This window comes from Streptomyces sp. NPDC058274 (assembly GCF_042881375.1).
Taxonomy (GTDB): Bacteria; Actinomycetota; Actinomycetes; order Streptomycetales; family Streptomycetaceae; genus Streptomyces.
In genome coordinates, this window is record NZ_JBHVXW010000006.1 from 243,337 (window position 1) to 358,679 (window position 115,343).

Sequence of the window (115,343 nt, forward strand, 5' to 3'; positions counted from 1 at the left end):
CAAAACCAATTTTCTTGTGTGTTTTGTTTGTGCTCGGGGGGTTCGCTCCTCCCGTCCCCCGGGGGGCGTCGTCGGCGGTGCCCCGCCGGGGGGGCCCCCCCCGCCCGGGGGGCCCCCCCCTCGGCGTCGGCGTCACGCAGGCGTCATGAGCTCAGCTCGGCCGCCACCAGCTCCGCGATCTGGACGGCGTTCAGCGCGGCGCCCTTGCGGAGGTTGTCGCTGGAGACGAAGAGGGCGAGGCCGTTCTCGACGGTCTCGTCCGGGCGGATGCGCCCCACGTACGAGGCGTCCTTGCCGGCGGCCTCCAGGGGCGTCGGGATGTCGGACAGGGCGACACCCGGGGCGCCGGCCAGCAGCTCCGTGGCGCGCTCGACGGAGAGCGGGCGGGCGAAGCGGGCGTTCACCTGGAGGGAGTGGCCGGAGAAGACCGGGACACGCACACAGGTGCCGGAGACCTTCAGCCCGGGGATCTCCAGGATCTTGCGGGATTCGTTGCGGAGCTTCTGCTCCTCGTCGGTCTCGTGCAGTCCGTCGTCCACCAGGGAGCCGGCGAGCGGCAGCACGTTGAAGGCGATGGGGCGCTGGTAGACCTGCGGCTCGGGGAAGTCCACCGCCTCCCCGTCATGGGTCAGCTTGTCGGCGTCGGCGACGACCTTCTGCGCCTGGCCGTGCAGCTCCGCCACGCCCGCGAGACCCGAACCGGACACCGCCTGGTAGGTGGCGACGACCAGCGCCTCCAGGCCCGCCTCGTCGTGCAGCGGCCGCAGGACCGGCATCGCGGCCATCGTCGTGCAGTTCGGGTTGGCGATGATGCCCTTGGGGCGGTCCGCGATCGCGTGCGGGTTCACCTCGGAGACGACCAGCGGAACCTCGGGGTCCCGGCGCCAGGCCGACGAGTTGTCGATCACGACAGCGCCCTGCGAGGCGACCTTCTCGGCCAGCGCCTTCGACGTCGAGCCGCCCGCGGAGAAGAGCACGATGTCCAGGCCGGAGTAGTCGGCGCTGGAGGCGTCCTCCACGGTCACCGGCTTGCCCTTGAAGTCGATCGTCGAACCGGCCGACCGCGCCGAGGCGAACAGACGCAGCGTCTCGACGGGGAAGTCCCGCTCGACGAGGATCCTGCGCATGACCGTGCCGACCTGACCGGTGGCTCCGACGATTCCTACCTTCACGGCGACTCCTAGCTCGCGTTCCTGCGTACGTACGACAGGGCCCAATGACCCCATCATGCGTCTCACCGGGGGCCACGTGTCCAATCCTTTGCCCGCGGAATGGGACGGCCCGTGTGACGTATGCCTCCGTCGGGCGCCGGGAAGCCGAGGGGGCGGGGACGAACGTTTCCGCCCGCCCCGGCGTCGTAGAGGAAACGCGGCGAGGGGAGGGGTGGCTGTGCTGCGCAGAACGGCCCGCCGCGTTCAGGGGGTGGACGACCCCCTGGACGCGGTTCAGGAGCGTCGGGTGCGTGCGGTGCTCGCACTCGGCGGAGTGCCGCAGACGGACCTGCCGGACGGGGTGCAGCAGGTCCGTCTGCGGCTGCTGGAACGTGCGGCGAAGGGGGACGAGGCGCCGCGTGACGTGTCCGCGTGGGCGGCGGTCGTCGCCTCGAACCTGGCGATGGACTGGCACCGTGCCAAGCGCCGGCAGGAGCGGCTCGGCGAGCGCCTCGCGGGACTGCGGCAGCCGGCACACGATTCGGGCGAGGAGTCGAGCGTGCTCTCGCTCGCCGTGGCCCGGGGTATGGACGAGCTGCCCGACGCCCAGCGTCAGGTGCTCGTCCTGCGTTTCTACGCCGATCTCCCGGTGCGCGACATCGCCGAGGAGCTCGGCATACCGGAGGGCACGGTCAAGAGCAGGCTGCATTCGGCGGTCCGCGCGCTGCGCGTCCGCCTGCACGAGGACGAGGTGGTGTGACGTGGCCGAGTACGAAGGCAATCCGGTCGCCGACGCGCTGCTGGCCGCGATCACGGACGAACCGCTGCCCGAGGGGGCCCGCGACGACGCGGAGTTCCTCGCCGAACACCGGTCCGCGGTGGCGGACGTGGCGCTGCTGCGGGAGCAGCTGACGCTGATCGGGGACGCGTTGGCGGACGGGACGGAGAGCGCGCTGCCGGTTCCGGTACGGGCGTCGAAGAAGCGCGCCCGGCGTGCGGACCGGGCACCGAAGCAGCGCACGCGTCGCCCGGATCCGGCTCCCGGCAGCCGTCGGCGCCGCCCCCTGGCCCTGGTCATGGGCACGCTGGCAGCGACGGTCGCGGCCACCGTGGTCGCCGGCATGGGCTGGCTCGTGGTGAATTCCGGCGGCGGGGCGGCCGACGACACGTCGAACGGCGCGTCGGGGGCGAAGGCGCCCGGCGGGGAGGCGGACAGCAAGGGCGGCTCGTCGGACGCCTCGTCGGCCCCCTCGGTGCTCTCCTCGCCCGAGATGCACATCGCGTGCTCGCGGGTCCTCGTCGAGGGGACCGTGGTCAGCATCACCGCGCGGGACGACGGGGACGTTCGCGTCGTGCTGAAGGTGAAGCGCTACTACCGGCCGGAGCGGTCCGTGCGGGACCACCCGACGATCGCCGTCACCCTGGACGGCATCGCGCGCGAGGATCTGAAGCCGGGCACCTACACCCTGCTCCGCGTGCCCGTGCACGCCGAGGACCGGCAGGACTGGGAGGTCGGCTGGGGCGTCGGCGACGCCCGCAAGGACATCCTCAAGGCACTGCCCGGAGCCGAGGGGCTGGCGTGTTCGGCGGCCCCGGAGCAGATGGAGGACGACTGACGGCGGCGGCCCCGAAGCAGATGGAGGACGACTGACAGGGGCGGCACGCGAGGCCGGCCGACAACGCCGCTGGACGGACACGAAGAGGGCGGGCGCCCGTATCGGACGCCCGCCCCCGTTGCCGTAGTGATTACGGCGCCGTAAGAGCTACGGCGTGACCTTCTCGATCTTCACGCTGCCGATTCCCGCGACCGTGCCGCGGGAGTTCACCAGCTGGACCTGACCGAAGAACTCGCGCCCGGCGGGCGCGGCGGCCGCGGCGGTGACCGAGGCGGACACCGTCGCCGAGTCACCCGTGCCGAGCTTCACCGGCGCGGACCCGTCGACCGTGACCTGGCCGAGCGAGGAGGAGAAGAACACGTCCCGGTAGTCGTACGCGGTGGAGCCGGACGGGACGGCGTAGCCGACGACCTCGATGGTGTACGTCCCGGCGGCCGGCGAGGGGACCGAGACGGCCTCCTCCGAGTCGCCGTCGGCGGACGAGCCGACGACCGTGCCGGCGGCGTTCTTCACCGACAGGTCGAGGTCGGCAGCGGCGTCCGAGACATTGCCGATGGCGACGTCGAGCGACGTGGCGCCCGCGGGCACCTCGACCGTGGTGGTCTGCGTCACGCCTTCGGTGATGGTCGGCCGTGCCGTCTTCGAGGAGCCGAGCGGGCCGCCCTTCAGCGAGCCGTCGAGCGCGGCGTAGTTGTTCGTCACCTTCCAGGAGGCGGGGGCCGGGGTGCCGACCTTGGCCTCGGGGACGGTGACGACGGCCGGGTCGAAGGCCGCGCCGAACACGGCGGCGTCCAGCTTGTAGGGGTTGTCGAGCAGCGGCGACGTGCGGCGCGCCTCGACCTCGATCTCCCATACGCCGGCCTGCGGGTCCGGGTACGAACGCAGGTCGGGGCGGCAGCCGTTGCCGTCGAGGTAGTTGTTGTAGCAGTTCGGCGTCGACGTGACGTCGACCGGAACGCCGTAGGGGTGGATGGAGATGAAGCGGGTCTGGCTCTTGTCCTTCAGCCCGCCGATCGCGACCTCGAGGGACTTGGCGCCCTCGGGGACCGTGAGGAAGTACGACGTGGTGCTGTTGCGCTGCACCGAACCCGACGCGGAGAACGTGTACTTGACCGGCGACGCGACGACGACGGTCGACAGGATCTGCTTGTCGATGCCCTCGGTGCGCGGGTCGTCGACCTCCAGGATCGCGCTCTTGAGGCCGGCCGAGGACGGCTTGGCGGCGATCTTGACGGTGACCGGCTTGTTCAGCCCCAGCGACACCTCGTCGGAGCCCACGATGCGGAAGGTGCCGCCCGCGTTGTTCTCCAGGTGCAGCTCGTGGCGGATCGCCCGGTCGGCGCCCGACGTACGGGTGATGGTCACGTCGTACGTCTTGGACTGACCGGCCTTGAGGCCGCCCTCACGGTCGTACAGGCCGGTGCCGAAGCCCGGCGTCTTCAGCGCGGCGTCGATCGCGGTGTCGACCGGCGCCTTGACGGTGTAGTCGTGGGCGGTGGCGTCGTCCTTGATGGAGTCCCACGCGTCCACGATGTTGATGAGGCCCGCGCCCTCCTCGTACGCCTGCACACCCTTGATGTGGTCGGCGGTGGAGGTCAGCGCGGTGCGCAGGGTCGCCGGGGTGAGGTCGATGCCCTTCTGCTTGGCGGCGCTCAGCAGCAGTGCCGAGGCGCCCGCGGCCTGCGGGGACGCCATCGACGTGCCCTGGAGCATCGAGTAGCCGGCCGGCAGCGTGTAGCCCGCCTCGGCGACCGGCGAACCGGGCAGCCAGGTCTGGGTGCTGTTGATCGAGGCGCCGGGGGCGGAGAGGACCGGCGCGAAGCCGCCGTCCTCCCGCGGACCGCGCGAGGAGAAGGGCATCATCGCGTACGACTTCTCCACCTGGGAGCCGTAGTTGGCGGCCCAGGTCTGCTTGGAGATGGCCGCGCCGACCGAGATGACCTTGTCGGCCAGGCCGGGGTCGCCGATGGTGTTGGCACCGGGGCCGGAGTTGCCCGCGGAGATCACCAGCTGGACGCCGTAGGTGTCGATGAGACGCGTGTAGAGCTCGGCGCGCGCGTTGTTGCCGTCGTTCAGCGCGGGCAGCCCGCCGATGGACATGTTGACGATGTCGACGCCACGGTTGGCGACGAGGTCGATCATGCCCTCGGTCAGCGCGACGTTGGTGCAGCCGCCGGTCCAGGTGCAGGCACGCGACGAGACGATCTTGGCGCCGGGCGCGGCACCGTTCATCTTGCCGCCGAACAGGCCGTTCGCGGAGGTGATGCCCGCGACGTGCGTGCCGTGCTCGGACTCGATGATGCCGATGTTGACGAAGTCGGCCTTCTTGCCGACCCAGTCGCCGCCGTACGGGTCGGTCGGCACGTCCTTGCGGATCTCGACGACGAACGGCTGGCGCTCGGCGACGTCGGTCGCCGGGTTGTCCGTGCCGAAGTAGCCGATCTGGAAGCCGTCCTTGTACGGCTTCATCGGCTCGTCGTCGGTGAAGTCCTGGTTGTTGTTCAGGTCGACGCGGACCGTGCCGGCCGCGGCGTCGTACAGGATGCCCCAGGCGTCGGTCTTGTCGCCGTCGCGGTTCACGTCGCCGTTGGCGTCACCGCCGACGGACGCGGACTCGCGGAAGAGGTTGACCTGGTAGTCGCCCGCGGGGGCCTTCCAGGTGGCGCCGCCGTAGGTGAACACGGGACCGGTGACCGGGTTGGTCATCCGGCGCCAGGTCGCGTCGGCGTCGGTGATCGGGTCGGTCGAGGTGACCCAGTCGACGATCTTGCGCTCGCCGGTGGTCGTCTTCTGCAGCGCGGGGTGCGCCAGGTCGACACCGGAGTCGAGGATGCCGATGGTGACGCCCCGGCCGTCGGACTTCGGGTGGTCCTTCACGAAGTCGACGGCGCCCGTCTCGAAGGACGGGTTGTAGGGGTTCTCGGCAGGCGTGGTCTTGGACGGGCCGGAGTACGTGGCCGCCGAACCCGCCTTGGCCGAGGCGCCCTTGGCCGTGTCGGCGCTCGGGGTCGGGTCGTCGAGCGCGATCTCCTGGCGCAGGTCGATGCCGTGCACGGAGGAGAGCTTCGCGGCGCCGGCGATGGCCGCTTCGGCCTTCGCGGTCGGGACGGTGGCGCGGACGTAGCCGAGCTTGTCGTAGGTGCGGCCCACGGAGCCGCCCTTCACCGCGTCCAGCTGGTCGGCGACCTGCTCGGTCTGGCCGGGGGCGGTGGCGATCATCATCGTGACGTTCTTGGCACCGTCGGCCTTGGCCTCCGCGAGGAGGTCGGCGTCGGCCGAACCGAGCTTGGCGCTCGCGGACTTGGTGCCCGGGTCCGCCGTGGCGGGTGTGTGGTCGGCGGAGAAGGCCATGGGTATGGGCCCAGCCGCGGAGAGCGCGGCCATCAGGCCTGCGGCCACGGCTACGCGGGCCACGCGTCTCGCGCCCGATATCGGAGCGCGCTGAGGGTCGGGGGTCATCAGCATCCCTTGTAGGTAAAGGAACGAGCTCTGGAACGATCGGTCCCGGGATCTGCGGGGCCGATCGCATCAGTCCGGTATGTGGACCCGGATGACCGCTCAGCTTTACCTAAGGGGCAGTTGTTTGGGGAGAGTTGACCGGGGCGGGATGAAATCATGGCGTACTTCCGCCATACGCCATGACGGTCAAACCAGCTCGGGAAGGGACATTCCCGCAGTCCTGGATGCCCCCTGTGAGTGTTTAGCCCTCCTTCGTGCGCGCGTAGTGGCGGGACGCCTTCGCGCGGTTACCGCACGCGGCCATCGAGCACCAGCGACGGGTGCCGTTCCGCGAAGTGTCGAAGAAATGCAGGATGCACGAGCCGTGGGCGCAGCGCCGGATGCGGTCCGGGGCGGTGGTGAGCAGCTCCAGATAGTTGCGGGCCGCGAGCCAGGCGGGCCGCCAGGCGGCGTCCGCGAACTCGGCGCTCTCGCCCGGTCCGGCGGCGGTCAGCGTGACCCTCACCCGCCCGTGCGCGAGGACGGCGTCGATGCGCTCCGCCCCCTCCGCCAGGGATCCGTCGACGGCGGCGCGCAGCGCGTCGCGCGCCTGGCGGACGTGCCGGAGGGTCGCGTCGTCGGCCGGGGCGTCCAGTCCGTTCGCGGCCAGCCACACCGCCAGTCCCTCGGTGCCGGTCAGCAGGTCCTGCACGGCTCCCTCGCGCATCCAGCGGGTGTTGAGGAGGTCGAGCGAGACCGGCTCGCCGGTGAGCGGACGCGGGTCGGAGGTGCTGGGCATGGCGGACGGCTCCCTTCGCTGCTAACCGGTCAAGAGTACGTGACTGGTTGCGTCTGCTGATTCTAACCTTTAATCTCGAAATCAGGGGTTAGCCCGCTCCGGGGCTGCCACACCAGAGGGGACCGCCATGACACCGCGCACCGGCCACATCGGCCTGAACGTCACCGACCTCGACCGCTCGCTCGGCTTCTACCGGGACGTGCTCGGCTTCGAGGTGCTCGGCGAGGGCAAGGAGGAGGAGCGCCGGTACGCGTTCCTCGGCGAGGGCGGCACCCTCGCGCTCACGCTGTGGCAGCAGGCCCGGGGGCCGTACGACGCCGGCCGTGCCGGTCTGCACCACCTGGCCCTCGAGGTGGACTCGGTCGAGCGGGTCGGGGAGTACGAGACGGCGCTGCGCGCCTACGGCGCGGAGTTCGCCCACGAAGGCGTCGTCGCCCACCGCGAGGGCTCGGCGTCGGGCGGCATCTTCTTCCACGACCCCGACGGCATCCGGCTGGAGATCTACGCGCCGAGCGGCGCCGACGAGGCACCGGCCCCCAGCGGCTCCGCCCCGACCTGCGGCTTCTTCTAGGGCGAGGCATGTCATTTCCAGGGAGAGGCACCTCATGACGTATCACTCCGGCTCGCGCGCCGTGCAGGACCGGGTCGGCGTCCGCGACCTCGCCGACCACGTGGGCCGGGCCGTCGGACAGGGCATCCGCCCGGTGGCCGCCGCCTTCCTGGAGCAGCAGCCGATGCTGGTGCTCGGCGCCGCCGACCCGGCGACCGGCGCGGTGTGGGCCTCGCTGCTCACGGGGGAGCCCGGTTTCGTACGGGCCACCGGACCGCACCGCGTCTCGGTCACCGGCGCGCCGCGCGAGGCCGACCCGCTCGCCGGCGCGCTCCGGACGGACGGCACCCCCGTCGGCACCATCGCGCTCGACCCGCGCACCCGCCGCCGTATGCGCCTCAACGGACGGGCGCGCCCGACTCCCCGCGGGTTCGTCGTCGAGGCCGACCAGGTCTTCGCCAACTGCCCGAAGTACCTCCAGAGAAGGGAGTCGTACGAGAGCGTCGAGCGGCCGCCGGCCGAGGCCCGCCGTTCCACCGGACTCACCGCGCGGCAGCGGGAGTTCATCCGGGCCGCCGACACCTTCTTCCTCGCGACCGTGCACGCGCACGGTGCCGACGCCAGTCACCGGGGCGGCAACCCCGGCTTCGTGCGCACCGGCCCACCGGACGGAGCGGGTCCCGACGAGCTGAGCTGGCGCGACTATCCCGGGAACTCCATGTTCCTGACCCTCGGCAATCTGGCGGCCGACCCCAGGGCGGGGCTGCTCTTCCTGGACTGGACATCGGGCGCGGTCCTCCAGCTGACCGGCACGGCCCGGACCGAGTTCGGCGCCGACGGGGCGACCCGCACCGTCCGCTTCTCGGTGACCGGTGTCGTCGAGACACCCGGGGCCAGTCCGCTGCACTGGTCGCCGCCCGAGTACTCACCGGCCAACCCCGAGCTGCCGTAACGTCGGCGCATGCGCGAGGAGTTGCGGGTGGCGGCCTACGCCGTGTGCGTGCGGGACGGCCGGATGCTGCTGGCCCGGTGGGTCGCCGGGGACGGCACCAGACGGTGGACCCTGCCCGGCGGCGGCATGGACCACGGGGAGGACCCCTACGACACCGTCGTCCGCGAGGCCGAGGAGGAGACCGGCTACACCGTCGAACCGGTGGCACTGCTCGGTGTCGACTCCATCAAGCGCGTCTATGCGCGCCGGCTGGGCGGTACCGCCGACTTCCACGGACTGCGGATCGTCTACGAGGCCCGGATCACCGGCGGCGAGCTGCGGTACGAGACGAACGGCTCCACCGACATGGCGGCCTGGCACGCGCTGGAAGAGGTGCCCGGCCTCGACCGGGTCGGGCTCGTCGACGTCGGCCTCGCCCTGTGGCGCGGGCGCCCGGCGACCGGACGGGCCGTCGACGCCGAGTAGGGCGGCCGAAGCCGCCCGAAGGGGTTCAGTACCCCGGAAGATGAACACGGAGTGACCGCTTCCAGGCCGTTCGGGAAGGGCTCGATGGACGCGCAGGGTAGTCCAAGATCCACGTACGGTGATCGGCGTTGCGCGTTGCTGTCCAGTTAACGTGCAGGTCATTCCCGGTGCCAACGATCCAGTATGAGCGGGGAGTTCGCGAAACGAGCCCCCCGCGACCACTGCCGACGCGTTCGCACTCGGGGAGATCGCGCCATGTCGCGCATACGCTCTGTCGCCACTGCCGCCGCCACCTCAGCCACCGCTTCGCTGGACCGCCGGGCCCTGCTCGCCGCGGCCGGTGCCGTGTCCCTTTCCGCGGGCGTCGGGTACGCCCTGCGGCCTGGCTCCACGGCCCACGCCGCCGCGGGCGAGGCGCCCGCCGCGGCCGGGCAGGCGGCCCTCGCGGTGTCCCGACAGGCACCCGCCGCCCCTCTGGCGCCGTACACCCGCGGCACCACGCTGGCCTCGGTCGCGGCGCCCCGCGGCAGCTCCGGCTACCGCCGGCTCGGTGACGGTCCCGCCTGGTCCCGGGTGGTCCGCGGCGAGCTGGCCGCGCCCAAGGCCGGCCGCGCCGGCCGGCGCACCGCGCTCGCCTCCTTCGTGCAGTTCACCGACCTGCACCTGGTGGACGTCCAGCACCCGCTGCGCTACGAGTACCTGCGCGCCCAGACGGCCAGCGCCTGGCGCCCGCAGGAGTCCCTGTCGGTGGCCGGCGCGGTGTCACTCGTCGAGCGGGTCAACGCGCTGCGGGGAGCCCCCGTCACCGGCTCCCCGCTCCACTTCGTGATGACCACCGGCGACAACACCGACAACAACTCCAAGACCGAACTCGACTGGTTCCTCAAGGTGATGAGCGGCGGCCGCATCACCCCCAACTCCGGGGACCCGCGCCACTACGAGGGCGTCCAGAACAGCGACCTCAAGCTGTACTGGCAGCCCGACGCGGCCCTGCGCGACGCCGACAAGCAGCTCGGCTTCCCGCGCATCAAGGGCTTCCTCGACGCGGCGATCCGCGAACTGCAGAGCCCCGGACTCGGCCTGCCCTGGTACTCCACGGTCGGCAACCACGACGCCCTGCCCGGCGGTTGCTACGCGCCCGGTGACTCCTTCTTCGCCGACTTCGCCGTCGGCGGCAAGAAGCTGATGACCCTCGACTCGGCGGCGGGCAAGGCGATCTGGGACAACGTCAAGAACGGCGGCGACCCCAAGGGCGTCGACTTCAAGGCGATGCTCAAGTCACAGGCCCGCCACATGCGTTCGGTCACCCCGGACGAGGCCCGCGCCCCCTTCACCTCCGCCGAGTACCTCAAGGCACACCTGGACCCCGCCCACACCGGCCCCGGCCCCATCGGCCACGGCTACTCGCAGGCCAACCTCGCCTCGGGCACCCAGTACTACGCCTTCCGCATCGCCGACGACATCCTCGGAGTCAGCCTCGACTCCACCGACCCGGGCGGCCACTACGAGGGCTCGGTCGGCACGGCCCAACTGCGCTGGCTGGACAAGACCCTGCGCGACAACAAGGACTCGTACGTCATCGTCTTCAGCCATCACACCAGCAAGTCGATGCGCAACCTCCGCGCCGACCCGGCACACGCCGGCGAGAAGCGGCACAGCGGCAGCGAGCTGGTCGCCCTGCTCGGCAGCCACGCCAACGTCCTGGCCTGGGTGAACGGACACAGCCACAAGAACGCCATCACCCCGCACGCGGCCACGGCCGGCGGCTCCTTCTGGGAGATCTCGACCGCCTCCCACGTCGACTTCCCCCAACTCGCCCGCGTCATCGAGGTGGTGGACAACAAGGACGGCACCGTCTCCCTGTTCACCACCCTCATCGAGTCCGCGGCCCCGCACCGCACGGACTTCGCCGACCTCAGCCAGACCGGCCTGGCGGCGCTCTACCGCGAGCTCGGCTTCAACGCCCCCGGCTCCCGCTCGACGCTGTCCGGCAAGGCCGGGGACCGCAACACCGAACTGGTCCTGAAGAAGGGCTGATTCCGGCTCAACCGTCGAAGCGGCAGGCAACTGTTGCCGCTGCGCCCCGGGTCCCTCCCCGTGACCACGGTCGTTGCCGTGGCCAGTGAACAAAGGGGGAACACATGTCAGTGCGTACGGGACTGGTGGGAGCGGCCGCGGTGGCGGTCGCGGTGAGTCTGGCGGGGCCGGCGGTGGCCGCCCCGGCCGCGGTGGACCACGCGGCGACCCGGCGGGCCATGGAGGCCGCCGTGGACAGCGGCGTCCCGGGCGTCGCCGCCCAGGCCAAGGACCGGAACGGCACCTGGAAGGCGGCGTCGGGTGTCGGCAACCTCAGGACGGGCAAGGCCCGCGGCGCCGACGACCGCTACCGCGTCGGCAGCATCACCAAGACCTTCGTCTCCACGGTCCTGCTCCAGCTGGAGGCGGAGGGCAGGCTCTCCCTGGACGACAAGGTCGAGAAGTGGCTCCCGGGCGTGGTGCAGGGCAACGGCCACGACGGCAGCCGCATCACCCTGCGCCAGCTCCTCAACCACACCAGCGGCGTCTACGACTACACCTCGGACGAGGACTTCGGCCGTACGTACTTCCTCAAGGACGGCTTCTTCGAGCACCGCTACGACACCCTGACGCCCCAGCAGCTCGTCGGCATCGCGATGTCCCACAAGCCGGACTTCGCTCCCGGCACGTCCTGGAGCTACTCGAACACCAACTACGTCGTCGCGGGCATGGTGATCAAGAAGGCCACCGGGCACTCGTACGCCACGGAGATCCGCCACCGCATCATCGAGCCCCTCGGCCTGCACGCCACCGTGGTGCCCGGCACGTCGGCCAGGCTGCCGCAGCCGAGCAGCCGCGCCTACGGCAAGCTCGCCGAGACGGCGACCGGACCGACCTACGACGTCACCGAGATCAACCCGTCCCTGGCCTCCTCCGCCGGCGAGATGATCTCCGACTCCGGCGACCTGAACCGCTTCTACTCCGCCCTGCTGCGGGGCAGGCTGCTGCCGGCCGCGCAGCTCGCCGAGATGAAGGCCACCGTCAAGGTCGACGTGATCCCGAACACCGGCTACGGCCTCGGACTCATGGACCGCGAACTGAGTTGCGGAGTCCATGTCTGGGGTCACGGCGGCGGCATCCACGGCTCCACCTCGGAAGCCGTCACCACCGCCGACGGCCGCCACTCCCTGTCCTTCAACTTCAACAACGACTGGTCGGGGGACAGCGACGCCGTGATCGAGGCGGAGTTCTGCGGCACGTGACGTGACTCGGCGCCGTACGCGGGGCAGGAAGGCCTGCCGGGCCCGGACGCGTACGAGGAGGGGCCGCCGGTGATCCCGGCGGCCCCTCCTCTCCCTTCCTGATGTCTCCCCGGTCCGTCACTACCGGGGAAGCACCACGACATAGGCCGCCGGATCACGGTCGCCCGACGCCATCAGGGCGGTGCGCACGACGGTCGCCTGCTGCTCCATCGCGTCGCGCAGCTTCTTCGGGGTGATGTGGACGACGGTGATGCCCAGCCGCTCCAGGTGCTCGCGCTTGCGGGCGTACTCGGACCAGAGGGCGTCCTCGTCCGTACGGGGTGCGCGGGTGTCCAGCTCGACGGCCACGGCCTGCTCGGGCCAGTATGCGTCGAGGCCGCCGAGGTGGGGGCCGCCGGGCAGCCGCAGGTCCACGTTCCACACCGGGTCGGGCAGCCCGTGGTCGCGGACCATGCGGTAGAGCCGGTCCTCGGCGATCGAGCGGCCCTCGGCCAGCAGGGAGTCCACCGCGTCCACCACGTGCGGCCGGCTCAGCAGCCGCGCCTGGGTCAACTCCCGTACCACCGCCGCCGGTTCGCAGTGACCGCCGCGCACGGCCTCCGTCAGCAGCCGGCGTACGACATTCGCGTCCACGATGTCCGCCACCGCGTCGGCGAGGGCGCGCGGGACCGGGGCCACGGGCACGCCGGTGACCTGTTCGGGGGCCGGCATCGACGCGGTGCGCACGATGTGGGCGCAGCCGGTCGAGCGCAGCCGGCGCAACCGGGGCACGAGGACGTCGATCCGGTCGAGGGAGAGCAGCGGGGGCGCGGAGGAGAAGCCGTGCAGGGTGAGGGCGGCCAGGCCGGTGATCATCGCGTCGGCGTACGTGGGCCGGTGCGGTTCGTCCGCGCTCGGCTGGACCGGGACGCCGGGCGCGGTGTCGCCGATGGGCGAGCGGGCGGCGTACATCAGGAGCGCGTGCAGCCGCTCCTCGCTGGTGGGCGGGCCGGGGTGCAGCAGGCAGACCCCGGGGAGGATCTGCTGCCACGGACCACCGGGACGGCACTGCTCGTTCACCTCGGCGGCACTCACACCGTGGGCCCGCAGCTGCGCGGTGGTCAGCACGCGCCGCTGTGCTTCGCAGAGGTGGCGGAGGGGGCGGGGGGAGAGCGGGGTGTTGTGGGTCATGACCCGGGGTTTCCCGCGACTGATCCGTCCCCTAACCGCTGTTACACGCCCGTCGACATATCAGGACAAGCTCGCCCTAAAGTACGGGCGTTCGACTGCCGAAAGCGGCTGGTCCGGATGGGGGTCAGCAGGGGTTACGGCTCTGAATACCTGTATTTCGTAACCACTGTTTTGTGCGACCGGAGGGCACCGGGGCTGTCTCCGTGCGACCGGAGGGCACCGGGGCTTTCTCCGTGCCACGGGAAGACACCGGCGCTCCTTTCGTGCCACGGGAAGACACCGGCGCTGTTTCGTGCCACCGGAGGGCACCGGCGCGTGCCGGTGCCCTCCGGTGGGCTCATGGTCCGGGGTACTCAGCCGGCGGCGGCCACGTCGCAGGCCTGGGCGCGCAGGGTGCGGGCCAGGTCGTCCCGGGCCTCCAGGACCAGCCGCCGCAGCGCGGGCGGCGCATCCTCGTGCGCCGACAGCCACGCGTCCGTGGCGTCCAGCGTCCCGGGCGAGTCCTGCAGGCCGGGGAACAGGCCCCGGACCACGTCCATCCCGATCTGGATCGACCGCTCCGCCCAGATCCGCTCGATCGCCGCGAAGTACTTCGGGGCGTACGGCGCGGTCAGCTCGCGCTGGGACGGCTGGTCGAAGCCGGCGATGGTCGCCTCGGCCAGCGCGTTGGACAGCGCGTCGGACTCCACGACCGACGCCCAGGCCTGCGCCTTGACCGCCGCCGACGGGCGGGCGGCGAGGCAGCGGACCTGATGGCGCTTGCCGGAGGCGGTGTCGTCGCGGGCGAGCTCGGCCGCCAGCACCGACTCGTCGGCCGCCCCGTGCGCGGCGAGCGGCTCCAGGAACGCCCACCGCAGCTCCTGGTCGACGTCCAGGCCGTCGATCTTGGACGTGCCCTCCAACAGGCCCCCCAGCAGCTGGAGGTCGGCCTCGTCGGCGGCGACCCGGGCGAAGAAGCGCGCCCAGGTGAGCTGCTCCTGACTGCCCGGCGCGGCGAGCCGGAGCTCCTTGAGCGCACCCTGGGCGAGGAGCCGCCCGCCCTCGGTCCGCCAGGCGGGGGCCGCGTAGTGGGTGAGCGCCGAGTTCGCCCAGGCGTGCAGCATCTGCAGCACGCCGATGTCCGACTCGCGCCCCGCGAAGCGCAGCACCAGGTCGATGAAGTCACGGGCGGGCATGAGCGCGTCGCGGGTGAGGTTCCACAGCGCCGACCAGCACAGCGCGCGGGCCAGCGGGTCGGTGAGATCGCCCAGCCGGTCGCGCAGCGTCGCCAGGGAGTTCTCGTCGAAGCGGATCTTGCAGTACGTCAGGTCGTCGTCGTTGACCAGGACGAGCTCGGGTGCCTCGGCGCCGACGAGTTCGCCGATGACCGTACGCGGGCCGTCGACGTCCACCTCGGCGCGCGCGTAGCGCTCCAGGGTGCCCTCGGGTGTCCGCCGGTACAGGCCCACGGCCACCCGGTGCGGCCGCAGTTCGGGGTGCGACTCCGCCGCCTCCTGCACGACGGCCAGTTCGGTGATCCGGCCGTCGGCGCTCAGGATCACCTGCGGGGTGAGGGAGTTGACGCCGGCGGTCTGCAGCCAGGACCGCGACCAGGAGGCCAGGTCGCGCCCGCTGGTCTCCTCCAGCGCCGACAGCAGATCGCCGAGACGCGTGTTGCCGTAGGCGTGCCGCTTGAAGTAGCGGCGGGCGCCTTCGAGGAACGCGTCCTGGCCGACGTACGCGACGAGTTGCTTGAGCACGGACGCGCCCTTGGCGTACGTGATGCCGTCGAAGTTGAGCTTGGCGTCCTGGAGGTCGCGGATGTCCGCCGTGATCGGGTGCGTGGACGGCAGCTGGTCGGCGCGGTACGCCCACGCCTTGCGGCGGTTGGCGAAGGTGATCCAGCCGTTCTGGAAACGGGTCGCCCCGACCAGCGCGAACGCGCCCATGAAGTCGGCGAAGGACTCCTTGAGCCACAGGTCGTCCCACCACTCCATGGTGACGAGGTCGCCGAACCACATGTGCGCCATCTCGTGCAGGATGACGTTCGCCCGGCCCTCGTACGACGCCTGCGTCACCTTGCCGCGGAAGATGAACTCCTCGCGGAAGGTGACGAGTCCGGGGTTCTCCATCGCGCCGAGGTTGTACTCGGGCACGAACGCCTGGTCGTACTTCCCGAAGGGGTACGGGTAGTCGAAGTGGTCGTGGAAGAAGTCCAGGCCCTGCTTGGTGACGAGGAAGACGTCGTCCGCGTCGAAGTGCGGCGCGAGACCCTTGCGGCACATCGCGCCGAGCGGGATCTCCAGCGTCGTACCGTCGTCGAAGGTGCGGGAGTAGCGGTCCGTCACGTAGTGGTACGGGCCGGCCGCGAACGCGGTGATGTACGTCGAGATCGGCTTGGTCTCGGCGAACCGCCAGACGCCGTCCGCGAGTTCACCGACGCCGTTGCTCCACACGACCCAGCCCTCGGGGGCCCGCACGTCGCAGCGGAAGGGGGCCTTGAGGTCCGGCTGCTCGAAGTTGGCGAAGACGCGGCGGGAGTCGGCGGGCTCGTACTGCGTGTACAGATACACCTCGCCGTCCTCCGGGTCGACGAAGCGGTGCATGCCCTCGCCGGTGCGGGAGTAGGCGCACTGGGCGTCGACGACGAGTTCGTTGTCGGCGGCGAGGTCGTCCAGCCGGATCCGGGAGCCGTCGAAGACGGCGCCCGGGTCGAGGTCCCTGCCGTTGAGCGACATGGCGGTGACGCCCGGTGCGATCAGGTCGGCGAAGCTGGACGCGCCCGGCTCGGCGCAGCGGAACCGGACGGTCGTCACCGAGCGGAAGGTGCGCGGCTCGCTCCCGGCGTCCCCGACGGCGGACCGCAGGTCGAGGGACACCTCGTACCCGTCGACGGACAGCAGCGCGGCCCGCTCCTGGGCCTCGTCGCGGGACAGATTCTCACCGGGCACGGGCGGCACTCCCTCGGGACGTCCTGGATGTGGGTGAACAGGACCGATCCTGCCATGTGCCCCTGACGGAGCACACCCGGGAATGGGTGGGGCGAGCGCCGGTGTTGCCGGAGGAAACAGTTCTCTTGAGGAGAGTCATGTCGGAGAAGACCCCTGTCGACTTCTGGTTCGACCCGCTGTGCCCCTGGGCCTGGATGACCTCGCGCTGGGTGCTGGAAGTGGAGAAGGTGCGCGACATCAAGGTCAACTGGCATGTGATGAGCCTGGCCGTTCTGAACGAGCCGAAGCTGGACGAGCTCCCCGAGGAGTACCGGGAGCTGCTCACCACCAAGGCGTGGGCCCCGGTCCGGGTGGTGACCGCGGCCTGGCAGAAGCACGGCGCCGACGTGCTCGGCCCGCTCTACACCGCGCTCGGCACCCGCATCCACAACCAGGGCGAGCAGGACGCCCGTGCGGCGATCGCCGGGGCGCTCGCCGACGTCGGCCTCCCCGCGGACCTGATCGACTACGCCGACCAGGACGACTTCGAGTTCGACGCCGAGCTGCGCGCCTCCCACAAGGAGGGCATCGACAAGGTCGGACAGGACGTCGGCACGCCCGTCATCGCCGTCCCCGGCGCCGACGGCGAGCAGATCGCCTTCTTCGGCCCGGTCGTCACCCCGGCCCCCCAGGGCGAGGCCGCCGCCAGGCTCTGGGACGGCACCCTGCTGGTCGCCTCCACCCCGGGCTTCTACGAGATCAAGCGCAGCCGCACGGCGGGCCCGGACTTCAGCAACCTGTAGTCCGCGGCGGGAGGGTACGGGGGGCCCTCAGTCGAACACCGGCATCTTCTGCGGCGGGTCGAAGGGTTTGGCCAGCCCGGCCCTGCGGATGTTGCGGCAGTCCTGCTCGGTGCTGACGCAGATCCAGTAGTTCTCCACGTACGCGTTGGGCTTCTCCAGCTTGGCCAGCTTGCGGATCACCTCCCGCTCGCGGTCGTCCTGGGGCTGGCGGTGCGGCTGGTAGGTGCCGCAGGTGTGGCACGGGTAGGACTTTTCCCTCGGCATGCGACCACCATCACCCGGAGTCCCGCATACCGGAAGCCCTGCGCGGCGAGCTGTGGGCCGTTCGGTGGAGCGGGCAGGGGAAAGCCCCCGCGAGTCCTGTCCTCGCGGGGGCTTTCCTTTCCTCCGCCTGCCACGTGAAGGGTGAGAAGACGATCACGAGCAGGGCGTTTCCTGTCGCCCTCAGGGGGCGAGCAGCAGGACGTCCGCGCGGGACTTCGCGGCGGCGTAACGCTTCGCCACGTCCTGCCAGTTGACGACGGCCCACATGGCGTCGATGAAGTCGACCTTCTGGTTCCTGTACTGGAGGTAGAAGGCGTGCTCCCAGGCGTCGAAGACCAGGACCGGCGTCGAGCCCTGGCCGACATTGCCCTGGTGGTCGTAGACCTGCTCGACGATCAGCCGGCCGCTGAGCGGCTCGTACGCGAGGACGCCCCAGCCCGACCCTTGTGTGGTCGCCGCGGCCTTGGTGAGCTGCGCCTTGAAGGCCTCGAACGAGCCGAACGACTCCGTGATCGCGTCCGCCAGGTCGCCCACGCCGTCCGCCGCGAGCGGCTCGCCGCCGCCCTCCCCCGTCATGTTGTGCCAGTAGATCGAGTGCAGGATGTGGCCGGACAGATGGAAGGCGAGGTTCTTCTCCAGGCCGTTGACCGACCCCCACGACTCCTTGTCCCGGGCCTCCGCGAGCTGCTCCAGCGTGTCGTTGGCCCCCTTCACGTACGCCGCGTGGTGCTTGTCGTGATGCAGCTCGATGATCTCGGGGCTGATCACCGGAGCGAGCGCGGCGTAGTCGTACGGCAGTTCGGGAAGTGTGTACACGGCCATGCCAGGTCCCCTCTGACTTCTTATTGCAAAGTACTTGCAACTGCACGCTAGCAGCAAGAGAGTGGTGGAGCGCGCCGGGGCCCGCACAGGCGCACCCGCGCCGGGGGAACCGGGCCCGGGCGGGTCAAAGGGCGCCCGCGCCGGGGAAACCCGGCCCGGGCGCGCGAAAGGGCCCTCGCACGAAACCTCCTCCGTGCGAGGGCCCTTCGGTGCCGTGCCGCCTTGGCCGCCTTGTCGGATGCGGGCGGGTGCCGGATGCCCGGCCTGCCGGTCAGGCGCGGGCGCGCCTCCGCTGCCGGCCGTAGCCGACGGCCGCCAGGAACAGCGTCATCGCGCCCGTCGAGTACAACTGCACCCGCGTGTCCGGCCGGCGGGCCATCAGGACGAGGATGGCGGCCATCGCGGCGAGCGCGACCCAGGTGAGCGCCGGGAACAACCACATGCGGACGACCAGCTTGTCCGGCGTCTCGCGCTCCAGCCGGCGCCGCAGCCGCAGCTGCGAGACGGCGATGAAGATCCAGACGACCAGGATCACCGCGCCGATCATGTTCAGCAGCCAGGGGAAGACGTCGTCAGGACGCCAGTAGCTGAGCAGGACGCAGCCGAAGCCGAAGACGGACGAGACGAGGACGCCGGCGCGCGGGACGCCGCCGGAGACGCGGCCCAGCACCTTCGGGCCCTGCCCGCGCGCCACCAGGGAGAACGCGATGCGCGAGGAGCCGTAGATGTTGGCGTTCATCGCCGAGAGCAGGGCCACGAGCACGACCACGTTCATCAGCTGCGCGGCCCCCGGAATGCCCAGCTGGTCGAGGGCGGCCACGTACGGGCCCTGCTCGACGACCGCCTTGGAGTCCCAGGGGACGAGGGTGACGATCACCGCCATCGAGCCGATGTAGAAGAGCGCGATGCGCCACATCGCCGTCCGCACGGCGCGTGCCACGCCCTGCACCGGGTTCTCGGACTCGGCCGCCGCGATGGTCACGGTCTCCAGACCGCCGTACGCGAAGACGGAGGCGAGCAGTCCGATGACGAGTCCCTCGCTGCCGTTCGGCAGGAAGCCGCCCTCGCCGGTGAGGTTCGAGACGCCGGGGGAGTCCGTGCCGGGCAGGACCCCGGCGACGGCCAGCACGCCGAGCACCAGGAACAGCGTGATCGCGCCGACTTTCAGCGCGGCGAACCAGAACTCGAACTCGCCGAAGTTCTTCACCGCGGCGAGGTTGGCCGCGCAGAAGACGACCATGAACAGCGCCACCCAGGCCCACTGGGGCGTGCCCGGCAGCCAGCCGTTGACGATCTTCGCGGCGCCGATGCCCTCCAGCCCGACGGCCGTGCACAGCAGCACCCAGAAGGCCCAGCCGGCGCTGAAGCCCGCCCACGGTCCGATGGCCCGCTCGGCGTGCGCGGAGAAGGAACCGGAGGAGGGATACGCGGCCGACATCTCGCCGAGCATCCGCATCACCAGCATGACGAGCAGGCCCGAGACGGCGTAGGCGATGACGATCGACGGCCCGGCGGCGGCGATGCCCGCACCGGAGCCGACGAACAGGCCCGCGCCGATCACCCCGCCGAGGGCGATCATCGACAGATGGCGCTGCTTGAGTCCGTGCGTGAGCGGTTCCGCGGGGGCGGAGGCGACGCCGGCCGACGGGCCGGCGTCGGGAGCGGTCCGAGACATGGGCGCGGGTGGTCCATTACGTGAGACGGGGCAAAAACGCCCACAGTCTGGGCAGCCTCTCCGCTCAGAGGGAGAGGCTGCCCACTATACGGACGGGTCCGCTACGGACCGTAGGAGCCCGGTGGCGCGGGGAGACCGGCGGGACCGGCTCGGCGGGCGGGGTTCAGGCGGCGACCGACGTGTAGTGCGAGGCGTCACCCGCGATCGCGTAGCTCTCCTTGCCCGCGATGCCGACCGGCACGTCACCGGCGACCGTCACGCGGTGCAGGCGGCGCGGCAGCCCGTCGTAGTTGTCGATGGCGTAGTGCTGGGTGATCCGGTTGTCGAACAGGACGAGCTGGTCGGGGGACCAGCGCCAGCGCAGGATGTTCTCCGGCCGGGTGACATACGCCTGGAGCAGGTCGAGGATCTTGCGGGACTCGCCCACCGAGAGGCCGACGATCCGCTGGGCGAAGCCGCCGATGAACAGCCCGCGCTCACCGGTCAGCGGGTGGACCCGGACGACCGGATGGGCGGTCCGGTACGCGATGGACGTGAACTGGGCGCGCTGCTCGGCCTTTTCCTCGTCGATCTCCTCGTCCGGCACCGCGTAGTCGTAGTCGTTGGTGTGCTCGGCCCACAGGGTGTCGGCCAGCAGCCGCAGCGGCTCGGGCAGATCGCGGTAGGCGGCCGCCGAGTTGGCGATCAGCGTCTCGCCACCGTACGGCGGGACGACGAGGCTGCGCAGGGTGCTGGCCTGCGGCGGGTTGAGGACGAAGGTGACGTCGGTGTGCCAGTGGTTGGCGCGGCCCCGCTCGCTGTCCACCGGGAGCACGTTCGGGGCGCCGTCGATGGCGGGCACGGTCGGATGAGCGGTGGTGAGGTCGCCGAAGTGGCGGGCGAAGTTCTGCTGCCCCTCGTCGTCCAGGTCGACGTCGTCGAAGACGAGGGCCTTGTGCTGGTTGAGAGCGTCGCGCAGCGCGGCGACGGTCACGTCGTCCAGGGGCTTGGCGATGTCGACGCCGGACACCTGGGCCCCGATGTGGGCGGTGACCTTGGTGATCTCGAGATCGGTCATGGGAGACGGTCCTTTCAGCGGGTGGCGAGTGCGGGGGACTGGGGTCCCCCCTGGTCGAGCGGGGCCGGGAACTCGGCGGAGTACTGGTTGGCGGGGCGCGGCAGGCCGTAGCGCTCCCGCAGGGTCTGCCGGGGGCCGTACTCCGCGCGCAGCAGGCCGCGGTCGCGCAGGATCGGCACGACCTGGTCGACGAAGACCTCGAGGCCGGACGGCAGCAGGGCGGGCATGATGTTGAAGCCGTCGGCGGCTCCGCCCCGGAACCACTCCTCGATCGCGTCGGCGACCTGCTCGGGCGTGCCGGTGAAGGTGAGATGACCGCGTCCGCCGCCGAGCCGGCCGATGAGTTCGCGGACGGTGAGCCGCTCGCGCCGGGCGAGCTCCACGACCAGCGTGTAGCGGCTCTTGGCCCCCTCGATGGCGCTCTCCGGCGGCAGATCGGCCGGCAGCTGGGCGTCCAGGCCGAGCGCGCCGGGCTCCAGGTGCAGCAGGTGCGCCAGCCGGCGCAGCCCGTGCTCGTAGACGATGTGGTCCTCCAGGACGGCCTCGTGACGCCGGGCCTCGGCCTCGGTGGAGCCGATCACCGGGACGATGCCGGGCAGGATCTTGAGGTGACCGGGATCGCGGCCGGCCGCGCTGGTACGGGACTTGAGGTCGGCGTAGAACGCCTGGGCGTCGGCCAGGGTCTGCTGTGCGGTGAAGACCGCCTCCGCGTACCGGGCCGCGAACCGCTTGCCGTCCTCCGACGAGCCGGCCTGCACCAGGAGCGGGTAACCCTGCGGCGTCCGGGGCACGTTGAGCGCGCCCTCCACCTGGAAGTACGTCCCCCGGTGGCGAGGCGGATGCAGCCTGCGCTCGTCGCCCCAGACCCCCGCCGCCTTGTCCGCGACGATCAGGTCGTCCTCCCAGCTGTCCCAGAGCTTGAGCGCCACGTCCAGGAACTCGGCGGCGCGCTCGTAACGGGTGGCGTGGGCCGGCTGTTCGTCGAGGCCGAAGTTGCGGGCGGCCTCGGCGCCGGCGGTGGTGACGATGTTCCAGCCCGCGCGGCCACCGCTGATGTGGTCCAGGGAGGCGAACCTGCGGGCCAGGTTGTAGGGGGAGTTGTAGGAGGTGGAGGCGGTGGCGATCAGGCCGATGTGCTCGGTCGCCGTGGCCAGCGCGGTGAGCAGGGTGATGGGTTCGAGGGTGCCGGAGGGGCGCTGGCCGACGCTGTTGAAGAGGACCGGGCCGTCGGCCAGGAAGAGCGAGTCGAAGGTGCCGCGTTCGGCGATGCGGGCGAGGTTGCGGTAGTGCGCGAGGTCGACGCTCGCGTAGGGGTCGCTCTCGGGCAGCCGCCAGGAGGCCTCGTGGTGCCCGGTGTTCATCAGGAAGGCGTTGAGGTGCAGTTGGCGTGGCGTGGTCACTTGTGGTCCTCCGTGACGCCCAGAGCGGCGAGCAGGCGCTCGCGGTACTCGCCGAGCAGTGGGTCGCGATACGAGCGGGGATGCGGGGGTTCGATGGTCAGGTCGAGGCCGATCCGGCCCCGGTCGAGCACCAGGACCCGGTCGGCGAGCACGATCGCCTCGTCCACGTCGTGGGTGACGAGCAGGACGGAGGGCCGGTGGCGCTCCCACAGCTCACGCAGCAGAACGTGCATCCGGATCCGGGTGAGTGCGTCCAGAGCGCCGAACGGCTCGTCGGCCAGCAGCAGTTCGGGCTCCCGGACCAGCGAGCGGGCCAGCGCGGCACGCTGGGCCTCCCCGCCCGACAGCTCGTTGGGCCAGGCCCGCTCCCGGCCCGCGAGCCCCACCTCGGCGAGGGCGGCGCGGCCGCGCGCGTCGGCGTCCTTGCCCTCCTCGCCGAGCAGGACGTTGTCGAGGATGCGGCGCCAGGGCAGCAGCCGGGAGTCCTGGAAGACGACGGACACCCGCTCGGGAGCGGTCAGACTCCCGCTGCCCGCGACCTTGTGGTCCAGCCCCGCGACGGCCCGCAGCAGCGTGCTCTTGCCGGAACCGCTGTGCCCGAGCAGAGCGGTGAACTGGCCCGCCGGAAGGTCGAGGTCGATGTTGTCGAGGACCTTGCGGCCGTCGAAGGAGCGGGTCAGCCCGCGGAGCCGGACGGCGTGCTCCTGCCGCAGGGAGGTCAGCTGCTCAGCGTGCGTCGCCATGACAGCACCTTCCGTTCGATGAGACGGACCGCGCTGTCGGAGACCAGGCCGAAGACGCCGTAGATCAACAGGCCGACCAGGATGATGTCCGTACGGCCGTAGTTCTGGGCCTGGAACATCATGTAACCGAGGCCGCTGGTGGCGTTGATCTGCTCCAGGACCACCAGGGACAGCCAGGAGCCGGTGACCCCGAGCCGGAGTCCGACGAAGAAGCCGGGCAGCGCGCCGGGGATGACGATCTCCCGGATGAAGCGCACCCTGGACAGCCCCTGGACCTCCGCGAGTTCGACGTACCGGTGGTCGATGCCGGACAGCGCGGCGTGCAGGTTCAGATAGATCGGGATGTAGACGACGATGGCGATGATCGCGATCTTGAAGGTCTCGCCGATGCCGAGCCAGAGAATGAACAGCGGGATCAGACCGAGCGTCGGGATCGCCCGGTTGAGCTGCACCGTCCCGTCGATCAGGGCCTCGCCGACCCTGCTGAGCCCGGCCGCGAGCGCCAGCAGTACGCCGGCCGTCAGACCGAGGGCGAAGCCGTACGCGGCGCGCTCCAGGGAGGTGAGGACATCGGTGGGGAGGGTGCCGTCGGTCCACAGCTGACCGGTGGTGCGTACGACCGTCCAGGGCGCCGGGACAGCGCCCGGGTCCAGCTGCCCGGCGGCGGACGCGAGGGCCCACAGGGCGGCGAAGAGTACGGGCCCGATCAGCCGGGAGGCAGGCAGCCGCTTGCCCGGCGCCAGGCCCCGGCGCCGCCTGGCGCGCTGCGGCCGGTCGTCGCTCTGCTCGGCCGCGGGTACGGGGATCGCGGCGGTGGTAGTGGTGGTCATGGCCGTCACTTCCGATACGTGGCCGGGACGGCCTTGGCCGCGATGCCCTCGAAGCGCCGGTCGAAGAGCGAGCCGACCTTGAACCCCTTCACGAACCCGCCCTTTGCCAGCAGGTCGGCGGTCTCCTGCTCCCACTTGACGGCCTCGTCCCAACTCGGCGGGAACAGCGGCTTGTTGGCGAGCTCCGTGATCGACCGGGCCTGGGCCGGGGTGAGGTTCTGCGTCTTGACGTAGAACTCCTCGTTCCAGGCGTCGGGGTGTTCGTACGCCCACACCTGGCCCTTCGCCCAGCGCGGGATGTACGCGGCGATCGCGGCGGCCTTGGCGGAGTCGGCCAGCACGGAGGTGGGCGCCCACAGCAGGTTGAGGAGGTCCACGACGTCCGTGGCGATCGTGTGCGCGCCCTTGGACCCGTACTGCTTGAGGTAGGCCGGGGACTGGCTGTTGGCGAGCGGGGCGATGTCCACCTGGCCCGCCTGGAGTGCGGTGAGGAACTGGTTGCTGGTCAGCGGGACGAGATCCACCTCGTCGTACGTCAGCCCGGCCTTCTTCAGCGCCCGCAGCAGCACCACACCCTGGGCCTGGCCCTGGGAGAACGCGAGCTTCTTGCCCTTGAAGCCCTGCACGTCCTCGATGTCGCTGCCGGGCTTGGTGGCGAAGAGGTAGTTGGGCTTGCGGGTGATGTTGATGGCGACGATCTTCGCGTCGTAGCCCTGGTAGTGCGCCTGGATCGGCGGGATGCCCGCGTTGTTGGCGACGTCCAGCGACTTGGCGCGGAAGGCGTTGATGACGTCGGGACCGGCGCCGATGTTCACCCAGTCGGAGACGGTGAAGGGCAGGTCGGTGAGGCCCGCGAGCTTGAACTGCAGCTGCTGGACGCCCTGGTACGAGGCGATCTTGAGCTTCGTACCGGACGGGACCTTGTCGGCCGGCGGGGCGGTTATGGACCCCTTGGACCCGGCTTCGGCGGCGCTGCTGTCCGCGCAGCCGCTGACCCCGGCGGCAGCGGCGGCCGCGCCGAGCAGGGAGGACAGGAACAGCCGTCGGTCGACACCGGACACGGACGAGGACGCGGGCGATGGTGGCATGGCAGGACTCCGAGAGTTCAAGAGGCAGGAAACGCGCGGAATTCCGGGCAGGGCGAATCCAGAAAGGAAAAGTGCGCGCAGGAGAAGGCACACGCCGAAGGCGCGTCAGCGCGGTCCACGGCGGCAGGATGCGGAAAGGCGAAAGAGGTGCTGAAGGGCCGGCGGCGCGGGGTGGTGCCGGAAGGGCCGGCGTTTCCGGGGCATCGCCGAGACGCTGCCGGAAGGCCGCCGACGCTTTGGAGCGTCGACGTGCCGACAGGCCACGCGTCGACGCCAGGCGCGGTCGCGGACCGGCGTGTCAGCAGGTCAGCGGGTCAGCAACACAGTGTGCGGGCGACCCGCATCAGGTCGACGACACGGCACTTGGTCAGCGGAACCTGCCGCGAGGGCGACAGCGCGACACCGGCCGTCCGGTCGCGGCCCTGCCGCAACCGGATCACCGGGGAAAAGTCCTGCGCGCTGCTCATGCACGGAATGCTCCTGGCCGGGCCCGACCCCTGTCAACATTCGGAGTTTTTGAATTAATTCGCCCCCGGTGGCGCGCTCGGTTCCCGTCCGCCGATGAGGTCAGGCGGGCCAGGACGATGCGCCCAGGGGATCCCGGTAGAACTCGTCGAGAGCCACCGAACCGCCCGCCACGGCCAGCACCGAGTCCGGGAAACTGGTCGGTACGACCGCCGCGGCCCGGTCCGCCCCCACCTCCTCGCGCAGCGCGCCGAGGCAGTCCTCGCGGTGGATGACACCGACCTCGGTGACGACGACCGTGTCCGGGTTCAGCACATCGAGCAGCAGCGCCGCCGCCCGGCCGACCAGCCGGGCCCGCTCGACCAGCAGCCGTACGGCGTCCGGGTCGCCGGCGGTGGCCGCGGCCAGCAGGTGCATCGGGTTCACCGTGTCGATGACCCCCGCCTCGCGGGCCCGCCGGCACAGCGTCCGTTCGCTCAACTCCGCCTGCAGGCAACCCCTCCGGCCGCAGTCGCACCGCTCCGTACCGCCCGCGAGCGGCAGATGGGCGATCGCACCGGCCTGGGAGCGGGGCCCGTGGTGGACCTCGTCATTGGTGGCGAAGGCGGCGTCCACCACGTTGCCGACGAACAGGTGCAGCACACTGCGGCTGCCCCGTGCCCGTCCGAACAGCCGCTCCCCGTTCACCAACGCCCGCGCGTGCCCGTCCACATGCACCGGAAGTCCGGTGCGCGTCCCGATCACCTCCCGCACGGCCACGTCGCGCCAGCCCAGCAGGGCGTGCTCGACGATCGTCCCGGAGTCCCGGTCCACCCAGCCGCCGGCCGCCACGCCCACGCTCAGCGGGGTGACGCCGGGGGCGTCCGCCAGCAGGGCCTTCAGTCCGTCGACGGCGTTCGCCAGGACGTGCCCCGGCTCGGTGCCGGAGTGGGCCAGCCGCCGCTCGGCGACCACCCGGCCGCGCAGATCCAGCAGCGCCACCGTGGTGTAAGGCACCGCCACATGCACCCCGCCGACGACGAACCGGGAGTCGTCCAGGTCGACCGGTACGTGCGGACGCCCGACCCCTTTCGACCGCGGGGGCGCCGGAGCCTCCCGGATCAGACCGAGCATGGCGAAGCGGGCGCAGTACTCCGTCACCGTCGCCGGGGAGAGGCCGGTCAGCCGCGCGACCGTGCTGCGGGCCACGGGGCCGTGCTCCAGCACGGACCGCAGGATCACACTGGCGCTGGTCCTGCGCCGGTCGCTGTCGACGGCCCGCCGCACCGGCGCGGGCGCCCGACGAGTGGGCGGAGGGGATGGTGCCAGGGAGCGGGGCATGGGTGACTTCCTCGGAATCGGTCCGACACTGCGCCTTCGTCTGCGCGGCGAGCCGGATCCGCTCCGTCCCGCCTCACACCGGAAGACAACAGGTGGCCGTGCCCTGGCGCCGCAGGTCGACATAGCGACGCGACGCGAAGTCCTCAGCCTGGGCAACCATGACGCGAAGCGTAGGCCCTGCCGGGCGGATCCGGCCAGGGGTGGTTTGGCCCCTGCCTGTCCCGTACCTGGGGGCTCCGCCCCCAGACCCCCGTATCGCGCTGCGCGCTCGTCCTCAATCGCCGGACGGGCTGGAACTCTCCATCGCCGGACGGGCTGGAACTCTTAAGCGCCGGACGGGCTGGAACTCTTCAGCGCCGTCCGGAGACAGTTTCAGCCCCTCCGGCGTTTGAGGAGCGGGGGTCCGGGGGCTGGCCCCCGGGTCGGGACGGGTAGGGGCGGCGGGGGCGAGAACAGTTGGTGGGACCCCACAGTCGAGGCGTACTCGAGCGCCGGGGGTAAACCGACCTCACCTCAGTGACCAGCATCACGCCCGCAAGGGTGTACCCGCCCTCGTTTGTCAGAAGGCCACCAACCCCACGTAACCCACTTTGTGGACCGCTGCCGGTGATCCCCCAAGTGGCCTGGGATAGCGTCACGATGTCCCGACCATGCGCCCCGCCGGAGTCCCCATGAGCACCGCAACCGCCCCCGCCCACCCCCGAGAGGTCCTCGCCGACCTCCTCCCCGCCTCCCGCGTCAGGGACATCGCGCTGGTCCTGGGCGGAGCCGCGCTCACGGGCCTCGCCGCCCAGCTCTCCGTCCCGGTCCCGGGCTCCCCGGTGCCGGTGACCGGCCAGACCTTCGCGGCCCTCCTCGTCGGCACGACCCTCGGTGCGAGCCGCGGCCTGTTCTCCCTCGCCCTGTACGCGCTGCTCGGCCTGGCCGGCGTCCCGTGGTTCGCCGGCGGCGCCTCCGGTGCCACCGTGACCTTCGGCTACATCCTCGGCATGTTCCTCGCCGCCACCGTCGTGGGCGCCCTCGCCCGCCGCGGTGCCGACCGCTCGGTCCTGCGGATGGCGGGCGCGATGCTGCTCGGCGAGGCGATCATCTACGCGATCGGCGTCCCGTACCTGGCCTTCTCCGCCGACATGTCGTTCAGCGCGGCGATCGCGGCGGGCCTCACCCCGTTCCTGATCGGCGACGCCCTGAAGGCCGCCCTGGCGATGGGCGCGCTGCCCACCGCCTGGAAGCTCGTCAGGCGCTGAGCGCGGGGCGCCGGCGGTTCAGTGGTTCATGAACCGCCGCCGTCCGCGAGGTTGTAGTTCCTGCGGAAGAGGTTCGCCGGGTCGTAACGCGACTTCAGCCCGGCGAGCCTCTTCCGCGTCCCGGGGCCGTACAGCCCCTCCGTGCGATCGCCCGCGCCGAACGCGAAGTTGAGGGCGCGCCCGATCGTCCACGGCGCCACCAGCGCGAACGCGGGGTCGAGCCCGGCCCGTGCCGTCGCCCGGTCGGCCATCGTCAACAGCCGTACGAGGAAACGTCCTTCGCGGTGCGGCACCGAGTTCGGCGCGTCCCCGGCCAGCGCCCCGCCCAGGTGGTTGATCTGGACGACGCACATCGTGGGCGCCCCGGGACCGGTCAGGGCGAGCAGCCCGGCCACCGCCTCGACGTCCAGCTCCCGCAGCACCGCGCTGTCGCCGTAGTACGTGTGCGGGAAGTCCGGATCGCTGTGGATGGTGTGGCTCTCGGCGTACGGCATCTCGCGCAGCGAGTCGGCGAGCACCGGACCGGTCTCCCGCAGCGGGGCGACGAGCCGCTCCCCGTCGGCGCCGGTGTGGGCGACCCGTACGGAGGCGACGTACCGCCCGCGCAGGTGCGGCGGCATCGCCGGGATGTCCGGATAGGGCACCGCCGCGAACGACGAGGTCAGCGTGGACGGCACGGTCCGCGTCCAGCGTTCGTACGCCCGCAGGACAGCCGCCGGGCCGACCTCGGCCGCGTCGAAGGAGAGCGAGCCGCCGTACAGCCGGGCCACGGGTACGAGGCCGGTCTCCAGCTCCGTGACCACGCCGAAGTTGTGGCCGCCGCCGAGCAGGGCCCAGTACAGATCGGGCTCCGACGCGGGTGTCACATGGCGCAGTCGCCCGTCGGCCGTGACCACGTCCAGCGCCCGCACATGGTCGGCCGCGTAGCCGAACTCCCGGGCCAGGATGCCGAGTCCACCGCTCAGCGTGTACGAGACGGCGCCGACGCCCGGTGCCGAACCGTTCAGCGGCGCCAGCCCGTACGGCTCCGCCGCCGCGACGACCTGGCCCCAGCGGACGCCGGCCTGGACGCGGACGGTACGGGCCTTCGCGTCGACCCTCACCCCGTCCATGCGCCGCGTCGTGATCAGTACGCCGCCCTCCGCGTCGCCCGGCAGACCGTGCCCGGTGGCCTGGACGCCGACCGGGAGCCCTTCCGCCGCCGCGTACCGCACCGCCGTGACCACGTCGTCGGCCGAGGCCGCGGCGAAGATCACGGCGGGGCGCTGCGCGAACCCCGTCTGGAATCCCGCGAGTTCGTCCTCGTACCCCGCGTCACCGGGCCGCAGGACGAGCCCGCCCGTGAAGCGCGAACTGCCGGTGTGATCGGTTCCGTCCACTGTGTTCATGGACCGCATCGTGGCTCCATTACCTGACAGTTGCCGTCAGGTTTTCCGCGGGGAAGGAAGCCGGACGGCCGGGGTGCCGTACTCGGCACCCCGGCCGTCCGCGCCGGGTGTCACCCAGGTGTCCCGGCCGTCCGCGCCGGGTGTCACTGGGTAGGCGCCGGGTGCTACTGAGGACGCCGGCGGACCCACCACAGGCCCGCCGCGCCCGCCGAGAGGAACGCCGCGCCGGCCGCGCCGAGCGGCAGGACGTCGCTTCCGACGCCGGTCTTCGGGAGCTCGTCACCGCCGGGTGCCACCGGCTTGTTGTCGGTGCCGAGCAACAGCGGGGTGGCCGGTGCGTTCGGCGACGGGTTCGTCGTACCGAACGGGACCGGGCCCTGCTGCCAGAACGTCTTCTTCCCGTCGCCGTCCTGGACCGGCAGACAGATCTTTCCGGTCTTGTTCACATCGAAGGTCGCGTCCACGTCGTACGACTTCGACTTGCCGGCCGCGAGAGTGCCGACCGCGCAACTGAAACCACTGTTCGATCCCTCCGGAAGATCCGCGGAGGCAATGGCGGAACAGCCCTTGACGTTCTTGACCTGCAAGCCGTCGAAACCGACCACCAATAGCCGGATCTTGCCGCTTTCCTTCGTCCCTTCGTTCTTTACCGTGGCGGTAATCGCCGTTTTCTGCGAGCTGTTGTCGACCGAGATCTTCTCGGGCAGTTGCGTGGTCAGCTGCACGCCTGCCGGTGCCTCGTCGACGGCCTTTCCCCCCTTGCTGCTCCCTGGTCCCGTGTCATCCGCGACGGCGGTGCAGGAAAGGATCAGCACGGCCGAGAAAGATGCCGTGAGCAGCGATCCTGCGATGGTCGTCATGCGACGAGAACTCATGTTCGTCCCCCTTGGCTGCGCCTGAATTCGCAGTACTTGAAGAGGTACCACAAGATTTCTCCGCACTATGCTGGTACGACCTGAAGTGTGACCATTGTGGTTCTGGTGTTACAGACGTTTGTGGCGGGTGTTGAGGGGGTGCAGGGGATTGCCGGGGAATGCGTACGGCGGTGTTCCGGGATTATTGGTGACGGGTCGATATCGGCTGGTCGAGAGCATTGGCCAGGGGGGAATGGGGCGGGTGTGGCGGGCCGCCGACGAAATGCTCGACCGGCGGGTCGCGGTCAAGGAAATGCGGATCGACGGACTCGACCAGGAAGACACCCGCACCCGCCGGGAGCGCACCCTGCGCGAGGCCCGGGCCACGGCCCGGATCGACCACCCCAATGTCGTCCGTATCTACGACGTCGTGGACGAGGGGGAGCGGCTGTGGATCGTCATGGAACTGGTCGCGGGCCGCTCCCTCGAACAGATCGTGACGGAGGACGGCCCGCTCGGCCCCCGTGCGGCGGCGCGGCTCGGGCTCGGACTGGTGGCGGCGTTGCGCGAGGTGCACGCGGGGGGTGTGCTGCACCGGGACATCAAGCCGGGCAACGTCCTGGTCGAGCGACGCGGCCGGCGGGTCGTGCTCACCGACTTCGGCATCGCCGCGATGCAGGACGCGGAGGCGCTCACCATGGTCGGGATGCTCGTCGGGTCCCCCGACTACATGGCACCCGAGCGGGTGTCCGGCCGTCCGCAGGGCCCGCCGTCGGATGTGTGGTCCCTGGGCGCGACGCTCTGCGCGGCCCTCGGCGGCCACTCGCCGTTCTCCCGCTCGACCACCCTGGCGACCCTGCACGCCGTCCTCTACGAGGAGCCCGAACTCCCGCCCTGTGCAGGGGAGTTGCGGGCCATTCTGGCCGCCCTGCTGGAAAAGGAGCCGGCCGGCCGCCCCGGCCTGGAGGAACTGGAGACGGCGCTCACGCCGATCGCGGACCTGCCGCGACAGCCCACTTCGAGGCAGCCCACCTCACGACAGCCCGGCACTCCGGAGCAGCCCGACGCTCAGCCGCCGCTGTTGCCCGACGCACCGGTTTCCCCGGTCGCGTCGTCCCCGGCGTCCCCGGCGTCCCCGTCGGCTCCGTTGGATTCCCCCACGCAGATCTTCGCGCGGCGCGTACCCGTGCAGGACGCGATACCGGTGCCACGCACCACGTCCGTCGCACCGATCCACGCCTCCGCCGAAGTGCCCTCCCAGGCCCCCTCGGAAGTGCGCTCGGAGATCGGCACGCGACCACGACACCAGCCGTCCACGAAGGAACCGTCCACCACGGAACCGTCCACCAAGGAGCCGTCCGAAGAAGAGGCACCCACCGAAGAGGCACCCACCGAAGAGGCACCCGCCGAAGAGGCACCCGCCGAAGAGGTGCCCCACGCGGCGGCGGCCACCGTGAGCCGACTGCCGTCGGTGCCCGCGCCGCTCACCGGGCACCCGGCTCAACCGCCCGGCCCCGCCGCCCCGTTCACCTCGCGGCACCGCCGTCGCCGTAGAGGATTCGTAGCCGCAGGCGGTGTCGTCATCGCGGGAGCCGTTGCCGGGCTTCTCATCGCGACGAACGGCGGGGCCTCCGACGACCCGAACGGCGGGTCCGCCGCGTCATCGGCACCGGCTGTAGCGTCGTCCGCACCTGCCACCTCGTCCGGCGGCGGCAGCGCGACCGGCAGCCCGTCGTCCCCCTCGACCTCGCCCACCGTCGAAGGGACCTCGCGCCCGCCCAGCCTGCCGCCGGGCGCGCACCGGGAGGCCGGCGGGTTCGCGTGGGCGACGCCCAAGGGCTGGCGGCGCGATGTGAAGACGGGGGCCGAGGTGCACTACACCTCGCCGGACGGCCGGCAGGAACTCGTGGCCAAGTCCGCCATCGCCCGCGGTGACCTCATGGAGACCTGGCGGACCTCGGAGCAGAACGCCCACCGGGGGCAGGACTACCGGAAGATCCGGCTGGAGAAGACGATGTTCCGGGGCTGGTCCGCGGTCGTCTGGGAGTACACCTTCACCCTCCAAGGGGTGCCCTGGCATGCCCAGTTGCTCGGCTTCGACACCGACGGGAAGTCGTACCAGATCAACACCTGGTACCAGCCGGAGACCGAGAACGCGGCCCTCAGGACCTACGAGCAGGTCAAGAAGAGCTTCACCGTCCTCTGAGCGAGCGGTGCGGCCGAACCTCAGGAACCCGAGGAAGCCGGACACGTAGGAAGCCGGACACGTAGGAAGCCGGACACAAAGAAGGGGCCCCGCGGCGAACACCGCGGGGCCCTTCACGACGAGAGGCGGAGCCTCAGGCGCGGGTCTTCACCGGCGCCTCGTCCCGCGGTTCGGGCACGCCACGCACCGGCGTACCCGCACCCAGCTTCTGCCGGATCACCGCGATGACCAGCACCACGGCGGCGACGAGCAGGGACAGCAGGACGGTCTCCCGTCCGTCGTGCTCCGTGTCCGTCAGCATGTAGCCGAGCACGAAGACGATCAGCGCGGCCGTCGCCCACGTCAGATACGGGTACAGCCACATCCGGACGACCAGCTTCTCGGGCGCCTCGCGCTGGATGATCTTCCGCATCCGCAGCTGCGAGAAGCAGATGGCGAGCCAGACGAACAGGGCGACCGCACCGGAGGAGTTGACCAGGAAGAGGAAGATGGTGTCCGGGAACTTGTAGTTGAAGAAGACGGCGACGAAGCCGAACACGACCGAGACGATGATCGCGGTCCTCGGCACGCCACGTGCGGTGGTCTTCGCGAACATCCGGGGCGCGTCCCCGCGCTCACCGAGCGAGAAGGCCATGCGGGAGGCCGTGTACAGGCCGGAGTTGAGGCAGGACAGCACCGAGGTCAGCACGATGAAGTTCATGATCTGACCGGCGTGCGCGATACCGAGGGAGTCCAGGGCGGCGACGTACGAGCCCTTGTCCTTGATGGACGGGTCGTTCCACGGCAGCAGCGCCACGACCACGAAGATCGAGCCGAGGTAGAAGACGCCGATCCGCCAGATGATGCTGTTCGTGGACTTGGTGACCGCGCGCTGCGGGTCCTCGGACTCGCCGGCCGCGAGGGTGGCGATCTCGCTGCCCATGAAGGAGAAGACGACCAGGAGCACACCGGTGAGGATCGCGCCGGGCCCGTGCGGCAGGAACCCGCCGTGGTCGCTCAGATTCCCGACGCCCGCCTTCTCGGCGTCGACGCCCGGCAGCACACCGAAGACGGCGAGCCCGCCGACGATGATGAACGCGCCGATCGCCACGACCTTGATCCCGGCGAACCAGAACTCGAACTCACCGTACGAGCCGACCGAGACCAGGTTGGTGGCGGTGAGCACGATCATCACGATCAGCGCCCAGCCCCACTGCGGTACGGCCGGTATCCAGCCTTCGAGGATCTTGGCGCCGGCGGTGGCCTCCACGGCCAGCACCACCACCCAGAAGAACCAGTACAGCCAGCCGATGGAGAAGCCGGCCCAGCGCCCGAGCGCACGGTCCGCGTGCGCCGAGAAGGAGCCCGAGGTGGGGTTGGCCGCGGACATCTCTCCGAGCATCCGCATCACCAGCACGACGAGCGTGCCGACGAGGGCGTACGACAGCAGGATGCCCGGGCCCGCGGTGGCGATACCGGAGCTGGAACCGACGAAGAGACCGGCTCCGATGACACCGCCGATGGCGATCATCGACAGGTGGCGGTTCTTGAGTCCGGCCTGCAGGCCGCCTCCGGGTTCGCCGGGGCCACCGGGGCCGTTTCCGGCCTTCGGCAGGGTCGACTGCGAAGTCATGAACGGAATTCCTTTGCGCCGGGTGAGCGGATTCCCGTACGAGCGGTGTACGGGGACTCGTACGAGCGGTGTACGAGCCGGTCCAGTGAATCGGAGGCGAATGAATTCGTGAACCTTTGAATCCGGATCGTTACTTGAGGTTTGCTTGAGGTTCTGTAGCGTTGCTCACAGTTTTCCGCGGTGGCACCCGGCGAGGCCGATCCGAAACAGCCGTGACACACTCGGAGCATGCGCGTGTACCTCGGCTCCGACCATGCCGGTTTCGAACTGAAGAACCACCTCGTCGAGTGGCTCAAGTCCGCGGGCCACGAGCCCGTCGACTGCGGGCCGCTCATCTACGACGCCCAGGACGACTACCCGCCCTTCTGCCTCCGCGCAGCGGAGCGTACGGCGGCGGACCCGGGCACGCTCGGCATCGTGATCGGCGGCTCCGGCAACGGAGAGCAGATCGCCGCGAACAAGGTCGCCGGCGTGCGGGCCGCTCTCGCCTGGAGCGAGGAGACCGCGTCGCTGGGGCGTCAGCACAACGACGCCAACGTGGTGGCCGTCGGCGCCCGTATGCACTCCCAGGACGAGGCGACGAAGTTCGTCGAGACCTTCCTGAACACCCCGTTCTCCGGCGACGAGCGCCACATCCGGCGCATCGACATGCTGTCCGCCTACGAGACGACCCGCGAACTGCCGCCGGTCCCGGCCCACCACCCGCAGGCGTAGCCCGCTGCCGCACCGGCAGATCTCTGCCCCTCCGGCGTTCGAGGAGCGGGGTCCGGGGCGGAGCCCCGGGTACGGGACGGGCAGGGGCGGAGGGGGCGAGACCCGCTCGGCCGCAGGACAGCACTCGCAGGAGGACACCGTGCCCGAAGGGCACACCATTCACCGCCTGGCCGCGGACTACGAGGCGGGCTTCGGCGGCGGTCAGACCCGCGTCACCAGCCCCCAGGGCAAGTTCGCCGACGCCGCCGCCCTCCTCGACGGCACGGAACTGACCACCGCCGACGCCCACGGCAAGCACCTCTTCCTGGGCTTCCGCGCGGCGGACTGGATCCACATCCACCTCGGCCTCTTCGGCAAGGTCACCTTCGGCAAAGCCCCCGCGCCCCCGCCCACCGACACCGTCCGCCTGCGCCTCGCGAACGCCACGGCGTACGTCGATCTGCGCGGCCCGACGACCTGTGCCCTGATCACGGACGGCGAGAAGCGGGCGATACACGACCGCCTGGGCCCCGACCCGCTGCGCCCCGACGCCGACCGGTCAACGGCGTACCACCGAATCTCCCGCAGCCGTACGACGATCGCCGCCCTGCTGATGGACCAGAAGGTCATCGCGGGCGTCGGCAACGTCTACCGCGCCGAGGTCCTCTTCCGGCACGGCATCGACCCCTACCGGGCGGGCAAGGACATCACCCCCGCCGAGTGGGACGCGATCTGGGCCGACCTCGTGGACCTGATGCGGGAGGGCGTCCGGCTCAACCGCATCGACACGGTCCGCCCGGAACACACCCCGGAGGCCATGGGCCGCCCGCCGCGCGTCGACGACCACGGCGGCGAGGTCTACGTGTACCGCAGGGCCGGCCTGCCCTGTCACATCTGTGGCGGCGAGATCCGCACCGCCGGTCTCGCCGCCCGCAACCTCTTCTGGTGCCCGGGCTGCCAGTACCGGTAGCGGCCCACGCCGGTCGGATGCGGTCGCCCGCGCGTCAGAACCCGTGCGGCAGCCAGGGCGCGACCGCCGAGCCGAACCCCACCGACGCCTCCACCAGTGCCCCTTGCCGCAGCTCCCGCACCAGCCCGGCCCCGGCGAGCGACGTCAGGGACGTACCGCCGAGATACGCCGAGCCCAACTCCCGTACGGACAGGGCGAGATCGGCCGCCTCCTCCGTGCGGACGCACACAGCGCCCTTCGCGTCGCCGGTCAGCCGCCAACGCCCCTCGTTCCAGGGGCAGAAGGCGTCCTCGACCTCGAACACCACGTCCACCGGGGCCTGATACGTCCGCGCCTCCAGCGCGGCGCCGACGTCGACGAGGCGCAGGTGCAGCGAATCCTTGACCCGCAGATTGCAGCGCCGGATGTCGGACACCATGTGCTGCCACCCCTCGTCCAGGGGACGGCCCCGGGTGCGCACCTTGGTCGTCAGGTCGAGGCCGAACAGGAACCGCCACAGCGCGCCGTGCACCGGCACGTCGACCCCCTCCAGGTCCTCCAGGGAGATCGTGCCGTCGTGCCCGGACGGGCTCCACCCGGGCGTGACCCGGTAGCGCGCGTAGCCCACCACCTCGCCGTCCCGCTCCGCGACCACGCACTGCAGCGGCGAGGCACCGTGCCGCTCGGTCTCCGGGTCGAGCGTCCCGATCCGCTCCCAGCCCGGCTGCCGCGCCAGCATGCCCGGCCGGGTCGGCACCACCCGCGCGTAGACGGCCTCGCACGCGTCCAGCACATCGGCCGGCGCGGCGTACCGCAGACATACGTCATCGGTGCCGGGCGGTACGGACAGCTTCACGCGCGCGGTGTCGATCTCGGCGTTGAGCTGAAGGGTCCCGATGCCGTAGCCGAACCGTCCGTAGATCTCCGGTTCCGAGGCGGTCAGGGCGGCCAGCGGTTCACCCCAGGAGCGGATGTCGTCCAGTTGCCGGCGCATCATCGCGGTCAGCACCCCGCGCCGCCGGTGGGTGGCGGCGACGCTCACCATCGTGACGCCCGCGGTCGGCACCGAGGCCCCGCCGGGCACCGTGAGCCGGAAGACGAAGGCGCCCGCGGTGCCCACGCACTGGTCGCCGTCCCAGAAACCCAGGGAGCGGTCGTAGTCTGTGAGCGCGTCGAACATCTCGCGCTCCTCCGACGACTCGGGCACGCCCCCGAACGCCCGGATCAGGTTGTCGTACCAGACGTTCCACTCGGTCTGCCGCAGCACCCGCAAGTCAGTCGTCATGGGCCATGCCTACCAGGGAGATGCGGCGCGAGCGAGGGAATTTCGCCCCGGTTACCGGGAGCGTTCGTCTGTGAATTTCTCTGTGAAGTTGCGCGCTCGGACGGGGGACAAGTGGGACCTCCCGTGCCAAGGAGCAGGTCCGATGGATAGGGTCCCGAACAATGGCAGCAGGACGAGAGCGGCGCGCGGAAGCCGAGACGTTCACGGCCCGGTGGAACAAGCAGTGGCACCGGGTCCGCACCGCCCTGCGCAGATCCGCCGTCGACTACTTCCGCGGGGACGGCTCGGACTGGGTCGCGCTGGTCGGGCTGCTGCTGACGATTCCGCTGATCGCCGCCACGACGCTGGTCAACTCCGTGTGGTGCTCGCCGGCCGCCCTGGTTCTGCCGATCGTCGCCGGGGGACTGGTGCTGCGCCCGGCGAGCCTGCTCGGCCTCTACGCCGCCGCGGCCACCGCGCTGATAGTGGAGTCGGTCGAGCTCGGCCCGTACACCCAGGGCCCGTCCCGGGTGACGCCCGGCGTGGTGCTGGTGGTCGCGGCCTGCGGGTTCTTCGGTCTGCTCATCGCGCAGTTCCGCAGCCGGGTCGGCGTGCCCTGGCGGCGCGGCGGCACGATGCTCTTCGACCTGCGCGAACGCATCCGCGTCCAGAGCAAGCTGCCGAGCCTGCCGGTGGGCTGGCACCGCGAGATGGCGCTGCGCCCGGCGGGCGGACAGTCGTTCTCCGGCGACTTCGTGGTGGCGGCCCGTACGAACGGCGGCCGGACCATGGAGGTCGTCCTCACCGACGTGTCCGGCAAGGGCATGGACGCGGGATCGCGTGCGCTGCTGCTGTCGGGGGCGTTCGGCGGCCTGCTCGGCTCGCTCCCGCCGCATGCCTTCCTGCCCGCGGCCAACGGCTACCTCCTGCGCCAGGACTGGGACGAGGGGTTCGCCACCTCCATCCACCTCGTCCTCGACCTCGACTCCGGGGACTACGAACTCTTCTCCGCCGGACACCCGCCGGGCCTTCAGCTCAGCGCGGGCAGCGGCCGCTGGGAGGAGAAGGCCGCCGAAGGGCCGCTCCTCGGGGTGTACGACGGGGCCCAGTTCGACCCCGTGAAGGGCTCGCTGCGCCCTGGTGACGTGCTGATGCTCTTCACGGACGGTCTGGTGGAGACCGCCGACCGGGACATCGTCGAGGGCATCGACCGGCTCACCGGCGAGGCCGACCGCTATGTCGCGGGCGGGTTCCACGGCGCCGCCTGGCACCTGATCGAGGCGGTCGCGAAGGACGTCAACGACGACCGGGCGCTGCTGCTGATCTGCCGGGAAGGCCCGACCGCCGCGCGCTGAGCGTTGCCGGTTGCCGTCTGCCGTCTGCCGTCTGCCGTCTGCCGTCTGCCGTCCGCCGGTCGCCCGTCGTCCGCTGGGCGTCGGCCGTTGACCTGCGCCGCGGCCGGGGCATCGGGTGCCCGCACGGGCCCCCGGGGTGGGGTTCTCCCCACCCCAAGTCTGCGGCCGCCCTCATGGTCCGGGCAGGTCCCGTTTCCGTACGTTCGAGAGGTCAGCGCGATCGGACGTCACGGAAGGACGGGACCCCACCATGGGCCTGCGGAAGAAGCGCCACGAAGACGCGGGCGCGGGCCCGGACGGTGACGGCGGGGGCCCGGGCGGTGACTGGGCCGTCGAACTGCACGGCGTACGGCGGCAGTACGGCCGCGGTGGCTCCGCCGTGCACGCCCTGCGGGGTATCGATCTCGCCCTCGCCCGCGGCAGTTTCACCGCCGTCATGGGCCCCTCGGGCTCCGGCAAGTCCACCTTCCTGCAGTGCGCGGCGGGCCTGGACCGGCCCAGCGCCGGGACCGTACGACTGGGCGGCACGGAGATCACCGGCATGAGCGAGAACAAGCTGACGGCCCTGCGCCGCTCCCGCCTCGGCTTCGTCTTCCAGGCCTTCAACCTCCTGCCGTCGCTGACCGTCGAACAGAACGTGGTGCTCCCGATGCGCCTGGCCGGACACCGCCCCGACCGCCGCCGCGCCGTCGAGGTGCTCGCCCAGGTCGGCCTCCAGGACAAGGGCCGTCGCCGGCCGGGACAGCTCTCGGGCGGCCAGCAGCAGCGCGTCGCGATCGCCCGTGCGCTGGTCACCCGCCCCGACGTCGTCTTCGCCGACGAGCCCACCGGCGCCCTCGACACGACCACGGCCGCCGAGATCCTCGGCCTGCTGCGCCAGGCCGTCGACGGCCTCGGCTCCACCGTCGTCATGGTCACCCACGACCCCGCGGCCGCCGCCTGGGCGGACCGCGTCCTCTTCCTCGCCGACGGCGCGATCGCCGACCGCCTGGAGCGGGCCCCGGCCGACCGGATCGCGGCCCGGATGACGGCCCTCACCGCCACACCGGCCTGCACGGGAGCGGCAGCCTGATGCCGGCCCTCGACTGCGGGCGCGAGCTGTCCGTCCTCGACCGCGGGCGCGAACTGCCCGCCCCCGACTGGGGGCGCGAACTGCCCCTCGTCGGCTGCGGACACGAGCTGTCCGTCCCCGGCCGCGGGCGCGAACTGCCCGCCCCCGACTGCGGGCGCGAACTGCCCGCCCCCGGCTGCGGGCACGAACTGCCCCTCGTCGGCTGCGGACACGAGCTGTCCGTCCCCGGCCGCGGGCGCGCACCAGCCGTCCGCGACTGCGTGCGCGCACCGTCGACCCTCGACCGCGGACACGAACTGTCCGTCCATCAGCCGGGGGCGGCAGTCTGATGTTCGTGCCGAACGGGCTGGCCCGTGCCGCCGTCCGCTTCAAGCCCGCCGCCTTCGTGGGGACGTTCATCGCGCTCGCGATGGCCGCGATGATCGTGTCCGCCTGCGGCATCCTCCTGGAGACGGGGGGTACGCGCCTGGGTCCCTCCCGAGCGCTACGCGGGCGCCCCCGTGGTGGCCGCCGCCGACCAGCGCGCGCACCGCGTCACCGGACACGGCGACAACCGGGTGGACGAGGCCGTGGCGGTCCCGGACCGGGCCCGGATCGCCGACTCCCTGGTGGCGAAGGCGGCTTCGGTACCGGGCGCGCGCACGGCGGTGGCGGACGTGACGTTCCCGGTGCGCAGCGCGGGTGGCGCCCGCACCGGACACGGCTGGGGTTCCACCGCTTTCACCGGCGAGAAGCTCACCTCCGGCCGGGCCCCGGGCGTCGGCGAGGTCGTCCTCTCCGCGGGCGGGTCCGGCGGGAAGGCCGCGGCTGTGGGTGACCGTGTCACCCTCACCACCGCCGACGGCTCCCGTGACTTCCGGGTCTCCGGCGTGACCGGCACGGCCGGTTACCCGACCGCCTGGTTCGCCGACCCCGAGGCGGTACGCGCCTCGGGTCACCCGGGCCGCATCGACGCCGTCGCCGTGCTGCCCAGGGCCGGAGTGAGCGCCGCCGTCCTCAAGTCCCAGGTGGCCCATGCGCTCGGGGACGCGGCCGAGGTGCACACGGGCGACGACCGCGGCGCCGTCGAGGACGCCTCCCTGGCCGGCGCCGAGGAGCTGCTCATCGGGCTCGGCGCCTCCTTCGGAGGCGTCGCCACCATGGTGGCCGTCTTCACCGCGGCCGGCACCGTGGCACTCTCCGTCGGCCAGCGCGCCCGCGAGTTCGCCCTGCTGCGCGCCCTCGGCACCACCCCGCGCCAGATCCGCCGCACGATCGCCACCGAGACCCTGCTCGTCGCCCCCCTCGCCGGCCTCGTCGGCTGCCTGCCCGGCCTCGCGCTGGCCCGCTGGTGGTTCGGGCAGCTCCAGGACAAGGGCGCGATCCCCCGGGCCGTCGATCTGTCGGTCTCGTACATCCCGCTGGTCACGGCCGTCGGCGCGGTCCTCGTCACCGCGCTGTTCGCCGGCTTCATGGCGGCCCACCGCACCTCCCGGATCAGACCGGGCCAGGCGCTCGGCGAGGCATCCGTGGAGCGACTGCGCCCGGGCTGGATCCGTACGCCGCTGGGTCTCGCGGCCGCGGCCGGCGGATTCGTCTGCGCGGGCCTCGCCGCCTCGCTCACCGGGGAGGACGCGGCCAACGCGGCGCTCGGGATCGTCGTGCTCTTCATGCTCGCGATGGCTCTGCTCGGCCCGCTGGTCGCACGGGTCTGCGCCGCCCTGCTGGGGCTGCCGCTGCGCGGCGCGGGTGCCGCCGCCTCGCTGGCGGCCGCCAACTCCCGTACCAACGCCCGCCGGCTGGCCTCCGCGATCACCCCGATCGTGCTCGCGATGGCCTTCTCCTCCGTCCTCGTCTTCATGCACACCAGCGAGGAGCGGGCCATCCAGGAGCAGCAGCGGGCCGGCGTCGTGGCCGACCACATCGTCACCTCCGACTCGGGTCTGGCCCCGGGCGCCGTGGACCGGGCCGCCCGCACCCCCGGAGTCACCGCCGCCGTGGGCCTGTTGAAGACGGCCGTCCTCGTCCCGGCGAGCGGTTCGCTGGAGTCGGCCTCGGCCCAGGGCGTGACCGGCTCGGCGGCCGCCCTGGCGCGGGTCCAGGACCTCGACGTCCGGCACGGCACCCTCACGCTGAAGCCGGGTCAGGTCGCGCTCGACGGCGCGCTGGCCGACAGCACCCACGTGAAGATCGGCGACCGCCTTCACCTGCGCCTGCCCGACGGCACCAAGGCGTCGCCGACGGTCGTGGCGACGTACGGCCGCGGTCTGGGCCTGTCCCAAGTCACGCTGAGCCGGGCCGACTTGGCGACGCACGTCACCAGTTCCCTCGACACGGAGATCTGGACGAAGGGCGGCACGGCCTCCGCCCTGTCCGGCCTCGGCCGGGTCCTGGATCCCGGGGACTACACCACCGCCCAGTCCCTCGACCGCGAGCTCAACGCCTGGGCGAACACCGTCATGGCGGCCGTCCTCGGCGGTTTCGCGGCCGTCGCCGCCGCCAACACCCTGGTGATGACGGTCCTCGACCGCCGCCGCGAACTCGGCACGCTGCGGCTGATCGGCTCGACCCGGCGCCAGGTGCTGCGGATGATCCGCTGGGAGGCCCTCCTGGTCGTCCTCGCGGGCATCGCCCTCGGCACGGCCATCGCGCTCGCCACGCTGGTGCCGATGATGAAGGGACTCACGGGCCAGGCGCCGTACATACCCCCGCTGTTGTACGCCTCTTTCGCCGCGGCGATCGTCGTGCTCGGTGTGACGGCGGCCACCGTCCCGGCCCGCATGGCGCTGCGCGGGGAGACACTGGAGGGGTGACGCAGAATCTCCTGACCCTGGCCGAAGTCGAAGCCCTCGCCCGCAAGGCGCACGCCGCGCAGACCGACAAGGCGGGGCGGCCCTACGCCGAGCACCTCCAGGCCGTGGCCGAGGGAGTGCGCGAGCGCGGTGGCGACGACGAGCAGATAGCGGCGGCCTGGCTGCATGACGCCGTGGAGGACGAGGCGCTGTCCGAGAAGTGGCTGCACGAGGCCGCGCTCACCCGGCGCACCAAGGACATCGTCCTCGCCCTGACCAAACAGGAGGACGAGCCCCCGGAGGCGTACGCGGAACGCATCCGCTCGACCTCGGGGGCTCTCCTGGTGAAGGCCGCGGACCTGGCGCACAACGCCGACCCGGCCCGGCTCGCGGTCCTCGACGAGCACACCCGGGCCCGGCTGGCCAAGAAGTACGCCTCGATGCGCGCGCTTCTCGGCCTGCCGCCCGGGTGACGAGCGCCGTCCGGCGAGGTGAGCCCCCGCCCTCTGGACCGAGGCCCGCCCTCTAGACCGAGGTCCTGGTCCTGACCCGGGTCTCGGCGGTCCGGTTCTCGATGGTCCGGTTCTCGATGGCCCGGGGGTCGGCCTTCATGTCCGCGGTGGCGCGCTCTCGCGCGATCTCCTTGGCGTCCCGCTTGAAGGCCCACTCCATCTTCGGCTCCATGGCGAAACGGAAGATCCGCTGGACGGGCGGGGTGCACAGCACGGTGATGACCGTGGCCGCGAACAGCGTCACGAAGAGCTCACCGAGCGGCTGGTGCACCCACCCGTGGTCGAACCAGCCCCAGAACCGGGAGCCCTTGGCGAGGAAGCCGTGCAGCAGGTAGCCGTACAGCGTGCCCGCGCCGAGGACCGTGAACCACATCTTCCGGCGCGGCACCCAGGCGAAGAAGCAGGCGGTGAGGACGAGCGAGCAGCCGAAGAGCGCGAGCGTCATCACGACGCCGGCCCACCACTGGAAGCCCATCTCCTGTGCGCTGTCCCGGTGGTAGAACCAGACCGAGGACATCCGCGGCGCGGCCCAGTACGCCACCAGCAGCGCGCCCGCGAAGACGGGCAGCGACAGGATGCGCACCTCGCGGCGCCGCAGCAGCTGGAAGTGCTCGGGCTTCATGCACAGACCCACGACGAAGAACGGCAGGAACTGCAGCACCCGCTGGAGGTCGAGGTCGTCGCCGATGTCGGGCGAGACGGAGGCCAGCGCGCCGACGGCGAGCGCCAGCGGCACCGGCCAGCGCACGATCTTCCACAGCGGGGTGGTCAGCCGCCAGATGAACAGCGCGACCAGGAACCAGGTGAGGTACCAGGGGTCGAGCAGGCTGATCGGGTGGCCCGGATCGTGGTCGGCCCACCGCTTGAAGAGGGAGTACGCCACTTCGAAGATGACGTACGGCACGGCGACCCCGGTGACCAGCCGCTTCAGCCGGTCGGGGCGCATGTCGAAACTGCGCGAGAAATAGCCGGAGATGAGGATGAAGGCCGGCATGTGGAACGTGTAGACGACCATGTAGAGCGCCTCGGCGGCGCGGCTGCGGTCGGTCAGCGGTTCCCAGGCGTGCCCCATCGCGACGAGGACGATCGCCAGGTACTTGGCGTTGTCGAAGAAGGCGTCGCGCTGTTTGGCCGGCTTGGTGTCGGGGGAGGCGGCCGGGGAGGCCTGCCGGGTGGGTTGGGGCGAGCGCGGACTCGGCACTCCGTCCACCGGCGGCTGTGCCGGGGGGAGCGGCGCTCTGTCGGGGCCGTGCGGACGCAACGAGTTCGTCACAGAGCCTCCCACCAAGAACCGGGCGGGACGATCCGGGACCTCGCTGCGCTTGCGGGGGACGAGGCAGCGTGGAACATCTGAGGCACCCTAGCGTTGTCCATGGTATTTCGTAAAACCTCTGAGTGTGATTCTGGTTATCGCCTGCGCATACCCCCGATTTGGCGAAGTCAACATCCCAATCCATCCAGGGTCCGACCCTCGATCGGCATACAGTATCCGGCTGTTGTGTCCGCATTCATCCCGACTAAATGGTGCATACCGGTCGCGGGCGACTCTGGTGAAATGTCTGGTTCATTAGGCTTTAGTGACCCGTCCCAGGATGCCTTCGCTGTGCCTGTGGCAACAATTCGAATTACCTGCGAACACGATGTGTGGGCATGGAAACGATCACTTTGAATTCCCTGTGCGGGGGGACCCTCGAATTGCTGTGCGGGGCCCGGCGGTTCGGTCCGCGGGGGCAAGGCGCTGAGGCGTACTCCGCGGCGACTTCCTGTTTCCTTGGCCGAACGATGCCCCACCAGCCGCATACGGCGGCCCTGTTGGTGGCACGATGGTTCTGGCGGGGGTGTGCGCGGGGATGGCGCCCCCGGGCCGGGAGAGCGGAACCGACCGTAGGGTGTGATCAGTTGTGGCCATTTCGCTGTCAGTGGTGCTGCTGTTGGCGATCATCCTGGTGGTGTTGATCCGAGGGGGATCGATCAAGGCGGGCCCAGCCATCGTGGCGGTGCTCTTCGGCTTCTTCCTCGCCTCGACCGGGATGGCTCCGTCCATCAACCGGTTCCTCAACTCGATAGCGGAGACCATCAACTCGATCAGCTTCTGACCAACAGGGGCGCACCCCGGACCCCGGCCCCCACCACGAGCCGGGGACAAGGCTCTGCGCGCCCGTCTCCGCTCACCCCTACTACTGCGACGCGACGGGCCGGCAAAGTCCGCCGGAGAACGAACAAGGGCCAGGCAGAGGATTGATTCTCTGACCTGGCCCTACGTCATATGGAGCGGGCGACGGGAATCGAACCCGCGTAGCTAGTTTGGAAGACTAGTGCTCTACCATTGAGCTACGCCCGCACAGCTCGCGCCGCAGGTCAGTGACCGCGGCACAGGAGGCATCGTAGCGGGTCGCACCCCCTCGTCGCACACCGGTTGCGCGCTTGGGGGAGCCGCTGCGGGAACGCCCGTGAAATGCGGCAGCCGCACCGCCTGCGGGCATGTACCCTACGTGTCGCACCGACGGGGTGTGGCGCAGCTTGGTAGCGCGTCCGCTTTGGGAGCGGAAGGCCGTGGGTTCAAATCCCGCCACCCCGACCACCAGAACCGCCAGTACTCCACCGGGACCGCCGGTGCCCCCCTCCGGGACCGTCACCTGGACTGCGGGCACATCGGGGCCGGCCCGATCCCGCCCGGATCGGGCGGTGGATTCCCGGGATCCCTAGATCACCTTTTGGGGCGTGTACCGCCTGCGGTTACTATGCAAACTGCGCGCCCGTGTGTCTGCACCGTTACATCTCTCAAGGGCCGCGAATCCGCGGAGGCTCTGCCGGACCGGCAGAGTGCACGCAGCAGAACCCCCAAGAAGTCAGCCATCAAGGAGACCGAACCGTGAAGAGCGCCGTGGAGACCCTGAACCCGACCCGGGTTCGGCTCACTGTCGAGGTGCCCTTCGAGGAGCTCAAGGACAGCCTCGACGCGGCGTACAAGAAGATCAACCAGCAGGTCACGGTGAAGGGGTTCCGGAAGGGCAAGATCCCGGCGCGCGTCATCGACCAGCGGTTCGGTCGCGGTGCCGTGCTCGAAGAGGCCGTCAATGACGCGCTCCCGAAGTTCTACACCGAAGCGGTCAACGAGGCTGAGCTGAACGTCCTCGGCCAGCCCGAGGTCGACATCACCGAGCTGAAGGACGGCGAGACGCTGAACTTCACCGCCGAGGTCGACGTCCGTCCGGCCATCGAGATCCCGGACTACTCCGGCATCGAGGTCGAGGTCGACGCCGTCGCGGTCAGCGACGAGGACATCGAGAAGGCCGTCACCGAACTGCGCGAGCGCTTCGCCTCGACCTCCCCGGTCGAGCGCGCCGCCGAGGACGGCGACGTGGTCACCCTCGACCTGGAGGCCAAGGTCGACGGCGAGGTCCTGGAGGACGGCGTCGCGTCCGGCGTCTCCTACACCATCGGTTCCGGCGAGCTGCTCGACGGCATCGACGAGGCCGTGAAGGGCCTGGAGGCCGGTGGCGAGGCCACCTTCGCCTCCGAGCTCAAGGGCGGCTCGGCGGCCGGCAAGGAGGCCGAGGTCACCGTCAAGGTCACCCAGGTCGCCGCGCGTGAACTGCCCGAGCTGGACGACGACTTCGCGCAGCTCGCGTCCGAGTTCGACACCCTCGACGAGCTCAAGGCCGACAGCCGCAAGCGCCTCGAGAACATGAAGCAGTACGACCAGGCCACGCAGGCCCAGGAGCGCGTCCTGGAGAAGCTGCTGGAGCTGGTCGAGGTGCCCGTCCCCGAGAAGCTGCTCGAGGACGAGATCAACACCCGTAAGCACAACCTCGAGCACCACCAGCTCGGCCAGATGGGCATCGACCTCGCGAAGTACCTGGAGATCCAGGGCAAGACCGAGGAGGAGTTCGACGCCGAGACCAAGGAAGCCGCGGTCAAGGGCATCAAGACGCAGTTCGTTCTTGACGAGCTCGTCAACAAGGAGAAGCTGAACGTCAACCAGGAGGAGCTCACCGAGCACCTCATGCGGCGCGCGGCCTCCTCCGGCATGTCCCCCGACCAGTTCGCCCAGGCCGTCGTCGAGGGCGGCCAGGTCCCGATGCTGGTCGGCGAGGTCGCCCGCGGCAAGGCCCTCGCGGTCGTCGTCGAGGCCGCCACGGTCAAGGACACCAACGGCGAGGTCGTCGACCTGGACGACGAGGACGAGACCGCCGAGACGGTCGAGGCCTCCACGGAGTCCGCCGACACCGAGTCCGCCGACACCGAGGACAAGCCCGAGGCCTGACCGCCTCGCTTGTACGTCTGACGGGCCCCCGGGACATCTGTGTCCCGGGGGCCCGTCGTGCCCTGGGGGCGCGGGGAACTGCGGGCTCGGCCCAGTGCAGGCCGCACCCGCCGATGGCCCGCGCGTGGCAGACGCGCCTGCGGCCGGGTGGGGGCTGGTCGCGCAGTTCCCCGCGCCCCTTGCGGGGCCCGCTGAACCCCTGCTCAAGCCAGCGCAGCGCACACGCAGCGCATGCGCTCACAGCGAACAGTTCCCTCTGCGGGATTCCCCGGAGGGACCCGCGCGTTAGGGTCCATGAATACGAGGGCAGGGGAGTCCCCGAAGCCGCCCCGGGGCGGTGCGGGTAGGGCCCCAGGCCTGAGCAGAAGACGTGAGACGGCCCGGCGCCGTCGTAAGACGAGCAGGTGGATACGTGACGAATCTGATGCCCACAGCTGCCGGCGACCCCATCGGTGGTGGCCTCGGCGACCAGGTCTACAACCGACTGCTCGGCGAGCGGATCATCTTCCTCGGCCAGGCGGTCGACGATGACATCGCCAACAAGATCACAGCGCAGCTGCTGCTCCTTGCCTCCGACCCGGAGAAGGACATCTACCTCTACATCAACAGCCCCGGCGGATCCATCACGGCCGGCATGGCGATCTACGACACCATGCAGTACATCAAGAACGACGTGGTGACGATCGCCATGGGCATGGCGGCCTCGATGGGCCAGTTCCTGCTCAGCGCGGGCACGCCCGGCAAGCGCTTCGCGCTGCCGAACGCCGAGATCCTGATCCACCAGCCCTCCGCGGGTCTCGCGGGCTCCGCGTCGGACATCAAGATCCACGCCGAGCGGCTGCTGCACACGAAGAAGCGGATGGCGGAGCTGACCTCCTTCCACACGGGCCAGACCGTGGAGCAGATCACTCGCGACTCCGACCGCGACCGCTGGTTCGACCCGATCGAGGCCAAGGAGTACGGCCTGATCGACGACATCATGCCCACCGCGGCCGGCATGCCGGGCGGCGGCGGCACAGGGGCGGCGTAACCGGCTCCCGCCGGTGTGTGCCGACGTACGCGGCGCAGAGCCGACGTACGCGGCACGCAGGCCCCACAAGCCCCCCAGCGACCGCCTCAGCCCCTTTCAGGCTTCCAGGAGACACAGTGAACGACTTCCCCGGCAGCGGCCTCCACGCCCGCACGCAGGCCGAGTACACCGGTCCTCGTGCGGAGTCCCGCTACATCATTCCGCGCTTCGTCGAGCGCACCTCGCAGGGCGTGCGTGAGTACGACCCGTACGCGAAGCTCTTCGAGGAGCGCGTGATCTTCCTCGGCGTGCAGATCGACGACGCCTCCGCCAACGACGTCATGGCGCAGCTGCTGTGCCTGGAGTCGATGGACCCCGACCGTGACATCTCGGTCTACATCAACAGCCCCGGTGGCTCCTTCACGGCGCTCACGGCGATTTACGACACGATGCAGTTCGTGAAGCCGGACATCCAGACGGTCTGCATGGGCCAGGCCGCTTCGGCCGCCGCCATCCTGCTGGCCGCCGGTACGCACGGCAAGCGCATGGCGCTTCCGAACGCGCGCGTGCTGATCCACCAGCCGTACAGCGAGACCGGCCGCGGCCAGGTCTCGGACCTCGAAATCGCCGCCAACGAGATCCTCCGGATGCGCGGGCAGCTGGAAGACATGCTGGCCAAGCACTCGACCACACCGATCGAGAAGATCCGCGAGGACATCGAGCGCGACAAGATCCTCACGGCCGAGGACGCGCTGGCGTACGGCCTGATCGACCAGGTCATCTCCACCCGGAAGTTGAACAACTCGGCGGTTGCCTGACGCGGCGCTGTATCGTCTGCCGCTCCTTGGCACGGTGCACGACAAAGTGAACCGTGCCAAGGGGGGCCCGAACGGGGGGCCCGGCAAGGTACCGTCGGACATAAGGCAGCACCAGGAGCCGCTGGATCCAGGCGTCTCCCAGGCGAAGGGGAAGCACACCGTGGCACGCATCGGTGACGGCGGCGATCTGCTCAAGTGCTCGTTCTGTGGCAAGAGCCAGAAGCAGGTCAAGAAGCTCATCGCAGGCCCCGGTGTGTACATCTGCGATGAGTGCATCGATCTCTGCAACGAGATCATCGAGGAAGAACTGGCGGAGACGAGCGAGGTGCGCTGGGAGGAACTTCCCAAGCCCCGCGAGATCTACGAGTTCCTCGAGGGGTACGTCGTGGGCCAGGAGGCGGCGAAGAAGTCCCTCTCGGTCGCGGTGTACAACCACTACAAGCGGGTCCAGGCCGGTGAGAACGGCGGCGCCCAAGGCCGCGACGACGCCATCGAGTTGGCGAAGTCCAACATCCTCCTGCTGGGCCCCACGGGCTCGGGCAAGACCCTCCTCGCCCAGACTCTGGCGCGCATGCTGAACGTTCCGTTCGCCATCGCCGACGCCACCGCGCTGACCGAGGCCGGGTACGTCGGCGAGGACGTCGAGAACATCCTGCTGAAGCTCATCCAGGCAGCGGACTACGACGTCAAGAAGGCCGAGACCGGCATCATCTACATCGACGAGATCGACAAGGTCGCCCGCAAGAGCGAGAACCCGTCGATCACGCGCGATGTGAGCGGCGAGGGCGTGCAGCAGGCCCTGCTCAAGATCCTGGAGGGCACCACCGCCTCGGTTCCGCCGCAGGGCGGCCGCAAGCACCCCCACCAGGAGTTCATCCAGATCGACACGACGAACGTCCTGTTCATCGTGGGCGGTGCCTTCGCGGGCCTGGAGAAGATCATCGAGTCCCGGGCCGGCGCGAAGGGCATCGGCTTCGGCGCGACGATCCGCTCGAAGCGCGAGCTGGAGGCCAAGGACCAGTTCGAGGACGTCATGCCGGAGGACCTGGTGAAGTTCGGGATGATCCCCGAGTTCATCGGCCGGCTGCCCGTCATCACCTCGGTCCACAACCTCGACCGCGAGGCCCTCCTCCAGATCCTGGTGGAGCCGCGCAACGCCCTGATGAAGCAGTACCAGCGCCTCTTCGAACTCGACGGTGTGGAGCTGGAGTTCGAGCGCGAGGCCCTGGAGGCCATCGCCGACCAGGCCATCCTCCGCCAGACCGGCGCGCGCGGTCTGCGCGCCATCATGGAGGAAGTCCTCATGTCCGTGATGTACGAGGTTCCGTCCCGCAAGGACGTGGCCCGCGTCGTCATCACCGCGGACGTCGTCCACTCGAACGTGAACCCGACCCTGATCCCGCGCGACGCGCGCAACGGCCGGGGCCCGGGCGAGCAGAAGACGGCGTAGCCGCCGCGACAGCCGTACGCGAAGGGGCCCCGGTCAACCGACCGGGGCCCCTTCGGCGTTGTCGCGTGGGGTCAGATCTTGACGCGCACGTCCTTGCGGAGCTTCGCGGTGGTGTCGGCCGCGTCCTCGGGGGAGCTCGCCTTGCCGGCCAGGGCACCCGCGTAGTCGACCGGCATGACGAAACCGAGCGTGCTGTGGTCCCCCCAGATGCAGACCGGCATCGTCATGTCCTTGGGGCCCGAGCTGGAGTCGCTGGTCGACGACGAGCTGAGGTTGACCTTGATCTCCTGGCACTTGAGGACGGCGCCGTCCAGGCCGTCCGGGGTGTAGGCCTTGGGGCTGCCGAGGAGCTCGCCGTCCTTGGTGCCCTCCTTCTCCTGGTTCTTCTTCATGTCGGCGAACATGTTGTCGACGGTCTTCTCCGGGTCGTCGATGGTCCCGTAGACGCCGCCGAACGAAATCTGCTTCATGGAGAGCGGGTTGCTCTTGTCCCCCGACTCGTAGGCCGCGCTGACGTCCTTGGGGTTCTGCACGCCCCAGCTCTCGGCGTCCTTGAGGTCCGACTGGCTCATGCCGTCGCTGCCGGAGCCCTTGCTCTTCGTGTACGTCCCGTCGAGCACCTTCGCCGGGGTCGTCAGCTTGTGCGGGCCGTCGTCCGCGACGTCGGAGCCGCCGCCCCCGCCGATCAGGAAGTACGCGCCTACCGCGATCGCGGCCACGACGGCCACCGCGCCGATGATGAGGCCGGTCTTCTTCTTGCCGCCGCCGGCGGCGGGGGGCTGCGGGACGCCGTAGGGCTGCTGGCCGTACGGCGGCTGGCCGTAGGGGGGCTGCTGGGGCGGGACACCGGGGGGACCCTGCTGCGGATAGCCGTAGCCGGGCTGCTGGGGAGCCTGCTGCGGATAGCCGTAACCGGGCTGGGGTGCCTGCGGCTGCTGGCCGTACGGACCCGGCTGACCGTACGGTCCGGGCTGCTGGGGCTGCCCGCCGTACGGGCCCGGCTGGTTGTAGCTCATTACTGGGTTCCCCTCCAGATACTTATGTGTTCCGAACATCCTGGCGCAAGGTCGCCCGTCGGAAGGCACCGGGGGCCGCACCGTTACTAAAGATTCCCGTTTCGGGACGGGGTGGTGACACCCCTAAACTGGGCCCGTGACCGAGAACGCTCAGCAGCAGCCATCAGCGCCCATCACCGAACTGCCGACCCAGTACGCGCCGGCCGAGGTAGAGGGGAAGCTGTACGAGCGCTGGGTGGAGCGGGGTTACTTCACCGCTGACGCGAAGAGCGAGAAGCCTCCGTACACCATCGTCATCCCGCCGCCGAACGTCACCGGCTCCCTGCACCTGGGGCACGCCTTCCAGCACACGCTCATGGACGCCCTCACGCGCCGCAAGCGCATGCAGGGATACGAGGCGCTGTGGCTGCCGGGCATGGACCACGCCGGCATCGCCACCCAGAACAAGGTCGAGCAGCAGCTCGGCGAGGAGGGCAAGTCCCGCCACGACCTGGGCCGCGAGGAGTTCGTCGAGCGGGTCTGGCAGTGGAAGGAGGAGTACGGCGGCAAGATCCTCGGCCAGATGCGGCGCCTCGGTGACGGTGTCGACTGGAGCCGTGAGCGCTTCACCATGGACGAGGGGCTGTCCGAGGCCGTCCAGACCATCTTCAAGCGGATGTTCGACGACGAGCTGATCTACCGCGCCGAGCGGATCATCAACTGGTGTCCGCGCTGTCTGACGGCCATCTCGGACATCGAGGTCGAGTACCAGGAGGACGACGGCGAGCTGGTCTCGATCACGTACGGCGAAGGGGACGAGACGCTGGTCGTCGCGACCACCCGTGCCGAGACGATGCTCGGTGACACCGCCGTGGCCGTCCACCCCGACGACGAGCGCTACCGCCACCTCATCGGCAAGCGGATCAAGCTCCCGCTCACCGACCGCACCATCCCCGTCGTCGCCGACACGCACGTCGACCCCGAGTTCGGCACCGGCGCCGTCAAGGTCACCCCCGCCCACGACCCGAACGACTTCGCGATCGGCCAGCGCCACGGCCTGGAGTCGATCACGGTCATGGACGAGCGGGCGGTCATCACGGCCCACGGCCCCTTCGAGGGACTCGACCGCTACGAAGCCCGTTCCGCGATCGTGGGCGCACTGCGCTCGCAGGGCCGGATCGTCGCCGAGAAGCGCCCCTACGTCCACTCGGTGGGCCACTGCTCGCGGTGCCGCACGACCATCGAGCCGCGGCTGTCCATGCAGTGGTGGGTCAAGGTCGCCCCGCTGGCGCAGGCCGCCGGCGACGCGGTCCGCGACGGCCGGGTCGCCATCCATCCCGCCGACATGTCGAAGCGCTACTTCGACTGGGTCGACAACATGCACGACTGGTGCATCTCACGGCAGTTGTGGTGGGGCCACCGGATCCCCGTCTGGTACGGCCCGGACGGCGAAGTCGTCTGCGTCGGCCCGAACGAGGAGCCGCCGGGCACCGAGGCCGACGGCTGGACCCAGGACACGGACGTCCTGGACACCTGGTTCTCCTCCGGCCTGTGGCCGTTCTCCACGCTCGGCTGGCCCGAACAGACCCCGGACCTCGCGAAGTTCTACCCGACCGACGTCCTGCTCACCGGCCACGACATCATCTTCTTCTGGGTCGCCCGGATGATGATGTTCGGCCTGTACGCGATGGACGGCGAGGCCCCCTTCAAGACCATCGCCCTCACCGGTCTGGTCCGCGACGAGCGCGGCAAGAAGATGTCGAAGTCCTTCGGCAACGTGGTGGACCCGCTCGACTGGATGGACGCGTACGGCTCCGACGCCGTCCGCTTCACCCTCGCCCGCGGCGCCAACCCCGGTACGGACGTGCCGATCGGCGAGGACTGGGTCCAGGCGTCCCGGAACTTCGCCAACAAGATCTGGAACGCCACGCGCTTCGCGCTGATGAACGGCGCGACGGTCGAGGGCCCGCTTCCCGAGCCGGCGAAGCTGTCCGCCACCGACCGCTGGATCCTGTCCCGGCTGAACAAGACCGTCGCCGAAGTCGACGCGTTCTACGAGGACTTCCAGTTCGCCAAGCTCTCCGACGCCCTCTACCACTTCGCGTGGGACGAGGTCTTCGACTGGTACGTCGAGCTGTCCAAGACGACCTTCATGGCGGGCGGTGCGCCCGCGAAGGTGTCCGGGCGGGTCCTGGGCGAGGTCCTGGACGTCACGCTGCGGCTGCTCCACCCGATCGTGCCGTTCGTCACGGAGACGCTCTGGACCACCCTCACCGGGGGCGAGTCGGTCGTCGTCGCCGACTGGCCGAACGACAGCGGCTTCCGTGACGACGCCGCCGAGCGGGAGATCGAGACGCTTCAGCAGGTCATCACGGAGGTGCGCCGCTTCCGTGCCGACCAGGGGCTGCAGCCCGGGCAGCGGGTGCCGGCGCGGCTGGATCTCGGCGGGACGGCGCTGGCTCCGCACGAGGCCGCGATCCGGCAGCTGCTGCGGCTCCAGCCGGAGGGGGACGCGTTCACGGCCACCGCGACCCTGCCGGTCGCGGGGGCGCAGGTCGCTCTCGACCTCTCCGGCACGATCGATGTCGCCGCCGAGCGCAAGCGGCTCGCCAAGGATCTTGCCGCCGCCGAGAAGGAGAAGGCCCAGGCGAACGCCAAGCTCGGGAACGAGGCGTTTCTCGCCAAGGCGCCGGATCACGTCGTGGAGAAGATCCGTACGCGGCTCGCCAAGGCGGACGAGGACATCGCCCGTATCCGGACCCAGCTGGAGCGGCTCCCGGAGGCGTAACCGGCCGTTCCACCCGTGCAAGGCCCCCGGAGCCCGATCAGGCACCGGGGGCCTTGGTGTTTTTCGCCCCCTCCGCCCCTACCCGTCCCGTACCCGGGGCTCCGCCCCGGACCCCGCTCCTCAATCTCCGGAGGGGCTGGATTCAGCCCGTCCGGCGATTGAGGACGAGCGCGTCAGCGCGACAAGGGGGGCTGGGGGCGGAGCCCCCACGGAACGGAGAGTGCGCCCCCACGCGGGGTGGACCGGCGGCTCCGTAGACTGGCCCCGTGAGTGAGCTCCCCCCGCACGACAGCAGCAGCGAGCCCGACCCGCTGGACTCCTTCGACGAGATCGTCGCGAACGAGACCGAGCGCGACCCGGACCTCGCGGTGATCGAGGCCGGCAGCCGCACCCTGCGCACCCAGGGCAGCCTGCAGCAGGCCGACGTACCCGCGCGGCCGGCCGATCCGGAGACCGACAAGGCGCTGCGCGAGGTCGAGGCCGACCTCGCCACGCGCTGGGGCGAGACGAAGCTGGAGCCGTCCGTCAGCCGGATCAGCGCGCTGATGGACGTGCTGGGTGAGCCGCAGCGCGCGTACCCCTCCATCCACATCACGGGGACGAACGGCAAGACCTCCACCGCCCGGATGATCGAGGCGCTCCTCAGCGCCTTCGAGCTGCGCACCGGCCGGTACACGAGCCCGCACGTCCAGTCGATCACCGAGCGGATCAGCCTGGACGGCGCGCCGATCTCGGCCGAGCGCTTCATCGAGACGTACGGCGACATCAAGCCGTACGTCGAGATGGTCGACGCCCAGCAGGAGTACCGCCTCTCCTTCTTCGAGGTGCTCACGGGCATGGCGTACGCGGCCTTCGCGGACGCGCCGGTCGATGTGGCCGTCGTGGAGGTCGGCATGGGCGGCAGCTGGGACGCGACGAACGTGATCGACGCGGCCGTCGCCGTCGTGACGCCCATCGATCTCGACCACACGGACCGGCTCGGTGGGACGCCGGGCGAGATCGCCAAGGAGAAGGCCGGCATCATCAAGCAGGACGCCACCGTGATCCTGGCCCAGCAGCCGGTCGACGCGGCCCAGGTGCTGCTGAAGAAGGCCGTCGAGGTGGACGCCACGGTGGCCAGGGAAGGGCTGGAGTTCGGGGTCGTGGCCCGGCACATGGCCGTCGGCGGACAGCTGGTGACGCTGCGCGGCCTCGGCGGGGAGTACGAGGAGATCTTCCTCCCGCTGCACGGGGCGTACCAGGCGCACAACGCGGCCGTGGCGCTCGCCGCGGTCGAGGCGTTCTTCGGCGTCGGTGCCGCGCACTCGCAAGGGCTCGACATCGACACCGTTCGCAAGGCCTTCGCCGCGGTCACCGCACCGGGCCGCCTGGAGGTCGTACGCCGCTCGCCGACCGTCGTCCTGGACGCCGCGCACAACCCGGCGGGCGCCCGCGCCACCGCCGAGGCCGTCAGCGAGGTCTTCGACTTCAGCCGGCTGATCGGCGTGGTCGGCGCGAGCGGCGACAAGAACGTACGAGGGCTGCTCGAGGCCTTCGAGCCGATCCTCGCCGAGGTCGTGGTCACGCAGAACTCCAGTCATCGCGCGATGGACGCGGACGAGCTGGCCGGGATCGCCGTGGAGGTCTTCGGCGAGGACCGCGTCCAGGTCGAGCCGCGCCTCGACGACGCGCTGGAGGCCGCGATCACCCTCGCCGAGGAGGAGGGCGAGTTCGCCGGCGGCGGCGTCCTCGTGACCGGTTCCGTCATCACCGTCGGCGAGGCCCGACTGCTCCTGGGGAGGGGCTGACCCGTGCGTACGCTCTGTGCTTCGACCCTGATCGGTGAGGTCTTCCTGATCGGCTTCGCCGGTCTGGTCGCCATGAAGGACCCGGACCTGTCGATGGGCACGGTCTGGACGGTGAGCGGCATCGCCATGGCGCTGTGCGTGCTGTTCTGCGGGGTGATCACCCGGCCCGGCGGGGTCCAGCTCGGCTGGGCGCTGCAGATCGCGCTGATCGCGTCCGGCTTCATCGTGCCGACGATGTTCTTCATGGGGGCGATGTTCGCCGCCCTGTGGTGGGCCTCGGTCCACTACGGCCGGAAGATCGACGAGGCCAAGGCGCGGTTCGCCGCGCAGGCGCAGGCCCAGGCGGGAGCCGAGGCCGGGGGCAATCCGGCGTAAAAGGTGCAGGAGGGGCCCGGCGCGGCGGGGCTTCGGGGGCGGGAAGCCGTACCACCTGACGCTGCGTAACAGGCACCAGGACACGCCCTGTAGCCTCGGTTCCCCCGCAACCATGTGATCGAAGGAGCCACCACCGTGAGCCAGCGCACCCTCGTCCTGCTCAAGCCCGACGCCGTCCGTCGCGGCCTGACCGGCGAGATCATCAGCCGCATCGAGCGCAAGGCCGGCTGGCAGATCACCGCGCTGGAGCTGCGGACCCTGGACCAGGACACGCTGGAGCAGCACTACGGCGAGCACAAGGGCAAGCCCTTCTACGAGCCGCTGGTCGCGTTCATGGCCTCCGGCCCGGTGGTGGCGCTCGTCGTCGAGGGCGAGCGGGTCATCGAGGGCGTCCGGGCGCTGGCCGGTCCGACCGACCCGATCGCCGCGGCCCCCGGCTCCATCCGGGGGGACTTCGGTGTCATCGTCCGGGAGAACCTGATCCACGCCTCCGACTCCGAGGAGTCCGCGGAGCGCGAGCTGAAGATCTTCTTCCCCGGCCGGGCCTGACGCCGGTGCGGGGCCGGTCCGCTGCCGGAGCGGGGCCGGTCCGCTGCCGGAGCGGGGCCGGTCCGCTGCCTGTACGGCACCGGGCCCGAGGCCGGCATGGAGCCGGGCGCGCCGGTTTTGAGATCTTTGTCCGGTGCGAGTGCGTCCGTCGTGTGACAGTTTTCTGACAGGACGTCAGTCAAAGGGCCGTGCTGACCAGGGGCGGCCGGAGGATTTCTGCTGTCCGTCGGCATATGCGTGGCGATCGGGGGAACGCATGCCCCCGATGGCCCGTCTCCAGGAGCGAGGCGGCGCATCATCTGCTGACAATGGCGAAGACCCTCGCGCAGTGTTCGTGCAGGCGCGTCTACGATGGAAGCCTTCACGTCACAGCACCCACCTCGCCTCTCCTAATAAGCCGTCAAGCTCCACTTGGGAAGGCCAGACGAATCCTGATGGGGAACTCAATGTCGTTCATCGGCCGTGACATGGCTGTCGACCTCGGGACCGCCAACACGCTGGTGTACGTCAGGGGTCGCGGGATCGTACTCAACGAGCCGTCCGTCGTCGCGATCAACACCAACACCGGTGGCATCCTCGCGGTCGGCGCGGAAGCGAAGAAGATGATCGGGCGGACCCCTGGCAACATCGTTGCCGTGCGTCCGCTGAGGGACGGCGTCATCGCCGACTTCGAGATCACCGAGCGCATGCTCCGCTACTTCATTCTGAAGATCCACAAGCGGCGCTACCTCGCCCGTCCCCGTGTCGTCGTCTGTGTGCCCTCGGGCATCACGGGCGTCGAGCGCCGCGCCGTCATCGAGGCCTCGTCCCAGGCCGGCGCGCGCCAGGTGCACATCATCGAGGAGCCCATGGCCGCGGCCATCGGCTCCGGCCTGCCGGTCCACGAGGCCACGGGCAACATGGTGGTGGACATCGGCGGCGGCACCACGGAGGTCGCGGTCATCTCGCTCGGCGGCATCGTCACCGCCCAGTCCATCCGCGTCGCGGGCGACGAGCTGGACAACGCGATCATCCAGCACATCAAGAAGGAGTACTCCCTCCTTCTCGGTGAGCGGACGGCCGAGCAGATCAAGATCACGATCGGTTCGGCGTACGACCTCGACACTGACGAACACACCGAGATCCGCGGCCGTGACCTCGTCTCCGGCCTGCCGAAGACCGTCGTCATCTCCGCGGCCGAAGTGCGCAAGGCCATCGAAGAGCCGGTCAACGCGATCATCGATGCCGTGAAGACGACCCTCGACAAGTGCCCGCCCGAGCTGTCCGGTGACGTGATGGACCGCGGAATCGTTCTGACCGGCGGCGGCGCCCTGTTGCGAGGCCTCGACGAGCGGCTGCGCCGCGAGACCGGTATGCCGATCCATATCGCCGAGGACCCGCTGGACAGTGTGGCGCTCGGCGCCGGCAAATGCGTCGAGGAGTTCGAGGCGCTCCAGCAGGTTCTGGACGCCCAGCCGCGCAGATGAGGTAACTCTTCGATTCCGCCGTACGAGATGATCCCTTCTCGTACGGCGGATCGTTGATATCCAGGCATAAGCTCCCCATAACGCACCCGCGGTTCTCGTCCTTCGGGGCTTTCCCGGGTGAGTCATACACGAATTCCGACGAGGAAGGCACGGCCGCCGCACGTGAGGGACACACGAGAGAGCCGGCTGCTCCTGGTGCTGCTGATCGCCATCGCGTTCGCACTGATCACGGTGGACATCCGTGGCGGGGAGGACTCACCGGTCGACGGCGCCCGTCAGGGAGCCGCCACGGTCTTCGGCCCGATCGAGAACGGGGTGTCGTCCGCGGTCGACCCCGTCGGCAACGCGATCTCGGCGGTCCGCGACTCCGGTGACCGGCACGACCGCATCGCCCAGCTGGAGCACGACAACGCGGCGCTGAAGGCGAAGCTCGGCAGCGACGACCGCAACAACAGCCGCACCAAGCAGCTCGACAAGATGCTGAGGACGGCGGGCGACGGACAGTACGGCATCAAGGGCGCCCAGGTCATCGCCATAGGGGCCGCTCAGGGCTTCTCCTGGACCGTCACCATCGACGTCGGCGCGAACGACGGCATCAAGCGCGACATGACCGTCCTCAACGGCGACGGTCTCGTCGGACGCGTCACCACCGTCGGCCCCAACGCCGCCACGGTGCTCCTCGCCAACGACCCCGACTTCACGGTCGGCACCCGCATGGAGTCCACCGACGAACTCGGCTTCGCCTCCGGCCAGGGCGACCGCCCGCTGCGCGTCCAGCTCCTCAACGGCAAGGCCAAGGTGGCCAAGGGCGACCGCATGGTCACCTTCGGCTCGCAGGCCGACCGGCCGTTCGTGCCCGGCGTCCCGGTCGGGGTGATCTCCCGCGTCGACCCGTCCGGCGGCGACCTGACCCGCACGGTCTACGTCAGGCCGTTCGTCTCGTTCACGAAGCTCGACATCGTCGGCGTCGTCGTCGAGGCCCCGCGCAAGGACCCGCGCGACGAGGTGCTGCCCCCGAAACCCAAGCCCACCCCCACGCCGACGGTGACCGTCACGGTCACCCCCTCGGCGAACACGCCCGTCGACGGCCAGCAGCAGTAGGAGCCGAGTCCCATGCGTTTCAACCGGATGCTGCTCGCCACCACCCTGGTGGTCGTCGCCCTGGTCCTCCAGGTGAGCGTCCTCGCCCGGCTGCACCTGCCGGGCGCCGTCCCCGACCTGATGCTCCTCACCGTGCTCGCCCTCGCGATGGTCTACGGCCATGTCAGCGGCGCCCTCATCGGCTTCGGCGCGGGCCTGCTCGCCGACCTCGCCCCACCCGCCGACCACGCCGCCGGACGCTACGCCCTCGTGCTGTGCGTCATCGGCTACCTCGCCGGACTGGTGAAGCCGGACAACGGCCAGCTCAAGTCCGCGACCGGCCCGATGGCCGTGGTCGTCGCCGCCGCCATCGGCTCGACCCTGCTCTACGCGGGAGTGGGCGCCCTCGTCGGCGACACCGCCGCCCGCCACGTGGGCCTCGGCAGCCTGCTGTTCACGGCCGCCCTCTACGACCTGCTGTTGGCGCCCTTCGTAGTCCCGGGCCTGATGGCCCTGGCCAGGCGCGCCGACAACGACCCGCTGGCCGAGACCAACCCCAGTGCCGCGGACGTCTCCGCCGGCTGGCTCTCGTCCGGCACCGGTCTGCGCATCGGCAGCCAGCGCGGCGGACTCAGAGTCAAGGCCGCCAAGGCGCGCGTCGCCCGCGCGGGACGCATCAAGGGGGTCAAGCGACTGTGAACACCGCGAGACAGCGTGAGCAGGAGCCGGTCGGATCCAGGCAGGTGGCCGGCCTCGCGGTCCACGCGCACAGGTCGGCCGTGTACTCGTACTACCCGTACACACACTGAGAGGGGGAGGCAGCCGCAGTGACCATTGCCCACCCGTCGCCCACCACCACCCTTCCAACGGATGGGCTCCGCCCATGACGAACATTCCCGAGACCGGCCGGACCCCACGGGTCCAGATCCGCCTCGTCGTCATCCAGATTCTTGTGCTCTCCCTCCTCGGAACCCTCGGCGGCCGGCTCTGGTACCTCCAGATCCGCAACGGCGACGAGTACGCCAAGGAAGCCTCCGGCAACCATGTGCAGCAGGTCGTGCAGCCCGCCGTACGCGGCTCGATCCTGGACGCGCGCGGAGTGCCGATCGCCGACAACGAGACCCGCCTCGTCGTCTCCGCCTCCCGCACCGACCTGCTGAAGATGAAGGACGACGGCAAGGGCGTCCTCACCAAGCTCGCCGGCGTCCTCGGCATGAAGCCCCAGGACGTGGTCGAGAAGGTCCGGCTGTGCGACGCCAAGACCCCCCAGCCCTGCTGGAACGGCTCGCCCTACCAGCCGATCCCCATCACCGACGAGGCGACGCCCCGGCAGGCCCTGCAGATCCGCGAGCGCTCCGAGGACTTCCCCGGCATCACCGCCGAGCCGGAGGCCGTGCGCCGCTACGCCGCCCCGGGCCAGGCCAACACCGCCCAGGTGCTCGGCTATCTCTCGCCCGTCACGGACGAGGAGATCACCAAGGCCAAGGACACCGACTCGCCGTACCTCCGCTCCGACCAGGTCGGCCGCAGCGGTCTGGAGCGCCAGTACGACAAGCAGCTGCGCGGCAAGGCGGGCGTCACCCGCTACGAGGTCGACAACCTCGGCCGCGTCATCGGCAAGGCCAAGAGCGACAAGGCCGAGTCCGGCGACAACCTCGTCACCAGCATCGACTCCCGCGTCCAGCGCATCACCGAGTACGAGCTGAACGAGGCGATGAAGAAGGCCCGCGAGCAGTTCGACAAGATCACCGGCGAGAACTACAAGGCGGACTCCGGTGCCGCGGTCGTCATGGAGGCCAAGACCGGCCGCATCGTCGCCATGGCCTCCAGCCCGACGTACGACCCGAACGCCTGGGTCGGCGGCATCTCCGGCAAGGACTACGCCCAGCTCACCGGCAAGAAGTCCAACTACCCGCTGCTGAACCGGGCCATACAGGGTCAGTCCGCGCCCGGTTCGACCTTCAAGGTGGTCTCCACGGCCGCCGCGGTCGAGGCCGGCTACGAGTGGGACGGTGGCTACCCCTGCACCAGCTCCTACTCGGTCGGCGGCCAGGTCTTCAAGAACTTCGAGGGCGAGAGCTTCGGCCCCATCTCCCTCGGCCGCGCCCTGGAAGTCTCCTGCGACACCGTCTTCTACGGCCTCGCCGACAGGGAGTGGAAGAAGGACGGCGGCATCAACCCGAAGAAGGGCCAGCCCAAGGACTACTTCTACAAGGCCGCCCACCAGTTCGGCCTCGGCAAGCAGACCGGCGTCGACCTCCCCAACGAGGTCACCGGCCGCGTCCCCGACCGCCAGTGGAAGCTCGACTACTGGAAGGCCAACAAGGTCGCCTGGTGCAAGTCCGGCAAGAAGGACGGTAGTTACGTCGAGAAGATCGCGTACGAGAACTGCCTCGAAGGCAACAAGATGCGCGAGGGCGACTCGATCAACTACTCCATCGGCCAGGGCGACACCCTCGTCACCCCGATCCAGCAGGCCGTGATCTACGGCGCGATCGCCAACGGCGGCACCATGCACACGCCGACCATCGGCAAGGCGATCATCAGCGCCGACGGCAAGACCGTCAAGGAGATCAAGCCGCAGACCAGCGGCAAGCTGCCGGTCAACCAGGCGACGATCAAGGGCATGGACAAGGCCCTCGCGGGCGTCGTCACCAGCGGCACCGCCGCCTGGAAGTTCCAGGGCTGGCCGCAGGACAAGATCGAGCTGCACGCCAAGACCGGAACCGCCGAGGTCTACGGCAAGCAGACGACGTCCTGGCTCGCCACGTACAGCAAGGACTACACGGTCATCATGACCATCTCCCAGGCAGGTACGGGATCCGGCGCCTCCGGTGAGGCCGTGCGCAACATCTACAGCGCCCTGTACGGCGTCCAGGGCGACGGCTCGATCGACAACAAGAAGGCCCTGCTGCCCACCCCGGAGAAGAGCCTGCCGAAGATCCAGCCGGACGGCTCGATCGACGCCCCGGAGATCTCCAAGGACCCGGCCAAGGACCTGCAGGCCAGCCAGAAGGACGAGCAGGGCGCCACCGGCCAGGACCAGCCGGCCGGCACCACCGCCCCGCCCGACCCCACCAACCGCGACACCCGCAGGCGAACCGCCCGCCCCAAGAAGCGCCGGAGGTTGCTCACATGACCGGCGCGAACAACTTCTCCGTCTCCGGCTACGGGCCCGAGCGCGCCGGCTGGACGCGCCTGTTCGCCCGCGACTCGCTGGCCCGCCGCCTCGACTGGCCGATACTGCTCTCGGCGATCGCCCTCTCGCTGATCGGCACGGCCCTCGTCTACTCGGCGACCCGCAACCGCACCGAGATCAACCAGGGCGACCCGTACTACTTCCTGATCCGGCACCTGATGAACACCGGCATCGGATTCGCCCTGATGATCGGCACGGTCTGGCTCGGCCACCGCACCCTGCGCACCGCCGTGCCGATCCTCTACGGCATCTCGGTCTTCCTGATCCTCATGGTGCTCACCCCGCTGGGCGCCACGGTCAACGGCGCCCACGCCTGGATCGTGATCGGCGGCGGCTTCTCGCTCCAGCCCTCGGAGTTCGTGAAGATCACGATCATCCTGGGCATGGCGATGCTGCTCGCCGCGCGCGTCGACGCCGGCGACAAGCCCTACCCCGACCACCGCACGGTCCTGCAGGCCCTCGGCCTGGCCGCCGTACCGATAATGATCGTCCTGCTCATGCCCGACCTCGGCTCGGTCATGGTCATGGTCATCATCGTGCTCGGAGTGCTGCTCGCCTCCGGCTCCTCCAACCGCTGGGTCTTCGGGCTGATCGCGGCGGGTGCGCTCGGCGCGATCGCGGTCTGGCAGCTGCACATCCTCGACGAGTACCAGATCAACCGCTTCGCCGCCTTCGCCAACCCGGAGCTCGACCCGGCGGGCGTCGGCTACAACACCAACCAGGCGCGCATCGCCATCGGATCCGGCGGCCTCTTCGGCACCGGCCTCGGCCAGGGCTCGCAGACCACCGGCCAGTTCGTCCCCGAACAGCAGACGGACTTCGTCTTCACCGTCGCGGGCGAGGAACTCGGCTTCGTCGGCGCCGGACTGATCCTGGTCCTGCTCGGCGTCATCCTGTGGCGCGCCTGCCGCATCGCCCGCGAGACGACCGAGCTGTACGGCACGATCGTCGCCGCCGGCATCATCGCCTGGTTCGCCTTCCAGTCGTTCGAGAACGTCGGCATGACGCTCGGCATCATGCCGGTCGCCGGGCTGCCCCTGCCCTTCGTCTCGTACGGCGGCTCGTCGATGTTCGCCGTCTGGGTCGCGGTCGGACTGCTCCAGTCGATCCGGGTGCAGCGGCCGATGTCCGCCTGAGGTGCGATCGGGGCCGGGAGCGGACTGCCCCCGGCCCCGATTCGCGTCTAGATTCAATTCATGGCGGACATCAAGCGCGAGATCGAGCGGAAGTACGAGGGCCCGACGACCGGAGGCGGTACGGGCCTGCCGGATCTGACGAAAGTCTCCGGAGTCACCGGCGTCATCGGCAAGGGCGTCAGCGAGCTCGACGCCACCTACTACGACACGGCCGACCAGCTGCTGGCCGCCGCCTCCATCACCCTGCGCCGCCGCACCGGCGGCGCGGACGCGGGCTGGCATCTGAAACTGCCCGTCTCGGAGGGCGTACGCGACGAGATCCACGCCCCGCTCTCCGACACCGTGCCGCACGCCCTCACCTCCCTGGTGCGCTCCCGGCTGCGCGACGCCGAACTGCTCCCCGTCGTCCGGCTGCGGTCCTCCCGCGACGTCCACCACCTCGTGGACGACTCCGGCGCGCTGCTCGCCGAGGCCAGCGTCGACCGGGTGCGCGCCGAACGGCTCAGCGACGGCAAGGGCAGCGCCCAGTGGACCGAGATCGAGGTGGAGCTCGCCGACGACGGGGACCCCGCCTTCCTCGACAAGGTCGAGAAGAAGCTCCTCAAGGCCGGCCTGCACCGGTCCGCCTCGCCCTCCAAACTCGCCCGGGCCCTGGCGGAGACCGGAGCGGCGGCGCCCGCCCGGACCCCGGCACCCGGCAAGCCCCCGGCCACCGCGGGGGACCACGTCCTCGCCTACGTACGGGCCCAGCGCGACGCCCTCGTCGAGCTGGACCCCGCCGTCCGCCGCGATCTGCCCGACGCCGTGCACCGGATGCGGGTCGCCACCCGCCGCCTGCGCAACGTCCTGCGCTCCTACGACGGCGTCCTGGACCGCACCGTCACCGACCCGCTCCGTGACGAGCTGAAGTGGCTGGCGGGAGAGCTCGCCGGGGAACGCGACCAGGAGGTCATCACCCGGCGGCTGACGGCAAGTCTGGACGACCTTCCCAAGGCCCTGCGCTCCGGCCCCGTACGCAACCGGCTGCGCACCTGGTCGCAGGCGCGCCACTCCGGCTCCCGGCGCAGCCTGATCGAGGTGCTCGACGGCCGGCGCTACCTCTATCTGCTGGCCGCCCTCGACGCGCTGGTCTCCGACCCGCCCCTGCGCAAGGCGGCCGGCAAGAAGCCCGCGAAGGTGATGCGCAAGGCGGTGCGCAAGGACTTCGAGAAGCTGAAGGACCTGGTCGCCGAGGCCCGCGGCCTGCCGCCGGGGGAGGAGCGCGACCTCGCCACGCACGAGGCCCGCAAGAAGGCCAAGCGCACGCGGTACGCCGCCGAGGCCGCCGTACCCGCTCTGGGCAAGCCCGCACAGTCCGTGGCCAAGTCGACGAAGACCCTGCAGAAGCTGCTCGGCGACCACCAGGACAGCGTGATGGCCCGTGACGCCCTGCGGGACCTCGCGGACAAGGCGCAGGCGGCCGGCGAGAGCTCGTTCACGTACGGGCTGCTGTACGGCCGAGAGGAGCGGCAGGCGGCGGCCGACGAGAGCGCGCTGGCCAAGGCGTGGAAGAAGGCCGAACGCAAGGCCGCGTTCTAGGTCTGTCCGGTGGATCTTGCGGTCCCGTCGCCGTGGTGATTTGGTGCCGGGTGCCTGCTCCCCGCCGGCACGGTGCCCGGAAACGGGGCGCGATCCATCGCATGATCCGCCGGACAGGCACTGGAGCGTGCGAGGCGGCCCTCCGGCCGCGTTACGCTGAATGGTCACCCCTGTCAGCTCATCGAAGGTCGCGACATGCCTGCCGAAGCCGCTGTGTCGGTGTTCCCGCAGCTCGAAGCTCTGCTCCCGCATGTGCAGAAGCCGATCCAGTACGTCGGAGGCGAGCTCAACTCCACCGTCAAGCCCTGGGACGCCTGCGACGTCCGCTGGGCGCTCATGTACCCGGACGCGTACGAGGTCGGGCTGCCCAACCAGGGCGTCATGATCCTCTACGAGGTACTGAACGAGCGGGAGGCCGTCCTCGCCGAGCGCACGTACAGCGTGTGGCCGGACCTCGAGGAGCTGATGCGGGAGCACAAGGTCCCGCAGTTCACGGTGGACAGCCACCGGCCGGTGCGCGCGTTCGACGTGTTCGGGCTCAGCTTCTCGACAGAGCTGGGCTACACGAACATGCTGACGGCGCTTGACCTGGCGGGCATCCCGCTGGAGTCCAAGGACCGCACGCTCGACGACCCGATCGTCCTCGCCGGCGGCCACGCGGCCTTCAACCCCGAGCCGATCGCCGACTTCATCGACGCGGCGATCATCGGCGACGGCGAGCAGGCCGTGCTCGACATGACGGACATCATCCGCGCCTGGAAGGCGGAGGGCCGCCCCGGAGGCCGCGAAGAGGTCCTGTTCCGTCTCGCGAAGACGGGATCGGTGTACGTCCCGGCGTTCTACGACGTCGAGTACCTCGCCGACGGCCGTATCGCGCGTGTCGTACCGAACAAGTCGGGCGTCCCGTGGCGGGTCAGCAAGCACACGGTCATGGACCTCGACGAGTGGCCCTACCCCAAGCAGCCCCTCGTCCCGCTCGCGGAGACGGTTCACGAGCGCATGTCGGTGGAGATCTTCCGCGGCTGCACGCGCGGCTGCCGCTTCTGCCAGGCGGGCATGATCACCCGCCCGGTGCGCGAGCGCTCCATCACCGGCATCGGTGACATGGTCGAGAAGGGCCTGAAGGCGACGGGCTTCGAGGAGGTGGGCCTCCTCTCGCTCTCCTCCGCGGACCACTCGGAGATCGGTGACATCGCGAAGGGCCTGGCGGACCGGTACGAAGAGGACAAGATCGGCCTCTCCCTCCCCTCCACCCGCGTCGACGCCTTCAACGTCGACCTGGCGAACGAACTGACGCGCAACGGCCGCCGCTCCGGCCTGACCTTCGCCCCCGAGGGCGGCTCCGAGCGCATGCGCAAGGTCATCAACAAGATGGTCTCGGAAGAGGACCTGATCCGCACGGTCTCCACCGCCTACGGCAACGGCTGGCGCCAGGTGAAGCTGTACTTCATGTGCGGCCTGCCGACGGAGACCGACGAGGACGTCCTGCAGATCGCCGACATGGCGATGAACGTCATCGCCGAGGGCCGCAAGGCCTCCGGCCAGAACGACATCCGCTGCACGGTGTCGATCGGCGGCTTCGTCCCCAAGCCGCACACCCCCTTCCAGTGGGCCCCGCAGCTCTCCGCCGAGGAGACGGACGCCCGCCTCACGAAGCTCCGCGACAAGATCCGCGGCGACAAGAAGTACGGCCGCTCCATCGGCTTCCGCTACCACGACGGCAAGCCCGGCATCGTCGAGGGCCTGCTCTCCCGCGGCGACCGCCGTATCGGCTCGGTCATCCGCGCCGTCTACGAGGACGGCGGCCGCTTCGACGGCTGGCGCGAGCACTTCTCGTACGACCGCTGGATGGCCTGCGCCGAGAAGACCCTGCCCGCCTTCGGCGTGGACGTCGACTGGTACACCACGCGCGAGCGCACCTACGAGGAGGTCCTCCCCTGGGACCACCTCGACTCGGGCCTCGACAAGGACTGGCTCTGGGAGGACTGGCAGGACTCCCTCGACGAGACAGAGGTCGAGGACTGCCGGTGGACGCCTTGCTTCGACTGCGGGGTGTGCCCGCAGATGGACACGTCCATCCAAATCGGCCCTACGGGGAAGAAGTTGCTGCCGTTGACGGTCAAGGGCGGTGCGGGCAGCGGACACGAGCACTGAGGTGAGCGAGGCTTTACGGCGCATCGCAGATGCCCTGGAGGAGTCCAGCGAGGATGAGCTGGCCGCCGTTCTGAGTCTGGTGGGTGTCTCAGACCGCCGTCAGCCACCCGTGCAGAGCACGTTCAGAACGCCTCTGCCCTCAGCTGGGGGCTCTGCAAGCATCCAGGCGGAGGTGGAGTGAGTCTGAGGGGCGATGAAGCTCTTAGCGGCGATCTGGCGCACCAATAGGGCACGGATCGCTTGCACCAAAGCGGCTCCAGCCCAAAGCTGCTTTCCCGATGAGCGAGGCGGACCTCTTGCACTGGAGAACGCTGTTCGATGAGCCTGACGTTCACCGGGGTTCGAGAGCGGCGAGGGAGCGGATGGGCCGCTGGAGCGGATCCGGGAGCCCGTGCCGGGCGTGAGAAGATCGCGGCTGTGACCATCAAGCTTCATGACTTCGGCAGCGAACACTCGCTGACGTTGGATGTCGGTGCCCTGGCCGCTGACGTGGCGGTAGCCGAGGCGGGGCACGAATCGAACGGGTACTTCTGGGAAGGTCTCGTGCGGTTTGCCTGGCCAGATATTGCCGAGCCGCTCGACTTCGACAGCGAGGCCGGCATGTTCTGCGCTATCGGGATTCCGAGTGACCTCGCGCAACTCAAGACGGCCCTTGAGTCAGTCATCGCGAGCCCCGATGCGGTCTGCGACATCATCGCCCGGGCGGAGACTTCGGGCTTCGAGTTCGACGACTAGGGCCTGTCTCCCAGGAAGGCTATGGGCGCCATTTCTGGTGGTAGGCGGGGTGTTCGGCGTATGACTGGGCAAGGACGCGAATCGCGTATGCCAGGCCGGCCGAGCGGGGATCCGAGGGCTCCATGGCCTTGTAGTCGCGCGCCAGTTGCTCGGTCAGGTCGAGCATGGGGAGATGGCTGTCGAGAAGAGCCTCGCCGCCCAGGGTGTCGGCCACGTAGGCATAGGCGTGGTTGTCGTCCATGATGCGTGCGACGAGGAACCTCACAAGATCGTCCATGTGGCCATCGTCGCGGGCAAGGCGCTTCGACGGTCAAGCGGCTGTTCAGATGAGGATGGCGGTGAGGTGGAGTGCGGCTTGGTGGGCGATGGCAAGCTTGTCCGTTCGCATGGCCAGGCTGCGCCACTGCTTGAGTCGGTTGATGCACCGCTCGACGGCGTTGCGCTGCCTATACGCCTCGGCGTCGAAAGCTGGTGGGCGACCGCCGACGCGGCCTCGCCGCAGACGGTGCCCGACTTGGTGGGACGGCTGGGGGATGACAGCGCGGATCCCCCGTCGGCGGAGGTGATTCCGGATCGCGCGGGATGAATACGCGCGGTCCGCCAGGACGGTCTCCGGCCGTGTCCTTGGTCTTCCGGGTCCGCTTCGCGGAACACGGATGCCGGCCATGACGGTCTCGAAGGCCGGGGCGTCGCCCGACTGGCCTGCGGTTACGTGAAGGGTCAGGGGCCGTGCGTTCGTGCGGGTGGCATGGGGTGGGAGTTCGAGTGGCTGCTCGGCGTGCGCGTTTCGTTTCGGTCGGTGTCGCGGGTGCGGTACTGGCCGGTCTGCTGTCGACGATGTCGGTCGTCTCGCCGCAACAAGCAGTCGCGGCCGCCGACGACCCAACTCCCATCGTCCTGTCGCAATCGCTGGGGTCCGTCCCAGCGCAGCCGGCGGAAGAAGTCGGCAAGGCGCTGCCTGCACCAGACTGGCCGAGCGCCGCTGAGGCGACGGTGGATCTCTCCAAGGCGGCACCAGGCGACGCAGGCAAGGTCACACCCGCCCCATCTGCCCCCGCAACTGGGGACGCCAGCCAGGTCGGCGACGTGGTCCAGGTGGCCCCGGCCCCGGAGGCGGAAGGCGCCACGCCTCAATTGGCCTCGGCGCGCCTCGCTGACGAGGAAACCCCCGCACCGGGCCCCAGCACCACGGACGTTACCGCATTCAACAATTCATATACCGGCAGGCCATGAATCAAAATCTTGCGCTTGAGCAGAATGGGCTGACAGGTCGGTGGGAGGTGCCCACTGCAGCGCAGGCTGCGCGGGCTCGAAGCGTTCTGGGTAGTCTCCTGATCACCAATATTCGAGTGAGGATTGTTCCCTGATGGATGTAAATAAGGTCCTGGTTCGAGCGTTCGTAAGTGTCATCGTGTCAATTGATTTGACGGATGATGACGATATCGATCCTGACATCGCCACGGATATTATCGAACCTGCCGCCGCCCTCTTCGGTGATCTATCGGGAGAAAAGCGTCAGGAAGTGGTTTCCTTGATTCTTGAATGTGCCGAACTGGAGGATAACGCTGAGCGTAGGAATGCTATTCTTGCGCTACCGGAGGCTATCGGCCTTCTTCGCGAAGCCTGATCAGGTGCTGTACCTGGATCGGAGTGAATAGGCGTCAAGTCCGGGCGATCGCGGGTGCTGGTGTTGGGCTGGGCGTCTCGATCTCGGCGATGCCGCCAACGATCGTGACCCTGATCTTCCCGGCAGTGGTCGTCAGATCGATGGAGTCGTTCTTCGAGATCAGGTTCTTTTTCGTACCTGAGACGCCAGCCGGTGCTGACATCCGAGAGGCGCCGTACGAAGCGGTGGGGCTTCCGGAAGGGGAGTACGTCGAACTCCGGCACACGGCCGTTGAGCCGCTCTGGTGCCGCGAGTGCCCGAAGACCGGCGCGGTGCTGTCCTTGCTCTACCCGCACGGCCCGTCCTCGGGAGACGAGCTTCCCGCTCGCCTGCACGGCAAACTGCGCCGAAAGGCCCAGTCGCCATCGGCGTATATCCGATGACATTGAGTGTCATCACTAGGATGAGCGACATGGGTCGATGGATGCCGGACGCAGCGGGCCGACTGTCGCGGGCCGCGCTCGAGCTGTACGAGGAGCGCGGCTTCGACGACACCACGGTCGCCGAGATCGCCGAACGGGCCGGTCTGACGAAGCGGACGTTCTTCCGTCACTTCCCCGACAAGCGCGAGGTGCTGTTCCCGCTCTCGGCCCGGATTCACCAGGTGATCGTCGACGCCATGGCCGCCGCGCCGGCCGACCTCTCGCCGCTCGCCGTCGTCCTGGAGGGGTACGGCGCCGCGGTGGACATGGTGAACAAGGGGCACGCGCACGCCCGGCGCCGCCGAGCCGTCATCGTGGCCAACCCGGAGCTTCGGGAACGAGAGCTGACCAAGTTCGCCGCGACCAGTGCGGCCGTGACCGAGGCGTTGTGCGAGCGCGGTGTCGCGCCGCGGGCCGCCTTCCTGACCGCCGCGGCGGGTGCCGCCGCATGGAGGGCCGCGCGCGAATGCTGGATCGAGGGTCCGGAGGCACAGGACCTGCACGCCCTGCTGCGTGAATCCGTGGAGGAGCTCAGGGCCGCGGTCGCGGCCCCGCTCGCGCCGTAGGCCACACCCGCAGCCACACCCACGCCCACAGCCACACCCACAGCCACACCCACAACTCTCCTTGCCACTCCCGCACCCATGACACCTGGTGTCATCACTGTTACGATGACACCCGGTGTCATCACATGCCATGGGTTCGACCGAGAGGGTGCATCGCGTATGTCGGAAACGTTCGACGAGGCAACCACGCTCAAGCGACGAACCTTCGTCGCGGCGTCGACAGCGGTGGCCGGTCTACCCCTGCTGACCTCGGATCGCCTGCCCGCATCCGAATCCGCACCCGCGCCGGCCGACCGGCTCGCCACCGTCCGTCTGACAGTCAACGGCGAGCAGCGCACCGCCCAGGTCGACAACCGCACCTCACTCCTCGACCTCCTCCGCGAGCACCTGGACCTCCCCGGCACGAAGAAGGGCTGCGACCAGGGCGCCTGCGGAGCCTGCACGGTGCTCGTGGACGACCGGAGGGTGAACGCCTGTCTCACCCTCGCCGTGATGCACCAGGGCGCGCGCGTCACCACGATCGAGGGGCTCGCCCGGGGTGAGCAACTGCACCCGCTGCAACAGGCGTTCATCGAACACGACGGCCTTCAGTGCGGCTACTGCACGCCGGGGCAGGTCATGTCGGGCGTCGCCTGTATCGCCGAGGGTCACACCGGCTCCCGGGAGGAGATCCGCGAGTGGATGAGCGGCAACCTGTGCCGGTGCGGGGCGTACACGAACATCGTCTCCGCCATCGAGCAGACGGCCAAGGAGGCGTGACCGCGTGCATCCCTTCGCCTTCAGTCGAGCCTCCACCGTCACCGCCGCACTCAACGCCGGTGCCCGAGACGGCCGTTACATCGCCGGCGGGACCACTCTGGTCGACCTGATGCGGGAGACCGTCGAGCGCCCCGCGCACGTGGTCGACATCAACGGGCTGCCGTACAAGGACATCACCGTCACCCACCAAGGACTGCACGTCGGTTCCCTGGTCCGGATGAGTGAGCTCGCCGCGCATCCGGAGGTGCGGGACACGTACCCCCTCCTCTCGCAGGCTCTCGAACTCGGCGCCTCGGCTCAGCTGCGCAACATGGCCTCCATCGGGGGCAACATCATGCAGCGGCCCCGCTGTCCGTACTTCCGGGACGTCCACTCCGCGTGCAACCGCCGTGACCCGGGCTCGGGTTGCGATGCCCGGCACGGTGACAACCGTATGCAGGCGATCCTGGGGACGAGCACCCACTGCGTGGCAACTCACCCCTCCGACCTGGCGGTTGCGCTGGTGGCGCTGGACGCCGTAGTCCATGTACGGGGGCTCGACGGCTCCCGCTCCATCCCCGTCCAGGACTTCTTCCTCCGCCCCGGGGACACACCCCAGAACGAGCACTCGCTCCGGCCGGGCGAACTCATCACCTCCCTGACCGTCCCGGCGGGAGCGCACACGCGCCGCTCGGGTTATCTGAAGGTCCGCGACAGGCAGTCGTACGAGTTCGCCCTCGCGTCCGCGGCGGTGGCGCTGGACATCAGGGGCGGCGTGGTGCGGGGCGCCAGGGTGGCCGTCGGCGGTGTGGCGACCGTGCCGTGGCGGTTGCCCAAGGTGGAGGAGGCGCTCGTCGGCAAACGGCCGGGGCGCCGGACGTGGACGGATGCCGCGGCCCTCGCGGCCGAGGGCGCCGTACCGCTCTCCGAGAACGCCTTCAAGGTGCGGCTGGTCGAACGGACCGTGCGCCGCCAGCTCATGACGATCGGAGGACAGTGATGGCGACGACCGTCGTCGGGCAGCCGCTCTCCCGCGTCGACGCCCGCCGCAAGGTGACCGGCGCGGCCACCTACTCGGCCGAGCACCGCGTCGAAGGCCTGTTGTACGGCGTGATCGTCAACGGCACAGTGGCCCGCGGCACGGTGAGCCGGATCTCGGTGGACGCGGCGCTCGGCCACCCGGGCGTCCTGCGCGTCCTGACCGACTTCGGCGGGCTGCGGCTGGCCCACCCGGTCGATCGACTCGCCTTCTACGGCCAGCCCATCGCGGTCGTCGTCGCGGAGACGCTGGAGGCGGCGACCCATGGCGCCTCGCTGGTCGAGGCGACGTACGAACGGCAGGACGCGGTAACCGACTTCGACGCCCCGGACATCCCCTCGCAGACACCCGCCGACGAGCCCGACTACAGCCGGGGCGACCCGGCGGGCGCGCTGGCTTCGGCGCAGGTGAAGGTGGACCTGGAACTCACCAGCGCCCGGGAGAACCACAACCCCATCGAACTGCCCTCGACCATCGCCCGGTGGCAGGACGGACGGCTGACGCTCTGGGACAAGACCCAGTGGTCACAGGGCGCCGCGCGCACGGTGGCCGGTGCGCTCGGCATCGCCGTCGGTGACGTACGCGTGCACAACGAGTTCGTGGGCGGAGGGTTCGGCAGCGGAATCCAGACCTACGACCACGTCATCCTGGCCGCGTTCGCCGCGCGCGAGGTCGGCAGGCCCGTCAAAGTGGTTCTGACCAGGCGTCAGTTCTATTACGGCACCGGGTTCCGGCCGGCCAGCCGGCATCGGATGGCCCTCGGCAGCAGTACGGCCGGGCGCGTCAGCGCTCTCGTCTACGAGGTCCGTATCGAGAACGCGCGCTACCAGACCTACACGGACGGCCTGACCGACCTGCCGCAGTTCCTCTACGGCGTCCCCAACACCCGTACCGCCTACCGGGTCGCGCCCGTCGACGTCCAGTCCCCGTGCTCCATGCGAGGCCCGGGCGTGGTGCTCGGCAACTTCGCCCTGGAAACCGCGATGGACCAGCTCGCGCACGAACTTGCCGTGGATCCCGTCGAGCTGCGGCTGCGCAACGAGCCGACCCGGGACGAGGTCACACAACTGCCCTTCTCTACCCGTAAATTGCGCGAGTGCTATGAGACCGGCGCCCGCCGCTTCGGCTGGTCCCGGAGGCACGCCAAGCCTGGTTCGCGCACGGACGGAGACCTGCTCATCGGTATGGGGATGGCCACCGCGAGCTATCACAACAACCGACGCGCCTCCAGCGCACGGGCCCGGATGCACGCCGACGGCACCGCCGAAGTCTTCGCGGCCTCCGCGGACATGGGCCCCGGCACCACCACCTCGGTCATGCAGGTTGCCGCGGACGCCCTGGGGCTGCCCGCCTCGGCGGTCACCTTCAGGCTGGGCGACTCCAGCTACCCCACCGCGCCCCTGCACGCGGCGGCCACCACCATGGCGAGCGTGGGCTCGGCCGCGCACACCACCTGCAACGCGCTGAAGGCGGAGTTCATCCGCAGGGCGGTGGCGGACCCCGACTCGCCTCTCCACGGCGCGAATCCGGCGGATGTGCACGCCCGCGGCGGCTACCTGTCGGCCGCCGACGGAGGGGCCCGGGACAGCTACCGGGATATCCTGCGCCGCGCCGGTCTGCCCAGCCTCGAAATCACCGGCAACTGGGGTCCGGGCGACGCCGATTCAAGGATCTCCACCTACGGCTACGGAGCCGTCTTCGCCGAAGTCTCCGTCGATCCCCTGCTGGGCCTCGTCCGCGTACGGCGGATCTTCGTGGCGTACGACGTAGGTCGGGTGATCAGCCCCAAACTCGCCCACAGCCAGGCCATCGGCGGCATGGTCGGCGGCATCGGAATGGCCCTCCTCGAAGGCACCGTCACCGACCATCGCGACGGCCGCATCGTCAACGCGAGCCTCGCCGACTATCTGGTGCCGGTGAACGCGGACGTCCCCGAACTCGACGCCGCCTTCATCAACACCGAGGACCCGCAGGCCGACCCGATCGGTGTGAAGGGACTCGGTGAGATCACCATCGTCGGGGTGGCGCCCGCCATCGGCAACGCGGTGTTCAACGCGACGGGCAAACGCCTGACGGACCTGCCGATCCGCCCCGAGGCACTGCTTTGACCTACCAGGATGACCTCTGACGCTGCGACGCGAGCGGTCCTCAGAAGGGCCGCCTCTCGCGCACGAGTTCCGCAGTACATAAGCGGTCAGGCGCCCGGCAGTGTGGCTGCTTCCGCTACATGCCCGGCAGCGAGGCTGCGACGTGGTGGGGGTCCTGCCAGCGCTTGTGGATCCACAGCTTTTCGCCGTTCAGTGCGACGGGTGCCCAGGTCCCGGAGAGCGAGAGGGGTGTGTCTTTGGGCAGTCGTGCCGTCAGTGCTGACGGGCGCATTCCGGCGAAGCGGTTGTAGGCGAGTACCACCAGGGACCGGTCGGTACGCAGCACTAGTCGGCGGCTCGTCAGTGCGGTGACGGCGAGAGCCCCGATGATTCCTCCGATGGCGCCACCGACCAGACCGAGTTGGTCGCCGAGCGTGAAGCGGGCAAGGACCATTCCGGCCACCACGACGATGACGCGGGCCTGCGGGGGAATGCCACCTTGGGCGAAATAGACGCGGCGCACCGCTTCGCCCGGCTCCAGCAGCTTCCGCGACCGTTCGATCGCCTTCTCTCTCAGCCCGTCGGACACCATGCCCCACCCCTCCAGTTGGCCCGTATGCGTATAGGTCAGCGGAACTATAGGCGCAGCAAGTATCAGCAAACGGCCCGACCTGCGCCAGTTTCAGTCCGGGCCGGGTCCTACCTGGGCTCCGATGCCGTGCGTGATCCGTACCCTTCATGATCGAGAGACCGGTCAGCTGCTCACTTAGGTGGTAAACGTGGGACGGATAGGGGTGGTTGTGCCGGTTGCGCTGGTCGTTTTGACGGGGTGCAGCGGTGCGGCAGGGGCCAAGGATCATGCGGTATCGACCAAGGGCCCCGCATCGGTGGGCCCCTTGGTGGTCCGGGGCGGGGCACCCGGCAGTGCTTCCGGGGGTGGTTCCGGGAGCGAACAGCCTCTCGCCGCGCCGCAACTCCCGGATGCGCAGAGGACCTTCGTCTCCTCGGGCGCACAGGCCGGGTCCCGTAGGTTCTCGGAGATCGCCAGGATTGATCCGGGGACTCTGGAGGTCGCGGTGGTCTGCTCGGGCTCCGGCAGTGTCGACGTGAAGGTCGGCTCGTTCGTGGGCTACACCGTCGTATGCCGGAATGGTGACCCTGAGCAGTACAACGAAGCCGCTCTCAAGGAGGAGCACAAGAAGGTGGCCGTATCGGTCACTTCCCGGACGACAGGCTCCTGGGGCCTCTCGGTGGGATGGACCAAGGTCGTCCGGCCGCACCATTCGACTCATTTGGGTTGAGGGTCCGTACGGCCTTCAGGCGCTTGCGGTCGGCGGGTCAGGCCGGCTGCCGGGAGGACACGACTTGGCGTCGGCCCTGTAGGGGCGCATCCGGAGGGGGTGGTCAGGCGTCTACCTCGGTATGGATCTGGAGAAGCGGTCTGAGGGGCAGGCGGTTGAGCGGGGGGCTCCGGGGGCCGAGGGGTGCCTTGCCGTCGCGATTCGCGTGCCGGTGCGCATCGTGGTGCTCGTGCTGGTGGTGCCGGTGCGGATGGTGTGGGACGCGCTGGTCGTCGGCGGGCGGTTCCTGCGGGACACGGTGCTGCGGCCGGTGGGGCGGGCGCTGGCCTGGGTGGCGTGGGCGGTGTTCGTCTGGCCGTTGCTGATGGTGTGGCGGTACGTCGTCGTGCCGGTCGGCAAGGCGCTCGGGTGGCTCGGGCACGTGCTGCTCGTCGTACCCCTGGTGTGGCTGTACCGGCGGGTGCTGACGCCCCTCGGGCGCGCGATCGCCTGGGTGGCGCGGGGGATCGGTGCCGGCCTCGCCCGGATCCTCGCCGGTATAGGTCTCGGGCTCGCCTGGCTGTACACGCGGCTGCTCACACCCCTCGGGCACGGGATCGCCTGGCTGGTCAGGGGGATCGGCGTGGTGCTCATGGCCCTCGGAGCCGGGGTGTACACGGCCGTCGCCTGGCTGGGGCGGTATCTGATCGTCGTACCGGCGAGGTGGCTGTACACCTGGGTCATCGCGCCCGTGGGCCGGGGAATCGCATGGGTGGCCAGGGGAATCGCCCGGCTCGTGGAGCTGATCCTCACCGGCATCGGGCTCGCGCTCTACTGGACCCTCCGCATCCTGTTCGTGCTCCCCGCGCTCGCCCTGTGGCGCTGGATCCTCGCGCCGGTCGGCCGGGTCCTCGCGGTCATCGGCCGGGAGATCGGCGACGCCCTAGGGCACGCGTGGCGCATCGCCGGGTACATCTCGCTGACCGTCGGACGGTTCCTCGGGCGACTCTTCCGGTGGATCTTCGTGGAGCCGGTGCGCTGGGCCTACCGGGCCGTGCTCACGCCGGTCGGGCACGTGATCCGGGACGCGGTCCTGAAGCCCGCGGCCGAGGCCGCGCGCAGTGTGGGACGGGTGAGCAGGCAGGCGCTCGGCGCGGCCCGGGAGTCCGCCCGGCAGGCCCGCGCCGACTTCCGCCGGATGCTCTTCGGCGCCCGCCCGGAACCTCGCCTCGAACCCCGCCTCGAACCTCGTCCGGAACCCCGCCTGAAACCTCGTCCGGAACCCCTTCCGGTTGCCCGGCGGGAACCAGGAAGCGGGGAAACACGTACTCTAGGTAGCAGTACGACCGCTCTCACGAAGGACTGAACGACACTGGGCAAGCGACAGCCCGAAGGCCCGCCGCCCGCACCCGCGGTGCAGCGCATCCGACTGCGTTACACCAAGCGCGGCCGCCTCCGGTTCACCAGCCACCGTGACTTCCAGCGTGCTTTCGAGCGTGCGTTGCGCCGTGCCGAGGTGCCGATGGCGTACTCGGCGGGGTTCACGCCACACCCGAAGGTGTCGTACGCCAATGCCGCACCCACCGGCACGGGCAGTGAGGCGGAGTACCTGGAGATCGCGCTCACCGAAGCGCGTGACCCGGACAAGCTGCGTGAGCTCCTCGACGAGTCGCTGCCCACCGGGCTCGACATCATCGAGGCGGTGGAGGCCCGTACCTCGGGACTCGCCGACCGGCTCACCGCGTCCGTGTGGGAGCTGCGCCTCGACGGCGTGGACCCGGCGGAGGCGGAGCGCGCCGCGCTGGCCTTCAGGACGGCCGACACCGTCGAGGTCCAGCGCAGGACCAAGAACGGCATGCGGACGTTCGACGCCCGCTCCGCCGTCGCAAGCCTTGAGACGCTCGATCCACAGGCTGATATGCCGACCGACCAGGCCTGTGCGATACTGCGCCTGGTTGTTCGGCACGTGACGCCTGCCGTACGACCCGACGACGTCCTGTCCGGTCTCCGCGCCGTGGCCGACCTGGCGCCGCCGGTCGCCGCAGCGGTGACCCGGCTGGCGCAGGGGCTGTTCGATGAAGAGACAGGCACGGTGACCGACCCGCTCGCGCCCGACCGCGAGGCAGCGGCGACCCCGGTTGTTTTCCCGGGGGACGCTCCCACTGCCGCCGCGAAGGCGCCGGTGCCGGAAGGTCCCGCGTAAGGACGCACGCCGTAGCGCCGCCCTCGTACTCGGGAGCCACCTGGGTCGGGCAGCGCACCCACCCGAAGACTTTCGCCAGGCCGTACGCACACATGGCGTACGGAACCGGCGAGACAGGACACAGAGAGCTCCCGTGCGGCGCCCGCGCCCCGGACGGCGGCACCGCGCATCGCGCGAGCCGCGGACGTCACCGGCACTGCCGGACCAGGCGCGGCGCCCGGGAGCCTGACGGGAGATCCACCCGCATGCTCGAGCCGACCGAACCCACTGAGCCGTCCACGGGCTCCGACACCAACGACACCCCCAGCGACACCCTGCCGCCGCGGCGCCGCCGCCGCGCCGCGTCGCGTCCCGCGGGGCCCCCGACCGCCGCCTCCGAGGCCGCGGCCGAGACCACCGCGCCGGCCATACCGGCCGTGGCGTCCGCCGACCTCGTCGCGGACGAGAGCATCACCGGCCAGTCCGTGGCCGACGAGACGGATGAGACGGACGAGGCACTTGCTGCTTCGGATGTCACGGAGCCCGCCGAGCCCGCCGAGGACGCCGCTCCCCGCCGGGCCCGTCGGCGTGCCACTCGGCGCGTGTCCGCGCCCGCCGGTGCTCCCGAGGGCGCCGCAGGCGAGCCGGAGACCGTCGTGGCCGCCGTTGCCGCGGAGCCCGCGGCCGCCCTGGCCACCGAGTCCGCCGCCGAGCCGGTCGAGGCCGCAGACGCCGAGGACGGTGCCCCGCGCCGCGGCCGGCGCCGTGCCACCCGGCGCGTGTCCGCGCCCGAGGCCGCTACGGCCCCCGCCGAGGCGGCCGAGATCGTGGCAGCGCCCGCGAGCGCCCCGGCTGAGGCCGCTGCCCCGGCCGACACGGTCACCGACACCCCGGCTCCTGCCGAGGAAGCCGCCCCCGCCCGCCGTACGCGTCGTCGTGCGTCCGCGCCCGCCGGTGCGGCCAAGGCCGTCGAGACGGCCGTCGACGCCCCCGTGCCCGTCGCCGCCGAGGAGACCGCCCCCGCCGCCGAGCCGGCCGAGGAGCCGGCGGAGTCGGCCGAGGACGCAGCCCCCCGCCGTGGCCGCCGGCGTGCCACTCGGCGCGGGTCCGCGCCCGAGGGTGCCGCTGCCGACGAGCGTGTGGAGGCGCCTGTGACCAGCGAGACCCGGCCTGCCGAGGCCGTCGAGGCGCCCGCCGCCGTATCGGAGGAGCCGGCCGAGGCCGCTCAGACCGAGGAGGAGGACGGGCCGCGTCGTGGCCGCCGCCGTGCCACCCGCAAGGCCGCCGCCGGATTCTCCGCGCCGGCCCCCAGGAAGTCCCAGGGTGAGTCGGGGCGGCGCCCCGCGCGCCCCGCCGTGGCCGTCTTCCAGGCCCCCGTCTTCACCGAGCCGATGTTCCAGACGCCGGAGCGGGCCGCTGCCGCGGCCGCCGCCGAGGCGGCGGAGGAGACGGCACCGGAGCCGGAGCAGGTGGAGGAGCCCACTCCCGTGGAGAGTGTCGAGGTCGCCGAGGAGGCGGCCGGAGGGCGTCGTCGCCGGCGTCGGCGGGGTGCCGAGGCCGAGCCCGCGGCGGAGACCCCGCAGGCCGCACCCGAGTCCCGGCCCGAGCCCGAGCCCGAGGAGACCGTCGACGAGGACGAGTCCGCCGAGGACGCCGTCGAGGGTGACGACTCCGAGGACACCGGCTCCCGTCGTCGGCGCCGCCGCGGTGGCCGCCGTCGTCGCCGTGGTGACGCGGGCGACTCCGACCTCGACGGGGGCGAGGACGAGCTCTCCGCCGAGCAGGCCGCGCAGGACGCCGAGGACACCGCCGAGCAGGTCGAGGAGGACGCCGAGGAGGCGGACGAGCGCGACGAGCCGGGCGGCTCCAGCAGCAGCCGTCGCCGTCGGCGCCGTCGTCGTCGCGCCGGTGACTCCGGCCCCGAGGGCGAGCCGGGCGACGGCGACCCCGAGCGCACGGTCGTGAAGGTCCGCGAGCCCCGCAAGAAGGACGAGCACCCGAGCGACGAGGTGCAGTCCATCAAGGGATCGACGCGTCTCGAGGCGAAGAAGCAGCGCCGTCGTGAAGGGCGTGAGCAGGGCCGCCGTCGCGTCCCGATCATCACCGAGGCCGAGTTCCTGGCCCGCCGTGAGGCCGTCGAGCGCGTGATGGTCGTCCGCCAGAGCGGCGAGCGCACCCAGATCGGCGTCCTGGAAGACAACGTGCTCGTCGAGCACTACGTCAACAAGGAGCAGGCGACCTCGTACGTCGGCAACGTCTACCTGGGCAAGGTCCAGAACGTGCTGCCGTCCATGGAGGCCGCGTTCATCGACATCGGCAAGGGCCGCAACGCCGTCCTGTACGCCGGTGAGGTCAACTTCGAAGCGCTCGGCATGGCCAACGGGCCGCGTCGCATCGAGTCCGCCCTGAAGTCCGGCCAGTCGGTCCTCGTGCAGGTCACCAAGGACCCGATCGGCCACAAGGGCGCCCGCCTCACCAGCCAGGTCTCGCTGCCCGGCCGCTACCTGGTCTACGTGCCCGAGGGCTCGATGACCGGCATCAGCCGCAAGCTGCCCGACACCGAGCGCGCGCGTCTGAAGACCATCCTCAAGAAGATCGTCCCCGAGGACGCGGGCGTCATCGTGCGCACCGCCGCCGAGGGTGCGAGCGAGGAAGAGCTGCGCCGTGATGTCGAGCGGCTGCAGGGGCAGTGGGAGGACATCCAGAAGAAGGCGAAGAGCGGCGGCAGTTCGAACGCGCCGACGCTGCTCTACGGCGAGCCGGACATGACCGTCCGGGTCGTCCGCGACATCTTCAACGAGGACTTCACCAAGGTCATCGTCAGCGGTGACGAGGCCTGGGAGACCATCCACGGTTACGTGGCCCACGTGGCACCCGACCTGAGTGACCGTCTCTCGAAGTGGACCTCCGAGGTCGACGTCTTCGCGTCGTACCGGATCGACGAGCAGCTGATGAAGGCGCTGGACCGCAAGGTCTGGCTGCCCAGCGGCGGGTCGCTGGTGATCGACAAGACCGAGGCCATGGTCGTGATCGACGTCAACACCGGCAAGTTCACCGGCCAGGGCGGCAACCTCGAAGAGACCGTGACCAGGAACAACCTGGAGGCGGCCGAGGAGATCGTGCGTCAGCTGCGGCTGCGTGACCTCGGCGGCATCGTCGTCATCGACTTCATCGACATGGTCCTGGAGTCCAACCGGGACCTGGTGCTGCGGCGCCTGCTCGAGTGCCTCGGGCGTGACCGTACGAAGCACCAGGTGGCGGAAGTGACGTCGCTGGGCCTCGTCCAGATGACGCGCAAGCGCGTCGGCCAGGGCCTGCTGGAGTCCTTCTCCGAGACCTGCGTCCACTGCAACGGCCGCGGTGTCATCGTGCACATGGAGCAGCCGACCTCCGCCGGGGGCGGCGGCAAGCGCAAGAAGCGCGGCCGTGGCGGCGACGGGCACGTGCACGAGCACGAGCACGAGGCCGCCGAGACCGTCGAGCCGGACGTCGAGAGCGAGGCCGAGGTGGCTGCCGAGGCCGCCGTGCCGGCCGCGCTGCCCGCGCCGGAGTTCACCCCGGACGAGGAGCTGTACGGCAGTGCCGCCGAGGCGGAGGCCGCCGCGTCCCGGGGTGGCCGTTCGCGGCGCCGGGCGACCCGGCGCGCGTCGGCTCCGGCGGGTACGCCGCGGGCCGAGGAGAGGGCCCCCCGCTCGCGCGGCGAGGAGCGCGCTCCGAAGTCCCGTGAGGCCGCCGAGGCGGAGCCCATGGCCGTCGAGGACCCGGTCGTCGAGGCGCCCGAGACCGCGGCTCCGGTGCAGGAGGCGCCCGCCGCCCCCGTACAGGAGGAGGCCGCTCCGCAGGGCCGTACGCGCCGTCGCGCCACGCGCAAGGTGTCGGCCCCGGCCGGTTCGCCCAAGGCGGCCGACGAGGCCGGAGCGGTGACCGTCGAGGTGTCCGCGCCGGTGGTGGCCGAGCCGAAGCCGGAGCCCGTGGCCGAGCCGGCCCCCGAGGCTGTCACCGGGTCGCCGGCCGCCGAGCAGGCGGAGACGCCCGCCGAGAGCGCCGCTCCGGCCCGTCAGCGCCGTCGTGCGGTCCGCAAGGCGACCGCGCCCACCGCGTCCGAGGAGGCGGCCGTCGTGGTCGTCCCGTCGGCCGCACCGGAGGCGTCCGCGCCCGAGGCCGGGGACACCCCCGAGGGCGAGGAGTCGGCACCGGCGAAGAAGACGGCCCGTAAGACGGCCAAGAAGGCGACCGCGAAGAAGGCCGCCACCAAGAAGACCGCGGCCAAGAAGACGGCCGCCAAGAAGACGACGGCCAAGAAGGCGGCGACCACCAAGACGGCCGCCAAGTCGACGTCGAAGAAGACCGCGGCGGCGGAGCAGACCCTGCCCACCGTCACGGCCTCCACCGACGAGGGCTGAGTCGACCGGGGCCCGCGCCCCGACCCGGCACCCCCCTTCCCGCGGCTGACCAGCCGCGGGAAGGGGGGTGTTCAGGTCTGTGCCCGGTGCGAGCGGTCGTGGGGGTTCCTGGGCGGACAGGGCGGTCCGGGGGCCGGGCTCCGCGGTGATCCGCGGACCGGCCCGGGGTACTTCAGCGCGGTCCGAAGCGACTCGGAGGCGATCCCGACGGATCTCTTTGTGCCGTCATGATCCGTTTCATGGGTACCTGTGACCCCGCAATCGCCCCCCTCCTCTTGGAACACGGTCAGCTACATGTAAAACTCATGCAGTCACACGTAAGAACACGCGGGTCCGCGTTGGGGAGAACGCCGGCTCGTGTCACGGGGAGGGGATTTTCATGGCGCGCGTGCGCCTGACGGGCACGGGGCGGCATCGCGCTGTGAAGCCGGTCAAGGGAGGACGCCAGGCTGTCGCGCTGGCGACGGTGCTGTCCGCGGCGGGAGTGCAGGCGGTGACGGCCGCGGGCACCGCGGATGCCGTGGGCAACCCGACCTGGACCGAGGGGCCGATCTTCAACGACCCGCTGGGGACCACGGATCAGCAGTACGCGATCCGCACCCGGCTGGTCGAACTGACCAACGCCGCACTGCCGGGCTCGACCATCAAGGTCGCGGTCTACCACGTCTGGGAGGCGACGGTCGTCAACGCGCTCGTCGACGCCAAGAACCGTGGGGTCAACGTCCAGATCCTGCTCGACGAGTCGAGCGTCAGCGACCGCCCGACCAACACGTCGTACAGCACGCTGGCCACCGCGCTGGGCACGGACCGTACGAAGGGCTCGTACGTCAGCACCTGCCCGGCGAACAAGTCGTGCCTCGGCGACCCGAAGTTCGGGCAGTCGATCATGCACAACAAGTTCTGGCTGTTCTCCGCGGTGCAGGGCGCCACGAACGTGGTCGTCGAGACGACGTCGAACTCCACGCCGTCCGCGCACACCCGCTTCTTCAACGACGCGCTGCTGCTGCCGAACAACCCGACGATGTACGACGCGTACTCGGACTACTTCGACACGATGGTGACCAAGGACTGGGCGTCCTGGAACTACCGGACGGTCAGCAACGGCCTGTACAAGGCGTACTTCTTCCCGCGGGACGGCAACACCCGGGACACCGACACCGTCTACTCGGTGCTCAACAACGTCCAGTGCACGTACAAGGACACCGCGGGCGTCACGCAGAAGACCAAGGTCCGTGTCGCGATCTTCAAGCTGACCCGGATGGCGATCGCCGAGAAGCTGGTCTCGCTGCAGAAGGCCGGCTGTTCGGTGAGCATCGTGTACGCCGAGACGGACAGCGCCAAGAGCTCCGGCGGCACCAAGGGCACCTGGGAGAAGCTGCACACCACCGGCGGCCCCACGGTGCGCTGCTACAACGACGACCGGGACCCGCTGAACCCCGGCCAGAAGCTGGCGACGCCGTTCATCATCCACTCCAAGTACATCCTGGTCGACGGCATGTACGACGGGGTACGGAACAAGGTCAGCTTCACCGGCTCCGGCAACTACACCGGGCCCGCGCTGCGTGAGAACGACGAGTCGATCGTGAAGGTCGACGACGACGCCGTGCACGACATGTACAAGGTCAGCTTCGACCGCGTGACCAAGGTGGCCTACCCCGGCACCAAGGACACCACCGACCTGTGCAAGGGCGTGAAGCCGCTCCCGGACGACGGTGAGAAGCAGACGACGTGACGGGCGGCACAGTCGCGGAGCCCGGCCCGGTTTGACCCCTTCGGCCGCGGCCCCGTAACCTTGACCGTCGGCGTGTCCTATGAAACGCCGCATCCCCGTAAACCCTTTTCCTCCCGGCGTTCCGCGTCAGGGAGAGGCCGCTCACGCGGCTGGACTGCGGGGGTTCCGTTCCGAGCGAGAGAGAGATCCGCGTGTACGCCATCGTGCGCAGCGGTGGTCGCCAGCACAAGGTTGCTGTCGGCGACATCGTTGAGGTTGACAAGATTTCCACTGCCAAGGTTGGCGACACCGTAGAGCTCTCTACGCTGCTCGTTGTCGACGGTGACGCCGTGACGAGCGACCCCTGGGTCCTCGCCGGTATCAAGGTCCAGGCCGAGATCGTGGATCACCACAAGGGCGTCAAGATCGACATCCTTCGCTACAAGAACAAGACCGGTTACCGCCGTCGTCAGGGCCACCGCCAGCAGTACACGGCGATCAAGGTCACTGAGATCCCCGCGGCTGCGAAGTAAGGGACTGAGGAGAGATGGCACACAAGAAGGGCGCATCGTCCACTCGGAACGGTCGCGACTCCAATGCTCAGCGGCTCGGCGTGAAGCGCTTCGGCGGTCAGGTCGTCAACGCCGGTGAGATCCTGGTCCGCCAGCGCGGCACCCACTTCCACCCCGGTACGGGCGTCGGCCGTGGCAAGGACGACACGCTGTTCGCGCTCGACGCCGGTGCGGTGGAGTTCGGTACCCACCGTGGCCGCAAGGTCGTGAAGATCGTCCCGGTCGCCTGACCGGTTCTTTCGCGAGGCGGACCTCACTTCCCTCACGGGAAGTGGGTCCGCCTTTCGCGTGTTGTTCTTGGATGTGGTGCGGAAGGCATTCCGTACGCAACCGAACTGATCGAAGTAATCGAAGTGCTGGAGGCACCCCACCATGACCACCTTCGTGGACCGCGTCGAGCTGCATGTCGCCGCGGGTAGCGGAGGCCACGGCTGTGCCTCCGTACACCGGGAGAAGTTCAAGCCGCTCGGCGGCCCGGACGGCGGCAACGGCGGCCGTGGCGGTGACGTGATCCTGGTCGTCGACCAGTCCGTCACCACGCTGCTCGACTACCACCACTCCCCGCACCGCAAGGCGACCAGCGGCAAGCCCGGCGAGGGCGGCAACCGGTCCGGCAAGGACGGGCAGGACCTGATCCTGCCGGTGCCGGACGGCACGGTGATCCAGGACAAGGCCGGCAACGTCCTCGCGGACCTCGTCGGCCAGGGCACGTCGTACGTCGCCGCACAGGGCGGCCGCGGCGGCCTCGGCAACGCGGCGCTGTCCTCGGCCCGCCGCAAGGCCCCCGGTTTCGCGCTCCTCGGTGTCCCCGGTGACCTCCAGGACATCGTCCTGGAGCTGAAGACGGTCGCCGACGTGGCCCTGGTGGGCTACCCGAGCGCGGGCAAGTCCTCGCTGATCTCGGTGCTGAGCGCCGCCAAGCCCAAGATCGCGGACTACCCCTTCACGACCCTCGTCCCGAACCTGGGCGTGGTGACCGCGGGCGAGACCGTCTACACCATCGCGGACGTCCCCGGACTCATCCCCGGCGCGAGCCAGGGCAAGGGTCTCGGCCTGGAATTCCTCCGTCACGTGGAGCGCTGCTCCGTGCTCGTCCACGTGCTGGACACGGCGACGCTGGAGTCCGAGCGTGACCCGGTCTCCGACCTCGACATGATCGAGGAGGAGCTGGCCCAGTACGGCGGTCTCGACAACCGTCCGCGTCTCGTCGTCCTCAACAAGATCGACGTACCCGACGGCAAGGACCTGGCCGAGATGGTCCGCCCCGACCTGGAGGCCCGCGGCTATCGCGTCTTCGAGGTCTCGGCGGTGGCCCACACCGGCCTCAAGGAGCTTTCCTTCGCCCTCGCCGATCTGGTCGGCCAGTTCCGTGCGGCCAAGCCCACGGAGGAGGCGACCCGTATCGTCATCCGCCCGAAGGCGGTCGACGACACCGGTTTCACCGTGGCCCAGGAGGCGGACGGACTCTTCCGTGTCCGTGGCGAGAAGCCCGAACGCTGGGTCCGCCAGACCGACTTCAGCAACGACGAGGCCGTCGGCTACCTCGCCGACCGCCTCAGCCGGCTCGGCGTCGAGACGGAGCTGATGAAGGCGGGCGCCCGCTCGGGCGACGGCGTCGCCATCGGCCCCGAGGAGAACGCGGTCGTCTTCGACTGGGAGCCCACGGTCATGGCCGGCGCGGAGATGCTCGGCCGCCGCGGCGAGGACCACCGCCTCGACGCGCCGCGTCCCGCCACCCAGCGCCGTCGCGACAAGCAGGCGGAGCGGGACGAGGCGCAGAAGGAGTACGACGACTTCGAGCCGTTCTAGGCAGTGCTCGTCCGCGTCGAGAACGCCCCGGCCCCGTTTGTGGGGGCCGGGGCGTTCTCGCGTGGGGCCGGCAGTCGGCAGGGGGCGGCAACTCACCGGAGACCAGGGCGCGTTCGTGTCGTGGCGATCTACGATTCCTGCGAGCCTTCGCCCCTGTCGCAGCGGACTCCGCGGAGCTCATCACCCGAGGGACGAGGGACGAGGGAGTGCCATGAGCGACCGGAGCGTGCGGACTGTCGAGGTGCCGGTGGGGGACGGCAGCGGCGAGGTCGTGCGGGTGCAGATCCGTGAGGTGGACGAGTCGCTGGTCAGGGTCGGCCGCGGGGGACGCGCCGTGGCCCGGGCCGAGCGGTCGCTCGGCGAGATGCTGGACACCGTACGGCCCGTGGCGGACGCCTTCGTCGGGCGGTTCAGGGGACTCGCCCACGCGCCCGACGAGATGACGCTGGAGTTCGGGGTGTCACTGTCGGCGGAGGCCGACGTGGTCATCGCCAGCACCGCGACCCAGGCCAACTTCTCCGTGAGTCTGACCTGGAACAGGAGTGACCCGAGAGGCTCGACTGAGGATAATCCGCAGGTGAGTTGAGCCGAACGGGGGAGCGGTGGCGGGGGAAGAGTCGCAGAGCCCGGACGAGGTGCTGGCCGCAGCGGTCGTCCGGATCAAGGGACAGGACGGTGTGATCGGGGGCGCGGGCTTCCTCGTCGCCCCGGATCTGGTGGTCACCTGCGCCCATGTGGTGTCGGACGTCCTGGACCGGCCACGGGAGACGGCGGTGAGCGCCGGGACCGCGGTCACGGTCGACCTGCCGCTGCCGAGGGCGCCGGGCCGGCAGAGGGCGTGGGGAGGGGTGAGAGCGGCAGGCGGCGGGATCACAAGGCCGTCGTCGAGTTCTGGATACCGATCAGGGCCGACCGGACCGGCGACGTGGCCGTACTGCGGCTGCCGGAGCCGCTTCCGGGGGCCCGCCCGCTGCCCATGGCCGACCCCGAGAGCGTCTGGGAGCACGGAGCGCGCGCGGTGGGCTTCACGGACGGGGAGCCGGGCGAGACCTGGTTCCGCGGGAAGCTCGGCGGAGCCACCAGCGAGGGCTGGATCCAGCTCTCCCGGGCCGACGGACAGGCCGCGCACGTCCGCAAGGGCTTCAGTGGCACTCCCGTCTGGGACAACGAACTCGGCGCGGCGGTCGGCCTCATGGTCGCCGCCCAGCCCGCGCAGGAGGCCCAGCAGGCCTTCGTACTGAGGACCAGAACCCTGCTCCGCGAGGTCCCCGCGCTCGCCCCGGTCCTGCTGCCGGCCGTGCCCTTCCGCGGTCTCGCCACCTTCCAGGAGAGCGACGCGGACGTCTTCTTCGGGCGGGACGACGACATCGAGGAGGTGCTCGCGGCCCTCCGCGGCGACCAGCCGACGGTCACCCTGTACGGCCCCTCCGGCTCCGGTAAGTCGTCGTTGGCCCTGGCCGGCGTCGTCCCCCGGATGCGGGAGACCGGCCACGACGTACTGGTGATGAACGCCGGCCAGGTCTCGTCCCCGCTCTCCGCACTCGCCACCGAGCTGTACGAGGACATCCGCTCGGGACGGTACGGCCCCGCCCGGGCCGAGAGCGCCGACCAGGTCGAGTCCTGGCTCGCGGACAAGGGCCTCGCGGACGCCCTGCACCGGGCGCGGGGCCGGACAGGCGGCAGGCTGCTCGTCGTACTCGACCAGGCCGAAGCACTCCTGGACCGTACGGAGGCCGAGGTCGCGCAGGCCGTGGAGCTGCTCTTCCCGGACCGCCGCGGGGCAGGCGGCCCGCGCGTGCTGGTCACGCTCCGGGCCGACTTCATGGACGCCGTACTCAAGCACCCGCGCCTCGGCCCCGCCCTGCGCACGGGCCGCACGCTCCCGCTGACGCCGATGTCCCGGGACCAGCTCCGCGAGGTGATCACCAGGCCGGTCGAGCAGGTGCCGGGCGTGGCGTACGACCCCGGCCTCGACCGGCGCATCCTCGACGACGCGGGCGGCGAGCCGGGCATCCTCCCGCTCCTCGGCTTCGTCCTCGAACAGCTCTGGCGCCGGCGCAGCGTCGGACGGCTGCGCGCCACGACGTACGACGAGATGAACGGTGTGTCCGGAGCGCTCGCGCTGCATTCCGAGAACGCCTGGCGGGAGTGCGTCGGGGAGCGGGCGGAGGCGGACGCGCTGCGGCTGCTCACCGGGCTGGTGCGGGTGCTTCCCGGCAGCGAGACCCCGCTGCGCCGCAGACTCACCCGGCAGGAGGCGGGCGAGGCGCGATGGCGGCTCGCGCGGTCCTTCGCCGAGCGGCGGCTGCTCGTGCTGCACGGCGGCGAGCAGGAACCGGAGACCGCCGAACTGGCCCATGAGGCACTGATCACCGCCTGGCCCGCCCTCCGGCAGCAGGTGAAGGCCGACAGCGAGTTCCTGGCGGGACGGGCGGAGCTCGCCCACGACCGGGAGCGCTGGGAGCGGGGCGGCAGGTCACCGGAGCTGCTCCCGCAACCGGGCGGCGCACACGGCTGGCTGGGTGACCGCGAGGGGGAACTGACCGAGGAGGAACGGGACTTCCTCGCCCGTGCCCGGCAGCGGCAGCGCGCCCGCCGTACGCGGCTGCGTGCCGCGTGGACCGCCGTGGCGCTGGTGCTCGCACTGATCGCCGGCCTCGGCACCTTTCTTGTCTACCAGTCACGGGTGAGCGAGCAGCGCGGCGCGGACGCACGGTCCCGTGCGCTGGCCAGCCTCTCCGGGGAACTGGGCAAGCGGGATCCGGGGCAGGCCGCCCTGGTGGCCATGGGGGCGTACGACGTCGCGCCGACACAGGAGGCCCGCAGCGCCATGCTGCGCGGATACGTCCGCTTCAAGAACGCCGCGTGGGTGCTGAGCGGAGCCGAAGGACAGGTCGACGCCGTGGCGACGAGCGCCGACGGCCGGGTGACGCTGGCGACGACCCGGCTGGGGCGTGCCTCGCTGTTCGTCCGCAGCGCCGCGGGACACACGCTGCGCAAGCAGTTGCAGATCCCGGACCAGGCGTTCTATCCGCTGGTCAGCAGGGACGGCCGGCGCATCGCCTATGTCTCGACGGCGGGCGCGCTGGCCTGGTGGGACGTCGATCCCGGGGCGGCCGGCGCGGAGGGCCTGCTCGGCCGGGGCGGCTCGATCCCCGATGCGGAATTCTGGGACAAGGGCGAGAACAAGCACTATGACAGCGAACAGGTCCACTTCATGGACTTCTCCCCGGACGCCCGGCAGGTGGTCACGGTCGCGGACGGGCGGATGCGGCTGTGGGACCTGAAGACGAGGACCGGCCGGCAGCTGCCCGCCCGCGTGCCCGCGGTCGAGGCGGTGTGGTTCGGCCCGGACGAGCGGACCCTGGTGGTCCAGCCGCCCGACCGTGGCACGTACAGCACGGAGCACACGGTCCTGACCGTCGACATCCGCACCGGGAAGACGCGTGAACTGGCGGACGACGTCGGGTCGTTCTCCATGTCGACCCTCATCAAGGAGGCGTCGGCCTTCGCCCTGTCGGGAGACGGCAGTGTGCTGGCCTACTGCAGGATGGAGAAGCACGGCGATACGGACCAGGCCGTCTACCGGACCGTCGACGTGGCCCGGGGACGGGTGCTGAACCGGTACGAGACCGAGTCCTACCGCTGCAAAGGGATGGCCGTGGACGAGTCGGGTGGGCGCCTGGCCATGTACGACGGCGGCTCGCGGTGGCTGATCGGCGACGCACGGCGAGGCAGCACACCGCAGCAGGCCGAGGCGCCCGAGCCCGCCAACCCCACGGGCCGTCTCATGGGGGATGCGCGTGATCCCGTGGTGTCCACCTGGGACGAGACAACGGTGACCGGGCTGTCGCTGAAGCCGAGCGACCATCCGGTGAATCTCGTCCTCGTCCATCCCCTGGTGTTCGACGACGACAGGACGATCGTCGGCCATCTGGAGACGCGGAAGGAACCGAGCGGCCTCGTCGGCAACCGCCTGGCCCTCGTCGACGCGTCGACCGGGCGGGTGAAGGCCCAGGTCAAGCGGCCGCCGATGGACGAGGCGATGGGCCCGAGGCCCCCGCACGCACTGACCGTCAACCGGGCACAGACCCTGGTGGCCGACGTGGTCGGCCGGAACAGAATCGTGATCCGGCAGGTTCCGTCGCTGCGCAAGGTCGCCGAGATCAGCACCCGCAAGCCGCCCGTCGACAAGTACGGGAAGCCCGGCCTGCTGTCGCTCCTGTTCCTGCGGGACACCGACGAACTGGTCACCGTCTCCGGCACGGTGATCGAGCACTGGAACGCCCGTGACGGCCGCCGCCTCACCAGGACCATCGACGCGCGGGACCTGAAGCTCACCAAGAAGAACCCGCCCCTGCTCAGCTTCGCGTCCGCGCCCTCCGATTCCGGGTTCGCGGTCAATGGCCGTCCCGATCCCGGGTACGTGCAGGTCATGGTCCGCGGCAAGTCCACCCTGTTCGCCGTCGACCTGCGGACCGGCAAGGAGAACAAGGCCCTGCGCGTCACGCTCGCCGAGGACATCGACCGCGCCCGCCCCGACACGACCGGGCGGTACGTGGCCGCGAAGACCAAGGGCGGCATGGTCGAGGTGTGGTCGGTGCGGCGCGGGCACAAGCCGGAACGGGTACTGGGTCCGCTCGGGCCGCTCGGGTCGAACGACGAGTCCTGGGGCGACGGATTCTCCTTCGGATTCACCGGAAAGGGCTCGGAGTTCTTCGTGGCCACCGGTAGCTCCGTCCGCTTCCAGCAGGCCTCCGACCCGAGCCGCTTCGAGACGTACGACTTCGAGAAGGACCAGTACTTCCTCGCCGCCACCAGGGACGGGAAGACCCTGCTGGTGGTCCCGGACAACACCGCGGAGCTGTTCTCACTCGACCCCGGACGGTGGAAGCGCCATCTGTGCGGGGTCCTCGGCCGCGATCTCACCGACGACGAGCGGCGCGGGCTGCCGGAGCTGCCGGGCGCCGTCTGCCCGGAGTGATCCGCCGGGCGTGACCGTCCGCGAACGCCGAAGGGCCTCCGGAAGCAGCGGCTTCCGGAGGCCCTTCGGACGTACGACAGGGGCAGGGACCTACGCGGTGACCGAGTCCTCCGCGCCGTTGTCCTCGGCGCCGTTGTCCTCGGGGTCCAGACCCTGGGCGGACTCCTGTGCCGTCTCCTCGGCGGCGGCCCGCGGCGAGGGGATCTCCGCGGCGAGGCGGCCCTCCATGCGGACCCGGCGCTCGTCCGCCTTGGTGCACAGGTCGTCGATCGCGCCGTTGAAACGGGCCAGGGACGGCGGGTCCGAGGGGCCCAGCAGGTGTTCCTTGAGGTCCGCGCGAGCCGCGGTGAACTCGTCCTTCTCCGGCCGGCGGACCGACTCCAGGAGCGCCGGGACGCCGTCCGCGGCCGGGCTGAGGATGGCACCCGCGGACACCGTGGGGAAGCCCGTGCGGAACGCCGACTCGGACAGGCCCGAGGTGTTGGCGACCGCGTACGGCTTCTCGCTGGACAGCCAGTCGGAGACCACCGACGAGACATCGCTGATCAGCAGGTCCGCCTGGTTGAAACAGGCGAAGATCGCCGGACGCGCGTCCGTGACGATCTGGTGCTCCCACTCCGGGAAGGACGCCCAGTAGGCCTTCTCCCAGGCCGTGGTGGCCTCGGCGATGGCGGCCTCGCGGTCACCCTGGGGTGCGCCCTGGAGCAGCATCCGCTCCATTTCGTCCGCGCTCTCGCGGAATGCGGTCGAGGTGAGCTTGTCCAACTCGGCCGTACGACGGGTCAGTTCGGCCGCGGCCTCCGGGCCGGGACGGGCGCCCGACCGCTTGGTGTTGGCCTCGCGGATCATCGCCTTGATGCGCTCATTGGCCGCACCTGCGCGCGCGTCGACGGAGCCGGTCATCGGGTGCGGCTTGTAGAGGAGACGTACGCCGTCGTCGGCCAGCAGCCGCTTGACGATGTTCTCGCCGGCCAGCACCACCGAGGTGTTGCCCGGGTTGCCGTCCCAGCCCTCCCAGGTGGGGGCGTACAGGACGGTCGTGTACGTGCCGGTGGGCGCGCCCGAGTAGGGGCGGATCGGCGCCAGCTGCGGGCGGCCGACCTCGACGATGTCCTTGTCCTCCACGCCGACCTCGGCGAGGGCGTACCGGTCGCGGGCCGCGGGGCCGGCCACCCACACCTCGTCGTACGCCTTCGCGTACGGGTTGCAGGAGGACAGCTTGTCGCTCTCGCCGTGGTTGATGAAGGCGTGCTTGATCGTGGGGATGCGCAGCACCTGCGAGGTCTTCGCCGCGTTGGCCGGGTGCAGCATCATCTTCAGCGTCGAGTTCTCCAGCGAGAACATCGTGGAGACCTTCGGGAAGCAGATGACCGGGACGTCGGTCGCCTCGATCTTCTGCACCATGAAGCGCTCACGCAGCACGATCAGCGGCCTGGCGTCGATCTGGGAGAGCGTCGACAGCCACATGTTCGCCTGGTAGGCGGACGTCGTACCGCCGGAGAAGTACATCGCGACCGTCGGCCGGTAGTCCGCCAGCCACTTGTCCAGCCACTCCATGACCTTCTGCTCGCTCTTGGCGCGCTTCTTCGGGAGCAGCCAGGTACCCAGGTACGCGGTGCCGCCGATGACCAGCAGGAGGGCGACGCCGACACCGATCTCGCCCCACACGGCGTGCCGGGTGGCCGCCGTGACCGTCAGACCGATCGTCGTCGGGATGGAGAAGGTCAGCAGCCGGTGGCCCTGGCGGCGGGCCAGGACGCGCGGCGGCGCGGCAGTGAGGCGCAGCGCGGACGCGTCGATGTTGCGGGTGACGATCGGCAGCGTCCGGGTGCGGCGGACGAGGACGGCGACGGCCTGGCACGCGAAGTGCAGCGCGTAGAAGAGGCACAGCGCGACCAGCAGCGGTGCCTGCTCGCGGTCCGGGTCGATGCCGTCGATCCGCAGCAGCCCCACCAGGACCAGCATGTCGCGCAGCAGCTGGCGGACCGTGACGTCGAAGCGGACCTTGCCGAGCAGCGCGAGCAGACCGGGGTCGCGGTACTGCAGATAGACGTCCAGAGCGAGTCCCGCCGCGCTCGCGGCGATGAACACCGGGACGTACGGCACCAGAGCGGCGACGATCTGGGCCGTGAAGAGCGCGAACATCGCGAGCAGTGCGGAGAACTGCACGATGCGGCGGGTGGCGAGGCCTGCGGAAGGCACGGGCTGGGCTCCTGCGAAGGGATACGGCGGATGGGGGGTGCAAGCGTGGGGTCGGCCGGCGAGGATAACCAAGGCCGGCCACTGACCGTATGACCTCTGGCGCCCGGCTAGCAATCTTGGGTGAGAACTATCACCGGAAAACGGACATCCTGCCTGGAACCCCGGGACCGCGGGGACCGTCCGCGTCCGGATCCCCTGCCGTCCACCGCTTTCGCCGCCGGCCCGGCGACGCCGTACACGCCGGTGCTCGCCGCCGGTCGGCCGCCCGCCGCCGGGGCCCGCCGTCCGGGCCCCAAACGCCGTCCGCCCCTCGAAACGCGGCGGCGTCCGGCCCCCGCCCTCACGTAGATTGCACACACCGGGCTGGTCGGAATGCGGAGACATTGGGGACGTACGTGTCAGCGGCAAGGCAAGGTGTGGCGGACGCCCACAGGATCGTCGTCAAAGTGGGCTCCTCGTCGCTGACCACCGCGGCCGGCGGTCTCGACGCGGACCGGGTCGACGCCCTCGTCGACGCCCTCGCCAAGAGCCGCAGCGGCGGGGAGCGGGAGATCGTCCTCGTCTCGTCCGGCGCCATCGCCGCCGGGCTCGCCCCGCTGGGGCTGCGGCGCCGCCCCAAGGACCTCGCCCGGCAGCAGGCCGCCGCCAGCGTCGGCCAGGGCCTCCTGGTGGCCCGCTACACCGCGTCCTGCGCCCGCCACGGCATCCGCGTCGGCCAGGTGCTCCTCACCTCCGACGACACCAGCCGCCGCGCCCACCACCGCAACGCCTCCCGCACCCTCGACAAGCTCCTCGCGATGGGCGCCCTGCCGGTCGTCAACGAGAACGACACCGTGGCCACGGACGAGATCCGCTTCGGCGACAACGACCGGCTGGCCGCGCTCGTCGCCCATCTCGTACGGGCCGACCTGCTGGTCCTGCTCTCGGACGTGGACGGCGTGTACGACGGCGACCCCAGCAGGCCCGGTACGTCGCGGATAGCGGAGGTGCACGGTCCGCAGGACCTCGCGCACGTCGACATCGGCAGCGCGGGCAAGGCCGGCGTCGGCACCGGCGGCATGGTCACCAAGGTCGAGGCGGCCCGCATCGCGGCGGCCGCGGGCATCCCGGTCGTCCTCACCTCCGCCGTGCACGCCGCCGACGCCCTCGCGGGCCGCGACACGGGTACCTACTTCCACGCCACCGGCCGCCGCTCCGCCGACCGGCTGCTGTGGCTGCAGCACGCCTCGACCCCGCAGGGCGCGCTCACCCTCGATGACGGCGCGGTCCGCGCAGTCGTCGAGCGGCGCACGTCGCTGCTGCCCGCGGGCATCGCTGCGGTCGAGGGCGAGTTCATCGCCGGCGATCCCGTCGAGCTGCGCGACAGCACGGGGCGCGCCGTCGCGCGCGGGCTCGTGAACTTCGACGCCAAGGAGATCCCCCAGCTGCTGGGCCGCTCGACCAGGGAGCTGGCCCGCGAGCTGGGCCCCGGCTACGAGCGCGAGGTCGTACACCGGGACGATCTGGTCCTCCTGCACCCGTAGACCACGTGGAACACGTCGTGCTTCACCCAGGGGGCACGGCGTGGAACACCGCGTGGAACCCGCGTGGAACAACCGGCCACAGCGGCCCTGAACGGCCGATTCCCCCGCCCTCCGGCGGGGGACGTTCCGTAAAACCGCCACGCGAGGACGCCTCACCTGCTCAAATTTGTTTCAGGGAGATTCCGCACGACCATTGCGTAAAGGAGGCCGTCGTGAGACGAGTGCGCCCTGGGGCGGCGGCGTCCCGCGGTGGTGGCACCTCCCGCGCGCGGGGCGAGGAACGGGCCCTGACGAGCGTCGCCGCGGGAGACACGTACGAGGGCGAGGAGCCCAAGGACGCGCCCCGGCTGTGGCACGTCACGCTGAGCGTCTCGGGTGGCGAGGCGCCGCTGAAAGAGGTCAGGCGCGGGCTCGAACAGCTCGCCCACGACCACCCCTTTCTGCTGACCAGCCGGTACGCCAACGACCACGCGGAGATCCGCTACTGGGAAGAGGCCCGCGATCTGCACGACGCCGCCGCGGTCGCCCTGCGGCTGTGGGGCGAGCACCGGCAGACCGCCAAACTTCCGCCCTGGGAGATCGTCGGCCTGGAGGTCATCGACCGCGAGACCTACCACCAGCGCATCGCCGAGGGATACGGCCCGCTGCCCGCGACACCCGTGGGCGTACATCCCTTTTGAGTCGTCTTCGCCGGGTGTCTCGGGGTTTGGGACAAGGGCTGAACAGACCCGTTCGGAGCACTACGCTGCCGACATGACCACGCTTTCGCCGTACGACTCGATGTCCCCGGTCGCCCGGGCCGCCTACCGCGCGAAGTCCGCCGCCGCCGACCTGGCTCCCCTGCCGCGGGCCGAGAAGGACGACGCGCTGCTCGCCATCGCGGACGCGCTGGAAGTCCGTACGAGCGAAATCGTCGCGGCCAACGCCAAGGACATCGCCCGGGCCCGGGAGGCCGGCACCAGCGAGACCGTCATCGACCGGCTCACCCTCACGCCCGAGCGGGTCCGCGCCATTGCCTCGGACGTGCGCGACGTCGTGGCGCTGCCGGACCCGGTCGGCGAGGTCGTCCGCGGCTCCACCCTGCCGAACGGCATCGACCTGCGCCAGGTCCGCGTCCCGCTCGGCGTCGTCGGGATCATCTACGAGGCCCGCCCGAACGTCACGGTCGACGCGGCGGCCCTCTGCCTGAAGTCCGGCAACGCCGTGCTGCTGCGCGGTTCGTCCTCGGCGTACGAATCGAACACCGCCCTCGTGCGTGTGCTGCGCGACGCGGTGGGCGGGGCCGGGCTGCCCGCCGACGCCGTGCAGCTCGTGCCCGGTGAGGGCCGTGAGTCCGTCCGTGAGCTGATGCGTGCCCGGGGTCTGGTCGACGTGCTGATCCCGCGCGGCGGCGCCTCCCTGATCCGCACCGTCGTCCAGGAGTCCACCGTCCCGGTCATCGAGACCGGCACCGGCAACTGCCACGTCTACGTCGACGCGAACGCCGACATCGACATGGCGATCGACATCCTGATCAACTCCAAGGCGCAGCGGCCCAGCGTCTGCAACTCCGCCGAGACCCTCCTCGTCCACCAGGACATCGCCGACGAGTTCCTGCCGCGTGCCCTGGACGCCCTCGCGGACGCCGGCGTCACCGTGCACGGCGACGAGCGAGTCCTCGCCTACGCCAAGGACTCCCGGGTCACCGCCGTCGAGGCCACGACGGAGGACTGGGACACGGAGTATCTGTCCTACGACATCGCCGCCGCCGTCGTGGACTCGCTCGACCGGGCCGTGACGCACATCCGGCTGTGGAGCTCCGGGCACACCGAGGCGATCGTCACCACCTCGCAGCAGGCCGCGCGCCGCTTCACCCAGCTGGTCGACTCCACGACGGTCGCGGTGAACGCCTCGACCCGCTTCACCGACGGCGGCCAGTTCGGCTTCGGCGCCGAGATCGGCATCTCCACGCAGAAGCTGCACGCGCGGGGGCCGATGGGGCTGCCGGAGCTGACGAGCACGAAGTACATCGTCACCGGCGACGGGCATATCCGCCGCTGAGCCCCGGCACATCTGCCGACTGTGCCCCGGCACATCTGCCGACTGTGCCCCGGCACATCTGCCGACTGTGCCCCGGCACATCCGCCGCTGCGCTCCGGCGCGGACCTTGTGCGCCCGGCGTGCGCCGGGGCTCGCGCCGGTGTTCCGCGGCCCTCCCGCTGGAATTCCCGCGGTAACCGTCTCGCCAGGTGGATGAATTTCCTTACCGTCTGCCCAAAATGACCCCCCAGGTCTACTCTGGATCCGTGCCGGAGGACGTGGGGGGCACGCCGTTTCCGGACGGCTGGGAGCCCGACGACGACCGCGACCGCGGGGGTATGGACGAAGAGTTCGCCTCCGTGGTCTTCGACGAGGACTTCGTCCGCGCCGCCGTGATCCACGAGCCGACCGCGGTGGAACGCCTGCTCGCCGCCGCCCAGGCCCGTGCGGAGGCCTCCGAGGAAGCGCGCCGGGCGCACGCCAGGGGAGCGCGCGGCGAGGACGAGCGCTACGAGGACGGGTTCGGCCCCGACGACCGTGATGATTTCGGCCATGACCGGGATCTCGACGACCTGGACGACACGGAAGTTCTGGATGGCCGCTACGGGGTCTCCGGGACGTATGGGAAGGCGGGCCGCTGGCACCGTCCCGTCGCCTGGATGCTGGCCCTGCTGATGGGGATCGGCATGGTGGCGCTGGCTTTCACGGCCGTCTACCGGGGCGCTTCCTCGGACCGCCAGGAACAGGTCCCGCCGCCCGCCTCGACGGGTCTGGAACAAGGTCAGGAGAAGGCCACCGGGGTGAGCCCCTCGGCTTCCGCCGACTACTCCCAGCCAGCGGTCTCGGCGGACCCCCGAACGCCCTGACCCGCCCGTTGAGAAGCTGTCGGAACTTGTCGTGTACCACGGCGTTTACCGGGGCTCCGCGAGACCTACCCTGAAAGTATGGGCGGGCCAGTGGAGCCACCTGAGGGGACACCCGAGGGTGCCCCGGGCGGTGGAGAGGACGAGTACCGATCCGTCGTCTTCGACGAGTCGTTCGTCCGTGCTGCCCGGCTCCAGGAATTCTCCGCCCAGGAGCGGATGGCCGACCACGCCCCCGCCGTACGCCGGCGCCCGCCCCTCAGACGTGGGCTGTCCCGGCAGGCGCTGATCCTCGTCCTGCTGATCGCGGTCGCCTTCGGAACCGCGATCTACATGGGGGTGCGCCACCCGTATCAGACCCAGGTCGCGCAGCCCCCCGAGCCGCTGCGGATGACGGTGATCCCGCTCGCGCCGGCGACCGCCGTGCCCGGCGCCGCGCACGCCGAGGAGCTGTACGCGCACAGCCCCGCCGCCCAGTTCCGCATCGGCGCGGACGGCTTCACGCTGCCCGCCTCCCGGCGCACCGCGCACTTCTCGGACAGCCAGGTCGTCGCCGCCCTGACGACCGCCAAGGACTACCTGGTCAGGTCCTCGCTCGACCCGGACGTGCTCACCGGCGGGGCCACCCGTCCCGTGCGGATCCTGATCGACCCACGGCAGCTCGACCAGTTCGACGAGAGCTTCGAACACCCCTCGGCGGACGGGCGGCACGCGCCGACCGGCTGGCTGGTCCGCTTCGACCCGTCCCGGGCCCAGCTCGCCGACAGCCGCATCCGGGTGCAGGGCACTCTGCAGGCCGCCGAGTTCGACGCGAACACGCTGGAGATCATCGCCGACCACACCCTCGTCTACGCGCTGAAGCCGACGGGCGCGGACGGCAAGGCGCAGGCGTCCCTGTTCACCGTCCGGCGCGAGCTGCACTTCCGCTTCGACCGCGACGACCTGCGCATGCACCAGGCCGAGCTGGTCGTCTCGTATGTCCAGGCCGGTCCGCTCGCCTGCGCCGAGGACTCGGCCAACCACCTGCGCCCGCTGCTCGCCGGCCAGACGGCGAAGGCGGGCGGCCCGGCCGGCACGGACCCGTACGCCACCGGCAGCGCGACGGCGCTGTGCGGGTCACTGGCGACCAGCGCGCAGCCGAGGGTGTGACCTGCGGGGTTCCGGCGGCGGTGGCGGCCGGGTGGTGACGGGCGGGTTGTGGCGGGCGAGTTTGTGACGGGCGGGGGTGCTGTGGAGTGGGCCGGTGGCTGCGGGCGTGCGGGCGTGCGGGCGTGCGTGTGGGCGTGTGGGCGTGCGGGCCGGTGGCGGCCGGCCCTTGCCGGGGTACGGGCCGGGCACGTGGCCACCCTTGCCGGGGTACGGGCCGGGCACGCGGCCACCCTTTGCCGGGGTGCGCGCCGTGACATGGCCGGCACGCTGCCCCGCGCCCCCGTGGTGGCCGACGCCGTACGGGTCAGTCCTCGTCGTCGGCAGCCGCGTCCCGGGGCGTGTCCCGGGGAGGCCGGCCGTTCGGTGGGTCAGTCGGCGGGGTCTCGTCCCGGGGGGAGCCCGCGGCGAAGCCGCCGAAGCCGCGCCGTACCCGCCCGCCGAGGTCACCGGCACCGCCCGCGATGTCGCTGACCAGCTTCATCAGCGGGTCCTTGGAGTTCTTCACATCGCTGGCGTAGCTGGCGGCCGACTGCCGGAAGGAGTCGGAGACCGAGGTGTCCTTGTCCTCGTCGCGCCGCGGGTAGTGACCGTCCATGATCCGCTGGTAGTCGCGGGACTCGGCCCACTTCTTCAGTTCGGCCGCGCGCACCGTGGTGAAGGGGTGCGAGCGGGGTAGGACGTTCAGGATCTTGAGCACGGAGTCGCGCAGGTCGCCCCCCGCCTCGTACTCCTCGGCCTGGGCGAGGAACGCGTCCACGTTCATCTCGTGCAGGTGATTGCCGCCCGCGATCTTCATCAGGCCGCGCATCGAGGCCTGCAGGTCCTGGCCGACCAGGAGACCTGCGCGGTCGGCCGAGAGCTCCGACTTGCGGAACCACTCGCGCAGGGCGGTCACGATCGCCATGATCGCGAGGTTGCCGAGCGGAATCCAGGCCACCTTGAGCGCGAGGCTCGTGAGGAAGAGCAGGATCGTGCGGTACACCGAGTGACCGGACAGCGCGTGGCCGGCCTCGTGGCCGATGACGGCCCGCATCTCCTCCTCGTCCAGCAGCTCGACGAGTCCCGTGGTGACGACGATGATCGGCTCGTCCATGCCGATGCACATGGCGTTCGGCTGTGGGTTCTGGCTCACGTACATCGGCGGGACCTTCTCCAGGTCCAGGATGTAACAGGCGTCCCGCAGCATGTCGTTGAGGTGCGCGAACTGCGCGTCCGAGACCCGCACCGAGTCGGACAGGAACAACAGCCGCAGGCTGCGCTCCGGCAGCAGACCGCTGAGTGCCTTGAAGACCGTGTCGAAACCGCTGAGCTTGCGCAGGGCCACCAGGGCCGAGCGGTCCGCCGGATGTTCGTACGTCCGCGAGGAGATTCCCGGGAAGCGCCTGCGCTGCCTGCTCGGCACGTGCTCGTGCCCGTTCTGCTCATGGCTGTCGTCGGACATGTGTTCCCCCATGCGTCTGATTGCCCTATGTGCCCCCGAAGCGGAGTCCAGCCTAGGCGGAGATACGGTGACGGGGCAGCACACCGTAAGGAGCGATCCCATGGAGCACATCCCCGCAGCCGCCTGGCTCACCGAGGCCGCGAGCGCGGCAGACCAGCACGGGCCGGGTGACCTGCTGCGCATTGTGCTGATCGTGTCGGCCGTCGGGATCGTCCTGCTCGCGTGGTTCCTGCTGCGGGGTTACCGGCAGGACGACGACTGAGCGCGTCGCCGCGCCGCAGCTGAGGCGCCGGCCCAGGCGATGGCCTCTCTCGGGCCACTCGCGGGACCGCCCCGGTCCGCGCCGCCCGGCCCCTCCGCGGCAACCGGCGTCCCCAACGGCGGAGTCGGCGTGATGCGCGCCACGGCCCCCGCATACGATGGCCCGGACGTCTTTATCCCGCCCACACCGGATAGGTTCTGCCGAAGATGAGCTTCCACAGCACCGCTGCCCAGATGGTCTCCCTCGCCGCCGAGGGCGAGAAGCACGGCGGCAACCACGAGAGCCTCAGCCCGTACCTGACCGGCGGCGGCGCGCTGTTCGTGCTGCTTCTGCTGCTGTGGATCACCACCCGTTTCAACCGGGACCGCTGAGTCCGTCCCCGGGCCGCCGGGCCGGGCGCGAGGACCTCTCGGCCGGAGCCCGTCGGCCGGGCCGGTAGGGTCTGCACGCATGGGAGAGCAGGACATGCCCACCGGTCCGGCGAATGGCACGGACGGTGGCGCCGAGCACCGCGCGGTGATCCGCACGGCGAAGGGCCCGGGCAACGGCCCGTCGAATCCGGGCAAGCGCCGCCTCGGCGTCATGGGCGGAACGTTCGACCCGATCCACCACGGACACCTCGTGGCGGCCAGCGAGGTCGCCGCGCAGTTCCACCTCGACGAGGTGGTGTTCGTGCCGACCGGGCAGCCGTGGCAGAAGACCGAGCGCAAGGTCGCCCCGGCCGAGGACCGCTATCTGATGACGGTCATCGCGACCGCCGAGAACCCGCAGTTCTCGGTGAGCCGTATCGACATCGACCGCGGCGGCCCGACCTACACCACCGACACCCTGCGCGACCTGAGCGCGCTCAACCCCGACACGGACCTCTTCTTCATCACGGGCGCCGACGCGCTCGGCCAGATCCTCACCTGGCGGTACACCGAAGAGCTGTTCTCCCTCGCGCACTTCATCGGGGTCACCCGGCCCGGTCACACGCTGACCGACCCGGGTCTTCCCGAGGGCGGTGTCTCGCTCGTCGAGGTCCCCGCGCTCGCCATCTCGTCCACAGACTGCCGTGCGAGGGTCGCCAAGGGCGACCCCGTCTGGTACCTGGTGCCGGACGGTGTGGTGCGCTATATCGACAAGCGCGAGCTGTACCGCGGCGAGTGAGCCGAGAGGGGCACCGGTGAACGACCGATACGACGGATACGCGGGCGGCGACCAGTACGAGCTCGTCGGCTACGACGAGTTCGGGCAGCCTGTGTACCGACAGGTGCCGCAGCAACAGCCTCCCCAGCAGCAGGGTTACGACCCCTACGGGCAGCAACAGGGCTATGGCTACGACCCGTACGCGGCCGGCGGACAGGGCACCGGCCCGTCCTACGACACCGGTCAGCAGCCCCCGGCCCCCTCGTACGACACCGGCGGGCAGCAGGCCGCGCCGTCCTACGACACCGGTCAGCAGAGCCCTGTGGGCCCGTACGACACCGGGCAACAGCCCCCCGTGCCGCCGTACGACACCGGGCAACAGGCCCCCGTGCCGCCGTACGACAACGGTGGGCAGTCCGGCACCTCCTACGGCTCCTACGACCCGTACGGCGCCGGCGCGGCCGGGACCGGGACCGGAGCCGGCGGGACCGCTGCCGGGTTCGACCCCTTCGGACAGACCGCGCGCACCGGCCGGCAGCCTCGGGTTGCCGAGCAGACCGCGTACATCCCGCAGCAGGCCGGCCCGGCAGAGGAGGACGAGCCGAGGGCCGACCGTGACTACCGCACCGAGCAGTTCGCCTTCGTCGAGGATCCGGACGGCGACTCCGAAGACGTCATCGACTGGCTGAAGTTCACCGAGAACCGCACCGAGCGCCGCGAGGAGGCCAAGCGCCGGGCCCGCGGCCGCGTCGTCGCCCTGGTCGTGACCGTCGCCCTGGTGGCGGCCGGCGGCGTCGGCTACCTCTGGTACGCGGGCCAGTTGCCCGGCACCTCGTCCGACGGCAAGTCCGGCACCACCACGTCCGCCGCCGCCCAGAACCGCGACGTGATCGTCGTCCATCTGCACAACACCAAGGAGGGCGGCACCTCCACGGCCCTCCTCGTGGACAACACCACCACCAAGCAGGGCGCCACCGTCCTGCTGCCCAACTCCCTTGCGCTGTCGGACGACTCAGGCAGCACGACCACCCTCGCCAAGTCGGTCGACGACGACGGCTCCTCCGGCACGCGCGACGCGATCGACACGGTCCTGGGAACCGACATCGAGGGCACCTGGCGCCTCGACACCCCCTACCTCAACAACCTCGTCGAGCTGGTCGGCAACATCGACATCGACACCAACGCCGATGTGCCCGACCCCGCGGCCAAGTCGTCCAAGAAGGGCGCCGCACCCCTCGTGCACAAGGGCGACGACCAGACCCTCAACGGCAAGATGGCCGTCGCCTACGCCACCTACCAGGCCTCCGGTGAGGCCCAGAACGCGCAGCTGGAGCGCTTCGGCCAGGTCATGCAGGGCGTGCTGCGCAAGCTGTCCTCCGACTCGGGGGCCGCGACGACCACTGTGCAGACGCTGGCCCAGATCCTCGACCCCTCCCTGAACGACAAGGACCTCGGCTCCTTCCTCGCCAAGCTCGCCGACCACGCCAAGGGCGGCGACTACAAGACCGCGCTGCTGCCGGTCCAGACCGACGGCACCCTCAGCGCCCAGTCCAGCGACAGCGTCGTCAAGGACCTGCTCGGCGGTGCCGCGAAGAGTCCCGAGGCGGGCGCGGCCGTCCGGGTCGGCATCACCAACGGCACCGGCAACAAGGACGCCACCGAGAAGGCCCGCGTCGTCCTGGTCAACGGCGGCTACACCTTCCTGGACGCAGGCACCTCCGGCACCGCCCAGGCCGTGTCCCGCATCACCTACGCCGACACGGACAGCAAGGAGGACGCGGTCGAGGTCGCCAAGACCCTCGGTCTGCCGACCAGCTCCGTGAAGAAGGGCAAGGTCACGTCCAGCGCCGACGTGTCGGTCGTGCTGGGCCAGGACTACAAGACGTCGTCGTGACCGGATCACGCCCCGGCAGGTCCGGGGCGTGATCCCGGAATCACGTGGGGTGTCGTCGGCGGACCGTGAGACCCTTGAGGTGACGCGTGAGGGTTCCTGACCGCCGACTGGCTGTGACGCGCGGGGGCGACCCCGCACCCCCAGCCGACCCCTGTTCCCGACCGAAAGCTTCGTAGTGACCGCCACTGACCGTTCGATCGAGCTCATCACCACTGCCGCGCAGGCGGCCGCCGACAAGCTCGCGCACGACATCATCGCCTACGACGTCAGCGACGTGCTGTCGATCACCGACGCCTTCCTGCTGGCCTCCGCGCCCAACGACCGCCAGGTCAAGTCGATCGTCGACGAGATCGAGGAGCGGCTGAACAAGGAGCTCGGCGTCAAGCCCGTACGCCGCGAGGGCGACCGGGAGGCCCGCTGGGTCCTCCTCGACTACGTCGACATCGTGGTGCACGTCCAGCACAGCGAGGAGCGTGTCTTCTACGCCCTGGAGCGGCTCTGGAAGGACTGCCCCGAGCTGGAGCTGCCCGCCGACGCCAAAGCGACGCGCGGCAAGGCCCAGGAGCACTCCGACCTGCAGGCCGAGGAGGACGCCGCCGAACTCGGGGAACTGCGGTGAGCGCCCCCTCGCGTGCCGACGCAGGAAAGAAGGGCCGGGGCCGCCGCGTCATCCTGTGGCGGCACGGCCAGACGTCCTGGAACGTCGAGCGCCGTTTCCAGGGCACCACGGACGTCGAGCTCACCGAGACCGGTGTCGGCCAGGCGAGCCGCGCCGCCCGGCTGCTCGCCTCCCTGAGGCCGGACGCGATCGTGGCCTCCGACCTCAAGCGGGCCGCCGACACGGCCGCCGAGCTGGCCGTCCTCACCGGCCTCGAGGTCACGCACGACGAGGGCCTGCGCGAGACCTACGCGGGCGTCTGGCAGGGGCTCACGCACGACGAGATCATCGCCCGGCACGGCGAGGAGTACACGGCCTGGAAACGCGGTGAGCCGATCCGCCGAGGCGGCGGCGAACTGGAGAGCGAGGTCGCCGACCGCGCCGCTCCCGTGGTGCTGCGGCACGCCGAAAAGCTCCCCGAGGACGGCACTCTCGTGGTGGTCAGCCACGGCGGCACCATCCGTACGACCATCGGGCGTCTTCTCGGCCTCGAATCGCAGCACTGGGAGAGCCTCGGCGGGCTCTCCAACTGCTGCTGGTCGGTCCTCGGCCAGGGCGCGCGAGGCTGGCGGCTGCTCGAGCACAACGCCGGCACGTTGCCCGAACCCGTGCTCGGCGACGACGACTGAGCACCCCTCCCACGGTGCTCGTGAGGGGCCGGGACCCGGATTTCACTTTCCGGCAGGTCACCGGTTAAAGTTCTTCTTGTTCGCCCGCCGAGCGGGAAGAACGCAAGGGGCTATAGCTCAGTTGGTAGAGCGCCTGCATGGCATGCAGGAGGTCAGGAGTTCAATTCTCCTTAGCTCCACAGATCAACTCTTTTGAGTTGTCAAAGATCAGCACTGATCAGTGATGAAGATCCCGTTCCCGTCAGGGAGCGGGATTTTTCGTGTGCCGGCCCGCGCCGCCGGCTGCCGCACCCCACCTCTCCGCTCCTTCTCAGGAGAGTCTCAGGAGGTCCGGGCCCAGAGTGCCTTGACTTCCATGGCGTCCGAGGGCGGCCACAGCGGCTCCCGTCCCTTCCGCAGCAGGGCGACCCTTTCCCTCGCCACCTCGTCATCCGGGGAGTACGCCACGATGCGGCACTCCGGCATCCCGTCGATGGACAGGGAGACCGCGGTCATGCGCATCTCGCCCACCGCCGGGTGCCGGAACGTCTTCACGCGGGGCCCCGGCGGTATGACCTCTCCGCTCGCCCACAACTCGGCGAAGTACGGACTCATGGCGGACAGCCTGCGTATGAAGTCCTCCCAGGCAGGCTCGCCCACGTGTCTCCCGTACGCGGAACGCAGCGTGGCCACCATCAGCGGCAGCTCCCGGTCCCGGTACACCAGGGGGCAGGCCGCCTCGGACACGGCGAACAGCGTCCACAGCACGTTCGGCACGCCGATCAGGGCGGTCGCCGGGACCATGAACAGGTCGCGGTAGGCGGGGTTGGTGGCGAGGACGTCGAACCGCGAGTTGTAGACCACCGCCGGATGCGGGTCGAGGGCGTCGATGATGTTCTGGATCTCCGGGCCCACCGTCTGGGCGAGGCTCTCCGGCCCGGACTCGTAGGGCACCTCCGCCAGGTGGTACAGATGCTCGCGCTCCGGCCGGTCCAGGCGCAGCGTGCGGGCCACGGCGTCCAGGACCTGGGGCGAGGCGTTGATCGGGCGGCCCTGCTCCAGCCAGGTGTACCAGGTGACGCCGACGCCCGAGAGCTGGGCGACCTCCTCGCGGCGCAGCCCCGGAGTACGGCGCCGGAAGCCCGGCGCCATTCCCACGTCGGCCGGTGTCACCCGAGCCCGCCGTGTGCGCAGAAAGGCGGCCAGCTCGGGCCTGCGACGCTGCGTCGTGACCATCGTCCTCACATCCCCCGTGTCCATACTCCGTGCCGGACCCGTCCGCTGCCAGGTGCTGTCAGTACCAGCATCGGTGGGCTCTCGTTACCCGTATGCAGTCGCCGTCAGGGTCGGAACATGACGACGACAACCCCCGCAGGGCCTGGTCCGCAAGCCGGTCCAAGTCCTGCGACCAGTAAAGACCCTGGCACTGACAATCGGCCCGGCCGACTGCTCGCGGTCGTGCTCTCGGCCCAGTTCATGGCGATGCTCGACGTCATCATCGTGAACGTCGCCATGCCCACGATGGGTTCCGAACTCCACGCGTCCGGCGCGGGTCTGCAGCTGGTGGTCGCCGGATACTCCATCGCGTACGCCGTCCTGCTGATCACCGGCGCACGCCTCGGCGACCTGCTCGGCCACCGCCGCGTCCACCTCGCCGGGCTCGCGCTGTTCACGGTCGCCTCGCTGGCGTGCGGACTCGCCCAGGGAACGGGCGAGTTGATCGCCTTCCGAGTGGTCCAGGGCGCCGGCTCCGCGCTGATGATCCCGCAGGTGCTCAGCCTGATCCAGCGCACCTTCGTGGGCGACGCCCGGGCCCGGGCACTCGGCGCGTACGCGGCGGTCATCGCCTCCGGCGCCGTGGCCGGCCAGGTGCTGGGCGGAATTCTCGTCAGCGCCGACGTGTTCGGCACCGGCTGGCGTCCGGTGTTCCTCGTGAACGTGCCCGTGGGCCTCGTCCTGCTGGCCGTCGGCAGCCGGGTGCTGCCGCGTGACGCGGCACGGGCGCCGGAACGCGCGCGCGGCCTCGACCTGCCGGGCCTGGCGCTGCTGGCCGCCGCCGTCTCACTGTTCACGGTTCCGCTCGTGCTCGGTCAGGAGGAGGACTGGCCGCTGTGGTCGTGGCTGTCGCTCGCCGCGTCCGTCCTCTGCTTCGCCCTGTTCTGCGCGTACGAGTCCCGGCTCGCGCGGCGCGGCGGAGCGCCGCTGATCGCGCCCAGGGTGCTGCGCCACCCCGGCATCGGTCTCGCGATCTTCCGGATCACGGCCGTCATGGCGGTCAACGGCGGCTTCCTGTTCGCGCTCACCCTGCACCTTCAGGGCGGCCTCGGCCACACCGCCCTGCACGCGGGCCTGATCTTCACGCCGACGGCGGTGGCCTTCGGGGTGGTCGGTCTGACGTGGCGATCCTGGCCCGACGTGTGGCAACGGGCTCTGATTCCCGCCGGGTTCGCGATCGCCGCGGCCTCCGTGGCGGGCGTAGGGTGGGTGCTGCGGGACGGCGGCAACGGCGGTCTTTGGCTGTACGTGGCGTTCGCCGGCGTGGGCGTGGGTCTCGCGCTCAGCTTCAGTCCGACTCTCACCAGGGCCCTGGCCACGGTGCGGCCCGAGGACGCGGCGGACGCCAGCGGACTGCTCGCGACGGTCACCCAGCTCGGTCAGCTGACCGGTGTCGCGGTCTTCGGCACCCTCTTCTTGAACCGGCTTGAGTCACTCGGGGCTCCCGGGGCGTATACATCTGCGGAGGCGCTCCTCGCGTGCATGTACGCGCTGGCCGCGACGGCCACCCTGGGTGCCGTGTCCGGACTGGTACGCAGGCGTCGCTGACCGTATTGGCCCGGCCGTGGCAGAATCAAACGGCCGGAAGGGGGCGCGGCCCGACGGGAGGAGTAGCGATGCCTGCGAGCATCCTCGGGGAGACCGACCATCTCCTCGAAGCGGCAGTGATACGGAAGAAAGCCACCCTCCTCGACTGCCCTTCCTGCGGCTCGGCCCATGTCGCCCAAGTGCTCGGTGACAACGGGGGGATCTCCTACGTGTGCACGGCCTGCGGCCACAGCTGGAGCTGATCGATGGGTGCACACAGGCGGAAGTGCGATTGGTGCGGCAGTGGCACACCGATCGTCCGCGACATGGAACCGCTCAACCACGACTACCAGTACTGGTGCGAGGAGTGCGCGCGGGCGCTGATCATAAAAGGCGACCCGATCGAGACCTATCGGGAGCTGGAGGGCGAGCCGATCTACGGACGGCTCCTGGACGAGCACTGCACCCTGAAGCGGTTCTACTCGTTCGCGACAGCCTGAAGCCGCTGGAACCGGCACGCCCGCACCCTGGCTGCGGTCAGGATCAGAAAGACACAACCGGCTCCCCCGTAGAGGGCCGACAACGTCAACTCGGCGCCGTTCTGGTGCAGTTCGAGTCGGCCGGGACCGTGCGGCACCCACCACAGCGCGTACGAGCAGAAGACCAGTCCGGTACTCACGGCTGCCGCTCGGTTGCGCGTCGCGACGACCAGCACCATGGGCACGCACCAGATCCAGTGGTGCGACCACGACACCGGACTGACGAGCAGTGCCGTCACCGCACAGGCTGCCGTCGCCCACGACCGCAGCCCGCTCAGCTCCGCGGCCACCGCCACGGCGAGCCCCGCCGCGCCCGTCAGGACCGCGGCGCCGATCCACCAAGGGCCCGGCTCGGGGGAGTGCAGCAGCCGGGCCAGCACCCCCCGCAGCGACTGGTTCCCGGTGTCCTCGACGAGACCCACCCGCCCCGTCTCGAACACCATGCGGCACCAGAAACGCCGTGAGTCGTACGGCAGGACGGCCGCCGCCAGCAGCGTCGCACCGGCGAAGGTGGCCGCCGCCCCGCGCGCGTGCCGCAGCCACGGGCCTGCGCAGAGCTGCCTCTTGTGCGCCACCATGCCGGTGACCAGCAGGAACACCGCGAACAGCGCCGGCGTGAGTTTGATCGCCGCGGCGAGGCCGATGCCGAGTCCGGCCCACCGGTGTCCGGGTCTGCGGGTCAGGTCCCACAGCACCAGCACGGCGATCAGCAGATTGATCTGTCCGTAGCGCAGCGTCGTCCACACCGGCTCGCACCACACGGCTGCCGCCGCGACCCACCAGACACTCTCCACGCGTGTGTGCCCGACGAGCCGCAACGCGAGAGCCACGAACCCCACAAGGAGAGCGAGGTTTCCCGCCGTCGCCAGCGTGCGCAGGACCCCGGTGCCCAGCAGCGTCAGAGGAGTGAACAGCAGGGCCGCGAACGGGGGGTAGGTCGTGGGGAGGTGGGCCTCGGTCGTGCGCAGCGCGTAGAGGTCGCCGCCCGCGAGGACTGTCCGGCCCTCCGCGCGGTACACCATCAGGTCGATCATCGACACGTGCGCGGCCCGCTGGGCCAGCCAGAACGCCGCGAAGGACAGCAGGCACGCCCCCAGAGCGACGGGCGCACGGCGGCGGTCACGGGGGAGTGCGATCACGGTCACGAAGGCTGACACTATCCGTCGTATCCGTACAGAACGGAAACGATTTGGTGGAGCACCCGGGAGACCGTGTAATGTTGGCGTCGCCGCCGGGGAGACCGGGCGACACGGTCAATATGCGGCTTCACCGCATGACCACGAGGGGCTATAGCTCAGTTGGTAGAGCGCCTGCATGGCATGCAGGAGGTCAGGAGTTCAATTCTCCTTAGCTCCACACAAGTTGAAGGCGGGCCACCCGATCAGGGTGGCCCGCCTTCGTCGTACTCAGCGGCCGCTGCCCAGCGCGCGCCGGCCGCGCCCCTGGGAGCCGCGTCCCTGCGAGAGGACGGGCAGGTTGTCGCGGGTCGGCGTGGAAGGCCGCTCCTCCTCGAGACGCAGGGCGAGCGCCGGGCAGCGTCGTACCGCGCGCAGGGCCTTGGCCTCCGCGTACCGGGGCACCTGCGCCTGCGCGACGGTGGGGAAGCCGTCGGCGCCCAGCTCGAACACCTCCGGGAGGATGTCCGCGCACAGGCCGTGGCCGCGGCACAGGGTCCAGTCGACGTAGATCTTCTGGCGGCTGGGACCGGCCTCCAGCTGCCCCTGGCCGCCCGGGATGCCCGTCGGGAGCTGACCGCCCTCGAAGAGCGGCAGTACGCCCTCCACGGGCCGTCCGCAGCCGTTGCCGAGGACGTGGGCGGCGAGGTCGTCCGTGAACGCCTTGAGCGTCGACTCGATGAACATCGCCGAGCCGTCCGGGTGCGAGCACGCGCCGCGCCGCTTCACGGACTTGGCGACCTGTTTCACGGCCTCCAGGGCGGCCGGGCCGCCGCCGTTGAGGATGTCCTCCAGACCGCGGGCCGCGGCGGGCAGACCGAGGTAGCAGGGACCGCACTGTCCCGCGCTCTCCTCCGCCAGCCACTGGGCCACCCGCAGGGACTCGCCGAGCGGGCACGTCTGCTGGCTGATCGGCAGGATCGCGCCGGCGCCGAGCGAACCGCCCACCGCGTCCAGGGAGTTGCGCGAGACGATCGCCTCGTTGAGCGCCGCCGCGTCCAGCCACTTGCCGTGGTATCCGCCGGTCAGCACGCCCTGCGGGAGCGGCGGGGCGCCGGCGAGCTGGAGCACGTACCGCAGCGGCACTCCCGTCGGGACCTCGATCACCATGGGACGGGCGACCGCGCCGGAGACGGTGAGCATGACGGTGCCGGGCTCGTCGTACAGACCGGTGTTGCGGTAGCGCTCGGGGCCGATGCGGGCGGCGATGGCCAGCTGGGCGAACGTCTCGGCGTTCGACAGGAGCGTGGGCGCACCGCCGACGCCGCTCTGCGAGGCACTGATCTTGCGGCCCGGCGGGATGGCCGGACCGCCGTCGATGGAGCGGATCAGCGAGGCGGCCGCTCCGGTGACCATCCGTACGGGATTGCGCTGCACGCGCGCGCGGAGGGCCGATCCGCGCCGGTTGGTCAGTCCGCGTTCGGCCAGGGCCGCTTCCATCGAGGCCTGGGTGGACGCCCGGGTCACGCCGATGACCAGGGTGCGCGCCCCCATGGCCTCCGCGGCCAGCAGGGCGCCGTCCAGGATGAGGTGCGGGGCACGGTTGATGAGCACCGTGTCCTTGCGGCAGGCGGGTTCGTCCTCGCTTCCGTTGACGACCACCACCGGGCGGATGCCCTTCTTGATGGCCGACTCCGCCACAGTGCGCAGCTTCTTGGCGAAGGGGAAGCCCGCGCCGCCGCGGCCCTTCAGGGAGATCGCTTCGGCGAGGCCCGCGAGCTGCTCGCCCCCCATGGGTTCGAGCGGTCCGTGGACCTTGAGGTGCATCGGCAGATCGAGTCGTTCAACCAGGTCGAAACCCGACGTGAGCTGCGGAAGTCCGACGACGCGGACTTCCGGGACGTCGGGCAGGGCCTCGTTCACTTAAAAGCCTCCGGAAGGGGCGTTCCATGGTTCACCGGAGCCAGGAGCTTCGTAGGCGCCCGGCCGTACTTCAGTCGTGGGACCGCTGTCGTACGTGTCATTGCTGTTGTACGTGCCGGAGAGGGGGTTCGACTCACCGGTGCCGTAAACATCACCTGGCGCGTATCCGGCGCCCGTCTGGTCGCCGTAGACGGGGATGTTGTAGCCCGTGTCGTTGAGCGGGTCGTACGCCGAGCGGGGTGCCTCGCCGACGGGCGGCGGGGAGGGGATGGGCCAGCTGCCCGAGGTGCTGCCGCTCTCGTAGCGCGGCATGGTCTCCGTGGGCTGGATGTCCAGGGGGGTCTGGATGCGCTCGTTGGGGTCCGTCAGGGGGTCCCCGGTGGGCGAGCTGCCGCCCACGGCCCGGTAGGCGGCGGCGAAACCACCACTCCGCCCGCCGTCCATGATGGTGGCCTGAAGCGGGTTGTCGTAGAGCGACTGTCCGGCGGACGGCATGCGCTGCGGGGGCACGTAGGTGTCCTGCGGGGACTGCTGTGCGGAGCGTCCGCCGAAGCCCTGGCGCCGGGAGTCAGCGTCGGCACGGGGTGCCTCCCGCTCCTCCCGGGGCAGGCGGGCGCCGGGGCCACTGCCCTCGCCGAGGATCGCCAGGATCCGGTCGGCGACCTTCCGCTTGAACGGGCCGGAGGCCGAGCGCAGCGCCAGCGCGCCCATCACGGCGACCAGGCAGAGGCTGTAGAGCACGGTGACGTACGTCTTCGCGGGGCGTCCCGCGTACAGGCCGTGCACCAGGGCGGCGCACCAGGCCGGATACGCCAGCATGTGCACGGCACGCCAGCGCGCGGCGACCGGGGCGGGGGACGCGAAGGCGCTGCGCAGCGCACCGGTGATGGCCGTGAAGATCATGAGCAGCCCGGCCAGGGAGCCGAAGCCGATGAGGCCGTTGGTGCCGGTGACGCCCAGCCCGAAGGGGACCAGTGCCGCGAGCAGCGTGGTGTGGTCCAGCGCCAGCTTGACCGAGACGTGCAGCAGGAGGAAGGCGACCGAGGAGACGGCGGTTGACCGGTGCACGGCCTGGGCCACCAGGCGCTGGCGCGTGTTCAGGAACAGCCGGTCGGTGGCGACCAGTCCCCACACGACCGAGCACGTGAGGGCGACGAGTGACAGCACGCCGGCGCCGAAGTTGAGGAAGTCCCTGACTTCGTCACCTCCGACGAGCACGATCACGGGTATGAGAAGCAGAACGACAACCGACGCCGCCCCATAGGCCGATCGGCCCGGCTGGGGGAGCGAGCTGTTCCTGCGACGAGGGTTCATGGGGGGTACTCCCAAACGGTTCGGGGAAGCGGTCCCGAAGCCGCACTCTAAGTCGAGCCATACCGAGAGGTACGAGGTTTGAGTTATTGCGTTGTTATCAAAGGGCTGTCTGATCTTTGTGTTGCCCCTTAGAGCCCGTTACGCGAAGTAATATCTGAACTTTGTTCAGCTTTTTTGTGACGAAGTCGTGGTGGCACGGAGTGCCGAACGGGTGCCCGTAAGCCCGTCGCGGGGTATGCGGGCGCTGCGGTACCCTGACGCCATGCGTGCCGTACGCCTTCTGCTTAGCGAGCCGCGCTGATCAGTCCTGGCCACCGTGAATCCGTGGCCGGAATCGGCGCGGCGTCCCCTCCTGTGCGAGGGGTTTTTTCATTTCCAGGCCGCTGGCAGAGACGATCGATGGAGCTTTGAGGATCATGAGCGAGACGAATGCCTCCCCCGCTGTCGACAGCGCGGGCGGTGCCCCCGCCGCCTCCGAGGTGGCGGCGCCGCACCGCTACACGGCCGCGATGGCAGCGGAGATCGAGGCGCGCTGGCAGGACATCTGGGACGCGGAAGGCACCTACGAGGCGCCCAACCCGATCGGTGACCTGGCCGGCGATCCCGCTCTGGTGGCCAAGCCCAAGAAGTTCATCATGGACATGTTCCCGTACCCCTCGGGTGCGGGCCTGCACGTCGGTCACCCCCTGGGCTACATCGCCACCGATGTATTCGCCCGGTACCAGCGCATGACGGGCCACAACGTCCTGCACACGCTGGGCTTCGACGCCTTCGGCCTGCCCGCCGAGCAGCACGCCGTGTCGACGGGCGAGCACCCTCGGATCACCACCGAGGCGGCCATCAACAACATGAAGTCCCAGCTGCGCCGGCTGGGCCTGGGCCACGACAAGCGCCGGTCCTTCGCGACGATCGACCCGGACTACTACAAGTGGACCCAGTGGATCTTCCTGCAGATCTTCAACTCCTGGTACGACGACGAGGCTGACAAGGCCCGCCCGATCGCCGAGCTGGTCGCCCAGTTCGAGAGCGGTGAGCGCGCGGTTGACGGCTCCTCGCGCGCGTGGAGCGAGCTGAGCGCCGCGGAGCGCGCCGACGTCCTGGGCGAGTACCGCCTGGCGTACGCCTCCGACGCGCCCGTCAACTGGTGTCCCGGGCTGGGCACCGTACTGGCCAACGAGGAAGTCACCGCCGACGGCCGGTCGGAGCGCGGCAACTTCCCCGTCTTCAAGGCCAAACTGCGCCAGTGGAACATGCGCATCACCGCGTACGCCGACCGCCTGCTGGCCGATCTGGACGCGCTGGACTGGCCCGAGGCCATCAAGCTGCAGCAGCGCAACTGGATCGGCCGATCCGAGGGCGCTCGCGTCAGCTTCCCGGTCGACGGCGACGCGATCACGGTCTTCACCACCCGCCAGGACACCCTGTTCGGCGCCACCTACATGGTGCTGGCCCCCGAGCACCCGCTGGTCGAGAAGGTCACCCCGGCGGCCTGGCCCGAGGGCACCCACGAGGTCTGGACCGGCGGCCACGCGACGCCCGCCGAGGCCGTCGCCGCCTACCGCGCGCAGGCCGCCTCGAAGTCCGACGTCGAGCGGCAGGCCGAGGCCAAGGACAAGACCGGTGTCTTCACCGGCGCGTACGCGACCAACCCGGTCAGCGGCGAACAGGTCCCGGTCTTCATCGCCGACTACGTACTGATGGGCTACGGCACCGGCGCGATCATGGCGGTCCCGGCGCACGACACCCGTGACTTCGCCTTCGCGCGCGCCTTCGAGCTGCCGATGCGCTGCGTCGTCGAGCCCTCGGACGACCGTGGCACCGACCCCTCGACTTGGGACGACGCCTTCGCCTCGTACGACGCGAAGATCGTCAACTCGGCGGGCGACGAGATCTCCCTGGACGGCCTGGGCGTCGAGGAGGCCAAGGCGCGCATCACCGAGTGGCTGGCCCGCAAGGGCATCGGCGAGGGCACGGTCAACTTCCGGCTGCGCGACTGGCTGTTCAGCCGCCAGCGCTACTGGGGCGAGCCCTTCCCGATCGTCTACGACGAGGACGGCATCGCCCACTCGCTGCCCGAGTCGATGCTGCCCCTGGAGCTGCCGGAGGTCGAGGACTACTCACCGCGCACCTTCGACCCGGACGACGCCGACACGTCCCCGGAGACCCCCCTGTCGCGCAACGAGGACTGGGTCAACGTCACCCTGGACCTGGGCGACGGCCGCGGTCCCCAGAAGTACCGCCGCGAGACCAACACCATGCCCAACTGGGCCGGTTCCTGCTGGTACGAGCTGCGCTACCTGGACCCGCACAACGACCAGAAGCTGGTCGACCCCGAGATCG

General features: G+C 70.5%; 92 protein-coding genes, 4 tRNA genes and 3 pseudogenes (1 of these 99 running past the window's edge). 67 read left to right on the forward strand and 32 right to left on the reverse strand.

The genetic code is table 11. The annotated features are described in order from the left end of the window. Positions 1-143: 143 nt before the first annotated feature. Complete coding sequence (locus ACFVYF_RS15260; RefSeq protein ID WP_389455676.1) at positions 144-1,172, reverse strand: aspartate-semialdehyde dehydrogenase; 1,029 nt, start codon at positions 1,170-1,172, stop codon at positions 144-146. A 211-nt stretch (positions 1,173-1,383) separates the two neighbouring features. Here ACFVYF_RS15260 and ACFVYF_RS15265 point away from each other — a divergent pair, with 211 nt between their 5' ends. After that, the gene (locus tag ACFVYF_RS15265; RefSeq protein ID WP_389455677.1) at positions 1,384-1,911 is read left to right on the forward strand and encodes a sigma-70 family RNA polymerase sigma factor; all 528 of its coding nucleotides are present in this window, start codon (positions 1,384-1,386) and stop codon (positions 1,909-1,911) included. A 1-nt stretch (position 1,912) separates the two neighbouring features. Further along, positions 1,913-2,767 (forward strand): hypothetical protein, encoded by an 855-nt coding sequence (locus ACFVYF_RS15270; protein ID WP_389455678.1) that lies wholly within the window; start codon positions 1,913-1,915, stop codon positions 2,765-2,767. Between the two features lie 147 nt (positions 2,768-2,914). Here the strand turns inward: ACFVYF_RS15270 and ACFVYF_RS15275 are convergent, their stop codons facing one another. After that, a complete protein-coding gene (locus ACFVYF_RS15275) occupies positions 2,915-6,226 on the reverse strand; it encodes a S8 family serine peptidase (protein WP_389455679.1) in 3,312 nt (1,103 codons plus the stop codon). A gap of 241 nt (positions 6,227-6,467) precedes the next feature. Then, complete coding sequence (locus ACFVYF_RS15280) at positions 6,468-7,004, reverse strand: CGNR zinc finger domain-containing protein (RefSeq protein ID WP_389455680.1); 537 nt, start codon at positions 7,002-7,004, stop codon at positions 6,468-6,470. Between the two features lie 127 nt (positions 7,005-7,131). Between ACFVYF_RS15280 and ACFVYF_RS15285 the strand changes: the two genes are divergently transcribed. From ACFVYF_RS15285 to ACFVYF_RS15305, 5 genes are all read left to right on the forward strand, one after another. After that, the gene (locus tag ACFVYF_RS15285) at positions 7,132-7,575 is read left to right on the forward strand and encodes a VOC family protein (RefSeq protein ID WP_389455681.1); all 444 of its coding nucleotides are present in this window, start codon (positions 7,132-7,134) and stop codon (positions 7,573-7,575) included. A 34-nt stretch (positions 7,576-7,609) separates the two neighbouring features. Beyond that, positions 7,610-8,506, forward strand: coding sequence for a pyridoxamine 5'-phosphate oxidase family protein (locus ACFVYF_RS15290; protein ID WP_389455682.1), 897 nt, complete (start codon positions 7,610-7,612; stop codon positions 8,504-8,506). A gap of 9 nt (positions 8,507-8,515) precedes the next feature. Next, a complete protein-coding gene (locus ACFVYF_RS15295) occupies positions 8,516-8,971 on the forward strand; it encodes an NUDIX hydrolase (RefSeq protein WP_389455683.1) in 456 nt (151 codons plus the stop codon). Positions 8,972-9,226: 255 nt separating this feature from the next. After that, complete coding sequence (locus ACFVYF_RS15300) at positions 9,227-11,008, forward strand: TIGR03767 family metallophosphoesterase (protein WP_389455684.1); 1,782 nt, start codon at positions 9,227-9,229, stop codon at positions 11,006-11,008. Positions 11,009-11,112: 104 nt separating this feature from the next. Continuing rightward, on the forward strand, positions 11,113-12,249 hold the full coding sequence (locus ACFVYF_RS15305; RefSeq protein WP_389455685.1) for a serine hydrolase domain-containing protein: 1,137 nt from the start codon (positions 11,113-11,115) through the stop codon (positions 12,247-12,249). Positions 12,250-12,369: 120 nt separating this feature from the next. Here the strand turns inward: ACFVYF_RS15305 and ACFVYF_RS15310 are convergent, their stop codons facing one another. Both ACFVYF_RS15310 and pepN read right to left on the reverse strand, forming a co-directional pair. Beyond that, complete coding sequence (locus ACFVYF_RS15310; protein ID WP_389455686.1) at positions 12,370-13,419, reverse strand: hypothetical protein; 1,050 nt, start codon at positions 13,417-13,419, stop codon at positions 12,370-12,372. 353 nt (positions 13,420-13,772) lie between these two features. Beyond that, the gene (gene pepN, locus ACFVYF_RS15315) at positions 13,773-16,349 is read right to left on the reverse strand and encodes an aminopeptidase N (RefSeq protein ID WP_389455687.1); all 2,577 of its coding nucleotides are present in this window, start codon (positions 16,347-16,349) and stop codon (positions 13,773-13,775) included. Between the two features lie 137 nt (positions 16,350-16,486). Between pepN and ACFVYF_RS15320 the strand changes: the two genes are divergently transcribed. Further along, positions 16,487-17,131: a DsbA family protein gene (locus ACFVYF_RS15320; RefSeq protein ID WP_389455688.1), complete on the forward strand. Its 645-nt coding sequence runs from the start codon at positions 16,487-16,489 to the stop codon at positions 17,129-17,131. 27 nt (positions 17,132-17,158) lie between these two features. Here the strand turns inward: ACFVYF_RS15320 and ACFVYF_RS15325 are convergent, their stop codons facing one another. The 10 genes from ACFVYF_RS15325 to ACFVYF_RS15370 form a co-directional block, all read right to left on the reverse strand. After that, a complete protein-coding gene (locus ACFVYF_RS15325) occupies positions 17,159-17,395 on the reverse strand; it encodes a hypothetical protein (protein WP_389455689.1) in 237 nt (78 codons plus the stop codon). A gap of 180 nt (positions 17,396-17,575) precedes the next feature. Further along, positions 17,576-18,217 (reverse strand): superoxide dismutase, encoded by a 642-nt coding sequence (locus tag ACFVYF_RS15330; RefSeq protein WP_389455690.1) that lies wholly within the window; start codon positions 18,215-18,217, stop codon positions 17,576-17,578. Positions 18,218-18,488: 271 nt separating this feature from the next. After that, positions 18,489-19,892, reverse strand: coding sequence for an amino acid permease (locus tag ACFVYF_RS15335; protein WP_389455691.1), 1,404 nt, complete (start codon positions 19,890-19,892; stop codon positions 18,489-18,491). A 163-nt stretch (positions 19,893-20,055) separates the two neighbouring features. After that, positions 20,056-20,949 carry a TauD/TfdA dioxygenase family protein gene (locus ACFVYF_RS15340; RefSeq protein ID WP_389455692.1) on the reverse strand — a complete coding sequence of 298 codons (894 nt, stop codon included), beginning with the start codon at positions 20,947-20,949 and terminating at the stop codon, positions 20,056-20,058. Between the two features lie 14 nt (positions 20,950-20,963). Beyond that, positions 20,964-22,349, reverse strand: coding sequence for an LLM class flavin-dependent oxidoreductase (locus ACFVYF_RS15345; RefSeq protein ID WP_389455693.1), 1,386 nt, complete (start codon positions 22,347-22,349; stop codon positions 20,964-20,966). After that, complete coding sequence (locus ACFVYF_RS15350; protein ID WP_389455694.1) at positions 22,346-23,092, reverse strand: ABC transporter ATP-binding protein; 747 nt, start codon at positions 23,090-23,092, stop codon at positions 22,346-22,348. Before ACFVYF_RS15350 ends, ACFVYF_RS15345 begins: the two co-directional genes overlap by 4 nt. Next, a complete protein-coding gene (locus ACFVYF_RS15355; RefSeq protein ID WP_389455695.1) occupies positions 23,068-23,922 on the reverse strand; it encodes an ABC transporter permease in 855 nt (284 codons plus the stop codon). The genes ACFVYF_RS15350 and ACFVYF_RS15355 overlap by 25 nt, the downstream gene beginning before the upstream one ends. 5 nt (positions 23,923-23,927) lie before the next feature. Further along, entirely contained in the window at positions 23,928-25,010 is a 1,083-nt protein-coding gene (locus ACFVYF_RS15360) for an ABC transporter substrate-binding protein (RefSeq protein WP_389455696.1), read from the reverse strand. Between the two features lie 314 nt (positions 25,011-25,324). Next, positions 25,325-25,477 (reverse strand): hypothetical protein, encoded by a 153-nt coding sequence (locus ACFVYF_RS15365; RefSeq protein ID WP_383284210.1) that lies wholly within the window; start codon positions 25,475-25,477, stop codon positions 25,325-25,327. A gap of 100 nt (positions 25,478-25,577) precedes the next feature. Further along, positions 25,578-26,795 (reverse strand): ROK family protein, encoded by a 1,218-nt coding sequence (locus ACFVYF_RS15370; protein WP_389455697.1) that lies wholly within the window; start codon positions 26,793-26,795, stop codon positions 25,578-25,580. A gap of 671 nt (positions 26,796-27,466) precedes the next feature. On the opposite strand from ACFVYF_RS15370, the gene ACFVYF_RS15375 reads away from it, so the two are divergent. Then, positions 27,467-28,042, forward strand: coding sequence for a biotin transporter BioY (locus ACFVYF_RS15375; RefSeq protein ID WP_389455698.1), 576 nt, complete (start codon positions 27,467-27,469; stop codon positions 28,040-28,042). Between the two features lie 26 nt (positions 28,043-28,068). Here ACFVYF_RS15375 and ACFVYF_RS15380 read toward each other — a convergent pair whose 3' ends face one another. Together ACFVYF_RS15380 and ACFVYF_RS15385 are read right to left on the reverse strand one after the other, a co-directional pair. Continuing rightward, positions 28,069-29,430, reverse strand: coding sequence for an FAD-binding oxidoreductase (locus ACFVYF_RS15380; protein WP_389455699.1), 1,362 nt, complete (start codon positions 29,428-29,430; stop codon positions 28,069-28,071). Positions 29,431-29,594: 164 nt separating this feature from the next. Continuing rightward, positions 29,595-30,305, reverse strand: coding sequence for an LPXTG cell wall anchor domain-containing protein (locus ACFVYF_RS15385; protein ID WP_389455700.1), 711 nt, complete (start codon positions 30,303-30,305; stop codon positions 29,595-29,597). A 187-nt stretch (positions 30,306-30,492) separates the two neighbouring features. Between ACFVYF_RS15385 and ACFVYF_RS15390 the strand changes: the two genes are divergently transcribed. Continuing rightward, a complete protein-coding gene (locus ACFVYF_RS15390) occupies positions 30,493-32,490 on the forward strand; it encodes a serine/threonine-protein kinase (protein ID WP_389455701.1) in 1,998 nt (665 codons plus the stop codon). A gap of 133 nt (positions 32,491-32,623) precedes the next feature. Here the strand turns inward: ACFVYF_RS15390 and ACFVYF_RS15395 are convergent, their stop codons facing one another. Then, positions 32,624-34,102 carry an amino acid permease gene (locus tag ACFVYF_RS15395; protein ID WP_389455702.1) on the reverse strand — a complete coding sequence of 493 codons (1,479 nt, stop codon included), beginning with the start codon at positions 34,100-34,102 and terminating at the stop codon, positions 32,624-32,626. A gap of 228 nt (positions 34,103-34,330) precedes the next feature. Between ACFVYF_RS15395 and ACFVYF_RS15400 the strand changes: the two genes are divergently transcribed. Together ACFVYF_RS15400 and ACFVYF_RS15405 are read left to right on the forward strand one after the other, a co-directional pair. Beyond that, entirely contained in the window at positions 34,331-34,816 is a 486-nt protein-coding gene (locus ACFVYF_RS15400; protein ID WP_389455703.1) for a ribose-5-phosphate isomerase, read from the forward strand. A 139-nt stretch (positions 34,817-34,955) separates the two neighbouring features. After that, a complete protein-coding gene (locus tag ACFVYF_RS15405) occupies positions 34,956-35,765 on the forward strand; it encodes an Fpg/Nei family DNA glycosylase (protein ID WP_389455704.1) in 810 nt (269 codons plus the stop codon). 34 nt (positions 35,766-35,799) lie between these two features. Here ACFVYF_RS15405 and ACFVYF_RS15410 read toward each other — a convergent pair whose 3' ends face one another. Further along, positions 35,800-37,029, reverse strand: a complete 1,230-nt coding sequence (locus ACFVYF_RS15410; protein WP_389455705.1) for a GNAT family N-acetyltransferase — start codon at positions 37,027-37,029, stop codon at positions 35,800-35,802. A 161-nt stretch (positions 37,030-37,190) separates the two neighbouring features. Here ACFVYF_RS15410 and ACFVYF_RS15415 point away from each other — a divergent pair, with 161 nt between their 5' ends. The 5 genes and pseudogenes from ACFVYF_RS15415 (at position 37,191) to ACFVYF_RS15435 (ending at position 42,679) form a co-directional block, all read left to right on the forward strand. Further along, a complete protein-coding gene (locus ACFVYF_RS15415; RefSeq protein ID WP_389455706.1) occupies positions 37,191-38,363 on the forward strand; it encodes a PP2C family protein-serine/threonine phosphatase in 1,173 nt (390 codons plus the stop codon). Between the two features lie 250 nt (positions 38,364-38,613). Further along, a complete protein-coding gene (locus tag ACFVYF_RS15420) occupies positions 38,614-39,435 on the forward strand; it encodes an ABC transporter ATP-binding protein (RefSeq protein WP_389455707.1) in 822 nt (273 codons plus the stop codon). Continuing rightward, positions 39,435-39,764 carry a hypothetical protein gene (locus tag ACFVYF_RS15425; RefSeq protein ID WP_389455708.1) on the forward strand — a complete coding sequence of 110 codons (330 nt, stop codon included), beginning with the start codon at positions 39,435-39,437 and terminating at the stop codon, positions 39,762-39,764. The genes ACFVYF_RS15420 and ACFVYF_RS15425 overlap by 1 nt, the downstream gene beginning before the upstream one ends. Then, positions 39,764-42,227, forward strand: a pseudogene (locus tag ACFVYF_RS15430) (FtsX-like permease family protein). Before ACFVYF_RS15425 ends, ACFVYF_RS15430 begins: the two are co-directional and overlap by 1 nt. Then, complete coding sequence (locus ACFVYF_RS15435) at positions 42,224-42,679, forward strand: HD domain-containing protein (protein ID WP_389455709.1); 456 nt, start codon at positions 42,224-42,226, stop codon at positions 42,677-42,679. Before ACFVYF_RS15430 ends, ACFVYF_RS15435 begins: the two are co-directional and overlap by 4 nt. 52 nt (positions 42,680-42,731) lie before the next feature. On the opposite strand, the gene ACFVYF_RS15440 is transcribed toward ACFVYF_RS15435, so the two are convergent. Then, complete coding sequence (locus ACFVYF_RS15440) at positions 42,732-43,991, reverse strand: acyltransferase family protein (RefSeq protein ID WP_389455710.1); 1,260 nt, start codon at positions 43,989-43,991, stop codon at positions 42,732-42,734. A 628-nt stretch (positions 43,992-44,619) separates the two neighbouring features. Between ACFVYF_RS15440 and ACFVYF_RS15445 the strand changes: the two genes are divergently transcribed. Continuing rightward, on the forward strand, positions 44,620-44,814 hold the full coding sequence (locus tag ACFVYF_RS15445) for a hypothetical protein (RefSeq protein ID WP_016435177.1): 195 nt from the start codon (positions 44,620-44,622) through the stop codon (positions 44,812-44,814). 171 nt (positions 44,815-44,985) lie between these two features. Here ACFVYF_RS15445 and ACFVYF_RS15450 read toward each other — a convergent pair. After that, a tRNA-Gly gene (locus ACFVYF_RS15450) sits at positions 44,986-45,059 on the reverse strand. A gap of 163 nt (positions 45,060-45,222) precedes the next feature. Between ACFVYF_RS15450 and ACFVYF_RS15455 the strand changes: the two genes are divergently transcribed. From ACFVYF_RS15455 to clpX, 5 genes are all read left to right on the forward strand, one after another. Next, positions 45,223-45,299 (forward strand) — tRNA-Pro (locus tag ACFVYF_RS15455). 291 nt (positions 45,300-45,590) lie between these two features. Then, on the forward strand, positions 45,591-46,985 hold the full coding sequence (tig, locus tag ACFVYF_RS15460) for a trigger factor (RefSeq protein WP_389455711.1): 1,395 nt from the start codon (positions 45,591-45,593) through the stop codon (positions 46,983-46,985). Between the two features lie 424 nt (positions 46,986-47,409). Continuing rightward, the gene (locus ACFVYF_RS15465; protein WP_189838477.1) at positions 47,410-48,015 is read left to right on the forward strand and encodes an ATP-dependent Clp protease proteolytic subunit; all 606 of its coding nucleotides are present in this window, start codon (positions 47,410-47,412) and stop codon (positions 48,013-48,015) included. Positions 48,016-48,131: 116 nt separating this feature from the next. Continuing rightward, the gene (locus tag ACFVYF_RS15470) at positions 48,132-48,812 is read left to right on the forward strand and encodes an ATP-dependent Clp protease proteolytic subunit (protein WP_389455712.1); all 681 of its coding nucleotides are present in this window, start codon (positions 48,132-48,134) and stop codon (positions 48,810-48,812) included. Positions 48,813-48,972: 160 nt separating this feature from the next. Beyond that, positions 48,973-50,262, forward strand: a complete 1,290-nt coding sequence (gene clpX / locus ACFVYF_RS15475) for an ATP-dependent Clp protease ATP-binding subunit ClpX (protein WP_389455713.1) — start codon at positions 48,973-48,975, stop codon at positions 50,260-50,262. A 71-nt stretch (positions 50,263-50,333) separates the two neighbouring features. Here clpX and ACFVYF_RS15480 read toward each other — a convergent pair whose 3' ends face one another. Beyond that, complete coding sequence (locus tag ACFVYF_RS15480) at positions 50,334-51,278, reverse strand: hypothetical protein (protein WP_389455714.1); 945 nt, start codon at positions 51,276-51,278, stop codon at positions 50,334-50,336. A 136-nt stretch (positions 51,279-51,414) separates the two neighbouring features. On the opposite strand from ACFVYF_RS15480, the gene ACFVYF_RS15485 reads away from it, so the two are divergent. The 12 genes from ACFVYF_RS15485 (at position 51,415) to ACFVYF_RS15540 (ending at position 68,104) form a co-directional block, all read left to right on the forward strand. Then, entirely contained in the window at positions 51,415-54,045 is a 2,631-nt protein-coding gene (locus ACFVYF_RS15485; protein ID WP_389455715.1) for a valine--tRNA ligase, read from the forward strand. A 266-nt stretch (positions 54,046-54,311) separates the two neighbouring features. Continuing rightward, a complete protein-coding gene (locus ACFVYF_RS15490) occupies positions 54,312-55,832 on the forward strand; it encodes a bifunctional folylpolyglutamate synthase/dihydrofolate synthase (RefSeq protein WP_389455716.1) in 1,521 nt (506 codons plus the stop codon). Between the two features lie 3 nt (positions 55,833-55,835). Further along, positions 55,836-56,207 carry a DUF4233 domain-containing protein gene (locus ACFVYF_RS15495; protein WP_389455717.1) on the forward strand — a complete coding sequence of 124 codons (372 nt, stop codon included), beginning with the start codon at positions 55,836-55,838 and terminating at the stop codon, positions 56,205-56,207. 135 nt (positions 56,208-56,342) lie between these two features. Next, on the forward strand, positions 56,343-56,756 hold the full coding sequence (ndk, locus tag ACFVYF_RS15500; protein WP_190035313.1) for a nucleoside-diphosphate kinase: 414 nt from the start codon (positions 56,343-56,345) through the stop codon (positions 56,754-56,756). Positions 56,757-57,202: 446 nt separating this feature from the next. Then, positions 57,203-58,222, forward strand: a complete 1,020-nt coding sequence (locus ACFVYF_RS15505) for a rod shape-determining protein (protein WP_389455816.1) — start codon at positions 57,203-57,205, stop codon at positions 58,220-58,222. 162 nt (positions 58,223-58,384) lie between these two features. Further along, positions 58,385-59,323 (forward strand): rod shape-determining protein MreC, encoded by a 939-nt coding sequence (gene mreC, locus ACFVYF_RS15510; RefSeq protein WP_389455718.1) that lies wholly within the window; start codon positions 58,385-58,387, stop codon positions 59,321-59,323. 12 nt (positions 59,324-59,335) lie between these two features. Then, positions 59,336-60,001 carry a rod shape-determining protein MreD gene (gene mreD, locus ACFVYF_RS15515; protein WP_389455719.1) on the forward strand — a complete coding sequence of 222 codons (666 nt, stop codon included), beginning with the start codon at positions 59,336-59,338 and terminating at the stop codon, positions 59,999-60,001. A gap of 184 nt (positions 60,002-60,185) precedes the next feature. Further along, positions 60,186-62,441, forward strand: a complete 2,256-nt coding sequence (mrdA, locus tag ACFVYF_RS15520; RefSeq protein WP_389455720.1) for a penicillin-binding protein 2 — start codon at positions 60,186-60,188, stop codon at positions 62,439-62,441. After that, positions 62,438-63,637, forward strand: coding sequence for a rod shape-determining protein RodA (gene rodA, locus ACFVYF_RS15525; protein WP_389455721.1), 1,200 nt, complete (start codon positions 62,438-62,440; stop codon positions 63,635-63,637). Before mrdA ends, rodA begins: the two co-directional genes overlap by 4 nt. A gap of 60 nt (positions 63,638-63,697) precedes the next feature. Further along, positions 63,698-65,215, forward strand: a complete 1,518-nt coding sequence (locus ACFVYF_RS15530; protein WP_389455722.1) for a CHAD domain-containing protein — start codon at positions 63,698-63,700, stop codon at positions 65,213-65,215. A 195-nt stretch (positions 65,216-65,410) separates the two neighbouring features. Next, positions 65,411-67,369, forward strand: coding sequence for a TIGR03960 family B12-binding radical SAM protein (locus tag ACFVYF_RS15535; RefSeq protein WP_389455723.1), 1,959 nt, complete (start codon positions 65,411-65,413; stop codon positions 67,367-67,369). A 417-nt stretch (positions 67,370-67,786) separates the two neighbouring features. Then, the gene (locus ACFVYF_RS15540; RefSeq protein ID WP_389455724.1) at positions 67,787-68,104 is read left to right on the forward strand and encodes an Imm51 family immunity protein; all 318 of its coding nucleotides are present in this window, start codon (positions 67,787-67,789) and stop codon (positions 68,102-68,104) included. Between the two features lie 19 nt (positions 68,105-68,123). On the opposite strand, the gene ACFVYF_RS15545 is transcribed toward ACFVYF_RS15540, so the two are convergent. Together ACFVYF_RS15545 and ACFVYF_RS15550 are read right to left on the reverse strand one after the other, a co-directional pair. Beyond that, a complete protein-coding gene (locus ACFVYF_RS15545) occupies positions 68,124-68,381 on the reverse strand; it encodes a DUF6221 family protein (RefSeq protein WP_389455725.1) in 258 nt (85 codons plus the stop codon). Positions 68,382-68,426: 45 nt separating this feature from the next. Continuing rightward, positions 68,427-68,837 (reverse strand): annotated as a pseudogene (locus tag ACFVYF_RS15550) (transposase); the annotation flags it as partial. 32 nt (positions 68,838-68,869) lie between these two features. Here ACFVYF_RS15550 and ACFVYF_RS15555 point away from each other — a divergent pair. Next, entirely contained in the window at positions 68,870-69,337 is a 468-nt protein-coding gene (locus tag ACFVYF_RS15555; protein ID WP_389455819.1) for a hypothetical protein, read from the forward strand. A 133-nt stretch (positions 69,338-69,470) separates the two neighbouring features. Further along, positions 69,471-69,731, forward strand: a complete 261-nt coding sequence (locus ACFVYF_RS15560; protein ID WP_389455726.1) for a hypothetical protein — start codon at positions 69,471-69,473, stop codon at positions 69,729-69,731. 76 nt (positions 69,732-69,807) lie between these two features. Here the strand turns inward: ACFVYF_RS15560 and ACFVYF_RS15565 are convergent. After that, positions 69,808-70,066: pseudogene (locus ACFVYF_RS15565) on the reverse strand (hypothetical protein); the annotation flags it as partial. Positions 70,067-70,182: 116 nt separating this feature from the next. Between ACFVYF_RS15565 and ACFVYF_RS15570 the strand changes: the two are divergent. The 4 genes from ACFVYF_RS15570 (at position 70,183) to ACFVYF_RS15585 (ending at position 74,643) form a co-directional block, all read left to right on the forward strand. Next, positions 70,183-70,758, forward strand: coding sequence for a TetR/AcrR family transcriptional regulator (locus ACFVYF_RS15570; RefSeq protein WP_389455727.1), 576 nt, complete (start codon positions 70,183-70,185; stop codon positions 70,756-70,758). A 159-nt stretch (positions 70,759-70,917) separates the two neighbouring features. After that, a complete protein-coding gene (locus ACFVYF_RS15575; RefSeq protein ID WP_389455728.1) occupies positions 70,918-71,517 on the forward strand; it encodes a (2Fe-2S)-binding protein in 600 nt (199 codons plus the stop codon). A gap of 4 nt (positions 71,518-71,521) precedes the next feature. Then, positions 71,522-72,496 carry an FAD binding domain-containing protein gene (locus ACFVYF_RS15580; RefSeq protein ID WP_389455729.1) on the forward strand — a complete coding sequence of 325 codons (975 nt, stop codon included), beginning with the start codon at positions 71,522-71,524 and terminating at the stop codon, positions 72,494-72,496. Beyond that, positions 72,496-74,643 (forward strand): xanthine dehydrogenase family protein molybdopterin-binding subunit, encoded by a 2,148-nt coding sequence (locus tag ACFVYF_RS15585; RefSeq protein ID WP_389455730.1) that lies wholly within the window; start codon positions 72,496-72,498, stop codon positions 74,641-74,643. The genes ACFVYF_RS15580 and ACFVYF_RS15585 overlap by 1 nt, the downstream gene beginning before the upstream one ends. A gap of 115 nt (positions 74,644-74,758) precedes the next feature. Here ACFVYF_RS15585 and ACFVYF_RS15590 read toward each other — a convergent pair whose 3' ends face one another. Next, on the reverse strand, positions 74,759-75,214 hold the full coding sequence (locus ACFVYF_RS15590; RefSeq protein WP_389455731.1) for a hypothetical protein: 456 nt from the start codon (positions 75,212-75,214) through the stop codon (positions 74,759-74,761). Positions 75,215-76,044: 830 nt separating this feature from the next. Here ACFVYF_RS15590 and ACFVYF_RS15595 point away from each other — a divergent pair. From ACFVYF_RS15595 to ACFVYF_RS15635, 9 genes are all read left to right on the forward strand, one after another. Beyond that, on the forward strand, positions 76,045-77,268 hold the full coding sequence (locus ACFVYF_RS15595) for a hypothetical protein (RefSeq protein WP_389455732.1): 1,224 nt from the start codon (positions 76,045-76,047) through the stop codon (positions 77,266-77,268). A 48-nt stretch (positions 77,269-77,316) separates the two neighbouring features. After that, a complete protein-coding gene (locus ACFVYF_RS15600) occupies positions 77,317-78,105 on the forward strand; it encodes a TIGR03936 family radical SAM-associated protein (protein ID WP_389455733.1) in 789 nt (262 codons plus the stop codon). A 245-nt stretch (positions 78,106-78,350) separates the two neighbouring features. Continuing rightward, positions 78,351-82,487 carry an Rne/Rng family ribonuclease gene (locus ACFVYF_RS15605; RefSeq protein ID WP_389455734.1) on the forward strand — a complete coding sequence of 1,379 codons (4,137 nt, stop codon included), beginning with the start codon at positions 78,351-78,353 and terminating at the stop codon, positions 82,485-82,487. Between the two features lie 379 nt (positions 82,488-82,866). Beyond that, entirely contained in the window at positions 82,867-84,219 is a 1,353-nt protein-coding gene (locus ACFVYF_RS15610) for a phospholipase D-like domain-containing protein (RefSeq protein WP_389455735.1), read from the forward strand. A 191-nt stretch (positions 84,220-84,410) separates the two neighbouring features. Beyond that, the gene (gene rplU / locus ACFVYF_RS15615; RefSeq protein ID WP_006374708.1) at positions 84,411-84,731 is read left to right on the forward strand and encodes a 50S ribosomal protein L21; all 321 of its coding nucleotides are present in this window, start codon (positions 84,411-84,413) and stop codon (positions 84,729-84,731) included. A gap of 14 nt (positions 84,732-84,745) precedes the next feature. Next, positions 84,746-85,000 (forward strand): 50S ribosomal protein L27, encoded by a 255-nt coding sequence (gene rpmA, locus ACFVYF_RS15620; RefSeq protein WP_383283694.1) that lies wholly within the window; start codon positions 84,746-84,748, stop codon positions 84,998-85,000. A 142-nt stretch (positions 85,001-85,142) separates the two neighbouring features. Further along, on the forward strand, positions 85,143-86,579 hold the full coding sequence (gene obgE, locus ACFVYF_RS15625; protein WP_389455736.1) for a GTPase ObgE: 1,437 nt from the start codon (positions 85,143-85,145) through the stop codon (positions 86,577-86,579). A gap of 211 nt (positions 86,580-86,790) precedes the next feature. After that, the gene (locus tag ACFVYF_RS15630; RefSeq protein ID WP_389455737.1) at positions 86,791-87,165 is read left to right on the forward strand and encodes a CU044_2847 family protein; all 375 of its coding nucleotides are present in this window, start codon (positions 86,791-86,793) and stop codon (positions 87,163-87,165) included. A 252-nt stretch (positions 87,166-87,417) separates the two neighbouring features. After that, positions 87,418-91,563 (forward strand): AAA family ATPase, encoded by a 4,146-nt coding sequence (locus ACFVYF_RS15635; protein ID WP_389455738.1) that lies wholly within the window; start codon positions 87,418-87,420, stop codon positions 91,561-91,563. 90 nt (positions 91,564-91,653) lie between these two features. Here the strand turns inward: ACFVYF_RS15635 and ACFVYF_RS15640 are convergent, their stop codons facing one another. Continuing rightward, complete coding sequence (locus tag ACFVYF_RS15640; protein ID WP_389455739.1) at positions 91,654-93,765, reverse strand: hypothetical protein; 2,112 nt, start codon at positions 93,763-93,765, stop codon at positions 91,654-91,656. A 416-nt stretch (positions 93,766-94,181) separates the two neighbouring features. Here ACFVYF_RS15640 and proB point away from each other — a divergent pair, with 416 nt between their 5' ends. The 5 genes from proB to ACFVYF_RS15665 all read left to right on the forward strand — a co-directional run bounded on the left by proB (position 94,182) and on the right by ACFVYF_RS15665 (position 99,319). Further along, positions 94,182-95,288, forward strand: a complete 1,107-nt coding sequence (proB, locus tag ACFVYF_RS15645) for a glutamate 5-kinase (protein WP_389455740.1) — start codon at positions 94,182-94,184, stop codon at positions 95,286-95,288. Positions 95,289-95,509: 221 nt separating this feature from the next. Further along, a complete protein-coding gene (locus tag ACFVYF_RS15650) occupies positions 95,510-95,968 on the forward strand; it encodes a hypothetical protein (protein ID WP_389455817.1) in 459 nt (152 codons plus the stop codon). Between the two features lie 73 nt (positions 95,969-96,041). Next, a complete protein-coding gene (locus tag ACFVYF_RS15655) occupies positions 96,042-97,328 on the forward strand; it encodes a glutamate-5-semialdehyde dehydrogenase (protein ID WP_389455741.1) in 1,287 nt (428 codons plus the stop codon). A gap of 218 nt (positions 97,329-97,546) precedes the next feature. Further along, positions 97,547-98,173, forward strand: a complete 627-nt coding sequence (locus ACFVYF_RS15660) for a hypothetical protein (protein ID WP_389455742.1) — start codon at positions 97,547-97,549, stop codon at positions 98,171-98,173. A gap of 78 nt (positions 98,174-98,251) precedes the next feature. Then, on the forward strand, positions 98,252-99,319 hold the full coding sequence (locus tag ACFVYF_RS15665; protein WP_389455743.1) for a hypothetical protein: 1,068 nt from the start codon (positions 98,252-98,254) through the stop codon (positions 99,317-99,319). Between the two features lie 304 nt (positions 99,320-99,623). Here ACFVYF_RS15665 and ACFVYF_RS15670 read toward each other — a convergent pair whose 3' ends face one another. Beyond that, entirely contained in the window at positions 99,624-100,760 is a 1,137-nt protein-coding gene (locus ACFVYF_RS15670; RefSeq protein ID WP_389455744.1) for a M48 family metallopeptidase, read from the reverse strand. Between the two features lie 100 nt (positions 100,761-100,860). On the opposite strand from ACFVYF_RS15670, the gene ACFVYF_RS15675 reads away from it, so the two are divergent. From ACFVYF_RS15675 to ACFVYF_RS15705, 7 genes are all read left to right on the forward strand, one after another. Beyond that, positions 100,861-101,022: a hypothetical protein gene (locus tag ACFVYF_RS15675; RefSeq protein ID WP_389455745.1), complete on the forward strand. Its 162-nt coding sequence runs from the start codon at positions 100,861-100,863 to the stop codon at positions 101,020-101,022. A gap of 206 nt (positions 101,023-101,228) precedes the next feature. Next, positions 101,229-101,393: a hypothetical protein gene (locus ACFVYF_RS15680; RefSeq protein WP_383283668.1), complete on the forward strand. Its 165-nt coding sequence runs from the start codon at positions 101,229-101,231 to the stop codon at positions 101,391-101,393. Positions 101,394-101,472: 79 nt separating this feature from the next. After that, entirely contained in the window at positions 101,473-102,171 is a 699-nt protein-coding gene (nadD, locus tag ACFVYF_RS15685; RefSeq protein WP_389455746.1) for a nicotinate-nucleotide adenylyltransferase, read from the forward strand. Between the two features lie 16 nt (positions 102,172-102,187). Then, complete coding sequence (locus tag ACFVYF_RS15690) at positions 102,188-104,044, forward strand: LCP family protein (RefSeq protein WP_389455747.1); 1,857 nt, start codon at positions 102,188-102,190, stop codon at positions 104,042-104,044. 175 nt (positions 104,045-104,219) lie between these two features. Then, the gene (rsfS, locus tag ACFVYF_RS15695; RefSeq protein ID WP_389455748.1) at positions 104,220-104,663 is read left to right on the forward strand and encodes a ribosome silencing factor; all 444 of its coding nucleotides are present in this window, start codon (positions 104,220-104,222) and stop codon (positions 104,661-104,663) included. Further along, positions 104,660-105,331, forward strand: coding sequence for a histidine phosphatase family protein (locus ACFVYF_RS15700; protein WP_389455749.1), 672 nt, complete (start codon positions 104,660-104,662; stop codon positions 105,329-105,331). Before rsfS ends, ACFVYF_RS15700 begins: the two co-directional genes overlap by 4 nt. Before the next feature lie 106 nt (positions 105,332-105,437). Next, a tRNA-Ala gene (locus ACFVYF_RS15705) sits at positions 105,438-105,510 on the forward strand. Positions 105,511-105,652: 142 nt separating this feature from the next. Here ACFVYF_RS15705 and ACFVYF_RS15710 read toward each other — a convergent pair. Then, a complete protein-coding gene (locus tag ACFVYF_RS15710) occupies positions 105,653-106,546 on the reverse strand; it encodes a helix-turn-helix transcriptional regulator (protein ID WP_389455750.1) in 894 nt (297 codons plus the stop codon). A gap of 222 nt (positions 106,547-106,768) precedes the next feature. On the opposite strand from ACFVYF_RS15710, the gene ACFVYF_RS15715 reads away from it, so the two are divergent. The 3 genes from ACFVYF_RS15715 to ACFVYF_RS15725 all read left to right on the forward strand — a co-directional run bounded on the left by ACFVYF_RS15715 (position 106,769) and on the right by ACFVYF_RS15725 (position 108,612). After that, positions 106,769-108,133, forward strand: coding sequence for an MFS transporter (locus ACFVYF_RS15715; RefSeq protein ID WP_389455751.1), 1,365 nt, complete (start codon positions 106,769-106,771; stop codon positions 108,131-108,133). 68 nt (positions 108,134-108,201) lie between these two features. Beyond that, positions 108,202-108,375 (forward strand): hypothetical protein, encoded by a 174-nt coding sequence (locus tag ACFVYF_RS15720; RefSeq protein WP_389455752.1) that lies wholly within the window; start codon positions 108,202-108,204, stop codon positions 108,373-108,375. Positions 108,376-108,378: 3 nt separating this feature from the next. Further along, positions 108,379-108,612, forward strand: a complete 234-nt coding sequence (locus ACFVYF_RS15725) for a hypothetical protein (RefSeq protein WP_121403099.1) — start codon at positions 108,379-108,381, stop codon at positions 108,610-108,612. Here ACFVYF_RS15725 and ACFVYF_RS15730 read toward each other — a convergent pair. Continuing rightward, a complete protein-coding gene (locus tag ACFVYF_RS15730) occupies positions 108,591-109,796 on the reverse strand; it encodes a glycosyltransferase 87 family protein (protein WP_389455753.1) in 1,206 nt (401 codons plus the stop codon). The two genes, ACFVYF_RS15725 and ACFVYF_RS15730, sit on opposite strands and share 22 nt — an antisense overlap. A gap of 138 nt (positions 109,797-109,934) precedes the next feature. Here ACFVYF_RS15730 and ACFVYF_RS15735 point away from each other — a divergent pair. Next, positions 109,935-110,007 (forward strand) — tRNA-Ala (locus tag ACFVYF_RS15735). A 50-nt stretch (positions 110,008-110,057) separates the two neighbouring features. On the opposite strand, the gene ACFVYF_RS15740 is transcribed toward ACFVYF_RS15735, so the two are convergent. Together ACFVYF_RS15740 and ACFVYF_RS15745 are read right to left on the reverse strand one after the other, a co-directional pair. Then, complete coding sequence (locus ACFVYF_RS15740) at positions 110,058-111,689, reverse strand: NADH-ubiquinone oxidoreductase-F iron-sulfur binding region domain-containing protein (protein ID WP_389455754.1); 1,632 nt, start codon at positions 111,687-111,689, stop codon at positions 110,058-110,060. Beyond that, on the reverse strand, positions 111,690-113,003 hold the full coding sequence (locus ACFVYF_RS15745; RefSeq protein ID WP_389455755.1) for a cytochrome b/b6 domain-containing protein: 1,314 nt from the start codon (positions 113,001-113,003) through the stop codon (positions 111,690-111,692). 416 nt (positions 113,004-113,419) lie between these two features. Between ACFVYF_RS15745 and leuS the strand changes: the two genes are divergently transcribed. Further along, on the forward strand, positions 113,420-115,343 hold the 5' portion of the coding sequence (gene leuS / locus ACFVYF_RS15750; protein ID WP_389455756.1) for a leucine--tRNA ligase. It continues 986 nt past the right edge of the window; 1,924 of the gene's 2,910 nt are visible here — the first part of the coding sequence; the start codon lies at positions 113,420-113,422; its stop codon lies beyond the right edge, outside the window.

What these genes read in the sequence shown, in the direction of transcription:
- mrdA (WP_389455720.1), top strand. Translation starts at nt 60,186, where the DNA reads ATGACGAACATTCCCGAGACCGGCCGGACCCCACGGGTCCAGATCCGC.
- ACFVYF_RS15310 (WP_389455686.1), bottom strand. Translation starts at nt 13,419, where the DNA reads ATGACCCACAACACCCCGCTCTCCCCCCGCCCCCTCCGCCACCTCTGC.
- ACFVYF_RS15280 (WP_389455680.1), bottom strand. Translation starts at nt 7,004, where the DNA reads ATGCCCAGCACCTCCGACCCGCGTCCGCTCACCGGCGAGCCGGTCTCG.
- ACFVYF_RS15410 (WP_389455705.1), bottom strand. Translation starts at nt 37,029, where the DNA reads ATGACGACTGACTTGCGGGTGCTGCGGCAGACCGAGTGGAACGTCTGG.
- ACFVYF_RS15670 (WP_389455744.1), bottom strand. Translation starts at nt 100,760, where the DNA reads ATGTCCGACGACAGCCATGAGCAGAACGGGCACGAGCACGTGCCGAGC.
- ACFVYF_RS15545 (WP_389455725.1), bottom strand. Translation starts at nt 68,381, where the DNA reads ATGGACGATCTTGTGAGGTTCCTCGTCGCACGCATCATGGACGACAAC.
- ACFVYF_RS15630 (WP_389455737.1), top strand. Translation starts at nt 86,791, where the DNA reads ATGAGCGACCGGAGCGTGCGGACTGTCGAGGTGCCGGTGGGGGACGGC.
- ACFVYF_RS15560 (WP_389455726.1), top strand. Translation starts at nt 69,471, where the DNA reads ATGGATGTAAATAAGGTCCTGGTTCGAGCGTTCGTAAGTGTCATCGTG.
- ACFVYF_RS15360 (WP_389455696.1), bottom strand. Translation starts at nt 25,010, where the DNA reads ATGCCACCATCGCCCGCGTCCTCGTCCGTGTCCGGTGTCGACCGACGG.
- ACFVYF_RS15330 (WP_389455690.1), bottom strand. Translation starts at nt 18,217, where the DNA reads ATGGCCGTGTACACACTTCCCGAACTGCCGTACGACTACGCCGCGCTC.
- ACFVYF_RS15710 (WP_389455750.1), bottom strand. Translation starts at nt 106,546, where the DNA reads ATGGTCACGACGCAGCGTCGCAGGCCCGAGCTGGCCGCCTTTCTGCGC.
- ACFVYF_RS15655 (WP_389455741.1), top strand. Translation starts at nt 96,042, where the DNA reads ATGACCACGCTTTCGCCGTACGACTCGATGTCCCCGGTCGCCCGGGCC.
- ACFVYF_RS15745 (WP_389455755.1), bottom strand. Translation starts at nt 113,003, where the DNA reads ATGAACCCTCGTCGCAGGAACAGCTCGCTCCCCCAGCCGGGCCGATCG.
- ACFVYF_RS15350 (WP_389455694.1), bottom strand. Translation starts at nt 23,092, where the DNA reads ATGGCGACGCACGCTGAGCAGCTGACCTCCCTGCGGCAGGAGCACGCC.
- ACFVYF_RS15300 (WP_389455684.1), top strand. Translation starts at nt 9,227, where the DNA reads ATGTCGCGCATACGCTCTGTCGCCACTGCCGCCGCCACCTCAGCCACC.
- ACFVYF_RS15660 (WP_389455742.1), top strand. Translation starts at nt 97,547, where the DNA reads ATGACCCCCCAGGTCTACTCTGGATCCGTGCCGGAGGACGTGGGGGGC.
- ACFVYF_RS15320 (WP_389455688.1), top strand. Translation starts at nt 16,487, where the DNA reads ATGTCGGAGAAGACCCCTGTCGACTTCTGGTTCGACCCGCTGTGCCCC.
- ACFVYF_RS15340 (WP_389455692.1), bottom strand. Translation starts at nt 20,949, where the DNA reads ATGACCGATCTCGAGATCACCAAGGTCACCGCCCACATCGGGGCCCAG.
- ACFVYF_RS15585 (WP_389455730.1), top strand. Translation starts at nt 72,496, where the DNA reads ATGGCGACGACCGTCGTCGGGCAGCCGCTCTCCCGCGTCGACGCCCGC.
- ACFVYF_RS15395 (WP_389455702.1), bottom strand. Translation starts at nt 34,102, where the DNA reads ATGACTTCGCAGTCGACCCTGCCGAAGGCCGGAAACGGCCCCGGTGGC.
- ACFVYF_RS15665 (WP_389455743.1), top strand. Translation starts at nt 98,252, where the DNA reads ATGGGCGGGCCAGTGGAGCCACCTGAGGGGACACCCGAGGGTGCCCCG.
- ACFVYF_RS15295 (WP_389455683.1), top strand. Translation starts at nt 8,516, where the DNA reads ATGCGCGAGGAGTTGCGGGTGGCGGCCTACGCCGTGTGCGTGCGGGAC.
- ACFVYF_RS15535 (WP_389455723.1), top strand. Translation starts at nt 65,411, where the DNA reads ATGCCTGCCGAAGCCGCTGTGTCGGTGTTCCCGCAGCTCGAAGCTCTG.
- ACFVYF_RS15720 (WP_389455752.1), top strand. Translation starts at nt 108,202, where the DNA reads ATGCCTGCGAGCATCCTCGGGGAGACCGACCATCTCCTCGAAGCGGCA.
- ACFVYF_RS15425 (WP_389455708.1), top strand. Translation starts at nt 39,435, where the DNA reads ATGCCGGCCCTCGACTGCGGGCGCGAGCTGTCCGTCCTCGACCGCGGG.
- ACFVYF_RS15680 (WP_383283668.1), top strand. Translation starts at nt 101,229, where the DNA reads ATGAGCTTCCACAGCACCGCTGCCCAGATGGTCTCCCTCGCCGCCGAG.
- ACFVYF_RS15530 (WP_389455722.1), top strand. Translation starts at nt 63,698, where the DNA reads ATGGCGGACATCAAGCGCGAGATCGAGCGGAAGTACGAGGGCCCGACG.
- obgE (WP_389455736.1), top strand. Translation starts at nt 85,143, where the DNA reads ATGACCACCTTCGTGGACCGCGTCGAGCTGCATGTCGCCGCGGGTAGC.
- ACFVYF_RS15675 (WP_389455745.1), top strand. Translation starts at nt 100,861, where the DNA reads ATGGAGCACATCCCCGCAGCCGCCTGGCTCACCGAGGCCGCGAGCGCG.
- ACFVYF_RS15365 (WP_383284210.1), bottom strand. Translation starts at nt 25,477, where the DNA reads ATGAGCAGCGCGCAGGACTTTTCCCCGGTGATCCGGTTGCGGCAGGGC.
- ACFVYF_RS15415 (WP_389455706.1), top strand. Translation starts at nt 37,191, where the DNA reads ATGGCAGCAGGACGAGAGCGGCGCGCGGAAGCCGAGACGTTCACGGCC.
- rodA (WP_389455721.1), top strand. Translation starts at nt 62,438, where the DNA reads ATGACCGGCGCGAACAACTTCTCCGTCTCCGGCTACGGGCCCGAGCGC.
- ACFVYF_RS15400 (WP_389455703.1), top strand. Translation starts at nt 34,331, where the DNA reads ATGCGCGTGTACCTCGGCTCCGACCATGCCGGTTTCGAACTGAAGAAC.
- mreD (WP_389455719.1), top strand. Translation starts at nt 59,336, where the DNA reads ATGCGTTTCAACCGGATGCTGCTCGCCACCACCCTGGTGGTCGTCGCC.
- ACFVYF_RS15305 (WP_389455685.1), top strand. Translation starts at nt 11,113, where the DNA reads ATGTCAGTGCGTACGGGACTGGTGGGAGCGGCCGCGGTGGCGGTCGCG.
- nadD (WP_389455746.1), top strand. Translation starts at nt 101,473, where the DNA reads ATGGGAGAGCAGGACATGCCCACCGGTCCGGCGAATGGCACGGACGGT.
- ACFVYF_RS15385 (WP_389455700.1), bottom strand. Translation starts at nt 30,305, where the DNA reads ATGAGTTCTCGTCGCATGACGACCATCGCAGGATCGCTGCTCACGGCA.
- ACFVYF_RS15335 (WP_389455691.1), bottom strand. Translation starts at nt 19,892, where the DNA reads ATGTCTCGGACCGCTCCCGACGCCGGCCCGTCGGCCGGCGTCGCCTCC.
- ACFVYF_RS15605 (WP_389455734.1), top strand. Translation starts at nt 78,351, where the DNA reads ATGCTCGAGCCGACCGAACCCACTGAGCCGTCCACGGGCTCCGACACC.
- ACFVYF_RS15290 (WP_389455682.1), top strand. Translation starts at nt 7,610, where the DNA reads ATGACGTATCACTCCGGCTCGCGCGCCGTGCAGGACCGGGTCGGCGTC.
- ACFVYF_RS15380 (WP_389455699.1), bottom strand. Translation starts at nt 29,430, where the DNA reads ATGAACACAGTGGACGGAACCGATCACACCGGCAGTTCGCGCTTCACG.
- ACFVYF_RS15590 (WP_389455731.1), bottom strand. Translation starts at nt 75,214, where the DNA reads ATGGTGTCCGACGGGCTGAGAGAGAAGGCGATCGAACGGTCGCGGAAG.
- ACFVYF_RS15285 (WP_389455681.1), top strand. Translation starts at nt 7,132, where the DNA reads ATGACACCGCGCACCGGCCACATCGGCCTGAACGTCACCGACCTCGAC.
- ACFVYF_RS15275 (WP_389455679.1), bottom strand. Translation starts at nt 6,226, where the DNA reads ATGACCCCCGACCCTCAGCGCGCTCCGATATCGGGCGCGAGACGCGTG.
- ACFVYF_RS15575 (WP_389455728.1), top strand. Translation starts at nt 70,918, where the DNA reads ATGTCGGAAACGTTCGACGAGGCAACCACGCTCAAGCGACGAACCTTC.
- ACFVYF_RS15570 (WP_389455727.1), top strand. Translation starts at nt 70,183, where the DNA reads ATGGGTCGATGGATGCCGGACGCAGCGGGCCGACTGTCGCGGGCCGCG.
- ACFVYF_RS15375 (WP_389455698.1), top strand. Translation starts at nt 27,467, where the DNA reads ATGAGCACCGCAACCGCCCCCGCCCACCCCCGAGAGGTCCTCGCCGAC.
- ACFVYF_RS15420 (WP_389455707.1), top strand. Translation starts at nt 38,614, where the DNA reads ATGGGCCTGCGGAAGAAGCGCCACGAAGACGCGGGCGCGGGCCCGGAC.
- ACFVYF_RS15480 (WP_389455714.1), bottom strand. Translation starts at nt 51,278, where the DNA reads ATGAGCTACAACCAGCCGGGCCCGTACGGCGGGCAGCCCCAGCAGCCC.
- ACFVYF_RS15465 (WP_189838477.1), top strand. Translation starts at nt 47,410, where the DNA reads ATGCCCACAGCTGCCGGCGACCCCATCGGTGGTGGCCTCGGCGACCAG.
- ACFVYF_RS15355 (WP_389455695.1), bottom strand. Translation starts at nt 23,922, where the DNA reads ATGACCACCACTACCACCGCCGCGATCCCCGTACCCGCGGCCGAGCAG.
- ACFVYF_RS15505 (WP_389455816.1), top strand. Translation starts at nt 57,203, where the DNA reads ATGTCGTTCATCGGCCGTGACATGGCTGTCGACCTCGGGACCGCCAAC.
- ACFVYF_RS15725 (WP_121403099.1), top strand. Translation starts at nt 108,379, where the DNA reads ATGGGTGCACACAGGCGGAAGTGCGATTGGTGCGGCAGTGGCACACCG.
- ACFVYF_RS15370 (WP_389455697.1), bottom strand. Translation starts at nt 26,795, where the DNA reads ATGCCCCGCTCCCTGGCACCATCCCCTCCGCCCACTCGTCGGGCGCCC.
- ACFVYF_RS15610 (WP_389455735.1), top strand. Translation starts at nt 82,867, where the DNA reads ATGGCGCGCGTGCGCCTGACGGGCACGGGGCGGCATCGCGCTGTGAAG.
- ACFVYF_RS15595 (WP_389455732.1), top strand. Translation starts at nt 76,045, where the DNA reads ATGGATCTGGAGAAGCGGTCTGAGGGGCAGGCGGTTGAGCGGGGGGCT.
- ACFVYF_RS15325 (WP_389455689.1), bottom strand. Translation starts at nt 17,395, where the DNA reads ATGCCGAGGGAAAAGTCCTACCCGTGCCACACCTGCGGCACCTACCAG.
- rpmA (WP_383283694.1), top strand. Translation starts at nt 84,746, where the DNA reads ATGGCACACAAGAAGGGCGCATCGTCCACTCGGAACGGTCGCGACTCC.